Raw genomic sequence first — 115,343 nt, forward strand, 5'->3', positions numbered from 1 at the left:
TCTCAGGTCACTACGTGATTCCCAACTGGCACATCAAGACATGGCGCGTTGCGTACTGGAGTCATCTGGGCCATCCAGAGATCACTCCCCTTTACGATGTCGGGCTGATGACTTGGTGGAACAAGCCAGATGTAAGCAAGCCTGAGCCAGAACAGATCGGCGAGGAGCCAGCGGCCGAAACAGAGACCAGCGCCACCCGTGCGACGGAGCAATAAGCATGCTCGCGTATGTTTTCCGGCGCCTACTGCTCATTATCCCGACCCTGTTCGGCATCCTGCTCATTAACTTCATCATCATCCAGGCCGCACCAGGGGGGCCGGTTGAACAGGCAATCGCCAAGCTGGAGGGCTTCGAAGGCGCAACCAGCAGGATTGCCGGTGGAGGATCCGAAGTCGCGACTGGCAGCAATAGCTATCGCGGCGGGCAAGGCCTGGACCCGGACCTGATTGCCGAGATCGAACGTCTTTACGGCTTCGACAAGCCGGCACCAGAGCGCTTCTGGATCATGCTCAGCAACTACCTGCGGCTGGATTTCGGGGAAAGCTTCTTTCGTGACGCCAGCGTGACCGATCTGATCATCGAAAAGATGCCGGTATCGATCTCGCTGGGGCTGTGGAGCACGCTCATCATGTATCTGGCGTCGATCCCCCTGGGGATCGCCAAGGCAACTCGGCACGGCAGTGCATTCGACGTCTGGACCAGTTCGGCCATCATCATCGGCTATGCAATACCGGCGTTTCTGTTCGCCATTCTGCTGATCGTGCTGTTCGCGGGCGGCAGCTACTGGAACTGGTTTCCGCTGCGGGGACTCACTTCGGGAAACTTCGATGAATTGTCGCTTACCGGCAAGATAATCGACTATTTCTGGCACTTGGCGCTTCCCGTGACGGCATTGGTCATCGGCAACTTTGCGACGCTTACCCTGCTGACCAAAAACAGTTTTCTCGACGAGATTAACAAGCAGTACGTGATCACCGCGCGCGCCAAAGGCCTGAGCAAGAATCGCGTGCTGTACGGCCATGTGTTTCGCAACGCCATGCTGATCATCATCGCTGGTTTCCCATCAGCCTTCATCGGCATGTTCTTCACAGGATCGTTGCTGATCGAAGTGATTTTCTCCCTCGACGGCCTTGGCCTGCTCAGTTTCGAGGCAGCCATCAATCGCGATTATCCCGTCGTGTTCGGCACGCTGTTCCTGTTCACCTTGCTCGGCCTGGTGGTCAAGCTCATCGGTGACCTGACCTACACGCTCGTCGACCCGAGAATCGACTTCGAAAGCAGGGAGGCTTGAGATGACGCTGTCGCCGTTGAACCAGCGCCGCTTCGCCCTGTTCAAGGCCCACAAGCGCGGGTGGTGGTCGCTTTGGGTATTTCTGGCCTTGTTCATCCTGAGCCTGGGTGCCGAACTGATCGCCAATGACAAGCCGATCCTGGTCCGTTTCGACGGCGACTGGTATGTCCCGGTGTTTAAACGCTATCCAGAAACCGTCTTTGGTGGCGAGTTTCCTCTGCAGGCAAACTACAAAGGTCCCTACATCCAGGAACTGATCGAGAAGAAAGACGGCTGGATGATTTGGCCACCGATTCCCTTTCATCACTCCAGTATCAACTACGACCTGCAGGTACCGGCCCCCGCTCCGCCGTCCTGGGAAAACTGGCTGGGCACCGATGACCAGGGGCGCGATGTGCTCGCAAGAGTCATCTACGGGTTCCGGATTTCGGTTTTGTTCGCGCTGACACTTACCCTGATCAGCTCGGTTATCGGTGTGATTGCCGGGGCTCTACAAGGCTTCTATGGCGGCTGGGTAGACCTTGTGGGTCAGCGAGTACTGGAAATATGGTCCGGCCTGCCGGTGCTCTATCTGCTGATCATTCTCGCCAGCTTCGTGCAACCCAACTTCTGGTGGCTGCTCGGCATCATGCTGTTGTTTTCCTGGATGAGTCTGGTCGATGTGGTCAGGGCCGAGTTTCTGCGCGGTCGCAATCTGGAGTACGTGCGAGCGGCGCGCGCGCTGGGAATGCGCAACGGCGCCATCATGTTCCGCCATATTCTGCCTAACGCCATGGTGTCGACCATGACATTCATGCCGTTCATCCTCACCGGAGCGATCGGCACCTTGACCGCCTTGGATTTTCTTGGCTTTGGTTTACCGCCCGGCGCCCCTTCGCTAGGCGAGCTTGTGGCACAGGGAAAGTCGAACCTGCAGGCGCCGTGGCTTGGAATCAGCGCATTCATGGTCCTGGCTGTCATGCTGACCCTTCTGGTGTTTATCGGCGAGGCGGCTCGCGATGCTTTCGACCCAAGGAAATAGCATGACCGAGAACCTTATTGAGGTCCGCGATCTGGCGGTCGAGTTCGTCACCAATGGGCAGGCCCAGCGCGTAGTAACGGGCGTGAGCTTCGATATCCGCAAAGGCGAGACGTTGGCGCTGGTGGGTGAGAGCGGCTCGGGCAAGTCGGTCACAGCGCACTCAATCCTGCGTCTGCTGTCCTACCCCATCGCGCAACACCCGGCAGGTGTAATTCGCTATGCAGGTGAAGATTTACTCCAGGCGTCCGAGAAACGCATGCGCGGTATCCGTGGAGATCGGATCGCCATGGTGTTTCAGGAGCCGATGACCTCGCTCAACCCGCTGCACACCATAGGCAAGCAGATCAACGAAGTGCTGCGGATCCATAAGGGTCTCAACGGCAAGGCAGCTACGGCCCGCACCCTCGAGCTGCTTGAGCTGGTTGGGATACCTGAACCCACCAAGCGGATCCGAGCCTATCCTCACGAACTCTCGGGCGGTCAGCGCCAGCGCGTGGTAATCGCCATGGCACTGGCGAACGAACCCGAGTTGTTGATTGCCGACGAACCGACAACGGCGCTGGACGTGACGGTGCAGCTGAAAATACTTGAGCTGCTCAAGGAGCTTCAGGCGCGCCTGGGCATGGCCCTATTGCTGATCAGCCACGACCTCAACCTGGTTCGCCGAATCGCCAACCATGTATGTGTCATGAAGAGTGGTTGCGTCGTCGAACAAGCACCTTGCGAGGAATTGTTCCGATCACCGCAGCACCCCTACACAAAGGAGCTGCTTGGAGCAGAGCCTAGCGGCGGGCCGGTAACGGTCGAAGCGTCGGCGCCGACACTGCTGGAAGTGAATGATCTTCGGGTCTGGTTCCCGATCAAGAAGGGACTTTTCAGACACACCGTCGACCATATCAAGGCAGTCGATGGCGTCACGTTCAACCTGCCAAAAGGCCAGACGCTGGGCATTGTGGGCGAAAGCGGCTCGGGGAAGTCCACGCTGGGTTTGGCTATTCTTCGCCTGATTTCGAGCAGCGGCGAAATCCGTTTTCAGAACCAGGCACTGGAAACCATGTCGCAACGGGCGGTGCGCCCACTGCGGCGGCAAATGCAGGTCGTTTTTCAGGATCCCTTCGGCAGCCTGAGCCCGCGCATGTCGGTGGGACAGATCGTCGGGGAAGGACTCAGCATCCATGGTTTGGGTTCTTCCGAGGAACAAGCACAAGCAATCATCGATGCACTGGTGGAGGTTGGACTCGACCCTGAAAGTCGGCACCGCTACCCCCACGAGTTTTCTGGAGGTCAACGGCAGCGAATTGCAATAGCCAGGGCGTTGGTCCTCAAGCCGGACCTGATTCTGCTTGATGAACCGACCTCGGCATTGGACCGAACGGTGCAACGCCAAGTGGTGGAGCTACTGCGCTCACTCCAGGCCAAGTACAACCTGACCTACCTGTTCATCAGCCATGATTTGGCGGTGGTACGGGCGATGAGCCACCAGATGATGGTGGTCAAGCAAGGCAAAGTCGTAGAACAGGGAATGGCAGAGGCAATCTTTGCCGCTCCCCAACATCCATACACACAGCAGTTGCTGGAATCGGCTTTCATGGTTCCAGCCACTGATGAACAACCAGAAGAGGGAAAAGCACATGGGTTTTCTTACCGGTAAGCGCGTATTGATCGTTGGCGTTGCCAGCAAATTGTCGATTGCCTCCGGGATCGCCGCGGCCATGCACCGTGAAGGCGCCGAGCTGGCGTTCACCTATCAGAACGAGAAGCTCAAGGGCCGCGTCGAAGAGTTCGCCGCTGGCTGGGGCTCGGGCCCAGAGTTGTGCTTCCCATGCGATGTTGCCAGTGACGAGGAGATCAACAAGGTCTTCGAAGAGCTCGGCAAGAAGTGGGACGGTCTGGACGGCATCGTCCACTCGGTAGGTTTCGCCCCAGGTGATCAGCTCGATGGCGATTTCACCGAGGTTACTACTCGTGAAGGTTTCCGCATCGCCCACGACATCAGCGCCTACAGCCTCGTTGCGCTGGCCAAGGCCGGACGCCCAATGATGAAGGGACGCAATGGCAGCATCCTGACGCTTTCCTACCTCGGTGCCGAGCGCACCATGCCCAATTACAACGTCATGGGCATGGCCAAGGCCAGCCTCGAAGCTGGTGTTCGCTACCTCGCCGGCAGCCTGGGCGCTGAAGGCACCCGCGTCAACGCTGTGTCTGCGGGACCCATTCGTACGCTGGCTGCCTCAGGGATCAAGAGCTTCCGCAAGATGCTGGCAGCCAACGAAAAGCAAACCCCCCTGCGCCGCAACGTAACTATTGACGAGGTTGGCAATGCTGGCGCCTTCCTCTGCTCAGATCTGGCATCGGGGATCAGCGGTGAAATTCTCTATGTCGACGGCGGCTTCAACACCACCGCGATGGGTGCGATGGAAGACTGATCCAGCGCCCCCCAAAAAAACCCGCATATGATGCGGGTTTTTTTGCGCTGGCGTTCAGTCAGAACGTCTCGATCTCTGCGTTTTCATGCAGCATTTGGCGGTAGGCAGCGAAATCCTGTTGACCACTGCGTGAAGCCAGGAAGCGACGATAGTTCTGCTTGTCTTCCTCCGAGAGTTCGGCTTTTGGCTCGCTTACACCGCTTAGACGAACCACGACGAAATCCCCGTCAGAGAGACGCACACTGCCGTAACTCGGCTTGTCACTTGCCTCCGGTTTTGGCATCCGAAAGACTTGCTGAAGCACCGCCGGCTCAACCCCTTCCTGGCTACGCGAAGCAGCCTCGACCGGTTGCCACTGCTGCTCGACCTGCCCGCCATCACGCAGCGTAGCGATCAGCTGCTCGCCTTTCGCCAGCGCTTGCTCTGCAGCCTTGCTACTCTTGAGCTGAGCAATGATGTCGTCCTTCACTACGTCGAAAGGCAACACTTCGGGTTGCAGGTGCTCTTTTACACGCACCGCAACGACGGTATCCGGATCCAGTTCGATCACACCACTATTAGCGCCGTCGACCAAAACATCATCACTGAACGCAGCCTGGATAACCTGCCTATTCGCAGCGACGCCAGCCCCGCCCTCGCGCCCGAACGCCTCGGTCGTTTGCACTGAAAGTCCCAGTTCCTGGGCCGGCTGGAGAAGATCAGATGACTCAAACGCGGTGTCCTCGAGCTGCTTGCTAGCTTCAACAAAACGTTGTTCGACCTGCTGGGCCTTGAGTTCGCGCACCAGCTCCGGCTTCAAGCTTTCCAGTGTGGGGATCTCTGGTGACTGAACGCCAAGCAGCTTGATCAGGTGCCAGCCGAAGTCGGAACGAACCGGCGCAGAAACCTGACCTTCCTCCAGTCCGTAGAGCGCCTCCTCGAATGCCGGGTCATAAACGCCCGGACCGGCAAAGCCGAGATCGCCCCCTTCGTTCGCGGAACCTGGATCTTGTGAAAGCTCTTTAGCCAACGCCGAGAAGTCCTCGCCAGAGGCCAAACGCTTAGCAACCTCGTCGATCTTTTCCTTGGCAGTCGCGTTGTCGCTGCCATCGGTTTCGATCAGGATATGCGCCGCACGGCGTTGCTCTGCCAGGTTGGCAATGCGCTGCTGATACAGGTCCTTGATATCCTCCTCAGAAACCTCGACTTGATCAAAGAATGACTCTTTGTTCAGCTCGAGATACTCGAGGACAACCTGCTCAGGCGAGCGAAAACGGTCGGTATTCTTCTCGTAATACTCGCGCGCCTCGTCATTGCTCACGTCAACCGCGGCGGGTTCAGCCGGCACGGTAATTGTTGCGAAATCACGTGTCTGCTGTTCCAGCCGAGCAAACGCTTCGATCTGCTCATCTGTGACGAAACCGGAACCGGATATGCCTGCGCGAAGCTGGCCAATCAACATTTCCTGCTTCAACAGCTCACGAAACTGCAGCCGGGTATAGCCCATCTGTTGAATGACCTGATCGAACCGTGCGGCATTGAACACGCCGTCGACGGCAAACTCAGGCGTCTGCAGGATCATCTGATCAAGCGCTGCTTCGGAAAACGCGAAATCTGCATCGCGGGCGCCCTGCAGCAACAACGCTCGGTCAATAAGCGCACGCAGCGATGATTCGCGTACCAGCTTATCGTCCAGCATCGAGGGATCGAAGTTACCTCCGAGCTGCTGAGCCAGTTGGCGACGCTGCATGTTCATGGCCTGGTTGAGCTCGTCCAGTGAGATTTCCTCACCGTTGACCTCAGCGGCATTACGGCTATTGCTGGCCGCGTTGAAGATGGCGTCAAAGCCGGTCAACGCCAACAGCATCACGATGATGCCAATGATGGTTTTGGCAATCCAGCCTTGTGAATTGTCCCTAATGTTCTGAAGCATGCGTCCCCCAGGAGTCAGCTGCGCGGTTTTCAGTGCAGCGCGGAATCCGGATAAAAAGAAAGGCGCATCCAGGGATGCGCCTTCTCGGAGCTTTTGGAGCAGTTGGGCCTATTCCCCCAAGCCCGATACAAGCAGTGCCTGTTCGAATGACCGCTCCAAGCCAGGTCCAGCGCTAACTGGCAACTAGCCGGATCGAAAACGCTTAGTTAACGGCGTCTTTCAGAGCCTTGCCTGCCTTGAAGCCAGGGATCTTGGCTGCAGCGATGTCGATCGGCTTGCCAGTCTGAGGGTTGCGGCCAGTGCGCGCAGCGCGCTCCTTGACAGCAAAAGTACCGAAACCAACCAGCACCACGGAATCACCAGCCTTCAGAGCGCCTGTGACGGATTCAATTACTGCATCCAGCGCTCGGCCAGCAACAGCTTTCGGGATATCAGCAGATGCGGCGATAGCATCGATCAGTTCCGACTTGTTCACTCTAAGTCCCCTTATTTCTGTTGAGTCGTATCTTTAATTTTTTAGGTGTAAGCGAAGCGGTGCCGAAATAGCAACTACACAATAAGGCCGGCTTAAATAGAGGCCGCCGAATATGTGTTAACAAAGCCTTTCGGACTAATGCGTGCTGATTCGCTCCTTGGAATCAGACTCGCGCTTGTCATCCTTTGCAACAATATCAGGAGCCGCATCGGGCAAGGGCTCCGGCGCGTATTGCAGCGCAATTTGGAGGACTTCGTCAATCCACTTGACCGGTTTAATCTGCAGGTCCTGCTTAATATTGTCAGGAATCTCTTTCAGATCACGCTGATTTTCTTCCGGAATGATCACCGTCTTGATACCGCCACGGTGTGCCGCGAGCAGTTTCTCTTTCAAGCCACCGATAGCGAGGACCTGTCCACGCAGGGTAATTTCTCCGGTCATAGCGACCTCGGCCCGAACCGGAATTTGGGTCAATGCCGAGACCAGTGCGGTACACATGCCGATCCCTGCGCTAGGACCATCTTTGGGCGTGGCACCTTCCGGGACATGGATATGGATATCCTGTTTCTCGTGAAAATCGACGGAAATACCAAGACTTTTAGCGCGACTACGCACCACCGTGAGGGCAGCCGTAATCGACTCCCCCATCACATCGCCCAATGACCCGGTTTTTGTCAGCCGACCCTTTCCAGGCACAACCGCAGCTTCGATGGTAAGTAGTTCGCCGCCCACCTGAGTCCATGCCAAGCCGGTAACCTGACCGACCTGGTCTTGCTGCTCGGCAAGCCCATAGCGGAATTTGCGAACGCCCAGGAAGTGCTCCAGCGACTCTGCAGTCACCTTGACTTCAAAGCTCTTCTCGGCCGCATGCTCCTTCACTACCTTGCGGCATACTTTCGCTATCTGCCGCTCCAGCCCGCGAACCCCGGCCTCGCGAGTGTAATAGCGAATGATGTCGCGGATAGCCTCATCATCGAACAGCAGTTCGGTTTTCTTCAGCCCATTGGCCTGGACCTGCTTGGGGACAAGGTAGCGAATGGCGATGTTGATCTTCTCGTCTTCCGTATAGCCGGGCAGCCGAATGATTTCCATGCGATCAAGCAGCGGGGCTGGGATGTTCATGGAGTTCGCGGTGCACAGGAACATCACGTCGGACAGGTCGTAGTCGACTTCCAGATAGTGATCGTTGAAGTTGTGATTCTGTTCAGGATCAAGGACTTCAAGCAGAGCAGATGCAGGATCTCCACGCATGTCATTGCCCATCTTGTCGATCTCGTCGAGCAAGAACAGTGGGTTGCGAACCCCGACTTTGCTCATTTTTTGAATCAACCGACCGGGCATAGAGCCGATATAGGTGCGACGATGCCCGCGAATCTCGGCCTCGTCTCGTACCCCGCCCAGTGCCATACGCACAAATTTACGATTGGTCGAACGGGCAATGGATTCGGCGAGCGAAGTCTTACCCACGCCTGGCGGACCCACCAGGCACAAAACCGGACCTTTCAGCTTCTTTACACGCTTCTGCACCGCGAGGTATTCAAGAATTCGATCCTTGACCTCTTCCAGGCCATAGTGGTCGGTATCGAGCACCTCCTCAGCTTTGGCGAGATCGAGGCGAACCTTGCTAGCCGCTTTCCACGGCACGTTGACCAACCAATCGATGTAAGTCCGCACTACGGTAGCTTCTGCCGACATAGGCGACATCTGCTTAAGCTTGTTCAGCTCTGTCGTCGCCTTGGCATAGGCGTCTTTGCTAAGCCCGGCATTCTCGATACGCTTCTTGAGATCATCAACTTCGTTGTGGCCTTCATCGATGTCGCCCAGCTCTTTTTGAATGGCTTTCATTTGCTCATTCAAATAGTACTCACGCTGACTGCGCTCCATCTGCTTCTTGACGCGGCCACGGATGCGCTTCTCAACCTGCAGGAGGTCTATCTCAGCATCAAGCAAGGCCAGCACATGTTCGACACGAGCCGGCAGATCGGTGATTTCGAGAATCGCCTGCTTCTGCTCGATCTTGAGCGCCATGTGCGCGGCCATGGTGTCAACCAGCCGCGCCGGCTCATCGATGCTTGCAAGCGAGGAAAGCACCTCTGAGGGGACCTTTTTACCCAATTGAACATACTGCTCGAACTGGCTCAGAAGACTGCGAGTAAAAACTTCCGCTTCGCGCTCTTCGATCTCCGACTCGTCAATCAGTGCAACCTCGGCTCGACAATGGTCCTCGACGTCGAAAAAGCGGTCGATGACGCCACGTTGCTCGCCTTCAACAAGCACTTTTACAGTGCCATCCGGCAGCTTCAGCAGTTGCAGCACCGTCGCGACTGTACCCACACGATAGAGCCCGTCTTCGCTTGGGTCGTCGTCGGCAGGGTTCTTCTGGGCCAAGAGCAATATCTGCTTGTCGCCAGCCATGGCGGCTTCAAGGGCCTCGATGGATTTTTCCCGCCCAACGAACAGCGGAATCACCATGTGCGGGTAGACCACTACGTCGCGCAGCGGCAAAAGGGGCAATTCGATGGTTGTCTTCATAAATTCAGCTCTACGACGGCCATACGGCGGTAAACGGGAAATTCATACCCTTGGCGATCAAGATGAGGGCGCGCAACGCAAAAAACAAGGAGTCTGTAGAAAAGCAAAGGGGCCCGGAGGCCCCTTGTTCTGTCACGCGTCAGGCGCGGCCTTGGCAGGCGGCTCGCTGTTCTCGTAGATCAGCAGCGGCTGAGATGTACCTTCGATGACGCTCTCGTCGATGACAACCTTGCTGACGTCCTTCTGGGAAGGAATCTCATACATGGTATCCAGCAACACACCCTCGAGAATCGAACGCAGACCTCGGGCACCCGTCTTGCGCTCTAGCGCCCGAGTTGCCACTGCTTTCAGGGCATCGTTCCGGAACTCGAGATCGACACCTTCCAGCTCGAAAAGCTTGCTGTATTGCTTGGTCAGCGCGTTCTTCGGCTCCGTTAGGATCTGAATCAGCGCCGCCTCGTCGAGTTCATCAAGGGTCGCGATCACAGGCAGACGACCCACGAACTCAGGGATCAGACCAAACTTGACGAGATCGTCCGGCTCAACCGAGCGCAGCGACTCACCGATCTTCTTGCCTGGGTCCATGCTGCGAACTTCTGCATTGAAACCGATCCCGCCTTTGGTCGAGCGACCCTGAATAACCTTCTCAAGGCCGGCAAAGGCACCGCCGCAGATGAACAGAATGTTTCGTGTATCTACCTGCAGGAACTCCTGCTGCGGATGCTTACGGCCACCCTGCGGCGGAACAGAGGCGACCGTGCCTTCGATCAGCTTCAGCAGCGCCTGCTGCACGCCTTCACCCGAGACATCGCGAGTGATCGACGGGTTGTCAGACTTGCGCGAAATCTTATCGATTTCATCGATATAGACGATACCCATCTGGGCTTTTTCTACATCATAATCGCACTTCTGCAGCAGCTTCTGGATGATATTCTCAACATCTTCGCCCACGTACCCGGCTTCAGTCAGCGTGGTAGCGTCCGCGATGGTGAAGGGAACATTCAGCAACCGGGCCAGCGTCTCCGCAAGCAACGTCTTGCCTGAGCCGGTCGGCCCAATGAGCAGTATGTTGCTCTTGCCCAGCTCGACTTCTTCCTTCTTATCGCGCTGGTTAAGTCGTTTGTAATGGTTGTACACAGCCACAGCCAGGATCTTCTTCGCGCGCTCCTGACCAATCACGTACTGGTCGAGGATGCCGCTAATTTCCTTGGGAGCAGGCAGCTTTTGCGATGTGCTCTCGGCCTGTGCTTCTTGCACCTCCTCACGGATGATGTCATTGCAAAGGTCGACGCACTCGTCACAGATAAAAACCGAGGGGCCGGCAATCAACTTGCGTACTTCATGCTGGCTTTTGCCGCAGAAAGAGCAATAGAGCAGCTTGCCGGAATCCTCGCCGTTGCGGGTGTCAGTCATTCGATCGATCCAATCGGGGAAGGCTTGTAATACAAGATGAAGGCAAATGCAGGCATTTTCAAGGGCGCGCACAGCGCACATGACGGATGCCCGCTAACTACGCCCTCCTAGACCAGCGTTAGACCGGCAACTGCCGCTTCTCATGAACCGCATCGACAACCCCGTATTCCAGCGCCCGTGTGGCACTCATGAAGTAGTCGCGATTGGTGTCGCGCTCAATCGTTTCCAGGTCCTGACCCGTATGGTGGGCCAGCAACTGATTCAGACGCTCGCGAATGAAAAGGATCTCACGGGCATGGATATCGATATCCGACGCCTGCCCTTGGAACCCACCAAGTGGCTGATGAATCATCACCCTGGCATTCGGAAGGCAGAATCGCTTGCCTTTGGCCCCGCCAGCCAGGAGGAATGCTCCCATGCTGCACGCCTGACCGATACAGGTTGTAGAAACATCTGCTTTGATGAACTGCATGGTGTCGTAGATAGCCATGCCGGCAGTCACCGACCCACCAGGCGAATTGATATACAGGTGAATATCCTTCTCTGGGTTTTCGGCCTCGAGGAACAGCATCTGCGCGACGATCAAGTTGGCCATGTAGTCTTCGACCTGGCCGACCATGAAGATCACCCGCTCTTTGAGGAGGCGGGAATAGATGTCGTACGCGCGCTCGCCACGAGCGGACTGCTCGATAACCATCGGCACGAGGCCGCCGGCGGCCTGAATGTCTGGTGCTTGCATAAACGGATTGCCGGACATGTCCAACGATACTCCCTAAATTACGCCGCAAAGACATAAGCCAGCTCGAGGCTGGCTTATGAATGTGCATTAAACGATTGAAGGATCTCAGGCAGCTTGCGGGGCTTCCGCAGGCTTCACTGCTTCTTCGTAGGAGACCGATTTGTCGGTCACTTTAGCCTGCTGCAGAACAGTATCTACAACTTGCTCTTCGAGCACAACAGACCGAACTTCGTTCAACTGCTCATCGTTCTTGTAGTACCAGGACACGACCTGCTCCGGCTCCTGATAAGCGGACGCCATTTCCTCGATCAACTCGCGGACGCGTGCATCGTCTGGCTTCAGCTCGTATTGCTTGACCACCTCGGCAACGATCAGGCCCAGCACGACACGACGCTTGGCCTGCTCTTCGAACAACTCAGCAGGCAGCTGATCAGGTTTGATATTGCCGCCGAACTGTTGAACGGCCTGAACACGTAGACGGTTCACTTCGTTGTCGATCAGGGCCTTTGGCACTTCGATCGGGTTGGCGCTAACCAGACCTTCCATGACCTGGTTCTTGACCTTGGTCTTGATAGCCTGGCGCAGCTCGCGCTCCATGTTCTTGTTGACTTCAGCACGGAAGCCTTCAAGACCGCCTTCCTGCACGCCGAACTGAGCGAAGAACTCGTCGTTCAGCTCCGGCAGTTGCGGAGCCTCTACGCTGTTGACAGTAACAGTGAATTCAGCCGTTTTCCCTGCCAGATCTAGATTCTGATAGTCCTCGGGGAAGGTCGGATTGATGACCTTCTCTTCGCCTGCCTTGGCGCCAACCAGTGCGGACTCGAAGCCAGGAATCATACGACCGGAGCCCAGAACAAGCTGCGTACCCTGCGCCGAACCGCCAGCGAAAGCTTCACCGTCGATCTTTCCAACGAAATCGATGTTCAGCTGATCACCATCTTCGGCAGCACGATCAACCGTTTCAAAGCGGGTGTTCTGCTTGCGCAGGATTTCAAGCATGTTGTCTACGTCAGCATCAGCCACTTCAGCCTGCAGACGCTCGACTTCGATAGCGTCCAGACCGGCTACTTTGAATTCGGGGAAAACTTCGAATGTTGCGACGTACTCCAGATCCTTGCCCTTTTCGAACACCTTAGGCTCGACCGCCGGAGCGCCAGCCGGGTTCAGCTTCTCGGCAACGACAGCCTCGTAGAAGGTAGCCTGAATAATGTCACCCAATGCTTCCTGACGTGCAGCCGCCTCGTAACGCTGGCGGATAACGCTCATCGGCACCTTGCCGGGACGGAAGCCTGGGATCTTTGCACGGCTGGCGGTCTGTTGCAGACGCTTGTTGACTTCGGTCTCGATGCGCTCGACCGGCACGCCAATGGTCATGCGGCGCTCAAGAGCGGAGGTGCTTTCAACAGAAACTTGCATGGATTTTCCTCGTTGCACAGACATAAGCCGGCATTCCGGCCCCAGAATGGGCAAGCATTCTAGTGGCTCGTATCGGAGAAGTCACCCCGCTGATAAGGCACAAGAAAACAGAGTCGCGCGGGGTTCGTTTATAGCTGTCGAAACGCCAAACGCTACCAGCTGTACACGGCGCCGCTGACGCTATTCAAAAAAACGGGATTGCAACCAACACACTCACCCAGCGCGGACGGGCAAAGCAGGCCGCCTACCGCGCCCTCTACTGCGGCTTTAGTGCATGCCCGGCGTGAGTCGTCTATCTTTTATTTGCGCCGCCACCGACCCTGAAGATGAAGGATGAACGAACCATGGCCGATGATTTTGGAAAGCTGGTGTTAAGGGTTTCGCTGGGTGTGCTTATTCTCCTGCATGGCCTTTTCAAGCTACAGAACGGTATCGACGGGATCGCAGGCATGCTATCCAGTCATGGGCTGCCCGCTTTTTTGGCTTATGGCGTATATATAGGTGAGGTGATTGCGCCGGCCTTGGTGATTCTGGGCGTATTCACCCGAATTGGTGCGTTGCTCATAGCAGGCAACATGCTCGTCGCATTTGGACTCGCCCATCTACAGGAGCTGTTCTCGCTCGGCCAAATGGGTGGCTGGGCTCTTGAGCTTCAAGGCATGTTTCTGTTTGGATCCATCGCCGTCGCCCTCATCGGTGCAGGCAGGTTCAGTATTGGCGGGACCGCTGGGCGATATAACTGACGAGAGCATTTCCCCGTTCCGGCCTTCGTCGGCAGACGCCGATACGCTTGTTACCTCTTCAAGACAAGCATTGAAGAACGTTGTTTGAGCCAGAAGAAGACGCTACGTGCCGGACCGCTTCGGCTGCGAGATATTTAACACCTCAACGATCGTGCCTATGATCAGTCCATGACCGCTTCCGTGCCAATACGTCAGCCCTGCCCGCCTGCCGCCTGCATCTGCGGGCGCGATCAGTTGCTCGAAGCGCCCGGTAGCAGTGACCTGCGCATCCTCCGGCTGACCCGCCAAGAGGAGAACCGCTTGCTTTCCCGCTTGGAAAACCTGGAAGACCTTGCCGATCTTGAGCGTATGCAGCGACGAATCTATGAACAGCTCGGGGTTCGCCTTCATATCGCACCGGGCTTCAACGAAGTGCGCAGCATGCGCGGCATCCGCATTGACATTGAGGAGTTACCAGGCTTGTGCCGCAAGACCCGGCAATCGATCCCGGCGGCGATCCGCCGCGGCCTGGAAAAGCGCCCGGAAATCGCCTTCAGCTTGCTCAACGCACACGACCTGTTGCGCGATGCGTGACAACCCACGCAACGACCGAAGGCGCGGCGATGGCACTCGTTGCCGCCATCTGCGATAGTTGTACGACCAGCTTATTCGGCTGGCCTGCTGTTAGCCCACAAGGCTGGCACTGCTTATGACGCCTTGCGAGTTCTGCTGCTTCCTACCGTCGGCAGCCTGCCGCGTCCTTCGCGCCACCCGCGCGTTTCGATGGCTCACCTGCCATCACTGAGCCGATCGCTGTTGTCGGTGCTCGGCCGTTCGTCAATAACAACCAAAAGACCGATCCGAACAAGGACGCCTCATGAAATTGACTCGTTGCTTAACTGCGCTGACTGCTGCCGTTGCGCTCTCTGCCACCTTCGCCGCTTCGGCTCGTGAATACTCCGTTTCCACTGTGCTTTCCGACGCCTTCCCGTGGGGCCAGGCCGCCCAAAAGTGGGCTGACTTGGTTGAGGAGCGCTCGAAAGGCGAAATCACCCTGCGTGTATACCCGAACGCACAACTGGTCGCGGGCGACCAGACCAAGGAATTCTCCGCGATGCGTTCCGGATTGATCGACATGGCTGTCGGATCGACCATCAACTGGTCGCCACAAGTTCCGGAGCTCAACCTCTTCTCCTTACCCTTCCTCATGGCAGACAGCGCCGACCTCGACGCCATCACGCAGGGGAATGCCGGCGAGCAAGCATTCGCCGCCATCGAGAAACGCGGCATCGTTCCGCTGGCCTGGGGTGAGAACGGTTTCCGGGAGATATCCAACTCGGTCAAGCCCGTGAAGACGCCCGACGACTTGAAAGGCCTGAAGATCCGTGTAGTGGGTTCACCGCTCTTCCAAGACACCTTCACCGCACTGGGGGCCAATCCGACCCAGATGAGCTGGGCGGACGCCAAACCCGCATTGACCACCGGCGCTGTTGATGGGCAGGAGAATCCGTTATCCGTGTTCGACGTGGCGCGGGTCGATCAGGTCGGGCAGAAATATCTGACGCTCTGGCATTACATGGCCGACCCATTGATCTTCGCGGTCAACCAGCGTGTCTGGAAGGAGCTGCCAGAAGCCGACCGCGAACTGCTGCGTCAGGCCGCGATAGACGCTGGCAAGTGGGAAATCGAGCTGTCGCGCAACAGCGAGGCCAAGCGCCTCGAAGACATTCGCGCACGCGGCGTCGAGGTAACCGAGCTGAGCGAGGCCGAGCAACAGGCGTTCGCTGACGCGACTCGCAGCGTGCAGGATAAGTGGACGTCGAAGATCGGTGCCGACCTGGTCGAAGCAGCCCGCACCGCCGTGGCAAAGTAAAACCGTTCAGCCCGGCCGCATGATGCAGCCGGGCGTCGAGGAAATTCATGAATAATCGACAGGACGCGCGCCTTGAGCGCGTGCTGGCCACCCTGGCGCTGGTGGTCATCAGCCTGATCAGCCTGGGCAATGTGGTGGTGCGCTACTTCACCGATGCCTCCTTCGCCTTTACCGAAGAAATCTCCGTTTTTCTCCTTGTGATTCTCACCTTCGCCGGTGCGTCGGTGGCCATGCGCAGCAACCGCCACATCCGCATCGGATTTGCCGAGCGAATGTTTCCGCGACTGCGCACTCCGCTGATCTTGTTGCAGTGGCTGGCCTGCGTATCGGTGCTCGGTATGGTGCTCTGGTACGGCGGACAGTTCGCACTGGAGGAATACCAGTGGGAATCCGAATCTCCCGGTCTCGGGCTGCCGAACTGGTGGTACGTGGTCTGGCTGCCATTGCTGGCGCTGTTGATGGTCGTGCGCTTGACCCAAATGACGATCGATCGATTGCGCGGGAGGCTCACCGATGAGCCCTGACCTCTGGATGCTTGCCAGCTTCCTGCTGCTGTTGTTGGTTGGCGTACCGGTTGCATTTTCTCTGGCGCTCTCCGGCGCCATTGGCATCGTTACAGGCCTTTCACCGGACATGCTTGCGACGCTTGGTACCAACACCTACAACGGTGTTGCCAAATACCCCCTGATAGCGATTCCGCTGTTCATCCTTACCGGCCTGGTATTCGAAAAATCTGGCGTCGCGCTGCGTCTGGTGCGCTTCGCTCAGGCCTTGATCGGTCCACGCCATGGCGGTCTGGCGATGGTCGCAATCCTGGTCTGCCTGATCATGGGCGGTATGAGCGGCTCCGGCCCGGCCGATGCAGCCGCAGTTGCCATGGTGATGCTGCCGAGCATGACTCGCGCCGGCTATCCCAAGCCATTCTCGGCAACGCTGATAGCCGCCTCCGCCTCGACAGCGATTCTGATCCCGCCGTCCATTGCGCTGATTCTTTATTCCATCGTGGTCCCTGGCGTCGACCTACGAGCACTGTTTGCAGCCGGCCTTTTCCCGGGAATCATTGCAGGCCTCGTGTTGCTGCTACCGGCCTGGCTGTTGGCGCGCCGCTACGGCTGGGAGAACCCGGAAGGTGCTGAGCGCCCGCCGCTTGGTGAAAGCTTTCGTCAAGCATTGCCGGCACTCTTCGCCCCCGTATTGATTCTAGGCGGCTTGCGCAGCGGCCTGTTCACACCCACCGAAGCCGCAGTGGCCGGCGTGACCTATGGCGTGGTCATTGGCTTGTTCGTTACACGCGAACTGGACTGGAGGAACCTGTGGCGGCTCTGCGGCGAGGCAGCAGTGATTTCCGGCGTAGTGATGCTGATCATCGCGCTGGCCGGAATATTTGCCTGGGCCGGCACCATGCTGGGTACTTTCCGCCATCTGGCCGAATGGTTGATTTCGCTGTCTGACAACAGTGCGGTGCTGCTGATCCTGGTGATGATCGCAGTACTGCTGGCCGGGATGCTGCTGGATGCGATTTCCATCTATCTGATCCTGATGCCGATACTGATTCCCGTGATGCAACACTTCGGTTGGAATCCGGTGTGGTTCGGCATCCTACTGGCGATGAACATAGCGATTGGCCAGTTCACCCCTCCGGTAGCGATAAACCTGCTAGTCACCGCCGAGGTTGCCAAGATCCGCCTGGAGCAAACGGTCGGCTGGGCCATGCTATTCGTTCTGGTGATGGGAAGCGCGCTGATTTTGGTGGCCGTTTTTCCTGAAATCGCGCTGTGGCTGCCTCGGATACTGGGCTATGCGGTCTAGCTCAGAGGGTCTGCCCGATCAGACACATAGAGAGTTCGAGTAGACCCTCGAAACAGGCGATACCGATCATCGAGATCGCCTACTTTTAAGCATGGTTAAGCTCCGAACGCGGGAGCGAAACAATTCACCGGCACAAGCCTTAAAAGCGTCAACCGCCTATCGCCGCCAATTCTGGCCGCTCATGGTCCGCCGAGGGCTTCTGCTGAACCTTTGCCGCAGTCGAAGCACGCTGTTGCATGACAATGTCTAGGGCACGGCTGGGCAGAATATCGATGTCATCGAAGGTAATAAGCTGACCCGGCTCGACCGCACGCCGCAGGGCCGTCTTGCGCAGCAGACCAATGGGGACGTGATCCGGGTTCTGGTCGAGCTTCAGTGCTTCGCCGCGAAACTGGAAACCACCGATGCCCCGCTCGATCAACTCACCTGGTCGCATGGCTCGCTTGGCAATAGCCCCCACGCCAAGGGTTGGTGCGGTGGAGTTGTTCAACAGTACATCACCACCACCGAGCACTCGACGCACGGTTTTGCCGACTTCGAGCGAGCAGAGATGGAACGGGCGTACCAGCGTGTAATAAGGGCCAGGGCCAAGCTTGAAATACTCTATAGCGGCACGCTGGTCGTCGTCGTGGCGGCAGACCAGAAACACTCCACCCGCGGGATATCCGGAAGGAATCACGTAATCGACGAAGGGTTGCCCTAACCGTTCGGCCATCATGCCGAGCAGGTTGCCCGACTCAGTCAGATTGGTCGAAGCCAGGCCTTCCAGTCCTTGTTTTGTTATGGTCGCGCCGAGGCCATTGCCGACAATAGCCTGTTCGATCTGCACCTTGGTGCCGTCCGTGAATGAAGTGGTCTGGTCTACGCTTATGCCTTGGCGTTTTGCCCAGTACCTCATGTCTTCGACCGAAGGGTTGTGGTTCAGATAGCCCTTCATATTGCCGTAGACCAAGGGTTTGAAGCCCATCATCAAGGCTTCTTCATGAAGGGCCGCCAATGAACCCGGCTGGTCGCCCTCGGCCTCGGTGATGAAGCCTTTAGCAGCCAGGTACGACCCGGTGGTGACCTGCAGCTCAGCGTTGATCGTCACCACCGGCAGACCAGCTTCGAAGGCACGCTCAATGACCTCGGTGCCGTGAAATACATCGCCGCTGCATTCCACGATCAGGTCTGCACCATCAATCAGATGGTCAATAGAATTGGTGAGTCGCTCAGGCAGGGGAAAATCAGTAAAAGAGTTCAACGGGCGACGGGTCAGGACTCGCGAGATTTCAATATCCTGATAATGCTGCTTGATCAGCCGAATAAAGCAGTGGGCGATCATCCCTGTGCCGGATACACCGATCTTTTTCTTAATCTGCGAGGTAGACATAAGCGAATCCATTCAGTAGGCAACGATGCTCTGACCGCAACGACAGAAAAAGATTTTACGGCGCAGTAAATCAGGCCTGTCGGTATGGCGAAACACGGTTGCGTTAGCAAAGCCAGCTACCTGAAAGCTAAGCGTCAGCAGACCGATTGAGCCAATTGATTAAAGGCAAAAGAGAGGGGCGACTCGGCTGTTTTTTTGTCGCCAATATCCGGGATAAAAGGAAGCGGCGTTGCACCGCTCCCTATCGACAAAGCTTAGTTAAGCGCCGCTATCGCCTTGTCGTAGTTCGGCTCGCTACCGATCTCAGCGACCAACTCGCTGTGAAGCACCTGATCGTGCTGGTCCAGTACAACGACAGCACGAGCTGACACACCGGCTAGTGGGCCGGTTGCAACCAGAACGCCGTACTGCTCGAGAAACTCGCGTCCGCGCATGGTCGAGAGATTGATGACATTCTCTAGCCCCTCAGCACCGCAAAAACGCTTCTGCGCAAAGGGTAGGTCAGCAGAGATGCAAAGCACCACGGTATTGGCCAGTTCGTTGGCCTGCGCATTGAACTTGCGCACCGAGGTCGCACAGGTTGGCGTATCGATGCTTGGAAAGATGTTCAGGATCTTGCGCTTGCCCGCGAAGCTAGCAAGCGTCACATCCGATAGATCACCGCCTACCAGGCTGAACGGCGCGGCCTTCTGACCGACTTGCGGAAAGTTGCCGGCAACCTGAATCGGATTGCCTTTCAGGGTTACTTCAGTCATGTCTAATTCCTCTCAGTCATGGGCCGTGCGTGTAGCAACGGCCCGGGTTATCAGGCTGCGTGGGTGCGGGCGAAGTATTCCTTGGTCAATTTGACCACCACAGGGCTTAGCAGCAGCAGAGCAACGAGGTTGGGAATTGCCATCAGACCATTCAGCGTGTCTGCCAACAGCCAGGCGAAATCGAGCTGGGCGATTGCACCGAACGGCACAGCCAGGACCCAAATGATACGGAACGGCCAGATCGCCTTGGTGCCGACCAGAAATTCCCAGCATTTCTCGCCGAAGTAACTCCAGCCAAGGATTGTGGTGAAAGCGAACACGACCAGTGCGATCGTCAGCAGCGCTGCACCCACGCCGGGCATGGCCGATTCGAAGGCAGCAGCGGACAGCGCCGCACCGCTTTCGCCACCCGTCCAGACACCCGAGCAGATGATCGCCAGGCCAGTGATTGAGCAGATGATGATGGTATCGATAAAGGTACCCATCATGCCGATCAGCCCGGAGCGAACCGAGCTGTTGGTCGTACCGGCAGCTTGTGCGATACCGGCCGTGCCCAGCCCCGCCTCGTTGGAAAAGATGCCACGCGCCACACCGAAGCGAATTGCGGCCATCACCGCCGCGCCGGCAAAGCCGCCAGTGGCCGCGATCGGCGAGAAGGCATGGGTGAAGATCAGCTCGAAGGCCGCAGGAAGCTCAGCGGCGTGCACCACCAGCACAACGATGCCGGCAATGACGTACGCAACGCACATGAACGGCACCAGGGCAGCAGCCACTGCACCGATACGCTTGATGCCGCCGAGAATGACCAGCCCCACGAACAGCATGGTGACCAGACCGGTCACCCACAGCGGTACCGAGAAGGTCGACTCCAGCGCCAGCGCCATGCTGTTGACCTGGACCATGTTGCCGATGCCGAACCCAGCCAGCCCGCCGAAGATGGCAAAGGCGCCACCCAGCCAAAGCCAGCGCTTGTGCAAGCCATTCTTGATCGCATACATCGGTCCGCCGACGTGCTCGCCACGATCATCCTTCTCGCGGTAATGCACTGCCAGCACCACCTCGCAGTACTTGGTCGCCATTCCCACCAACGCCGTGCACCACATCCAGAACAGCGCACCCGGACCGCCGAGAAAGATCGCCGTGGCGACACCGGCGATGTTACCGGTACCCACGGTAGCGGCCAGGCAGGTCATCAACGCCTGAAACGGGCTGATCTCACCTGTTTCATCATCGCCCTTGGCACGTCCGCGCCAGATCAGCGCAAAGCCCGTACCGATACGCGCCAATGGCATGAACTTGAGCATGACCATAAGAAAGAAACCAGTACCGAGGATCAGTACCAGCATGGGCGGTCCCCAGACGAGACCGTTGACGCTATTGACCAGGTTTTGCAGGAATTCCATTCAAGGCACCCTTATTGATTATGTTAGACATCCTTGCCTGAACGGGCCGAGCCGGCACGAACAATGAAACGGCGAGTTTGAGTACACCAGTTCAACTGCTGCCCGAACGACCCGGTAATACCCCGACTTCAATGTCCGGAGCATTACCGTCACCTGCAAGACTCGTGCTAGAGCCTTGCATCAGCCGCCATGCAAGGAGCGACCGCGCGATCCTACCACCACATTCTGTACTTGGCGCCACACGCTTTGTGCGTGATCCAAAGCGGATGCTGAGTGCAAACGAGCGACCGACTGGTCAGCCTCTGAAGCCACGCCAGATTGCCGCATACGGAAGCCTGTCAGCGTAGCCCAGAGCAGCGCCAAAGCCAGTCGATAACCGAGAGTTTTTAGTTTGGTAGTCGTCAGAAATCGCGTCTGTAGAACACGTCCAGCGAGCTGGCGAGCCCGCTGGCCGCCTCAAGAAAAATTCGTTTGGTCAGCTGATAGCGCAACGCGACCGTATTGGCAGGCTCGAATACCCCAACGCCGTAACGTAACGTCAACCGATCGGTCAGCTTCCCGCTCGCCACCACGCTGGTGTCTGTACCGCTACCCTCAGTGTCCAGCTGAAAGTCCTCGATGCCGAGGCGTTGCGCGACGTTGCCGGTAATCGATGCGCTGCCCGCCAGGCCGAGCCCAAGCGCTGCCTGAGCCAAGAGATTGCTGTCTCCGGTCTCGGCACCAAGCGGCCGGCCCAGCACGAGGTAAGACAGTGCCTGCTCCTGGCTCATGGCGGGCTCGGCGAACACATCGACGCGCGGCTGCTCGGCGCTTCCTGAGATACGCAGGCCCGCGATCACGTTTTCATCCTCGATACGTCGAATGGCTTCGATATCCAGATAGGGTTGCGACAGCACACCGGTGAACAGCAACCGGGCGCGACGGATCGTCAGGCGTTGCCCATAAGCACGGTAACGCCCTTTGTTGAGGCTGAGTTCACCGCGCGCATCGAAGTCGTCACCGATGTGTAGGTAGCCGGCAAGATCTGCCGTAAGACCAAAGCCGGAAAAGCGCAGCCTGTCCTGTCCGACCTCAACATCCACGTCCATGCGAATCGCCAAGGGCGGCTTCGTCTCTTCCGCTTCGGCGCCGACAATGACCGCATCCTCGGATATCTTGACCGTCGAGGGTGGCAGCTCTCGCACCGTGATTTCCCCACGCGGCACGCGCAGCTTGCCGCTGACGGCCAGCTGCTCGTCAGCCAACTGAATGCGTAGATCGGGCGCAATTTCGAGCTCAGCATAGGGCTCGACGATCACAGGCAATTGGTTGCCATTGATACGCAGATCGAGGTCCAGCGCCTGCGCCCAATCGATTGTTCCCGCAATCCGTCCCTGGCCCTGCTCGCCGCTGCGCCAGTCACCCTCGGCACGGACCCGTTCACCATCAATAACGGCCGTCACCTGCAGCTGCTCGAAACTGACCGGCAACTCCGCACCGGCAATCTCGCCTTCGGTGAGCTTTAGCACTCCTTCGAGCTGCGGTTTCTGCAGCGTGCCCGAAATCTGACCATTGCCATTCAGTTGACCGTCGAGTCGCTCGACCTGGGCAACGAAAGGCCGGATGACGGAAAGATCGAAATTGTTTAGCTCGAAATTGCCAGAGATCGGCTTGACCTCGCCGCTAGGGTCCACCTGCAGTCGAACATCCAGATCGCCGAGATCCCCGCCCTCGAAGCTCAACCTGCTGTCGACCTGTTTCGGGGTCAGCTGGCTGTTCAGTGACAAGGTCTGATAGGGGAAATCCAGCCACTGCTCTCCATCCCGCATACGCAAAACGCCTGGCCCAGCGTCCACACGGATGGCCCCGCTTGGGCCTGATTTTGGCAGGTCCAGTGCAAGATCAGCGTTGACTTCTCCTTGCCAGAGCAAATTCTCCGGCAGGTATTCGGCGAGCGACTCAAGCGGGAAGTCGCGCAGGCGATAGCGCAACTGCGGGTCAGGTTGCAGTCGCTGGTCGTCGGCGCACAGCGTGGCCCGGCCCGAGGCCCAGCAGTGTGCCCCGAAGGTAATCTTGCCGCTCTCCAATCGCTGCAGCGACGCGGGATCGCGCAGTGCCCATTGCTGTCCCTGAGCATCCAGCTCGGCTTTCGTCAACAGACCCCGCCAATCGCCGCCTTCAAGCCCACCGGTCAACGCCAGCGACAGGTCGAGCAAGGAGCCCTGCAGTTGCAGTCTGGCCTGATGCGCCGTTGGCGTGCCTTCGGCGCTCAGCTGCAACTCGCCGATATCAGTCGCTCCAGCCTGTAAGCCTTTCGCGTCGAGGCTAAGCTGGCCCCGCTCGCCCTCGGACAGGCTCGCGGCCACTTGCAGTTGATCAACTCGATTGTCCTGAAACGCGATCCCGGTGCTGCTCAACGCAAGCTTTCCCTGAGGTGCGTCTGGCGTGCCCGACAGGTCAAGCTTGCCGGTCATTCTGCCGCTCAAATCAGGCCAGAGCTGGCCCAGGCGTGATAGATCAATGGCCAGGTTCGCCTCAAGCGTCTCGGCCCAGCGGCCGCTGCCCTGAATGCGGTTGTCGCCCAGACGCAAATCGACCGCCGGCACGCTCCAGGTCATGTTCTCACCGCTCGCCTGCAATTGAAGCCTGAGCGGCTGCTTGCGCAACGTGCCATTCAAATCGAGGCCGGCGTCGACTTGCAGGTTTTCCTCTCGCAAGGCGCCGCTACTAGTCAACGTGCCGCCGATGGTTCCCGGCAGCTCTGCGACCCAGTAAGACGGATCGAGTTCGCTCAGCTCGAGTCGGGTCGTCCAATCGACTCCGTCAGCGAACCCGACGCTGAGATTTCCTTCAGCCCTGCCCTGTCCAGCCTGCAGTTGCAGCTGCGGCAGATGAACGACCTCAAGGTCACCGCTGACCGGGCTTTGCAACGTGAAGTCACCGGAGGGACCGGTCAGCGCCGCGTTGAAATTGCCCAGGTAACTGCCCTCGTCGTACTGGATCTGCGCGTCGAGGGTTCGCAATGTCACGGGCGGCTCCTCGACGTCGGGATAGAGCCGGCGCCAGGGGAAGTTACGCCAGACCAGCTGCGCCTCGGCAGCCAAACCGTCTTGCCAATCGATCCGGCCGTCCAGATCAATGTATTGCTGCTCGCCGGCAGCCAATGTGAGGGTTTCGATATCGGCATGGGCCAAGTCGACCAATGCCTTGAGCGCGAGATCCACCGCCCCGCCCTCGCCCTGCAGGCTTCCATCACCCACCAGGCGATAGCCCTGTTCCATGTCACCTTTGACGGTCAGCTCCAGCGCCTCGAGACGCAAGGCGTCGGGCAACTCAGGGGTCGCCTTGAAACGCTCCACCGCCAGCAGTAGATTCACCGGCAGCTCCGGCTCCAAGGGTCTCACCCATCCGCTGAGCTTGGCCTGCAGATAGCCCTGGCTTTGCACGTCGACCATGAGATGTTCACGCAGCTCGCCGTCGGCTTCGAACTTCACTGCCCAGGGCTGCTCATTCGGCGAGCGAATCGCCGCGCTACCGCTCAGCACCAACGGCCAGTCGGCTCGGGTCTGCAGCCGGCCCGAGAGTTCAAGAACAACGTCTTCACGGCGAACCTCCAGCGCTCGAATGACCAGGCCCTGTTCGTCCCAGTCCGCCTGCAACTCCGCGCGCTGCATCTGTTGAACGCCGTTGAGGTTGATCGCGCCGATATCGACGCGGTCAAGACGGAGCTCGAGTGGTAGATCGAGATCCGGAAGACTGAAGGGTTCGCTTGTTGCTTCGTCCTCCGGAGCAGGAGGAAATGTGAGATCGATATCGCCGGTCACCAGCTCGTCGATACAAAGGGTCTTGCGCAGCAAACAACGGGGCGCCCAGTTCATGCGCGGCGAAGCCACTTCGACCCGACGACCATCCTGCTCCCATACCAGACGGTCCGCCTGCCAGCGACCAGCGAGGCGACCCGTGAACGCCTCAAGCTGCAGCCCAGGTACTTTGCTCAGCGTCCAACGGCTCCCCGCGTTCGTGCCGAGCACCAGGAAGACCGCCAAAACAACCACCAGCAGCAGCGCCAGCATGGCCAACAGCATCCCGCTGACGATTTTCACGCTACGCCTCAAAGCTCCGGCCCCATGGAAAAGTGCAGGCGAACTCCGCCCTCGCCATCCAGCGGATGTGCCAGGTCAACCCGAATCGGCCCAACCGGCGAAACCCAACGAACTCCGACGCCCACGCTGCTCTTGAGACTCGGCAACTCCAGAGAGTTGAATGAGTTGCCCTGGTCGACAAAGGTCGCCAGTCGCCATTTCTCAGTCACTGAATACTGGTACTCAGCGCTGACCGCGAGCTGATAACGCCCGCCGATCCGGTCGCCATCAGAGTTGGTCGGCGACAGGCTCTGGTAGTCGTAGCCGCGCACGCTTTGATCACCGCCGGCAAAATAGCGCAGCGATGGCGGCACGTTGGTGTATTCGTCGGTCCAGTTACCGCCCACTTCCACCCGCCCAAGAAAACGATGTCGAGCAGCTAGTGTGGTGAGTCCCTTGACCGTCGCGTTGGCATGGATCAGATCAGCGTCCGAGAACACGCCCTCCTTCGCCGCCCCCAGTTCGAACCTCAAGCGATAGCCATGACTGGGATCGAGACGGTTGTCGCTGCGCAGAAAGCTGTAAGAAACACCCGGCATCAACAAGGTGCTGACCCCCGAATCATCGCCCAGCTCGTACTGCTCATGACGCCACTTCAACGCCCAGACGCGCTGCCAGCCGCTGGGCAGCCGACGATGCCACTCGGGGCCAACCGTCAGCAGGCGACTCAGGCTGTCTTTATCACTCAGTTCTTCGTACTGATAGCCGGCTGCATAGCGCAGTTTGTCCGTCAACGGTGGGTCCAGTGGTACGTCATAAAACAGACCGACGTTCTGCCGCGGCGCCGACAACTCGGACTCGATGCCGTAGCTGTGGCCCTGCGGATTGACCCAATGGCGGGTGAAGTCGAAACGTATCCGTGGCCCGACATCCGTCGAATAGCCCAAACCAAGCCCGAGCGTGCGCGGCTCTCGCGTGGTCAATTGCACCGCAACGGGAATACGTTGCTGATCGGCGTTAGCCGGGTTGGCATCGACCCGGACGCCTTCGAAGTAGCCGCTGGACTGCATCGCCTGGTTGAGTTCGGCAATCAATTCCGAGTCATACGGCGTACCGGGATCGAACGGCACCATGCGCTCCAGCAAGTCCGGATCAAAAGGCGAGTCTCCTTCAAAACCCACATCCCCGAGCAAGTAGCGTGGCCCGCTGTTGAACACCAGTTCTACGTCGGCGGCATTGGTGTCGGGGTTGATCGCCAGCCGTTGACGCTCGAAGCGGCCATCAAAAAACCCATAGCGCGAGGCCTGATTGAGGATCCGTTGTTTGACCGCTTCGTACTGTCCGTGATTGAGCACGGCGCCTGGCTTCAAGGAGTTGCGCGGCACTCGAAACGCCTGCAGTTCGGCAGCAGGCCCGTTGACCTGCAATGTGATGTCGCGCAGACGAACTGGCTCGCCGGGCTTGATTCGCAGCGCCAACCGAGGAGTTTCGCCTCCGGTGACCCTGGTTTCGATAACAGCGTGGTAATAGCCCAACGCCTGCAACGCTTTGTTCGCCTGCTCCTGGGCAATGCGACTGTAACGCAGCAATTCTTCTTCGTTGCGATCATCCAGTTCGCCGATGTAGTTCTCGACGTTTTCACGCAACGCACTGTTTGATGGCGTGACCTTGACGTCGAGCTCAGCTGCATCCAGCGCAGATGCGAAGCACAAGAAGACGCCCGCCGGGGCGGTACGGCGAAGGATACGGATAGGCATGGCCAGGGATGCTAGCACGCTGCGCACTAGGCTTTGGCGAAGTGTCGATGCGTGTAGCACGGCATATACAGCGTTAGGCAAAAGCATGGGAACACTTCTTAGGACAACATCAGTACGACTGTCGCCCCTGCGCAAAATTCGTTCTAACCACTGGATGCCGCGACCTGTCGCGGCGCCGGATGGAAGAACACGTGCTCGACCACCGGACCGATGGCTACCTGGCCAATGTCTTCGTACCCCTGACGTGCATAGAAGTTGAGGTAGCGTGAGTTGCCGGTGTCGATCACCAGGCCCTCCGATGCAGCGTCCGCGGCACACCAGTTGTGCAACGCTTCAAGCAGCTGTTCGCCATAGTGCTGCCCCTGGCACTTGGGATGGACCGCCATCAGCGGCAACACATGGAAATTCCCTGGTGGCAGACAGCCCAGCACCGCAGCGTGGTAATCAAGATAGCGCCGTGTACAACGGAAGCCTGCAGTCAGCAGCATGCGCATTCGCCACGCCCAGCTCTCGGTGATGTCGAGTCGACGCTGAGGTGGCGCGATCAGCGCGGCAGCAATCAACCGGTCATCGAGCAACAACCCCAACGCCGGTTGGTCCTGCAACAAGTGCTGATTGACCAGCTCGCGAACGGTTGCGCGGACACGCTGCTCGTAGCCGGGGCGATCAGCCTCGAACAAATAAGCGAAGGTCGGTTCGTGTCGATAGGCGTTATACAGAAGCGAGCGGATTTCCCTGGCGTAACCACTGTCGAGCATTCGTACTTCTGCAGTCATCGGCATAGCGGTTCTCTTGTTATGTCACTGGGGCTGATTTCACGTTAGCAGCCGCATCGGAGTCTTGCCGGGGGAGAACCTGGTTTGATGATTACGGCTCGCCGCAGCGCCGCCATAGCCAGTAGAATCGCGGTTTTGCCGGAGCCACAGTCGATGAAGCTTGTTTCTTTCAATATCAATGGTTTAAGAGCCAGACCTCATCAGCTTTCCGCAATAATCGAGAAGCATCAGCCAGACGTGATCGGCTTGCAGGAAACCAAGGTGTCTGACGAACAGTTCCCGCAGGCCGAGATAGAGGCCCTTGGTTATCACGTCCATTTTCATGGCCAGAAAGGTCATTACGGTGTCGCGCTGCTGTCACGACAGGCCCCGCTGGAAATCCACAAAGGCTTTCCCGGCGATGGCGAGGAATCGCAGAAGCGCTTCATCTGGGGTCGGTTCGCAGACAGCAATGGCGAGCCGGTTACGGTCATGAACGGTTATTTCCCTCAGGGCGAGAGCCGCATCCACCCCACCAAGTTTCCGGCCAAGACCAAGTTCTATGCCGATCTCCAGGCGCTGCTGGAAGAACGTTTTACCCCTGAGCAATCCGTAGCCGTGATGGGCGACTTCAACATCTCACCCGAAGACTGCGACATCGGCATTGGTGAGGTGAACGCCAAACGCTGGCTGCGCACAGGCAAGTGCAGCTTCCTGCCGGAGGAACGCGAGTGGCTGGCACGCTTGAAGAACTGGGGTCTGCAGGACAGCTTTCGTACGCTGAATCCTGAAGTGGTTGATCGCTTCAGCTGGTTTGACTACCGCAGCCGAGGCTTCGAAGACGACCCACGCCGTGGGCTGCGCATTGACCTGATCCTGACCACTGCGGGTCTGCACGAGCGCGTCACGGATTGCGGCGTCGACTATGACATCCGCAGCATGGAAAAGCCGTCGGACCATTGCCCAGTCTGGATCGAGCTGGGCCAATAACTGCGCGTGCGATGCCGCACGCGTGCCGAGCCCAAAACGCATCTTTGCGAGCTGATCGACATCTTCGATCCATCGCAGTCAGCTGTCACATAACGGTAAGCAAAGCGTCTTAATCTCCCCCGCTTCTTTGAAAGGGAGAGTCGTCGCATGACAGCTTCAGCGTCCGGCAGCACCATGAGGAAACGGGCGCTGTGCCTGTGGGTCTTCGGCCTGCTTTGCGCCAGCCCGCTCGCGCTAGGTGAGCCATTGGCTGCGCCTGCTGCCAACAGTCCAGTGCTGCGCATACAGGGATCGAATACAGTCGGTGCGAAGCTCGCGCCGATGCTTCTAGCCGGTTTCTTCGAAGCGCAGGGCCTGAATTCGGTACGGGTCAGCCCAGCCGGCAAGGAGAACGAACAGCGTATCAGTGCCGTCGACAGCTCCGGCCGAACCTATCATGCACTGGTTGCAGCACACGGCACCGGCACCGGGTTCGCCGGGCTCAAGGACGGTTCCTCCGATCTCGCCGCCGCTTCGCGCCCAATCAAGGACAGCGAGCATGCAAGTCTCGCCAGCTTGGGCGATCTACGCAGCGCAGACGCCGAACAAGTGATTGCCATTGACGGATTGGCGATCATCGTCAGCCCGGACAACCCGGTCTCCTCCCTCAGCGTTGAGCAAGTCGCTAGCCTGTTTACCGGCGAGATTCGTAACTGGAAAGCGCTCGGCGGGAAGGACGTTCCGGTCGAGCTGCATGCACGGGATGATCAGTCGGGCACCTACGACACCTTCAAGGAGCTGGTACTGGGCGTCCAAGGCAAGACACTGGCCGCGGACGCCGCCCGCTATGAATCCAATGATCAGCTTTCGCAGATCGTCAGCAGCCGTCCTGGCGCGATCGGTTTCGTTGGCCTGGCATCGGTAGGCAAAGCCCGCGCGCTGGCGATAGCCGACGGCGATTCTCAGCCTATGCTGCCCAGCAAAGCGCTAGTGGCGACTGAAGATTATCCGTTGTCGCGGCGGCTGTTTTTTTACGCCAATCCGGTGCAGCAGTCGCAATGGACCCGGACCTTTCTGAGCTTCGTGCACAGCGCCGCTGGCCAGGCCATCGTTGCTAAATCTGGCTACATTGGACAGGCCATCGACGCAATCAGCCTATCGCCCTCTCCTGACATGCCGCAGCCGTATCAAACCCTCGCCACCCAGGCGAAGCGATTGACGGTGAATTTCCGTTTCGATGAAGGCAGCGCTCGGCTGGATAATAAGGCCCAGCGCGACGTGGAGCGTCTGATCGACTATCTGCAGACCACGAACAAAACGATGAGCGCAGCGGTGCTGGTTGGATTTGGTGACGCTCGCGGCGACCCGGCGCGTACCGCTTTGCTCTCCAAACTTCGCGCCATGGCCGTACGTAGAGAGCTTGCTAGAGGCGGGGTACTTGTGAAAGAAATCAACGGCTTAGGAGACTATCTTCCAGTAGCCTCGAATACGCCGAGCGGCCGCATCAAGAACCGCCGCGTCGAAGTATGGGTGTATTGAACGATCTGCTGCCAGTGCAAGATCGTATCGGTCGATAGCCAGCGGCGTACTGTTACGTCGACGCCAGCACGATTAAGCTCGGACGATTTCCAGCAGCGGAAACGATCATGTATCTGGTTTGTGGCGAAGCCCTGTTCGACGTTTTTGTAGCCCCGGGAGGCGCTCCCCGCAATCGCCTGAGTCTCGACGCGGTGGCTGGCGGCTCCCCCTTTAACGTAGCAGTCGGCCTCTCGCGCTTGGGGACGCCGTCGGCTCTGTTCACTGGCATGTCTCAAGACCACTTGGGCCAGCAACTTCGACAAGTGCTCGAGGACGAAGGGGTCGATAGGCACTATCTGATCGACTTCGATGCACCCACCACACTGGCGATGGTTGCATTGGGCGCCAACGGCTCTCCCGTCTACAGCTTTCGCGGCGAAGGTTGCGCTGATCGCCTGCCACGCGAGGAGCATCTCGCCCCGCTCAGCGAGGAGATCCGCGGCATCCACCTCGGCTCCTACTCGATCGTGACCGCCCCGATCGCCGACACCCTGCTGTCGCTGGTGCGCCGCGAAAACAAGCGCCGGCTCATTTCGCTCGACCCAAACATCCGCCTGAACGTCGAACCGGACCTGGCCCGCTGGCGCGAGCGCGTCGAGGCGATAGCCGCGCTAGCGCATCTCATCAAAGTCAGCGATGAGGATCTGGCTCTGCTCTATCCCGGCGAAGCCCCCGAATCCATTGCCAAGCGCTGGTTGCAAGGAAGCTGTGAACTGGTGGCGCTGACCAGAGGCCGAGAAGGCGCGCAGTTGTTCAGCCGTCGCCATGGCGAGTTTTATGTAACCGCAGTAGCTGTCACCGTGCGCGATACGGTTGGCGCCGGCGATACCTTTCAGGCCGCCCTGCTCAGCTTTCTGCATGACCAGCAGCTGGATACCGCCCAAGCGTTGGCGCAGATTCAGCGTGATCAACTACAGGCCTTGCTGGCGTTTGCTGTCCAGGCTGCGGCGATCACCTGCTCCCGTCGCGGCCCGGATCTACCCTACCGATACGAAATTGTCTGACAGGTTGGCCGCAACAGCACGAACGTCTATAACCCCAAGGGGACAAGAATAAGGGCGACGGAACCGGGCATGAAAGCGTTGAAGATCTCCGACCCATCCTACGAACTGATGGATGATCACCATGGCAACTCACTGATCTACCGAGAGCATGGCTTTCCCTGTCCGCTTGTGCGCTGGCACAACCACAAGGAATACGAACTGCACCTGATCGTAGCCAGCTCAGGGAAGGTGTTCGTCGGAGACTACGTCGGCAATTTTGGTCCCGACAGCCTGTTTCTCACCGGGCCAAATCTGCCACATAACTGGATCAGCCAGGTCGACGAAGATGAGGTCGTCGCCAAGCGGGACATGCTGGTTAACTTCACCGATGAATTATTCGAAGCAGGCCATAACGTCTTTTCCGAATTACGCAGCCTGACACCAATGCTCGAACGTTCGCGCTACGGGATCGAGTATCGCTGCCCTCACACCATTGCCGAGGCCAGCAGACTGATGCACCGGGTTGCTGACAGCCGCGGTGCCACCCGCCTCGGCTATTTTCTGATCATGCTGGAGCTGCTCGCCAGCTGCGAAGACTACCAGCTGCTCTCCGGCGCTACCTCGGCACAGCTCGGCGACGAACACCACGCCGATCGAACCAACATGGCGGTCAATTACATCTTCGACAACTACATGCGTGAGCTGCCTCTCGAGGAAGTCGCCGGGCATCTGGGTATGAAACCCACGTACTTTTCCCGTTTTTTTAAACGTGCCACTGGCCGTTGCTACGTTGAGTTCGTCAACAGTCTGCGCATCAGCAAATCCTGCGAGTTGCTGCTCGATAACGACAAGCCGGTCACTGATGTCTGCTTCGAGTCAGGCTTCAACAACCTGTCCAACTTCAACCGCCGCTTCCAGCAACTAAAGGGCATGACGCCGTCGTGTTATCGCCGCCTGGTGGAGCAGCGACTGACCGAGCAGAACCTCGCCAGCTGATACGCATCCTCGCTCCCTGCCGCAACAAAGATGACGTTACGCTTCGCCCTTTTCGGTTATGCCGCCCGCAGGCTTGGCACAGCTGCGGCGCTTCGCGGTGCTTGGATGTGCTCGTCACTTGCCTTTAATCACTGATAAAGGAGTGCAAAAAAGTACCAGATGACGTGCAGTCAGGGCTTTGTGACCTGACATCCCTGGCGTTGTAATGCTCGTGAGCCGCTCGTACGGCAGTAAGCGAGCAACAACAAAAACAATAAGTGCTTCCGCCCTCCGGCTGCGGAAGAGGAGCCCTAGATGAAACTCGCAAAATTGCTGATCGGAACCACCTGCATCGCAGTAATCGGCGCGACGCAAGCCGCCGAGACCTTGACCGTCGCCACCGTCAACAACGCTGACATGATCCGTATGCAGCGCCTGTCCAAGACCTTCGAAGAACAGCATCCCGACATTGACCTCAATTGGGTCGTACTGGAAGAAAACGTCCTGCGCCAGCGCCTGACCACAGACATTGCCACTCAGGGCGGTCAGTTCGACGTCCTCACCATCGGCATGTACGAGGCCTCGCTCTGGGGCGAAAAAGGCTGGCTGGCGCCCATGACCAACCTTCCTGACAACTACAACCTCGACGATATCTTCCCCTCTGTGCGCGAGGGCCTGTCAGTCGATGGCACCCTCTATGCCCTACCGTTTTATGCCGAAAGCTCGATGACCTACTACCGCACCGATCTGTTCGAACAGGCCGGACTGGACATGCCGGAGCACCCGACCTGGACGCAGATGGCTGAATTCGCCGAGAAGCTGCATAAGCCAGGCGAAGAGCAATACGGCATCTGCCTGCGCGGCAAGGCTGGTTGGGGCGAGAACATGGCACTGGTCACCACCGTGGCCAATTCGTTCGGCGCGCGATGGTTCGATGAAAATTGGCAGCCCGAATTCAACGGCCCGGAATGGACCAAAGCCGCCAATTTCTACGTCGATCTGTTAAGCAAATATGGCCCACCAGGCGCATCCAGCAACGGCTTTAACGAAAACCTGGCGCTATTCAACAGCGGCAAGTGCGCCATGTGGGTGGATGCCACTGTCGCCGGCTCGTTCGTTACCGACGCGTCACAGAGCAAGGTTGCTGAGAAAGTCGGTTTCACCTTCGCGCCACAGCAGACGACCGACAAAGGCTCAGCCTGGCTCTACTCCTGGGCGTTGGCTATTCCAACCAGCTCGCAGAAAAAAGACGCTGCCAAAACCTTCGCCGCCTGGGCCACTTCCCAGTCTTACGCTGACCTGGTGGCCAAGACCGACGGCGTCACCAACGTGCCGCCGGGCACCCGGGAGTCCACCTACAGCGAGGAATACATGGCGGCCGCCCCCTTTGCCAAGATCACCCTTGAATCGCTGAAGCAAGCTGATCCGGCCTCACCATCCGCAAAGCCGGTGCCTTATATCGGCATTCAATTGGTGACTATCCCCGAGTTCCAGGCCATTGGCACCCAGGTCGGCAAGATGTTCTCCGCCGCGCTCACCGGGCAAATGCCAGTCGAACAGATGCTGACGGCTGTGCAGCAAACGACCACACGTGAAATGAAGCGCGCCGGCTACCCGAAGTAGACCGACAGTAGGCATCCCACCGGACAGGGCTCACCTGAGCCCTCATGGCCTTCTATCAGCCGGAGCACGCCCATGGCTACCACGACCACAGCCTTGCCCAAGGCCCCTGTTACCGAAACGGCAAGCAAGTCGAACGAGCGCAAGCCGCGCCGGTTCGCACCCAGCTGGTTCCTCGTCAGCCCCTCCGTTGCGCTGTTGCTGCTGTGGATGCTGGTACCGCTGTCGATGACGGTCTATTTCTCTGTGATTCGCTACAACCTGCTCTATCCCGGCGAGAATGATTTCGTCGGGCTGGAGAACTTCCACTACTTCCTGACCGATGCCGGCTTCATGCCCGGCATGATCAACACCTTGCTGCTGGTCGGCAGTGTGCTGCTGATCAGCGTCGTGCTCGGTGTGCTGATCTCCGCATTGCTGGAGGCGGCTGATTTCGCCGGCCGCGGCATCGTTCGCGTGCTGCTGATTTCGCCGTTCTTCATCATGCCGACCGTCAGCGCCCTGGTTTGGAAAAACCTGATCTACCATCCGGTATCCGGCATCCTCGCCGCGGTCTGGAAGTTCTTCGGTGCGCAGCCGATCGACTGGTTGGCCCAACATCCGCTGCTCTCAATCATCATCATCGTGTCCTGGCAGTGGCTGCCCTTCGCGATCCTCATTCTGATGACCGCCATGCAGTCCCTGGATCAGGAGCAGAAGGAAGCCGCTCGCCTCGATGGGGCCGGCCCGGTCGCCATCTTCTGGCACCTGACATTGCCGCACCTGGCGCGCCCCATCGCCGTGGTGGTGATGATTGAGACCATTTTTCTGTTGTCCGTTTTCGCAGAAATCTTCACCACCACCAGTGGCGGCCCCGGCTACGCCTCCACGAACCTCGCCTACCTGATCTACACCCAGGCGCTGCTGCAGTTCGACGTTGGCATGGCATCAGCCGGCGGCCTGATCGCAGTGGTAATTGCCAATATCGCAGCGATCATCCTGGTGCGGATGCTCGGCAAGAATCTCACCGAAAAATACTGAGGACAGACCGATGCTGACGCTCAAACAAAGTCGCCGCATCAATACCCTGGTGGTAGGGATGTTCGCTTGGGCTATCGCGTTGCTGCTGTTCTTTCCGATCTTCTGGATGCTGCTGACCAGCCTCAAGACCGAGATTGACGCCTTCGCTACGCCGCCACAGTTCATCTTTACGCCAACGCTGGAGAACTACTTGGAAATCCAGGACCGCAGCGGCTACTTCAGGTACGCCTGGAACTCGGTAACCATTTCCTTCGGTGCAACTGCGCTGGGCATGCTGATCGCCATTCCCGCGGCCTATTCCATGGCCTTCTACGAGACCAAGCGGACCAAGGGCACACTCTTGTGGATGCTGTCGACCAAGATGCTGCCACCAGTGGGAGTGCTGGTGCCGATCTATCTGCTGGCCAAACAGTTCGGCCTGCTCGACAGCCGCACGGTGCTGATTGTGATCTACACGCTGATCAACCTGCCGATTCTGGTGTGGATGATTTACACCTACTTCAAGGACATCCCTCGCGACATTCTCGAAGCGGCCCGAATGGACGGAGCCACGCTGATGCAGGAAATGGTTCGCGTGCTCCTGCCGATCAGCAAAGGCGGCCTCGCTTCCACCATGTTGCTGTCGCTGATCCTGTGCTGGAACGAGGCCTTCTGGTCGCTGAACCTCACATCGTCCAATGCCGCCCCGCTGACTGCCCTGATCGCCTCCTATTCCAGTCCCGAAGGGCTGTTCTGGGCCAAGCTTTCGGCCGTATCCACCCTCGCCTGCGCACCCATCCTGATATTCGGCTGGATCAGTCAGAAACAGCTGGTCCGTGGCCTATCGTTCGGCGCGGTCAAGTGACGCCGACGAGCCAAAAAGAACAATAGAGGATTCGAACATGGCAGATCTGAAAGTCCACAACCTGAAGAAAAGCTTCGACGGCAACGACATCATCAAGGGCATCGATCTGGATATCCGCGACCGGGAGTTCGTCGTTTTCGTCGGCCCGTCCGGCTGCGGCAAGTCCACGCTGCTGCGCCTGATTGCGGGATTGGAGGAAGTCAGCAGCGGGAAAATCGAACTCGATGGCCGTGACATCACCGATCTCAGCCCGGCCAAGCGTGACTTGGCCATGGTCTTCCAGACCTACGCGCTGTATCCGCACATGACGGTGCGCAAGAACATGTCCTTCGCGCTCGACCTGGCGGGGGCGGACAAAAAAGAAGTCGCCAGCAAGATCGAAGCGGCAGCGCGCACCCTTGAATTGGAACCGTTGCTGGAGCGCAAACCGCGCCAGCTTTCCGGTGGTCAGCGCCAACGTGTCGCGATTGGCCGCGCCATCGTGCGTAATCCAAAGGTGTTTCTGTTCGACGAACCGCTGTCGAACCTCGACGCGGCACTGCGTGTGCAGATGCGCCTCGAGCTGTCGCGCCTGCATCAAGAGCTGCAGGCCACGATGATCTACGTGACCCACGATCAGGTCGAAGCCATGACCCTCGCCGACAAGGTCGTGGTGCTCAACGGCGGGCGCATCGAGCAGGTCGGCTCGCCCATGGAGCTCTACCACCATCCGGCGAACCTGTTCGTCGCAGGCTTTCTCGGCACACCGAAAATGGGTTTCCTCAAAGGCCGTATTAGCCGGGCCGAAGCCACCGGTGTGGAAGTCGACCTGGAAGCCGGTTGCCGCCTGTTTCTCCCGCTGGGCGGCGCTGCATTGGCGGTAGGCGACCCGGTTACGTTGGGCATTCGTCCGGAGCACCTCAACCGCGGTAGCGAAGGTAGTTGCCAGCTGACGGTAAAGGCCGATGTCAGCGAGCGACTGGGCAGCGATACCTATTGCCACGTGATTACCGAGACCCGCGAGCCGCTGACGATGCGTATCCGTGGCGATTTCACGCCGCGCTATGGCGAGCCGCTGACCCTGGTGCTGGATGCCAGCCATTGCCACTTGTTCGATAGCAATGGTTTGGCTGTCGGCCAGCCGCTGCAACAGGTCGCCTGATAACCAACCCGATTTAGCCACAGCCATCTCGCAGACCAATCGCTGCTATCACGGCAGCGATCACACCGCCGGCTATCCCCCTTCCACGCCCAGCGAGGCCTGACATGAAGCTGAATGAACAGAACCTGCCGCAGCTGCCGGCGCACATTGCCCGCCCCTCCTACACGCTTGAATCGGTTACGGCCGGTATCGCACACATCGGAGTAGGTGGTTTTCATCGTGCCCATCAGGCAGCCTATACCGATGCGCTGATGAACACAGGCGAAGGTCTTGATTGGGGCATCTGCGGCATTGGCACTCGTGTCGATGAGCTGCCCATGCGTGACGCGCTCGCCTCGCAGAACCATCTCTATACATTGGTGGAGCTTGATGACCGGCCGGACACTGAAGTTCGTGTCATCGGCAGCCTCCGCGACATGCTGCTGGTTCCTCGCGATGGATCTGAAGCGGTGGTCGCACGCCTTGCCGATCCTGCCATCCGCATCGTCTCGTTGACCATTACCGAGGGCGGGTACTGTCTCGACGACAGCACCGGTCAGTTCAACGCCTCGCTGCCGCACATCCAGCATGATCTGGAAAATCCGCGAACGCCTATCAGCGTCTTCGGCCTACTCTGCGCCGCCCTAGCCAGGCGTCGCGGCGAAGGCACGGGACCGTTTACGGTGATGTCCTGCGATAACCTGCCCCACAATGGCGACGTTACCCAAAAGGCGACGCTGGCCTTCGCCAATATGGTCGATCCCGAGCTGGCTGGCTGGATTGAAAGCAACGTCAGTTTTCCCAATGCCATGGTCGACCGGATTACGCCGATGACCAGCGCAGCGCACCGCAAGCATCTGAAGCAGCAGCACGGCATCGACGACGCCTGGCCAGTGGTTTGCGAGCCGTTCGTCCAGTGGGTGCTGGAGGACAAATTCGTCGCCGGCCGGCCTGCTTGGAACAAGGTCGGCGTGCAGTTCACCGACGACGTAGCGCCCTACGAAGAGATGAAGATCAAGCTGCTCAATGGCAGCCATCTGGCGCTGACCTACCTGGGCTTTCTGCGCGGCTATCGCTTCGTGCACGAAACCATGGCCGATCCGCTGTTCGTCGAGTACATCCGACGTTATATGGACGACGACGTCACGCCGCAGCTGGCCCATGTACCCGGTATCGACCTGACGGAGTACAAGCGGACCCTGATCGAACGGTTCTCAAACTGCGCGATCGCCGATCAGCTTGAGCGGGTCTGCTCAGACGGTTCGTCGAAATTTCCCAAGTTCACCGTGCCGACCATCAACCGGCTGATCGCTGACAATGCAGAATTGGACCGCGCTGCACTGGTCGTCGCTGCCTGGGCGATGTACCTCAAAGGCGTCGACGAGAACGGCACCCGGTACAGCATTCCCGATCCACGCGCCGAGTTCTGCCAGGCTCTGGTCGAGGAGGATGAGGGGGTCGCCGAGCGGTTGCTGAGTCGTGAAGAAATCTTTGGCGCCCAGATCCCCCGCTCCCCGGCGTTTCGCGATGCGTTCGAGCGCAACCTCCTGAGGCTGAGGACGCTGGGTGTCAGCGGAACGCTCGATCTGTTACTGACGCGCTGAGGTCGACTCCATGTATCTCGGTATCGACTGCGGGACCCAGGGCACCAAAGCATTGCTGCTCGATGCAGCCAGCGGACGCGTCCTAGGCCAAGGCTCTGCGAGCCACGAGCTGATCAGCGGGCCGAATGGGCGTCGCGAACAGGATACCGAGCAATGGATTTCAGCGTTCGAGCAGGCCACCGCGGCCGCTCTGGCTGAAGCAGGCGTGGACGGTAGTCGAATACTCGGTATTGGTGTCTCGGGACAACAACATGGCTTGGTCACGCTTGATGCCGACGGAAAGGTGCTACGCCCCGCCAAACTCTGGTGCGACACCGAATCAGCTAACGAAAATCAACGCCTGCTCGACTGGCTGGGCGGCGAACAGGGCTCGCTTGAGCGCCTAGGCGTGGTCATAGCGCCGGGCTATACCGTCTCCAAGCTGCTCTGGATGAAAGAACAGCATCCAGCGCTGTTCGAACGGATCGCGCACGTGCTGTTGCCGCACGATTTTCTCAATTACTGGCTCACCGGACGGTGCAGTAGCGAGTACGGCGACGCCTCAGGTACCGGCTATTTCAACGTACGTACCCGGAAATGGGACTTCAAGATCTTGCGGCATATCGATCCGGGCGGCCGCATCGAAGCGGCGCTGCCAGAGTTGATCGAGTCAGACAGGCCAATCGGCCTACTGCGTGCAGAACTGGCAAAACGCCTGGGCTTAAACCCACAAGCCATCGTGTCGAGCGGTGGTGGCGACAACATGATGGGTGCTATCGGCACGGGGAACATCAGCTCAGGCGCCATCACCATGAGCCTCGGCACTTCGGGCACGTTGTATGCCTTTGCCGACCAGCCGCGTATCAGTCCGCAGCCATCAGTCGCGACCTTCTGTTCATCCAGCGGAGGCTGGTTGCCGTTGATCTGCACGATGAACCTGACCAACGCAAACGGGGCCATTCGCGATCTGTTGCAGCTTGATCTTCAGCAGTTCAACGCGCTGGCCGCTGAGGCTCCGATCGGTGCCGGAGGGGTGACCATGCTTCCGTTTCTGAACGGTGAACGTGTCCCCGCCCTTCCCCAGGCCACAGCCACCCTGCATGGCCTGACGGCAGATAACCTCACCCGCGCCAATCTGTGCCGCGCGGTCATTGAAGGCGTGACGTTCGGCCTGCGCTATGGGTTGGATCTGCTACGCGATAGTGGGATTCGCAGCGAACGCATCCAGCTTATCGGCGGCGGCGCAAAGAGTGCGCTGTGGCGGCAGATGGTTGCCGACATGATGGCGACACCGGTGGTATGCACCACCCACAGCGAAGCTGCTGCGCTAGGTGGTGCGATCCAGGCCGCTTGGTGCCATGCGAGACAGATAGATGCTGAGGCCAGCCTCGCAGCGCTATGCGAGCGTTGCGTCAGTGTTGATGAGAGAACTGCTGTCGTGCCGTCAGCCAGTGCTGTCGATGCGTATGAACAGGCCTACCGGCGCTATCGGCGCCTGATCAGCGACACATACGGCTAGCAAACGCCTCCGGGCCTGAGCACTGTGGCGCCTTGAGGGGGGCTGAAGTGGAGGCAGTTGCGGGGAGATAATCCCAAGTCTTGTTCGCTGGCAAGCTCGCTCTTACCGAGGCTGTTTTTAACAGCAGCACGCTTGCTGCGAGTGCTGCCTCGTTATCACCAAAAGTGAGGGTCCATAAAAAAGCAAAGCCACTCGCGTGGCTTTGCTCCTGTCTTTTGCTGATGCGACCGACTGCTTAGCGGCTGCGGAGCATTTCCCGCGGGAAATACTTGCCCAGCTCATGCTTGGCGATCGAAGCGCGGTGCACCTCGTCCGGGCCGTCAGCCAGGCGCAGGGTGCGCTGCATGGCCCACCAATGGGCCAGCGGGAAGTCCTCGGACACTCCGGCACCACCGTGAATCTGGATGGCGCGGTCGATGACCTTGAGCGCGACGTTTGGCGCCACTACCTTGATCTGCGCGATTTCGCTCGCGGCGATCTTGTTGCCGACCGTGTCCATCATGTATGCGGCATTGAGCGTCAGCAAGCGCGCCATGTTGATCTCGATCCGGCACTCGGCGATGTGATCGAGGTTGGCGCCCAGCCGTGCCAGTGGTTTGCCGAACGCGGTCCGGTTCACGGAGCGCTCGCACATCAGTTTCAATGCACGCTCGGCGACACCGACGGAGCGCATGCAATGGTGAATACGGCCTGGACCAAGGCGGCCCTGAGCGATCTCGAAACCGCGGCCCTCGCCCAGCAGCACGTTCTCGTACGGCACACGAACGTTTTCCAGCAGGACTTCGGCATGGCCGTGCGGCGCGTCGTCGTAGCCAAACACGGGTAGCGGACGCAGGACTTTCAGACCCGGCGCATCCATCGGCACGAGGATCATCGAATGTTGCTGGTGACGCGGGGCATCGGGGTTGGTGAGGCCCATGAAGATCATCACCTTGCAGCGAGGGTCGCAGGCACCAGATGTCCACCACTTGCGGCCATTGATCACCCACTCGTCACCCTCGCGCACTGCACGGGCTTCCATGTTGGTGGCGTCAGACGAAGCCACGCCTGGTTCGGTCATGCCGAAGGCGGAACGGATCTCGCCGCGCAGCAATGGCTCCAGCCACTGCTTTTTGTGCGCTTCGCTGCCGTAGCGAACCAGCACTTCCATGTTGCCGGTGTCCGGCGCTGAGCAGTTGAATGCCTCCGGGCCAAGGCCCGAGCTGCCCATGATTTCAGCCAGCGGCGCGTATTCGGTGTTGGTCAGGCCGGCGCCCAGCTCGGAATCTGGCAGAAACAGGTTCCACAGCCCCTCGGCTTTTGCCTTGGCCTTGAGTTCCTCGACGATGGCGGTCGGCTGCCAGCGATCACCCTCTGCGACCTGCTGATAGAAGACCTTTTCGGCGGGATAGACGTGAGCATCCATGAACGCTTGCACGCGCTCTCTCAGCTCTTGAACCTTTGGGGAGTAGGCGAAATCCATGGGCGATAACCTTCTGGCAGGTAATGTTTTGTAATTTTGAATGCTAGAGGAGGCTTGTTGATTTATCTAAGCTATTTTCCTCGTGTATAAACATTCATCACCGATATATGATCGGCGAATTCCGATACACGCCAGAGAGCACAACAATGAACCTGAACAAGGTCGATCTGAATCTATTCATTGTCTTCGACGCCATCTACACCGAGGCCAACCTGACCCGCGCCGGGCAGATCGTCGGCATTACGCAGCCAGCCGTTTCCAACGCCCTGGCACGCCTGCGGGAAACCTTCAACGATCCGCTGTTCGTGCGTACCGCACAGGGCATGGTGCCGACCCCGATGGCGCAGAACATCATCGGTCCGGTGCGAAACGCACTGCAGTTGTTGCGTGTATCGGTGCAGGAAAGTCGCACTTTCAATCCGCTGCAGGCAAACAAGACCTTTCGCATCAGCATGACCGACCTTACCGAGGCCGTGGTGCTGCCGCCGCTGTTCCAGCGCCTGCGTCGGCTGGCGCCAAACGTGAAGATCGAAAGCATGCTCGCCAAGCGCCGCGAAACCACCAAAGAGTTGGCGGCCGGGCGTCTGGACTTCGCCATGGACGCCCCCCTCAACACCGATCCCCAGGTGCGCCACGTCAAGCTGCTGGAAGACCGCTACGTCTGCGCCATGCGCCGCGGGCACCCGCTGGCGAAGGACAAGCTCAGCGTTGAGGAATATCTGTCGCTGTCACACATTCATATTTCCAGCCGGCGCAGCGGGCTGGGCATGGTTGACCTGGCGCTCGGCAAGATGGGGCAACAGCGCAAAATCGCTTTGCGCTCCCAGCATTACATGATGGCCACACAGGTGATTCAACAGACCGATATGGCGGTGACCGTTCCGGAGCGTTTCGCCCGGCGTCATGACCTGTACCAGGTGCCATTGCCAGTGGACATCCCGCCGTTGGAGACACACATTTACTGGCACGAGAGCACCGATCAGGACCCGGCCAACCGCTGGATGCGCGAACAGATGATCGAGATCGCTCAGCAGGTCACGGCGGCGCAGCAAGCCGACTGATTTGCCCGCGTAGACGCTAAATCGGCCGGCACGTGCAAGGCGTGCCGGTTTTCCTCATGCGCTTTCGCGCATCACCACTTCAAAACCCACATCAATACGCCGTTGCGGTGGCGACTCGCCGCGCATCAGGCTCAGCAGCATTTGCCCGGCCAGCTTGCCGATCTCGCCGCGGATGGTGCGTACCGTGGTCAGCGCCGGGTGCATCCAGGCGGCGGCCGGCAGATCGTTGAAACCGGCAATCGCCAGCCGCTCCGGCACGGCCAAACTCAGCTGGCGAGCACGAAAGAGCGCGCCCAACGCCAGATCGTCGTTGTTAAAGAAGATCGCATCGATTTCTGGATGCTGCGCCAGTAACCGATCAAGCAACTCGGCACCAAGCCCGATGGATGACACCTGCGGCGTGAGCACCTCAAGTGCGGCATCGTAAAGCGAGGCCCCGCGCATGACCTGCCGATAACCTTCGGCACGTTGCAGGGTTCGGGGGTCGAGTTGCGCGGCTGCGAACGCAATGTTGCGATAGCCGCGGTCGAGCAACTTGCGGGTCATGGCCGCACCGGCTTCCAACTGGGAGAAACCGACGCAGTATTCTTCCTCACCGTCGCTCAGTTCCATCAAAGTCACGATCGGGCTGGTGTAGCTGCCGAGCACTTCGCGTGCGGCATCGCTGCGCTCGAAGCCGGTGACCAGCAGCCCTGCCGGCTGATGGGCAAGGTAGGCACGCAACAGGCGTTCGTCTTCTTCGGGATGGTAATGACTGACGCCGATCATCAGCTCGTAACCTGCCGGCATCAGCACGCGCTGAATGGCTTCGACGGTGTCGACGAATACGGCGTTCGACAGTGACGGAATGATCACTGCGACAAGATTCGAGCGTGCGCTTGCCAGATTGCGCGCCGCTGTATGCGGGACGTAGCCCAAGGCCTTTACCGCTGCCATCACTCGCTCGCGCAGGGCGTCCGATACTCGTTCGGGTTGCGACAGCGCACGCGAGGCGGACATCAGCGAACAACCGGCACTGCGAGCCACGTCGGACAAGGTGGCCCGCTCCAGCGAGCGGCGACGGCGAGAACTCATGGTGGAATCCAGCAAGGGGAGGCGGAGATTCTATACGGGAAGGCGCCCCGAAGCAGGCCAGGTGAGCACTGACAAACGCCAGCGTTCACACGGCCTGAAAGGGGTGCAACCGCTTACTTCGGCGCTTTTTCGATCGCTGCCTGTACTTCGTTGAACAGCGGCTCGCCAACGGTATCGATCACGGTCTGGATCGCCGGCTTGGCCTTCTCGCGCATGCGCTGGATTTCCTCTGGGCTGACCTTGTTCACTTCCATGCCTTGCTCTTTGATCTTGGCCAAGGCTTCGCGGGCTTCGGCGCGAGTGTCTTCACGCTCCGAATCACGCGCGGTCTTTGCCGCCTCCATGATGATGTCCTGCTCGGTTTTCGACAGGCCATCCCACCAGCGCTTGGATGCCGTAACAATCCATGGGCTGTACACGTGATTGGTCACGCTCAGGTACTTCTGCACCTCGTAGAACTTGGACGAGAGGATGGTGTTATAGGGATTTTCCTGACCGTCGACTGCCTTGGTTTCCAGTGCCGTGAACAGCTCGGAGAACGGCAGCGGGACCGCATTTGCGCCCATCTGCTTGAAGGTGTCGATAAACACTGGGTTCGGCATAACGCGCAGTTTGATGCCGTCGAAGTCTTCCATCTTCTCGACTGGACGCACGTTGTTGGTCAGGTTACGGAAGCCGTTCTCCCAGTAGGCCAGGCCCACGAGCCCTTTATCTTCCAGCGCATCCATGACCTTCTGGCCGACCGGGCCATCCAGCACGTAGTCGGCCTGTTTTTCGCTCTCGAACAGGAACGGCGTGTCCCACACCGCCATTTCTTCAGCCACACCGACGAGGGTCGCCGTCGAGCCGACCATCATTTCCTGAGCGCCGCCCATCAGTGCGTTTTGCATCTGATCATCGGAGCCCAGACTGGCAGAGCCGAACGTACGAACCTTGAGTTTGCCATCGGACGCCTTGGCGATCTCCTCAGCAAGCAACTTGGCGGCGCGGCCCTGGTTGCTATCTTCGTTGAGTCCGTAACCGAAGCGAATCATCCGTGGCCGGATATCGTCGGCTGCCTGAGCGGTCACTGCAGTGATGGCGCTGCTAAGCGTAGTGGCGGCCAGGGCCGCGATGAGAAATCGTTTCATGTTCACTTACCTTTTGTTGTTGTGGATGGAGGGTTGAAGCTCATGCCTCGGTCACCGTAGCCATTCCAACGGCACGGTGATGATCGACGGCACCGCAATCAACAGGACGACGATGGCCAGATAGATGAGGAAGAACGGGATGACACCACGCACCAGCGTTTCCATGCGCAGCCGCCCTATTCCGCCGACGACGTTGAGTACGGTACCGACGGGCGGCGTGATCAGCCCGATCGAGCCGATCAGCACGAACATCACGCCGAAGTACACCGGATTGATGCCGGCCTTCACCGCAATCGGCGCCAGTACCGGCCCAAGGATCAGAATGGTCGGAGTCAGGTCGAGCACCATGCCGATGGCGATCATCAGCACCATGATGGCAACCATCAGCAGCTTCGGGTCTTCAGCCAGCGGGCCGAGCATCGAGGCGATTTCGTCTGGCAGCTGGGCCAGCGTGATCATGTAAGCGGAGACGATCGCTGCGGCGCAAAGGAACATGACCGAAGCCGTGGTCCGACTGGCACGGGTCAGCACCTCGACCACACCGCTCCAGCTCAGCTCGCGGTACAGCAGGGTCGATACCAGCAACGCGTAGACTGCCGCTACCACTGCCGCCTCGGTCGGCGTGAACAGGCCAAAGCGCAATCCACCCACGATGATCACCGGCAGCATCAAAGCAGCCGCACCATCGACCAATGCCTTGCGACGTTCGGCTCCGCTGGCCTTCGCTTGTGGCGGCTCTTCTATCTTGCGAGCGATCAGCGTCCAGGCCACGACCAGCCCGGCGCCCATGATCAGGCCCGGAACCATACCGGCGAGAAACAGCTGGCTGATCGAGGTGTTGGTGACAACGCCGTAGATCACGAACGGCATCGACGGCGGGATGATCGGCGCGATGATGCCGCCCGCCGCCACCAGACCCGAGGAAGAACTCAGCGGATAGCCGCGCTCGCGCATCATTGGCAGCAGCAAGGTTGCCAGCGCTGCAGTGTCAGCCAGCGCCGAGCCGGACATACTCGCCAACAGGACCGAAGCCGCAATTGCCACGTAGCCGAGACCGCCGCGCTTATGGCCAAAGTAGGCCTGCGCCATGTTGATGATCCGGCGCGAAATGCCGCCCGCGTTCATCAGTTCGCCGGCGAGAATGAAGAAAGGCACGGCCAACAACGGAAAGCTGTCAGCACCAGCCTGAAGGTTTTGCGCCAGCAGCTGTACATCCCAGAAATCCAGGTACCACATCAGCACCGCGCCGGTGAGAATCAGCGCGAAGGCAATCGGCATGCCGAAGGCCATGAAGCCAAACAATGACGATAAGAAGACGACGACAGTCATGTACGGACCTCGGGTGGGCGTACGCCCTTGTTGTTATCAGGAATCAATCGGCCGTAACGTTGGCTTCGGCGATGGGTAACGGCGGCTGTCGACGCCAGACATTGACCAGCTGGATCAGCGCCAGGACCGCAAGCGCGACCATGCTGGCGGCGACCGGAACCATCGCCACGGCCAGCGGATAACCCACAACCGGGCTATTGATCGTCCAGCCGAACTGCATCTGATTCCATCCGCCCAGCGCAGCCAGTGCGCTGGCTACCGCGACCATGATCCAGCTGATCGAATCCACCACCCGGCGGAACAGATGCGGGAATCGGTCGCGGATCATGCTGAAAGCCATCAGCTCGCCACGGCGCATGCTCGAGGCCACGCCGACGAATACCAGCCAGACAAAGGCCAGCCTCGAAAGCTCTTCAGCACCCGTCCAGCCCGTGCCGAAGGCATAGCGCAGGACCACGCTGCTGAACACCACGATCACCATGAAGGCCAGCAGAGCCGCCATCAGCCAATCGGTAATCCGGTCGAAGCCTTGGGCGAACTTACCGCCATAGATCGGCCGGGTGGTCAGTTCGGCGCCCGTCGGCTCGACGTCTTCGACATTGGGCGCGCTCGCAGCATGGCCGCCGCGCTGGCCGCCGCGCTGGCCGCCGCGCTTGTTAGCGCTATCAAGCGGAGCCGCGGAAAGATCCTCTTTGGCATTGATCGCCAAGCCGCCGTCCTGATTCATCCAGGCGGTGATTTCGTCCAGTACTTGCTCGCGGGGCTGGCTGGCATCGACCACAAGCACATGGGGCTCGCCGGCTGGGGACTCGAGCGTGGCGAATTGGCTGTCTACCAGTGAAATCGGCATGAAATGTCCGGCGCGCCCGCCGACTCGCTGGACCGCCGTGTCGTAATCAATGGACAAGTGCGCAAAGCACAAACCCGGCACCGCGTCGCGCAGGAGGTCACGGTAGCGACGCTTCAGAGCCGAACAGGCAAGCACGAAACCGACGTCATCATCGATGGCGCGCTGCATTTCGATGACAAGCTTCTGCAGCCACTCGACCCGGTCAGCATCCGACAACGGCGTGCCGGCGCGCATGCGCGCAACGTTCTCTTCGGGGTGGAAATGATCGGCTTCGATATGTCGGAAGCCCAGCGCATCGGCGGCGGCGTGGCTGGTTTCGGTCTTGCCCGAACCACTCACGCCCATGACCACCAGTGCGCGGCGGTTAGCGGGAAATTCGCTGTGGGTTTGGTAATCCACTGTCGGTCTCCGGCGGCATCGTTGTGCCACATTATGTTTGTGGACCGGATGGTAGCGCTAACATACGAACAACCATAACTACCGTTCGTCGGTTTTACTTGCATCCGAACGGTCAAAATCGCTGCTTTTCCGCTTCGGTTTGCCGGGCTGTCTGACTACAATCGCCGCGCATCCGAGGAGATCCGCTATGCCCAAAGCCATGGCCCGCCACATTCTGGTCAAGACTGAAGCCGAAGCAGCGCAGCTGAAAAAGCGCATCGCCAACGGCGAAGCCTTCGACGTTTTGGCAAAGAAATACTCGACCTGCCCCTCCGGCAAGAAAGGTGGTGACCTGGGAGAGGTCCGTCCGGGGCAGATGGTGCGCAGCATCGACCTGGTGATCTTCAAGAAGCCGCTGCGCGAGGTGCACGGCCCTGTCAAAAGCCAGTTCGGCTATCACCTGGTGCAAGTGTTCTACCGCGACTGAAGAGCTAGTCGGTGTTACCGAAACGCTGCAGCTGCATTTCCCGCAACCGGCTCAGCGTTCGGCGAAAAGCAAAGGACAGATAGCCCTCGGTATAGAGCTCATCCATGGCAACCCAAGCCTCCAGATACAGCGGCACGCCTCGGTCGTAGCATTCGTCTACCAGCGCAATGAAGCGTCTGACGCTGTCATCGTTTGCAGCCAGTTTCGGTAGCTGGCGGTCGCCCGCCTCCACCTGCGCTGCGCCGTCTTCAGTGCCGCGCGCGATGCGCCCCTCACGCTGCTGGCTGCCCAGCTTCGGCACCGCACCAATCAGGATCGCGGAATAGCGATCACACAGCTCGATGAAATCCAGCGCTGAGAATGGCTGCTCGCACAGCGCGGCAAAGCCACACCAAAGCACGGAGTCGCTGCTGCATATGACCTGCAATGATCGACGCCCGACTAAGACCGGCTGGGTATCAGCAGCCTCCCCTCTGCTCAGAGTGTCGAACACCGAGCGCAGCGCCCCGTCTTTCTGTGGTTCGCTGACCCAGTAGCGCTGTTCGGCCACGCCTGGACGCAGACGATGATCAGCCCCTCCGTCGACATTGACGACTTGCATGTGCTGCTCGATTGCATCAATGGCGGGCAGAAAGCGCTCACGGTTGAATCCGTCAGCATAGAGCTGATCAGGTGGCTGGTTAGAGGTCGCGACGATCACCACACCCTGCTCGAACATCACCTGGAACAAGCGTCCCAGGATGATCGCATCACCGATGTCGGCAACGAACAGCTCGTCAAAACACAGCACCCGCACCTCTTCGCTCAGCTCTTTTGCCAATGCCTGCAGGGGGTCAGGTGTGCCGTTGAGCTGGAACAGACGGATGTGTACCCAGCGCATGAAATGGTGGAAATGCTGCCGTCTTGCTGGCACCTCCAGGCTGAGATGGAACATGTCCATCAACCAGGTCTTGCCGCGCCCGACTGGGCCCCACAGGTAAACGCCGCGAAGCGATTCGCCAGTCGCATCGCCATGCAGCGCCTCATGGCAGCGCTGCAGCCGCTCGACCGCGCGCAGCTGGGCGTCGTCACTGACGTAACCCTGACGTGCGATAGCCTGCTGATACAGGGCAAGCGGAGCGCTGGATTCCATAACAAGGCCATTGTGAACAAGGGCGACGATGGTAACGCAGACAGCCCTGACGAACAGAACGAGCGAACCGCTCGTCGACCGTGGCGCGAGTGTCATTAAGCTGTCGTAAGCCGAACATAACGTCACAGTCCCGTCGATTACCAATGGAGCTGCGTCGTGACTGACGATAATCAAAACATACTGTTCGGCAATGGCGATGAGCTGCCTAGCAACCGCTCAGCCAACCCTCACATCCAGGATGTCATCGATGCGGGGCGCCGCAAGGTTGTGGCCGGCGGCGCGGCGTTCGGCGCGCTGGCCTTTCTCGGCGGGCTGCCTTCGATGGCCACTGCAGCCGAGCCGGCTGGGATCGGCAACGGGTCGCCCTTTCAACGGCGTAACCGTCTCCCCTTCGGGGCGGTGGCCGTGACCCGAGCCGACGCTATTACGGTACCCGCTGGCTTCTCCGCGAAAGCCTTTATCCCTTGGGGCACGCCGATCTGTGGAAGCTATCCAGCATTCCTCGAAGACGCCAGCAACAGTGCGGAAGATCAGGCCCAGCAGACAGGCATGCACCACGACGGCATGCATTTCTTTCCGATGGATGCGCGCTTCAAAGGCCGAAAGAGTGATCACGGTCTGCTGGTGCTGAACCATGAGTACATTGATGCACCTCTGCTGCATCCCAACGGCCCGACAGTTGTTAATGGCAAACGCGTGGATGCAGATGAGGTGCGCAAGGAGATCAATGCGCACGGCGTTTCCGTAGTCGAAGTGCGCCGTGGCCCGCAGGGAGACTGGTCAGTACTGCCTTCGGCACGCAATCGCCGCATAACCGGCGCCACGCCGATGCGCATCGAAGGTCCTGCCCGTGGTCATGACCTGATGAAAACCCGCTACAGCCCGAGCGGCACCTCCACCCGCGGCACGCTGAACAACTGCTCGAATGGCTACACCCCCTGGGGCACCTACCTGACGTGTGAGGAAAACTGGGCGGGCTATTTCGCCACTCGCGACGCTGAATTGCCCCGCCATCTGGAGCGCTACGGCCTCCGTTCAACCGGGCGCTACGGCTGGGAAACCATTCGCGGCGACGAATTCGAGCGTTTTGACGCAACCACAACGGCGGCAGACCCGCGAGCCGACTATCGTAACGAGCCGAATACCTTCGGCTGGATCGTGGAAATCGATCCCTTCGACCCCGATGCCACGCCGGTCAAGCACACCGCCCTGGGTCGCTTTGGTCATGAAGGCATTGTGTTTGCGCCAACCAAAGCGGGCTGGCCGCTGGTTTGTTACTCCGGCGACGACTCGCAGAACGAGTACATCTACAAATACGTCAGCCGCGACAAGTACCGCCCTCAGCGCAGCGACGGCCGGCTGCTCGACGATGGCACCCTGTACGTTGCGCGCTTCAACCCGGACGGCAGCGGTGACTGGTTAGCGCTGGATATCGAAGACGCTGCCTTCCAGCAGGCCTGTGCTGCAGCGAACGTCAGTTTTGCCGATCAGGGCGAGGTGTTGATCAACACTCGCCTAGCGGCGGATACCGTCGGGGCTACCAAAATGGATCGTCCTGAATGGGGCGCCGTACATCCCGACACAGGTGAAGTGTATTTCACGCTCACAAACAACAGCTCGAGGCAGGAAGCCGACGCAGCCAACCCCCGCGCCCCGAACCCCACCGGCCACATCATCCGTTGGCGTGAGGAAGGTAAGCATCAGGTGGGCACACGGTTCCAGTGGGACCTCTATCTGCTCGCCGGGCCGCAGAGTGACAGCCGTGATCCGCGCGGTCGGCCACTGACTGACGAGAACATCATGGCGAGCCCCGACGGACTCTGGTTCGACGATGAGGGGCGACTCTGGATCCAGACCGACATGAGCGGAAGCCAGCTGCGCAGCGGTCCCTTCGGCAACAATCAGATGTTGGTGTCAGACCCGAAGAGCGGCGAAACCAAGCGCTTCATGGTCGGCCCCCTGGGCGCCGAGGTCACCGGTATTACCGCCACCCCGGACTTCCGTACGCTGTTCGTGAATATCCAGCATCCAGGGGAAGGCTCGACGTCAACCGAGTACACCAGCGCCTGGCCAGATGGCCCGGGCCGCAGGCCTCGCTCGGCAACGGTCACCATCACCCGTGATGATGGCGGGCGTATTCTCTAGCCCGAAGCGGCGTCCGGCTCACCCGGACGCCTACTGGGGGGAAGGTTTGGCGTCAGGAGTGATAAACAAGGCCCATGACGACATGAACAAAGCAGCAATCAGCGGCCCGATGACGAAGCCGTTCAAGCCAAACAGGGCGAGCCCGCCCAACGTCGAAATCAGCACCAGATAGTCAGGCATTTTGGTGTCCTTACCCACCAGAATCGGCCGCAGGAAATTGTCCACCAGGCCAATCACCAGAACGCCATAGAGCGTCAGGATCACGCTCTGTAAAACCATTCCCTGCAGCAGGAAATAGATCGCCACAGGTGCCCAGATCAACCCGGCGCCAATCGCGGGCAGCAAGGAAAGAAACGCCATCATCACGCCCCAGAGCAACGAGCCTGGGATTCCCAGGACAGCGAAGATCACCCCACCGAGGAATCCCTGGGTAGCCGCCACGACAATGTTGCCTTTGACCGTGGCCCTGACCACGCGGGTGAATTTGCTGAACAGCCGCCGCTTCTGGTTATCGGTCAGTGGCAGTGCGCGACGAATCTTGGCAACCAGCTCGCGCCCGTCTCGGATGAAGAAAAACAGCAGATAGGTCATCACGAAAAAGCTGACCAGAAACTGGAAGGTGCCCTGGCCGAAACTGAACGCCTTGGTTGCCAGGAACTGACTGCCCTGCAAGGCGCCACTGGCAAGCCGTTCACGCATCTGGTCGAGATTGCCGAGCCCAAAGCGTTGCAACTGTCGTTGCGCCGACTCAGGCAGCATCTCCTTGGCGCCGCCCACGAACTCGCCTACGTCGAGTTCTCCGCTTTCCATCTGTTGATACAGTGACGAGCCCTCCTGAACCAGCAGGCCCGCAATCAGGATCACCGGGAGTACCGCAACGACCAGGCACACGGTCAAGGTGATGATCGCCGTCAGGTTTCGCCTGTGCCCCATGCGACGTAACAGGCGGCGTTGCAGTGGCGCAAAGATGATCGCGAGAATAACGGCCCAGAACACGGCCCCGTAAAAGGGAAGCAATATCCAGCCGAAGGCGATGCTCACGATGAGCAATAGAGCGAGAAAGACTTTCTGCTCAAGAGTGGTGTTCACGAATACTTCCTATCGCTGCGGTTGTATCCGTTAGTCAGCGATTGGCGTCAGGAGTGCTGACGGTCTACGATCCAGCGAAACAGCGGACGCGCTGGCGACGATACGTCGTGCCAGCGCGAACCGTATCGACGAGAGTTACAGCGTCATCGCGGCAATCCAGCCGAACGCAAGAAGCGGCAGATTGTAATGCAGGAAGGTCGGAACCACGGTATCCCAGATATGGTTATGCTGGCCGTCGGCATTCAACCCAGCGGTCGGCCCGAGCGTCGAGTCCGAAGCGGGCGACCCCGCATCACCCAGCGCACCCGCCGTGCCCACCAAGCTGACGATTGCCAGCGGACTGAAGCCAAGCTCCAACCCGAGCGGTACGAAGATCGCAGCGATGATCGGTACCGTGGAGAAGGAGGACCCGATGCCGATGGTGACCAGCAACCCCACCAGCAGCATCATCAGTGCGCCGATGGCCTTGCTGTTTCCAATCCAGGCGGCAGACGTATCGACCAGCGTTTTCACCTCGCCGGTTTCGCGCATCACTTCGGCAAATCCCGCTGCAGCAATCATGATGAAGCCGATCATGGCCATCATCTTCATGCCCTCGGTAAACAGATCATCAGCCTCTTTCCAGCGCACCACGCCGGATACGGAGAAGATCACGAAACCAACCAGCGCGCCGATGATCATCGAGTCCAGCCACAGTTGGACGACGAACGCAGCAGCGACGGCCAACGCAGCCACCAACAAGGTCAGCGGGCTGTAGCTGACACTGATGACTTTCGACTGATCGACCTTGGCCAGGTCGTAGGTGCGCGGCTTGCGATAGCTGAACATGGCAATCAGCAGGCCGGTCAGCATGCCTACCGCTGGAATCAGCATGGCCTGACTGACATTGATTCCGGCGATGTCCGCACCACTCTTGGCCACGTTTGCCAGCAGAATCTCATGCAGAAAGATGCTACCGAAGCCCACCGGCAGAAACATGTAGGGCGTGACCAGGCCGAATGCGAGTACGCAGGCAATCAAGCGCCTGTCGATCCGCAACTTGCTCAGCACGTAGAGCAACGGCGGAACCAGCAAAGGGATGAAGGCGATATGGATCGGCAGGATATTCTGCGACGACACGGCGACCGCCAGCAGTAGACCGATCATCAACCACTTCACAGCCCCCGCGGAGTCCGACTCGTGCCGGCCGACCATGGCCAAAGCACGATCAGCCAGCGCATGGGCCAATCCACTCTTGCCGATCGCAACAGCGAATGCTCCCAGCAAGGCGTAGGAAAGCGCTACCGTCGCGCCACCACCCAGTCCTTTGTTAAACGCTGCAAGGCTGCCGTCCAGCCCCAATCCGCCCAGAACGCCGCCGGCAAGCGCGCCAGCAATCAGTGCCACTACCACGTGAACCCTGCACAGGCTAAGAATCAGCATGATGCCGACTGCCGCTACCACTGCATTCATTTCAACTCCCCGAAAGCGGCGAACGCCGATAAAAAGCCGCGCACTGTGCCGCAAGCCCGCGGGAGTGTCAAAAGCGCTGCATGGGCAGTGCAGCGGTTACGTCTGGTAGCTCGCTGCCCAACGGCGACAGCCGAACCCAAACCGGTAGAATGCGGCCTTTCGCCTTACCGGATCGACCAGTGGAAATATTCAAAGAGTTTACTTTCGAGTCAGCCCACCGCTTGCCCCATGTACCCGAAGGGCACAAGTGCGGCCGTCTACACGGGCACTCGTTCCGGGTTGCGATTTACCTTGAAGGGGAGGTGAATCCCCATACCGGCTGGATCCGGGACTTCAGCGAGATCAAGCAGATCTTCAAGCCTGTCTACGAACGACTGGATCATAATTATCTGAACGATTTACCCGGCCTCGAGAATCCAACCAGCGAAAACCTTGCCGTATGGATCTGGGATGAGCTGAAGCCGTTGTTGCCAGAGCTTTCGCGGATACGTATCCATGAAACCTGCACCAGTGGCTGCGAATACCGCGGCCGCTGAAGTCGGAGCCAAAGCGATAGTCCGTCCACTCAGGTAGCCAGCGTGCACCACGCTTCTGAGCTTAGTGAACGCCTCCCCGCTTGAAAACCAGGCTGCCATCGTTGCGATGGCCGCCTGATCGGTCATTCCTTATGCAGCTGGCCCGCTATCACGGTTAACCTTCCAAGCTGGCGAGGCGTTTCAGAAACGCCTCCTCGTCATCCACTTCCAGTCCCAGTTCGTTGGCCTTTGCCAGTTTGGAGCCGGCACCCGGCCCGGCCACTACGACACTGGTCTTGGCCGAGACTGAGCCTGAAACCTTGGCGCCCAGCGCTTCCAGTCTTGCCTTTGCATCGTCGCGGCTCATGCTTTCCAGCGTGCCCGTCAAAACCCAGGTCTGGCCGGCCAGCGGCAAACCTTCCGCAGTCTTGCGCTCACTCTCCCAATGCATGCCGAATTCTTTCAGCTGGTCCTCGATGGCGCGCGCTCGCGCGGCATTTGCCGGATCATCGAAATAGTCGCGCAGTGCTCGGGCCGCTTTTTCGTTGAGACGTTCAACCTGACGCAGGTCTAGCCAGTCGGCTTCGATAATGCCGGTCAGGCTGCCGAAACGATCAGCAAGACGCTGAGCACCGGTGGCGGCGATAAACGGGATGTTCAGCCTGTCGAGCAAGCCTGCCAGCGTCGCACAGGCAGCAAAGTCGGGATGCACATCCCCCTCCTCCTGCAGCTGAACACCTCGCGAGCGCAACTGCTCGATGACGGACTGGTTATGTTCATCGTCGAAGAAGCTATGAATTTCATGGGCAACTTCCAGGCCGATATCCGGCAGGTAAACCAACACATCTGGCAGGGCACGACTGATGCGGTCCAGCGAACCCAGGGCACGCGCCAGCAGTTTCGCCGTGCCTTCGCCAACATCAGGGATGCCCAGAGCAAAAACGAAGCGCGCCAGGGACGGCTTGCGGCTCGCGTCGATGGCATTGAGCAGGTTGCGGCTCGACACGTCGGCGAAACCTTCAAGTGCCAGCACCTGTTCGAAGTTCAGGCAATAGAGATCTGCCGGGGACCGGACCAACCCGGCATCGACCAGCAGCTCGACGATCTTGTCACCCAGGCCATCGATGTCCATCGCCCGGCGCGAAACGAAATGGATGATCGCCTGCTTGAGCTGCGCCTGACAGGCCAGACGACCAACGCAGCGATAGATCGAACCTTCCGTCACCGACTCGCGCCCTTTGCTGCGTTTGATCAGCTGGGTACGCTCGACGGCCGAGCCGCAAACTGGACACTGCTCCGGCACATGAACGGCACGGGCATTCTCGGGCCGGCGCTCCGGAATGACTCCGAGGATTTGCGGAATCACGTCACCGGCGCGACGGACGATGACCGTATCCCCGATCATGACCCCGAGCCGAGCGACCTCGTCCATGTTGTGCAGCGTCGCATTAGACACCGTCACGCCAGCGACCTGAACCGGCTGCAAGCGCGCGACCGGTGTGATAGCACCCGTACGGCCAACCTGGAATTCCACGTCGAGCAGTTCGGTCACTTCTTCGCGCGCCGGGAATTTATGAGCGATCGCCCAACGCGGTTCGCGCGCGCGAAACCCTAGCTCGCGCTGTTGCGCAGTCGAGTTGACTTTGAACACCACGCCGTCAATCTCATAAGGCAGCGCGTCGCGCTTCTCGCCGATGGCATGAAAGTAGTCGCGGCACTCCTTAACGCCTTTAGCCAGTTTGAGCTCGCGACTGATCGGCAAGCCCCAGCCCTTGAGTGCCTCGAGTATGCCAATGTGGGTACCAGGCAGATCACCGTCGCTACGGCCAACCCCATAAGCGCAGAGTTCCAGCGGGCGGCTCGCTGTTATCTTCGAATCCAGCTGGCGCAGGCTGCCCGCGGCGGCGTTTCTCGGATTGGCGAACGGCTTGTTGCCCGCCTCCAGCTGACGCGCATTCAGAGCCTCGAAGCCCGCCTTGGGCATGTAGATTTCACCGCGCACTTCCAGTACGTCAGGCCAGCGGTCACCGTGAAGCTTGAGCGGAATATTGCGCACGGTACGGACGTTGGTACTGATGTCTTCCCCCGTGCTGCCGTCACCACGAGTGGCGCCGCGCACCAATTGGCCATTTTCGTAGAGCAGACTTACCGCCAGGCCGTCGAGCTTCGGCTCGCAGCTGTACTCCAGCTCGACGCCGTCGCCGAAAAGATCGGCTGCCGGCAGGTCCAGGCCTTCGCGAGCGCGACGGTCGAAGTCGATCAGGTCTTGCTCTTCGAAGGCATTACCCAGGCTCAGCATCGGCACTTCATGGCGGACCTGGCCGAAGGCTGCCAGCGCCGCGCCGCCAACACGCTGAGTGGGTGAATCCGGGCTCACCAGCTCGGGATGCTCGGCCTCTAGCGTTTTGAGCGCATTGAACAGACGGTCGTATTCGGCGTCAGGAACGCTGGGTTCGTCGAGCACGTAATAACGATAATTGTGGGCGTCGATTTCGCTGCGCAGCTCGGCGATGCGTTCTGCGGCGGTCTGGGCTGACGTCATGGTATTGGTGCCATTGCTGCAGGCTGGACCGAGCGCAGAAGCAACGCACCGGCCGACCTTAAGTGGATGTTCTGCGCAGGATTTTAGCCTGTTTGCGTCGCTGCATGGAGCGTCGAGCAGCAGGGTGACAGAGGCTTCACCGCTATCTGCAGGTCAGTTTTGCCTTCGAAGACTACGTCGAGCGACAACCAGAGACATCGTTGGCCGAGATAGCTTCGGTCACCATCCGAGCTAGCGAAGAGGCTTCGTTGGGCTGAAGCCCACCCGCCGGACGGGCTCGGCAGACCAGACGGATAACTGTCCCAGAAACAAAAAACCGCTCTTGGGAGCGGTTTTTTGGATCAACGCTTGGTGGTCATCTGCCGACGCTCATAATCGACAATGCGCTGGCGATAATGCTCGATGGTCTGAGCGGTCAGCACGCTGCGCTGATCGTCCTTGAGCTCGCCGTTGAGCTCCTGTGACAACTTCCGAGCAGCGGCAACCATGACATCGAAAGCTTGCTTCGGATGGCGCGGGCCTGGCAGACCCAGAAAGAAGCTCACGGCTGGGGTAGTGAAGTGGTCGATGTCATCCAGATCGAAAGTGCCAGGTTTGACCGCGTTGGCCATGGAGAACAGCACTTCGCCGTTGCCCGCCATGCTTTCGTGACGATGGAAGATGTCCATCTCACCGAAGCGCAGACCGCTTTCCAGAATATTCTGCAACAGTGCAGGACCACGGAAGCCGTGCGGATCACGCGAGATCACATTGATGACCAGCACTTCCTCGACGGGAGGCAGATCCTGATCGAAATGCTCATTCGATTCCGCCTCTTCGTCGGCCACAGGATCCAGCAGCGTCGGAACAGGAGCATCGTCGCTCGAGAAATGCAGATCGCCCTGCCGCGGCTCGGCGGTACGACGCTTACCGGTTTCGCGCGCGCTCATCGAAGGAAGATCGGTTTCGTCCAGTGAGGGCTCGTTGTTTCGACTTACGACACGCGGCGGGCCCAACAGCTCGTTCGATTCATCTTCATCGGGAAGATTGCTCGCGATGTTGCGGTCCAGCTTGAACTTCAACTTGCCCTTGCTACCGCGCATCCGTCGCCAGCCATCAAAAAGAATGCCGGCGATGACAATGATGCCGATGACGATCAGCCACTCGCGCAGACCGATATCCATTAATGCTTGAACCCCTGAAATCGATGATAAAGACGCAGATTCACAGCCGCTGAACAGGCTCATCTGCGCATCGTAAAAATTGCGCTCTAAACTAGCACGACGAACGGTAGTTTTGCACCGCCCGACGCCGCTCTTTTATTGGTCTTCCAACACCTTCCACTGCGCTTGAAACAGCGCCATTCAAGCTTCTACGAGCGCTACCGCCTGCTCCACGTCGACCGCGACCAGCCTTGAACATCCCGGTTCGTGCATGGTCACGCCCATCAGCTGGTCGGCCATTTCCATCGCAATCTTGTTGTGCGTGATGTAAATGAACTGCACCTTCTCTGACATCTCCTTAACCAGCCGCGCATAGCGCCCAACGTTGGCGTCATCCAAAGGCGCATCCACTTCGTCCAACATGCAGAACGGTGCCGGATTGAGTTGAAAGATCGCAAACACCAACGCCAGCGCGGTCAGTGCCTTCTCACCGCCTGACAGCAGATGGATAGTGCTGTTCTTCTTACCCGGCGGACGCGCCATGATCGCCACCCCGGTATCGAGTAAATCTTCCCCGGTAAGTTCCAGATAAGCGTTGCCACCACCGAAAACCTTCGGAAAAAGCGCCTGCAAACCGGAATTGATCTGGTCGAAGGTTTCCTTGAAGCGATTGCGCGTTTCCTTGTCGATCTTGCGGATGACGTTTTCCAGCGTATCAAGTGCTTCAGCCAGGTCGTCGTTCTGCGCATCGAGATAGCGTTTGCGCTCCGATTGCTGCTGGTATTCGTCGATCGCCGCGAGGTTGATCGGGCCAAGGCGCTGGATGCGCGCAGCCAGACGCTCGAGTTCGTCCTCCCACGCCGCCTCGCCGGCCTCGGCAGGCAGCGTCGCCAGAACGCCATGCAGGTCGAAACCATCCTCATGCAACTGGTCCTGTAGCGTCTTGCGCCGGACGCTAAGGGCCTGCCAGTCCATCCGCTGCTGCTCCAGTTGGCCACGCAGCAATTGTGCCTGCTGCTCGGCCTGCGTCCGGCGCTTCTCAGCATCACGCAGCTCGCGATCGGCGTCTTCGAGCGCCAGACGCGCCAGCTTGAGCTCTTCTTCGACGCCCATGCGCCGCTCCAGCAGTTCTTCGAACTTCATGCGCAGCTCTTCAAGCGGCGCCTCGCCCTCCTCCAGATTCAGATTCAGCTGCTCGCGGCGCTCCACGGCGCGTTCGAACTGCTGCTCCAGGCGTTCCAGCGCCTGGCGGATCGAGTCATGCTGGGCCCTCAGCGAGCCAATCCGCACGGCCAGCTGGTGCGCGTGATCCTTGTGCTGGCGGGCGTCCTGGCGAACCCGGTCGAGTTGTTCCCGAATCGTGTCGCGGTTCGCCAGCAATGACTCGCGCTGCTCGGTATCGACGGCCATCGCGTCGAGCGCATCCTGCAACTGCAGCCGCGACTCGCCCAGCTGCTCGGTTTCCAGGGCGCGCTGCTCGGAGAGCTCCAGGAGCTCCTCATCCAGCCGGCGCCGACGCAGGCTCAGCTGCTCCAGCTTGGCCTGGCTGGCCGACAAGCGAGCATTCAATTCGCCTTGCTGACGGGACAGTTCCTGGTGCTGGCGTCGTTGTTGCTCGCGGCGTTCCTCTTGCTCGCGTTGCGCCTCTCGCAGTTGGCCGAGCTTTTCGGCCAACTGATCGAGGCTCGCCTCACAGTCATCACGTTCAGTCTGCAACAGCGCCAGCTCCTGGCTGCGCGCCAACAGCCCGGACTCGGCCTCCCCGGCTCGCTTGACCCTGAGAAAATGCCGACCAACCCAGTAGCCGTCACGGCTGATTAAGCTCTCGCCATCACCGAGTGAGCCACGTGCTGCTAAGGCCTGCTCGAGGTCGTCCACCGGGCGCACCCGCCCCAGCCATGGCGACAGATCGGTCGAGGAGTCGACCTTGTCCAGCAGACTTCCGTCGATCAGGCCGCGTCCCTGTGCGGCACTGACCAGACGCAAGTCGCCCTGTTCGAAGCCACTCATGTCCAGGCCGTCGAAGGTGTCCAGTAGTACCGCCTGCAGATCCGCGCCCAGCACGGTTTCGACGGCCAGCTCCCAGCCCGGCTCGACGCGTAGCCCTTCGGCCAGGCGCGGTCGCTGGTCGAGCGCTCTCTCATGCAGCCAATCGGAAACACCTTTCCCAGGATCCATGGCGGCCTGCTGCAGGGCTTCCAGCGAGGCAATACGGCCATCCATACGCTGCAACTGGCCCAGCGCCTCCTGCTCGGCGCGGCTCGCCTGTTGCAGCTGTTCACGGAGGCCCTCGAGTTGCTGATCGGTCAGCTCCTGTGCCGCAGACAGCTCCTCGAGATTCATCTCGCCGACGGCCAACTGTTCGCTCATCTCGGTAACCATGGCATCTTCCGGATCGCCGGCGAGCAAGCTGAGTTCGTCCTCAAGACGTCGCCGACGCTCGGCCAGCCGCTCCAGGCTCTGTTCAAGCTGCTGGATACGCGACTGCTCGACCTCCGCCGTTCGGCGCGGTTCGGCGCTCTGCTGGTTGAACCGCTCCCACTGGTCTTGCCAGTGCTGCATGGTTGTCTCGGATTCTTCGAGCTGGGCGGCAGTCTCTTCAGCGGCCGCGCCTGCGATCTCTTGCTCCGGCTCGAGCATGGCCAGCTCTTCACCAAGGGTGGCGAGCACGGTCCGGTCGTGCCCCAGATGAGATTCGGTTTCCAGTCGGGCCCGCTCAGCCTCTCGCAGATCGTCCTGCAGCTGACGCAAACGCTGTTGGCCATGCTGGATGCTCTGCTCGACGCGTGCGATATCACCGCCGACCGAATAGAAGCGCCCCTGAACGAGGTTGAAGCGCTCCGACAGTTCGTGGTGGCCGTCGCGCAGACGCTCGATGCTGGCGTCGGCATTGCGTTGCTCAGCAATCAGCGCTTCGAAGCTGACCTCTTGGTCGCCGATCACCTGCTCGCGCTGACCCACCTGAGCATTCAGCGTTTGCCAGCGCAGTGCCGTCAGCTGGGCCTTCAGCTGGCGCTCCTCGGCTTTGTACTCCTGATACTTCTCCGCCGACTGCGCCTGGCGATGCAGGCGTTCCAGCTGGCGTTCGAGCTCTTCGCGCAGATCGGTCAGGCGAGCCAGGTTTTCATGGGTTCGGCGAATACGATTTTCAGTTTCGCGGCGGCGCTCCTTGTACTTGGAGATACCGGCCGCCTCTTCAATGAAGTTGCGCAGGTCTTCCGGCTTGGCCTCGATCAGCTTGGAGATCATGCCTTGCTCGATGATCGAGTAGCTGCGTGGCCCCAGTCCGGTGCCCAGGAAGATATCGGTGATGTCGCGGCGACGACATTTCACGCCATTGAGGAAGTAGGTGTTCTGTGCATCACGGGTCACCCGGCGACGGATCGAGATCTCCGCAAACGCCGCGTATTCGCCGAGCAGCGTGCCGTCCGAATTATCGAAGATCAGCTCGATGCTGGCCTGCGTCACTGGCTTGCGTGTGTTCGAGCCATTGAAGATGACGTCTGTCATCGACTCGCCACGCAGGTTTTTAGCCGAACTTTCACCCATGACCCAGCGCACGGCATCGATGATGTTGGACTTGCCACAACCGTTCGGGCCGACCACTGCCGCCATGTTGCTGGGGAAACTTACCGTGGTGGGATCGACGAAGGATTTGAAACCGGCGAGCTTGATGCTTTTCAGACGCATTGAGGCCTATCCGTGGCAATCGGTACGTGAGCCGGAGCGTCGTATTCACCGTGGGCTTGATGTGTTTCCCGGGGCATTGCTGGAGTCGTCTGGGCGGTCGGCTGCGCAGTTTATCACGACGACAAGCGGGCCTCTCAGGGCCCGTAGCACAAAGCGAAAACGTGTGTAGGGAGGTCAGAAATGACAGGTTTGACCGCGAGCTAACGGCCGGCAGTGGTTAGCCATTGTCGAAGGGAAAAGCCGCTACCACGCCACGACTGAACTGACGTCGATGGCGTGAAGGCGGGCGACATCCTTCACAAAGGATGCTGGCGCTAGCCGCCCGTCATGCTCATGAACCGCACAACCTGGACCTGTTCATCAGTGCGGAATTCATGTTTCTCAGGCTTGAGCTGCAGCGCATCGACCAACGCCTGGCGCAGCCGTTCGCTGTCGCCGGGGTAGCGACGCATCAAAGTCTTGAGATCCAGCGCGCCTTCGTGCCCGAGGCAGAGCACCAGCTTGCCTTCGGCGGTCACCCGCACCCGGTTGCAACTGCCGCAAAAGTTGTTGCTATGAGGCGAGATGAAGCCGACCTGGGTGTCACTGCCCGCCACTTGCCAATACCGCGAGGGACCGCCGGTGGTGTGGCTGCTTCGTATCAGCTGATGGCCGACTTCGATACGCTCGCGGACCTCCTCGCTGGAGCAGAACGTGATCTCACGCTCATGGCTGGATACGTTGCCCAGCGGCATTTCCTCGATAAAGCTGATATCCAGCCCGCGCTCGATGGCGAAATCCACCAGATCCAGGACTTCGTCGTCGTTACGGCCTTTCTGGATCACGCTGTTGAGCTTGATTCGATCGAATCCGGCACTGCGAGCAGCATCGATGCCTGCGATCACCTGCGCAAGCATGTCGCGGCGCGTGAGTTCAGCGAAACGTTCACGCTTGAGCGAGTCCAGACTGATATTCAGACGCTTGACGCCAGCATCACGAAGCACGGGCGCGAGGGTCGACAGTTGCGAGCCGTTGGTCGTGATCGACAGATCTTCCAGCTCTTCACGGGCACCCAGACGACTCAGCAGGCTCGGCAATCCCTTGCGCACCAGCGGCTCGCCACCGGTCACACGGATACGCTTGACGCCCAGACTGATAAACGCATCAGCCACCGCATAGAGCTCTTCTAGCGTGAGGATCTGAGCGCGCGGTGCGAAGACCATGTCCTCGCTCATGCAATAGGTGCAACGAAAATCGCACCGGTCGGTCACCGACAATCTCAGGTAGGTGATGCGTCGGCCGAACGGATCGACCAACTTCGAATCTGGCATTTCGCACTCCAGCGGATTGATGCGCTTGGTGCAAGACTATGCCTGAAAGTGATCCGAGGCAAAGCCAGCTGACCAGACGGTGGGCTTCGGCCAGTGCAAAGCAGAGCCGATCAGTCACCGAGGAAGCGTACTCTGCAATAGCGCCTGCAAACCGTTTCGATGGCGCCCCTGGCGATACGTTCGCAACGATGCTTTGAATGCGCGAGTCTTAGTCGACAATAATCCAAGTCTTTTGCCGAACCGGGAGCCTGAGCAGATGGATAACGAAGCCCTCCGATCGATGGGCTGGCGCGAGCGCCTCTACGTCATCATTTTTTTTACCAACACGTCGGCAGGGAAGCGCTTCGATACCTGGTTGTTGGTGGTCATCTTCGCCAGCCTGATCGTTGTGATGCTGGACAGCGTAGCGCTGTACAGCGAGCGCTACGGCGGGTTGCTGGACGGCCTGGAATGGTTGTTCACCGGCGTTTTCCTGACTGAGTACCTAGTCCGGATTTATTGTCACCCCGAGCCGCGCAAGTACATTTTCAGCTTCTATGGTGCGATTGATCTGCTTTCGGTCGTTCCGGCCTTCATAGCTCTGCTGCTGCCAGACGCCGAGTATCTATTGGTAGTACGTGCGATCCGGATGCTGCGCGTCTTTCGCGTTCTCAAACTCACGCAGTACCTGAGTCAGGCCAACTTTCTGTTGGTCGCGCTGCGAGGCAGCAAGCAGAAAATCATCGTCTTTCTGCTCAGCGTCAGCACCATGGTGCTGATTTTCGGCACCTTGATGTACGTAATTGAAGGGCCATCGAGGGGCTTTACCAGCATTCCGATGAGTATCTACTGGGCGATCGTGACCATCACGACGGTCGGCTTCGGCGATATCACCCCGCAAACCCCCATGGGCAAGGCTATAGCCAGCCTGGTGATGATCACCGGTTATTCGATCATCGCGGTGCCCACCGGCATCTTCACAGCCGAACTGGCGACAGCCATGCGTTCAGATAGCCTTCAGCAGCGCTGCCCGACCTGTGAAAAGCTGAGCCACGAACCAAACGCCGCCTTCTGCAGCCGCTGTGGCACCCGGTTGTTCAAGCGCAATGATCCTGACAGCGACCACAGCCAGGGATCTACAGAGCGGCAGAGCGACTGAATCGCTAAACGTCGTCCGCCCCTGAGTTTCATCGACACGCTATGCCCTGCATGCTCCGAACCGGCTCGGCACGAGGTTGTCACAACCTCTGACTTGCCGCGGGCTGGACGGAGACATGCATGCCCTTGCTCAAACTGGTGCACTTCGCGGGCTTGCTCTGCTGGTGCGGCACCCTGCTCTACCTGCCGGCGCTAATCGCCGCGGGCACTCGACGCAGTGACCCACTCTTCTATGGTGACCATGCCCATCTGACGCGCATGGTTTTCAACCTGATCGGAACGCCGGCCGCCCTGGTCGCCATCGGCTCGGGCACGGCCCTGTTTCTGAGCCAGGGCCTGGTCGCCGGCTGGCTGATCGTCAAGCTCAGCACCGTGGCTGGGATGGTGCTCTGCCACGCCCTGTGCGGCGTATTGGTGCTGCATGTTGAGCGGGCGCCTGAGCAGAGCGTCAGCATTCGTTGTCGTTTTCTCGGCGTAGTCGCCGCAACGTTTATCACCGCGACGCTTTGGCTAGTGCTGGCGAAGCCTTTTTAGCCCATGCCCCGAACCGCTCGATCAACTCGAAGATGCCCATGACCGAACGATCCCAAGCCCCGTCTTATTCTGGATCAGACCTTATCCAGATCGACCCCGACAGCATGCTCGTAGACCAGCCGGCCGCCGAGATACGCCGCGAGGGAAATCAGCACGGCAGTGATCGCCGACAGGTACAGCGCCCAGAGCTGCATGCTTTGGGCATCGTTCTGGTAGCGCAGCAGCCAATTCAGCGATGCCAGCGACAACATCATCACCGCGAGGATCGCATGACACCACGCCGTGATCTTCTGACGGATCTCGCGCACGGTCACCAGATCGATCAAACCGAAAATGCTGGCGACCCAGCCACCCAGTGCACCCACACCGGACAGCCACAAGCCGGCACGCCACCAGAAATCATCAAGGGTCCAGAGGTGGGCGAGATCGACCGGCAGCAAGCCGGTCAGAGCGGCAACTGGAAAGTGGATCAGCATCGGGTGCAACGGGTGGCCGGCTATCGCAGCGCGGCTGTGGATGGAGTCTCTGTATCGGGCCATTCGACGCTCCGGCAGCATTTCTCGGGAGTAGGCAGCCGAGCCAGACGAGCCGGCAACCTCTTGAAATGGACCACGCTGGCGCTGTCAGTTCCTTTATTGACTGCCTGCGGCGGTCCGCTGTCATCGCTCAACCCAGCCAGTCATATGGCACGCCAGATCGCTCATGTCTGGTGGGGCATGTTTGCCTTCGCCACGCTGGTGCTGGTCGCGGTCAGCGCCATCTGGATCTATGCACTGGCACGCAAGCCGCGGGAGACCAGCAAAGAACAGGCAGTGAGGATCAACCGACGCTGGGTCATTGGTGGCGGTATCGTGCTGCCGAGCCTGAGCATCGTTGTTCTGCTGATCTTCGGCATCCCCACCGGGCGCAGCATGATGCCGTTGCCGGTCGAGGGTCAGCAGCCGTTGAAGATTGAAGTCACCGGTCACCAATGGTGGTGGGAGGTGCACTACCCGGACAGCGGCGTCACCACCGCGAACCAGCTGATCATCCCGGCCGGACGGCTGATAGACGTAAACGTCACCAGCGCCGACGTCATCCATTCGTTCTGGATTCCGCGACTCGGCGGCAAAATGGACATGATCCCCGGACGCACCAACGTCATTCGCCTGCAGGCGGGTCATACCGGCGTCTTCCACGGTCAGTGTTCGGAATTCTGCGGGTTGCAGCATGCGCACATGAAACTGCACGTCGAGGCGCTGGACGAAGTCGGTTTCGATCAATGGATCGCCGCACGGGAGAACCTCAGTATCGAGCAACGCGCGCCCGGCGACGCCGGTCGGGTGTTCGATGAGCGCTGCGGTCAGTGCCATCGTGTCGCGGGGATCACCAACGGCAGTCGCGCGCCGGACCTCTCAGACCTTGCCACACGGCCAAGCCTCGGCGCTGGCGTGATCGACAACGACCATGACGGATTGCGTCAGTGGCTCCGCGAACACAAGACGCTCAAATTCGGCAACGGTATGCCTGCGCATGACGACGTTCCGCCGCAAACCCTCGATCAGATTGCCGATTGGCTGGAGACGCTCGCTCCATGACTCAACTCGACCAAAGCAGCAAACCCAGCACGGATCCGGATCAGCTGCACGACCAGTTCAACGAAGTCTGGGGCAATCCGCGCGGCTGGCGCGCGCTGACGATTGTCAACCACACCACCATTGGCCTGCGTTTTCTGGTCACCGGCGCCGTGTTCTTCTTGATTGGTGGGCTGATGGCCATGCTCATCCGCACACAACTGGCCTTGCCCGGGTATGTGCTGATGGAGCCGGAGGTTTACAACCAGGTCTTCACCATGCACGGCTCGGTGATGATGTTCCTCTTCGCCGTGCCAATGATGGAGGGCCTGGCGGTCTACCTGATTCCGAAGATGATCGGCGCACGGGACTTGATCTTCCCGCGTCTTTCGTCACTCGGCTACTTCTGCTACCTGTTCGGCGGCATCATCCTGTTGTCGAGCGTGTTTCTCGGCGTCGCGCCAAAAGCGGGCTGGTTCATGTATACGCCGCTGTCGAGTTCGGCACACATGCCGGGCGTCAACTCGGACTTCTGGCTGCTCGGCATCACCTTCGTGGAGATCTCTGCGGTCAGTGCCGGTGTCGAGCTGGTGGTCTCGATCCTGCGCACGCGCACCAATGGCATGGCGCTGCACAAGATGCCGCTGTACGCCTGGTACATCCTGGTCATGGCGTTGATGATCGTGTTCGGCTTCCCGCCACTGATCCTGGGCAGCATTCTGCTGGAGCTCGAACGTGCTGCCGGGCTGCCCTTTTTCGATGCGTCCAAAGGCGGCGACCCGGTGCTCTGGCAACACCTCTTCTGGCTGTTCGGCCATCCGGAGGTGTACATCATCTTCTTGCCCGGGGCCGGAATCGTCTCGACCCTGCTACCGGTGTTTTGTCAGCGACCACTGGTGGGGTATCGCTGGGTGGTGCTCGGTGTACTGACCACCGGGTTCCTGAGTTTTGGGTTGTGGGTGCATCACATGTTTACCGTCGGCATTCCGGCATTGGCGCTGGGGTTCTTCTCCGCGGCGAGCATGCTCGTGGCAATACCCACTGGCGTGCAGATCTTTGCCTGGATCGCGACGTTATGGCTGGGTAAACCGGTCTATCACGTGCCGATGCTCTGGCTGGTCGGCTTCCTGATCGTGTTCGTCTGTGGCGGCCTGACCGGGGTGATGGTGGCGCTAGTGCCCTTCGACTGGCAGGTGCATGACACCCACTTCATCGTCGCGCACATGCATTACGTGCTGGTGGGCGGGATGTTCTTTCCGTTGATGGCCGGGCTCTATTATTGGCTGCCGCACTTCTCCGGCCGTATGCCGTCTGTGCGTCTGGGCCGTTGGGGCTTCTGGCTGGTGTTCATCGGCTTCAACACCACGTTCCTGATCATGCACTGGACTGGCCTGCTCGGCATGCCGCGACGGGTCTACACCTACGACACCGGTCTGGGCTGGGACCTGCCCAACCTGATTTCCTCGATCGGCAGCTTCATCATGGCCATCGGCATCGGCACCATTTTGCTGGATATCGTGCTGCACTTCCGCTTCGGTCAACCGGCAAAAACTAACCCCTGGAATGCCGACACCCTGGAGTGGGCCACGTGCCTGCCGCCGAGCCCGTACAACTTCGTCAGCTTGCCAGACATCACCGACCGTCATCCGCTATGGAAAGACCCCGACCTGCCCCACAGCATCGCCCGCGGCGAGCATTCCTTGAAGGCTATCGACCATGGTCGTCGTGAAACCTGGGGCTCGGATCCGCTGAGCGGCAAAGTCCGCGAAATCATTCATTTGCCCGGCAACAGTTGGTGGCCATTCGTGGCTTCGGTGTTTCTGGCGGTGCTCTGCCTGAGCCTGCTGAACAAGTTCTACTGGGTCGCGTTGATCGCTACGGTCGCCACCTTGATCGTGCTGTTCCGCTGGTCCTGGGAGAACGGTGCCCATCCCGCCGCCGCGCCCGATGCGCAAACGCAACCTGGCGAGCCACCGCTGCACTCGCGGACCTTTGACGGACCCGGCCTCTGGGGAATGGGCGTCACCCTACTGGCCGACGGCACCCTTTACTTGTCGTTGCTGTTCGGCTGGTTCTACCTGTGGACAGTCTCACCCGAATGGATGGTGCCGGAGCATTCCGACCTGAACGGCTGGCTGATGCTCGCAAGTGCGGTGCTGCTGACGATTGGGACGATGTGGATGCGACTCGTGCCCGGCCGGCTGCGTCGGGGAAGCGGCGGGCAGTTGATGCTCAACCTCGGCGCCATCACGGCGACAGGCGCCGTACAGTGGGCCATGTTGCTGTGGCTGCTGCTGACGGCGAACCTGAAGGTGACTGAGACGGCGCACGACGCGGTGGTCTTCGTGATTCTGGCCTACGGCCTGATTCATTGCGGGCTGGCGACGATACTCACGCTGCTGCAGACCCTGCGGGTGATGTACGGCTACGTCGGCGACAAGGCGCCATATGAGGTGGTGGTCGTCGAGCAGCTTTGGTACTACAACCTCGGCGTGATATGGAGCGCGTACGCCGCGATTGTCCTGTTCCCGAATGCATGGGGAGGTGCCTGATGAAGTACAACCGCACCTCCGTCTTTCATCCCATTCAGATTCCGTTTGGGCTGACCATCTGGAGCCTCTGGTTTGCCGCGATGTACGGATCGCACGCGGTGGTCTGCGGCATCGCACCACCGGACCCCAGCCAGGGAGTATTCAACTGGCTGAATGCAAGCTTCGGCCTGTTCACGGTGCTGGTGATTGTGCTGCTGCTGTGGCTAGGGCGCCGGACCTGGAAGCTGGCACACGAACCCAACGATCTCAATGATCGGCAGGTTTTCGTGCTCAAGGTGTCGTCCGGGATTCACTTCATCGCGGCGTTGGCGACGGTCTTCGTCGGCATGCAGCTGGTGTTTCTACCACCCTGCGTCTGAACGAGGCGCCCGTATGTTGCGAGGCGTTCAGTCGAGCTTCTTGCGGATCCAGTACAGATAAGTGCCGTCGTCAGCCTGCTGGTCGACCAGCTCGTGGCCCAGAAACACGCAAAACTTGGGGATATCGCGCTGGGTCGATGGATCGGTCGCAATGACTTTCAAGACGTCGCCCGCAGGCAGATCGCGCACCTTGTTGTGCAGCATCATGACCGGCTCAGGGCAGTTGAGGCCGCTGGCATCGAGCAGCGCATCAGCGGACAGTTCGGTAGTTCGAGACATCAGGGGCTCCAGAAAACAGGACGGTATTGTCGCGCCAGCAGCAGGCGGCAGGGTTTACAGCCGACGCAGATGGCAAGTCACTTCCTCGCGGTCATGGTATAGCTGCTTGCAGCCGATGCTCGCCTTCACTCCTCGTTCGGCAAGCCCGTCGGCGATGCGTTCCAAGAGCCGCTTCACCTCGGCGTAGCGCTGTTTCATTGGAAGCTTCAGGTTGACCACAGCCTCACGGCACAAGCCTTCGCCGATCCAGGTTTCGAGCAATGCGGCATTCTTTGCGGGCTTCTCGACGATGTCGCAAACCATCCAATTCACAGGGCGCTTGGGGCGGAAGGCAAAGCCATCAGCACGGTAATGGCCGACCAGACCGGACTCGAGGAGCTCTTCGTTCATTGGCCCGTTGTCCACCGCCATTACCTCGATTTCCCGGTTGACCAGCTGCCACGTCCAGCCGCCCGGGGAGGCGCCGAGGTCAACGGCCGTCATGCCTGGAGCCAAGCGCTCGTCCCACTGATCGCGAGGAATAAAATGATGCCACGCCTCCTCGAGTTTCAAAGTCGAACGACTCGGCGCTTGGCGGGGGAATTTCAGCCGAGGGATACCCATCGGCCACATAGCGCTGTTGTCCGCCTCGGCCAGGCCAACAAAGACCTCACGACCACTCTTGAACGTAAGCAACAGGCGCGGCCCCTGACCGCCCTCCTTCAATCTGCCGGCCTTTTCCAGCGCCTTGCGCAACGGACCCTCGAATTTTCGGCAGAAGTTGGAAAGCTCCTTGCCATCGTTGGTGTCCACCACTTCCAGCCACAGGCTGCTGCACACCGGCATTGATTTGAGGCGTTCGAGCAACACACCGATCCGGTCGGTTTCCGGCAGCGCCAGCCATTCGCCGCGCGCCCACTGCCGGGGAAATATCAGCCGAGCGAACCGCGCACCACGCATCATGCGCTCTGGTCCTGCTGCGTCGTTGCAGATGAACTCGGCACAGGCACTGTCGGCTTTGGCCTTGGCGTAGCCGGCCACATCGAGGCGAGCGGCCTGGTCGCTGATTTCGGCGCACACCTCGTTCTCGAAACCGGGGCGGCAATGCAGCAGCAATGTATTCATGATACGAACCCTATAAGCGGCGCAAAGCGCATCGGCGCCAGCACCCCCTACGACAAAAGGCGCACATGATAGCCGAGTGGGGAACCACGGGCTTACTGGTTCGGTCCAGTGAACAGTTGCAGGAGTCGTTTGCACCCCGGCAAGCAGCGCCTTTAGGCGGCTGCAAACACGCTGTCGCGGCCCGACTCCCGCACTCTTCGCCATTTCGATTGGCGGCCAGTTTCGTGGCGAACCCTTTCGCCAGGCGCTAGGTTCTAAAGAACGCTCCCGACTCAATCAGCCCGGCCGTGCGGGCACAAGGAGAGACCAATGCCATCCCTGGACAGCCTGAATTGCCGTCGCAGCCTCGACGTTAACGGCAAAACCTACCACTACTACAGCCTCCCCGAAGCGGCGAAGCAGCTCGGCGACATCAGCCGTTTGCCGACCTCGCTCAAGGTGCTGCTGGAAAACCTGCTGCGCTGGGAAGATGACGTGACGGTTCGCGCCGATGACTTCAACTCGCTGGCGGTGTGGCTTCAGACGCATACCTCCGAACGAGAGATCCAGTACCGCCCGGCACGTGTATTGATGCAGGACTTTACCGGCGTGCCCGCCGTGGTCGATCTGACTGCCATGCGAGATGCGGTTTCCCGTGCCGGTGCCGACCCACAGCGGATCAACCCGTTGTCGCCGGTGGATCTGGTAATCGACCACTCGGTGATGGTCGACCGCTTCGGTACCGACAAGGCGTTCGAGCAGAACGTCGATATCGAGATGCAGCGCAACGGTGAACGTTACGAGTTCCTACGCTGGGGCCAGCAGGCCTTCGACAATTTTCGCGTGGTACCGCCGGGCACCGGCATCTGTCACCAGGTGAATTTGGAATATCTAGGCCAGGTCGTCTGGACCAAGGAAGAGAACGGCGAAACCATCGCCTACCCTGACACCCTGGTCGGCACTGACTCACACACCACCATGATTAACGGTCTTGGCGTGCTGGGCTGGGGCGTGGGCGGCATCGAGGCGGAAGCGGCGATGCTCGGCCAGCCGGTCTCGATGCTGATCCCGGAAGTGATCGGCATGCGCCTGACCGGCAAGCTCAACGAAGGCGTGACGGCCACCGATCTGGTGCTGACCGTGACGCAGATCCTGCGCAAGCACGGTGTCGTGGGCAAGTTCGTCGAGTTCTTCGGGCCCGGTCTGGATCACCTCCCCCTCGCCGACCGCGCGACGATCGGCAACATGGCGCCGGAATATGGCGCGACCTGCGGCTTCTTTCCCGTGGACCAGATCACCATCGATTACCTGCGTCTGACCGGTCGTGACGAAGACCGCATTGCGCTGGTCGAGGCTTATAGCAAGGCTCAGGGCATGTGGCGCGACAACAACTCGCCGGATCCGGTGTTTACCGCCACGCTGGAACTGGATCTGGCCGAAGTCAAACCATCGCTCGCCGGCCCGAAGCGTCCGCAGGACAGGGTAACGCTCGGCGATATCGGCGCGAATTTCGATCTGCTCCTGGAAACCAGCGGCAAGACGCAGCAGATCGACGCATCGTTCCCGGTTACCGGCGAAGAATACGGCCTCAAGCATGGCGCTGTGGTCATTGCAGCCATCACCTCTTGCACCAACACCTCCAACCCGAACGTGCTGATGGCCGCTGGTCTGGTGGCGAAGAAAGCGCTGGAGCGTGGCTTGCAGAGAGCGCCATGGGTGAAGTCCTCGCTCGCCCCCGGCTCCAAGGTGGTCACCGATTACCTTGAACGCGCTGGGTTGACCACCTACCTCGATCAGCTGGGCTTCAATCTGGTCGGCTACGGGTGCACCACCTGCATCGGTAACTCTGGCCCGCTGCCTGACGCCATTGGCCAGGCCATCACCGACAACGATCTGGTGGTGTCTTCGGTGTTGTCCGGCAACCGCAACTTCGAAGGCCGGGTGCATCCGCTGGTCAAAGCCAATTGGCTGGCTTCGCCGCCACTGGTAGTGGCTTTCGCCCTGGCCGGCACCACCCGGATCAACATGGACAAGGATCCGATCGGCTACGACAAACAGAACCAGCCGGTCTATCTCAAGGACATCTGGCCGACCAGTGCGGAGGTGGACGAAGCGGTCAGCAAGATCGACGGACAGATGTTCCGCACCCGCTACGCCGATGTATTCAGCGGCGATGAGCATTGGCAGTCCATTGCGGTCACCGCTGGCGACACCTATAAATGGAACAACAGTTCCAGCTATGTGCAGAACCCACCCTTCTTCGAGGACATCGGGCAACCCCTGACGCCACCGAAGGATGTTGAGAACGCGCGAGTCCTTGCGGTATTTGGTGACTCCATCACCACGGACCACATCTCTCCGGCCGGCAACATCAAGGCCAGCTCCCCTGCCGGCGTCTATCTGCAGGAGCTGGGCGTACAGCCGGAGGACTTCAACTCCTATGGTTCGCGCCGCGGTAATCACGAAGTCATGATGCGCGGCACCTTTGCCAACATCCGCATCAAAAACGAGATGCTCGGCGGCGAAGAAGGCGGCAACACCCTGTATCAGCCAAGTGGCGAACGGATGTCCATCTATGACGCTGCGATGCGTTACCAGGCGGAGGCTGTGCCCCTGGTCGTCATCGCGGGCAAAGAGTACGGCACCGGTTCCAGCCGCGACTGGGCCGCGAAAGGCACCAATCTGCTAGGGGTGAAAGCCGTTATTGCCGAGAGCTTTGAGCGAATCCACCGTTCGAACCTGATCGGCATGGGCGTTCTGGCGCTGCAGTTCGTCGGCGACCAGACCCGGCAGTCGCTGGGGCTGACCGGAAACGAGAAGCTGTCGATACGCGGCCTGGGCGCCGACATCAAGCCACGTCAGCTGCTGACAGTCGACCTGGAACGTGCCGACGGTGGCCGCGACAGCTTTCAGGTGCTCTGCCGCATCGACACCCTCAACGAGGTTGAGTACTTCAAAGCCGGCGGTATTTTGCATTACGTGCTGCGCCAGTTGATCGAGGGCTGAAAGACAGAAACAGACGTCGCTTCAATGAAGGCCCGCTGCAGCACATCTGCAGTGGGCTTTTTTTGTGCTGCCATTTATCCACTGTCGCTTAAGTCTTTGGAAAATCAGCCGTTACGATGCCAAGCACAACGGTCGTGAACTTGGCGTCAAAATGCCATCATTCCCAGAGCCGCAAATTTGCGGACTGACCGAACATAATAAGTGGCCATGGCCACCCCGACTTGCCAGGCGTATTGCATGCGAAACAACCAGCCCGTTACTCAACGTGAATATGCGTTTCCCGATCAGCAAAGATTGATTTCCACCACTGACCTGACCGGCAAGATTACTTATTGCAACGACATCTTTGCTGAGGTCAGTGGCTTTGAACGCAGTGAGCTGATCGGCGCACCACATAGCCTGATACGCCATCCAGACGTCCCTTCGGCGGTGTTCGGCCATATGTGGGCCACACTCAAGGACGGCAAGCCCTGGATGGGCATCGTCAAGAACCGCCGCAACAACGGCGATCACTATTGGGTCAACGCTTACGTCACGCCAGTGCTGGATGCTCAGCGCAAGGTCATCGGATATGAGTCGGTTCGCACCAAGCCAACCCGCGAACAGGTCGGGCGTGCGGAAGCGCTCTATGCTCGGCTAAACGCGGGGAAAAGTGGGGTTCCCCAGCGCGACAAGTGGCTCCCAACCGTGGTCAATTGGCTGCCCTTTATCGTCATCAGCCAGATTGGCTTCCTGATCGGCGCTTGGCACGACCACGGCTGGGGGTTCGCGCTCGCCGCTCTGCTGTCGATACCCCTCGGATTGATCGGTCGTCACTGGCAGATGCGCGGGATGCAGCGATTGCTCGGCCTGGCTCAGCAGTCAACCAGTGATCCGCTGATCGCTAAAATGTATACCGACAGCCATGGCGCCGAGGCACAGCTGGAAATGGCCCTGCTCAGCGAGCATGCACGACTCAAAACATGCCTGACCCGCCTGCAGGACAGCGCCGTGCAACTGCAGCAGCAGGCCAAGCGGGCGGACAACCTGGCCCATAGCTGCTCTGATGGATTGTCGCGCCAGCATCACGAGACCGAGCAGGTCGCTGCCGCAATCACGCAGATGGCCGCCACCACCCAGGAGGTCGCCAGCAACGTAGCCCTTGCAGCGGAGGCCACCGAACAAGCCAACCAGCTCACTGCTCAGGGTCGGCAGATCAGCTCGCAGACGCGCAAAGCCATCGAACTACTGGCCGCGGCCGTCACCGAAACCGGCGACGCGGTGTCCGCACTGGCACAGAACAGTAACGAGATCGGCACCGTGGTTGATGTGATCAAGAGCATTGCCGACCAGACCAACCTGCTGGCACTGAACGCAGCCATCGAAGCCGCGCGAGCGGGTGAAAGCGGTCGAGGCTTCGCTGTGGTGGCTGACGAGGTCCGGCAACTGGCTCAGCGCACGGCATCCGCCACGGGACAGATTCATCAGCTGATCGAAAAGCTGCAGCAGCAGGCGCGCCAGGCCGTGGAAACCACCGAGCAAGGCCGAAGCCAGGCGAGCCGCGGCGTAGAGCGCGTCATTGACGCCGACGGGGCACTAACAGGCATCAGCGAGGCGGTGGGCCGTATTATCGACATGACCGCGCAGATCGCTTCCGCAACCGAGCAGCAAAGCGCAGTGGCTGACGAAATCAGCCAGAACGTTGGCAATATCGCTCGCCTTGCCGACCAAACCTCTGGCGATGCACAGAGCTCGGCGCTGCTTTCCGAAGACCTGGCGGCGACTGCTCAGTCGCAGTACAGCCTGGTAGAGCGCTTCAACCGCTAACTAAAGCCTCATCTCAGTATTGTTGAGGCCACCAAGCATGCCCGCTTACCGCGTCACGGTAGCGGGCATTTTGGATTTGATCGAGCCTAAAGGCTGCCGAGGAATGCCGCGATTGCGTCCGCAGCCTTGTCCAGAGACTGTTCGTGGGTAAAGCCTGAGCGTTTCAGTGGTTTGAGATCATGATCGGCCGCCATCAGCCAATCGAGGCGAATCGCCGGCGACAGGGAGTAGCCGGCGACGGTGTCTCGGTTACCCAGGGCATCGCGCTCCCCCTGAATAATCAGCGTCGGTGTTCGCAGCTCTGCCAGGTGCGCCACTCGTGGTTTTTCCGGCTTGCCCACGGCATGAAACGGATAGCCCAAACATACCAGCGCATCAACCGCGAGCTCGTCAGCCAACATGCTCGCCATTCGCCCGCCCATCGACTTGCCACCGATCGCCAATCGCCCTGCGGTTTGCTGTCGCACCGTTCGATAAACCGCCCGCCATTGCTGAAGCAACTGCGCCTGTGGATTTGGCGGACGCTTGCGTTCATCGATGCGCCTGCGGGCCATATAGGCAAACTCGAAACGAAAGACCGCCACGCCCCGCGCCACCAGCCGTTCAGTCATCTGCTCCATGAACGGGCTGTCCATCGGAGCGCCGGCTCCATGCGCCAGGATCAGGCCCGCGCAAACCGTCCCCTTTGGTTGATCACGCCGGACGAATGGAATTTCCTCGCCCTGTGAGTATTGACCGGCGTCAATACCGGCCATTTGCCCAGTGCCCATCCTTGCCCCCGCTTTCTATTGAAAGAAATCTCTGCTCACCGCAACAGAAAAACATGCTCATTACCGTGGATGGAAGCCCATACATGAACACAGCAACCAGTACCGCCTATGACTACAAGGTGGTCCGCCAATTTGCCATCATGACGGTGGTGTGGGGAATCGTCGGGATGGGGCTCGGCGTTTTCATCGCAGCACAATTGGCCTGGCCATTTCTCAACTTTGACCTCCCATGGACCAGTTTCGGTCGTCTACGCCCATTGCACACCAACGCGGTGATCTTCGCCTTCGGCGGCTGTGCATTGTTCGCGACGTCTTACTATTCGGTCCAGCGCACCTGTCAGACCACTCTGTTCGCACCAAAGCTGGCCGCGTTCACGTTCTGGGGTTGGCAACTGGTCATCCTGCTGGCCGCGATCTCTCTGCCGCTGGGCTTTACCAGTTCCAAGGAATACGCCGAACTGGAATGGCCGATCGATATCCTGATCACCATCGTCTGGGTGTCCTACGCGGTCGTGTTCTTCGGCACCCTGGCCACGCGCAAGGTCAAGCACATCTACGTCGGCAACTGGTTCTTCGGCGCCTTCATCCTGACCGTGGCGATTCTGCATCTCGTCAACAACCTCGAAGTGCCGGTCACAGCAATGAAGTCCTACTCGGTGTATGCCGGTGCGACCGATGCGATGGTCCAGTGGTGGTACGGCCACAACGCCGTAGGGTTCTTCCTCACTGCAGGCTTCCTCGGGATCATGTACTACTTCGTGCCCAAGCAGGCTGAACGTCCCGTGTATTCCTATCGTCTGTCGATCGTCCACTTCTGGGCACTGATCACCGTCTACATCTGGGCCGGCCCACACCACCTGCACTACACAGCACTGCCGGACTGGGCGCAGTCGCTGGGCATGGTGATGTCGCTGATTCTGCTGGCGCCAAGCTGGGGTGGCATGATCAACGGCATGATGACGCTTTCCGGGGCCTGGCATAAGTTGCGCAGCGACCCCATCCTGCGCTTCCTGGTCGTATCTTTGGCTTTCTATGGCATGTCGACCTTCGAAGGCCCGATGATGGCCATCAAGACCGTCAACGCGCTGTCCCACTACACCGACTGGACCATCGGTCACGTTCATGCAGGTGCGCTCGGCTGGGTGGCCATGGTCTCCATCGGTGCGCTCTATCACCTGATTCCGAAAGTGTTCGGTCGTGTCCAGATGCACAGCATCGGCCTGATCAACGCGCACTTCTGGCTCGCCACCATCGGCACCGTGCTCTACATCGCCTCGATGTGGGTCAACGGCATCGCTCAGGGCCTTATGTGGCGTGCGATCAACGAAGACGGCACCCTCACCTACTCCTTCGTCGAAGCGCTTGAAGCCAGTCATCCGGGCTTTGTGGTACGCATGATCGGTGGTGCGATCTTCTTCACCGGCATGTTGCTGATGGCCTACAACACCTGGCGCACCGTACAGGCCGCCAAGCCGGCCGAATACGAAGCCGCCGCGCAGATCGCCTGAGGAGCAGACTGATGAAGAAGCACGAAATACTAGAGAAAAACGTCGGCCTGCTGACTCTGTTCATGATTCTGGCAGTGAGCATCGGCGGTCTGACCCAGATCGTTCCGCTGTTCTTTCAGGACGTGGTCAACGAGCCGGTAGAAGGCATGAAGCCTTACACCGCGCTGCAGCTGGAAGGCCGTGACATCTACATCCGTGAAGGCTGCGTCGGCTGTCACTCTCAGATGATCCGTCCGTTCCGTGCTGAGACGGAGCGTTATGGACACTACTCGGTGGCGGGTGAAAGCGTGTACGACCACCCGTTCCTGTGGGGCTCCAAGCGTACCGGTCCGGACCTGGCCCGCGTCGGCGGCCGTTACTCCGATGACTGGCACCGTGCGCACCTCTACAACCCGCGCAACGTCGTGCCTGAATCGAAGATGCCGTCATATCCGTGGCTGGTTGAGGACACCCTTGACGGCCAGGACACCGCCACCAAGATGAAAGCGCTGCGCACCGTCGGCGTGCCGTACAGCGACGAGGACATCGCCACTGCGGGAGACGCTGTCAAGGGCAAGACCGAGATGGACGCTCTGGTGGCCTACCTGCAGGTGCTCGGTACCGCGCTGCAGAACAAGCGCTGAGATCGACGGCAAGCTATCGAGAACGACGCGCTGCAGCGCAGCCGTCAGGGAACCAACATCGCGGGCAGCTCGAGCGTTCGGGCTGCCCAGGAGTAACAGATGAACGCTTTCTGGAGTGGATACATCGCCCTGCTGACGCTGGGCACCATTGTCGCTCTGTTCTGGCTGATCTTCGCTACCCGTAAGGGCGAATCTGCAGGCACGACCGACAAGACCATGGGACATTCCTTCGACGGTATTGAGGAATACGACAATCCGCTGCCTCGGTGGTGGTTCATGCTCTTCATCGGCACCTTGGTGTTCGGCATTTTCTACCTGGTGCTCTACCCGGGCCTGGGTAACTGGAAAGGCGTGATGCCAGGCTATGAAGACGGCTGGACCCAGGACAAGCAATGGCAGCGTGAAGTTGATCAGGCTGACGCGAAATTTGGCCCGATCTTCGCCAAATATTCCGCCATGACTGTAGCGCAGGTCGCTCAGGACGAGCGGGCGCTGAAGATCGGCGGTCGTCTGTTCGCCAACTACTGCTCGGTTTGCCACGGCTCGGACGCCAAGGGCGCGGTCGGTTTCCCGAATCTGGCGGATAGTGAATGGCGCTGGGGCGGCGATGCCGAAACCATCAAGACAACTATCCTCCACGGTCGCGTGGCAGCGATGCCGGCTTGGGGTCAGGTCATCGGTGAGGAAGGCGTGAAGAACGTTGCCGCCTATGTACGCAATGATCTCGGTGGTCTGCCCCTGCCAGAAGGCAGCGATGCAGACACTGCTGCGGGTGGCCAGGTCTACGCTCAGACCTGCTCGGTCTGCCACGGTGCAAATGGGGAAGGCATGGCCGCCCTCGGCGCACCCAAGCTGACCAACCCAGCCGGCTGGATCTACGGCTCAAGCCTGCCGCAGCTGCAGCAGACCATTCGTCACGGCCGCAACGGGCAGATGCCTGCGCAGGAACAATACCTGGGCAACGACAAAGTGCACCTCCTGGCCGCTTACGTTTATAGCCTTTCACAGCAACCAGAACGCGTAGCCAAGCAATAACGCTCTACAGGGCGATACGCCGTATCGCCCTGCTTCTGATCAACTTTCTGCTCCATGCGACGCTCTGTCGCAGACCACCCACCCCTCCTCCGTTTGCTCCTTCCTCCCGCTGATCTAATATTCCTCTCTACTCGCCGAAGTCGCGCAGAACTATAAGGCGAAGCCCTCGATTCATCACATCGGCATGATGTGCTAAACGACCCTGCAAAGAGCATGGAAAACGCTTGGAATCAGGGTCCGAACGGCATGAGACGGCCTGGGCCTTGATTGCATTGCCCCCCTCCTTTCTCCATACTTGCCGCCGTTTTTGCCCCCTTGAAATGCCATTAGCGTGGAAGCCTTGCATGAGCACAGCAATAAGTGAGACTGCATATAACTATAAGGTGGTTCGCCAATTCGCCATCATGACGGTGGTGTGGGGAATTATCGGAATGGGCCTGGGTGTGTTTATCGCCGCACAGCTGGTCTGGCCTCAACTCAACTTCGACCTGCCCTGGACAAGTTTCGGTCGTTTACGCCCACTTCACACCAACGCGGTGATCTTCGCCTTCGGTGGTTGTGCCCTGATGGCCACATCATTTTATGTGGTGCAGCGGACCTCCCAGGCCCGCCTGTTCTCGGACGGTCTCGCGTCGTTCGTGTTCTGGGGTTGGCAGGCGGTCATCGTTCTCGCGGTAATCACGTTGCCGCAAGGCTTCACCAGTTCCAAGGAATATGCTGAGCTCGAGTGGCCGATCGACATCCTGATCACCCTCGTCTGGGTCAGCTATGCCGTGGTGTTCTTCGGCACGATCATGAAGCGCAAGGCCGCGCACATCTATGTGGGCAACTGGTTCTACGGTGCTTTCATCCTGGTCACGGCGATGCTGCATATCGTCAACAACCTGGAAGTGCCGGTAAGCTGGTTCAAATCCTACTCGGTCTACTCAGGTGCGACCGATGCGATGGTCCAGTGGTGGTACGGCCACAACGCCGTGGGCTTCTTCCTGACCACCGGCTTCCTGGGAATGATGTATTACTTCGTACCCAAGCAGGCTGGCCGTCCGGTCTACTCTTACCGCCTGTCCATCGTGCACTTCTGGGCACTTATCACGCTTTATATCTGGGCCGGCCCTCACCACCTGCACTACACCGCGCTGCCCGAATGGGCTCAGAGCCTTGGCATGGTAATGTCGATCATCCTGCTGGCACCGAGCTGGGGCGGCATGATCAACGGCATGATGACCCTGTCGGGTGCCTGGCATAAGCTGCGCACCGACCCGATTCTGCGCTTCCTGGTCGTGTCCCTGGCGTTCTATGGCATGTCGACCTTCGAAGGTCCGATGATGGCCATCAAGACCGTCAACGCCCTGTCCCATTACACCGACTGGACCATCGGCCACGTTCACGCCGGAGCCCTCGGCTGGGTGGCAATGATCTCCATCGGCTCCTTGTATCACCTGATTCCGAAAGTCTTCGCTCGCGAGCAGATGTACAGCATCGGTCTGATCAACGCCCACTTCTGGCTGGCGACCATCGGTACCGTGCTTTATATCGCGTCGATGTGGGTCAACGGCATCACGCAGGGCCTGATGTGGCGCGCAATCAACGAAGACGGCACGCTGACCTACTCCTTCGTCGAGGCACTGGAAGCCAGCCATCCAGGCTTCATCGTGCGAGCACTGGGCGGCGCGTTCTTCCTCGCCGGCATGCTGCTGATGGCTTACAACACCTGGCGCACTGTGCGTGCCGCCAAGTCGGCTGAATTCGAAGCCGCTGCGCAGATCGCCTGAGGGAACCGATAAATGAAGAATCACGAAATACTCGAAAAGAACATCGGTCTGCTGACCCTGTTCATGATCCTCGCAGTGAGCATCGGCGGTCTGACCCAGATCGTTCCGCTGTTCTTTCAGGACGTGGTCAACGAGCCCGTGGAAGGCATGAAGCCCTACACAGCGTTGCAGCTCGAAGGCCGTGACATCTACATCCGCGAAGGTTGCGTTGGCTGTCACTCGCAGATGGTTCGTCCGTTCCGCGCTGAAACCGAGCGCTATGGTCACTACTCGGTAGCGGGTGAGAGCGTGTACGACCACCCGTTCCTGTGGGGATCCAAGCGTACCGGCCCGGACCTGGCACGTGTCGGCGGCCGCTACTCCGATGACTGGCACCGCGCGCACCTCTACAACCCGCGCAACGTAGTGCCTGAATCGAAGATGCCGTCCTACCCATGGCTGGTCGAGCACAGCCTTGATGGCAAGAACACCGCCGACAAGATGGTTGCGCTGCGCAGCGTTGGCGTGCCTTACACCGAAGAAGACATCGCCAGCGCTAAGGACGCGGTCAAAGGTAAATCCGAAATGGATGCCCTTGTCGCCTACCTGCAAGTACTCGGCACTGCACTCACCAACAAACGGTAACGCACCATGGATATCGGGACTCTTCGCGGCCTGGGCACCATTCTTGTTTTCGTCGCAATGATAGCCATCATCCTCTGGGCTTATAGCAGCAAGCGCAAGAAAAGCTTCGACGAAGCGGCCAACCTGCCCTTCGCGGATGAGCCCGACGCCAACAAGCGTGATGAAGAAGCTTCCAGGAGTAAGAAATAAATGACCTCGTTTTGGAGTTGGTACATCACCCTGCTGAGCCTGGGGACCATTGCCGCACTGGTCTGGCTATTGCTCGCCACTCGCAAGGGACAACGCCACGACAGCACCGAAGAAACCGTTGGCCATTCCTATGATGGAATCGAGGAGTACGACAACCCGCTCCCGCGCTGGTGGTTCCTGCTGTTCGTTGCCACGGTGATCTTCGCATTGGGTTACCTGGCGCTGTATCCAGGGCTGGGTAACTGGAAGGGCATGCTGCCCGGCTACGAAGGTGGCTGGACCCAGGTGAAGGAATGGCAGCGCGAGATGGACAAGGCGGACGAGCAGTACGGCCCGCTTTATGCCAAATTCGCAGCAATGCCTGTCGAACAGGTCGCTCAGGATCCGCAAGCCCTGAAAATGGGTGGTCGCCTGTTCGCTTCCAACTGCTCCGTCTGCCACGGTTCGGATGCCAAGGGCGCCTACGGCTTCCCCAACCTGACCGACAACGACTGGCTATGGGGCGGCGCGCCTGAAACCATCAAAACCACCATCATGGGCGGACGGCAGGCAGCGATGCCCGCATGGCGCGATGTGATTGGCGAAGATGGCATCAGTAATGTCGCTGGCTACGTACGTAGCCTATCGGGCCGCGATACCCCCGAGGGTATTAACGTCGACATTGAGCAGGGTCAAAAAATCTTTGCCGCCAATTGTGTAGCTTGTCATGGTCCTGCAGGCAAAGGCACTCAGGCCATGGGCGCGCCGAACCTGACCGACAACGTCTGGCTTTACGGCTCGAGTTTCGGACAGATTCAGCAGACCCTGCGCTACGGCCGAAATGGCCGTATGCCCGCCCAGGAGCACATTCTTGGCAACGACAAGGTGCACCTGCTGGCAGCGTATGTGTATAGCCTCTCGCAAGAGTCGGAGGACTGATCCATCGGTCCTGGCGCGACCCAAGGTCGCACCTTAGTTCGACTGACGAGGCGTACCATTCGCAGCAGGTAAGCAAAAGATCCCGGCCGACATGCATCGGCCGGGACACTCACCCTCCGCCGTGGTACGCACTTGATGACTGAGCAGATTCCCGTCCGCAACGTAACACCTCCCTCCAAGTCCGAAGCATCGGGCGACCTCTACGCCGCGCGCGAAAAGATCTATACACGAGCCTTCAGCGGCCTGTTTCGCAACTTGCGACTCGCTGGCGGGGCGCTGCTGTTCGTACTTTACTTCGGCACCGTGTGGCTGACCTGGAACGGACGGCAGGCGGTCTGGTGGGACTTGCCAGAGCGCAAGTTCTATATCTTTGGCGCCACCTTCTGGCCGCAGGACTTCATCCTGCTTTCTGCCCTGTTGATCATTTGCGCATTCGGCCTGTTCTTCATCACCGTTTTCGCTGGTCGCGTCTGGTGTGGCTACACCTGTCCCCAGAGCGTGTTTACCTGGGTCTTCATGTGGGCAGAGAAGGTCACAGAGGGTGACCGAAACCAGCGCATGAAACTCGACAAGGCGCCCATGAGTGCCAACAAGTTCATGCGCAAAGCCGCCAAGCACTCGATCTGGCTGGCAGTTTCTCTGGCGATCGGTATTACCTTTGTCGGCTATTTCACACCGATCAGGGACCTGGTCCCTGATCTCGTGACCCTTCAGGTAGGCGGATGGGCTTTGTTCTGGGTGGGGTTCTTCACCCTAGCGACTTACGGCAACGCGGGTTACTTGCGCGAGCAGGTGTGCATCTACATGTGCCCGTACGCTCGTTTCCAGAGCGTGATGTTCGACAAGGACACCCTGATCGTCTCCTACGATCCACGCCGCGGCGAGCGTCGTGGTCCGCGGAAAAAGGATGCCGACTACAAAGCAATGGGCCTGGGAGATTGCATCGATTGCACCATGTGCGTGCAGGTATGTCCCACCGGCATCGACATCCGCGACGGACTGCAGATCGAATGTATCGGGTGCGCCGCCTGCATTGACGCTTGCGACACCATAATGGACAAGATGAACTACCCGCGCGGGCTGATCAGCTACACCACCGAGCACAACCTGTCCGGACAAAAAACCCATCTGGTGCGGCCGCGACTGATTGGCTATGCCGTTGCGCTGACGGCGATGATGGGCGTGTTCGCCTATGCCGTCTCGGACCGTGCGCTCGTCAAGCTCGATGTGCTCAAGGACCGCGTGCTTTACCGGGAAAACGAGCAAGGACGGATCGAAAACGTCTACACGCTCAAGGTGATGAACAAGGCCCAGAGTGAGCAGACATTCATCATCGAAGCCGTTGGCCTTGAAGGTTTGCAATACGAAGGGCGCAACGAGGTGCGAGCTGAAGCGGGTGAACTGGTCACCGTTCCAGTAGAGCTGTCCGTCGCACCAGAACAGCTTCCGTCGAGCACAAACGAAGTCATCTTCCACATCAGATCGGCAGATGATTCCTCAATTGAAGATGAAGCAGAAAGCCGCTTCATCGGCCCCAGCATCCGCTAAACAGGTAGTACATGAGCAATTCCGAGCAAGAAAGTACCCGTTGGTACAAGCAGTTCTGGGCCTGGTTCGTGATCGGCATCCTGCTGATGTCAGTCATCCTTGGCACATCGATGCTGACAATCGCGATTCGCAATGCCGACACCCTCGTCTCCGACAACTATTACGACGCCGGCAAGGGTATAAACCAGTCACTGGAACGCGAAAAGCTCGCTGAGCGCCTGCAAATGCAGGCGCAACTCAACCTCAACGACGAGCGCGGGCTCGCCGAGGTCCAGCTGAGCGGTTCGAGCCGCCCGCAACAAGTCATACTCAACCTGATCTCCCCTACGCAGCCAGAACGCGATCGTCGCATCGTTCTACAGCCGCAGGGCGATGGCTTCTATCAGGGCCAGATGCAGGAGCCGGTCACCGGCAGGCGCTTCGTTGAGCTGCTTGGTCGTGAGGGTGACCAGGATTGGAGGCTATTCGAGGAAAAGGAAATCGCTAGCGGTCAGACGATCAAACTGAGCTACTGACCGAGCGATGGCAAGCCCTGTCCCCTGCTACCACTGCGGGCTACCAGTTCCTGCTGGCAGCGCCTACCACGCCCGCGTGCTGAACGAGCAGCGGGCGCTGTGCTGTCCTGGCTGTCAGGCCGTTGCGGAAGCAATCGTCCAGGGCGGCCTGGAAAGCTACTATTCGCACCGCAGCGACGCTTCCATCAATCCCGACACACTGCCGCAAGCGCTGACCGAAGAGCTGGAGCTTTACGATCGCAAGGACGTACAAGAGCCTTTCGTACGTCACGAAGGTGAGCTGGCCGATGCCTCGCTAATGATTGAAGGCATCAGCTGTGCCGCTTGCGGCTGGCTGATCGAAAAACACCTGCGCCGGCTCGACGCGGTGTCCGAGGCCAGCCTTAACTTGTCAAACCACCGCCTGCGAGTACGCTGGAATGATGCCTCGTTGCCGCTCAGCGAGCTACTCGCCGAGCTTCGTCGTGTCGGTTACGCTGCCCATCCCTATCAAGCGGACCAGGCGGCAGAACGGCTTGCTCAAGAGAACCGCCGCAGCATGCGCCAGCTGGGGGTAGCCGGCCTGCTCTGGATGCAGGTGATGATGGCGACCATGGCGACCTGGCCCGAATTCAACATCGACCTCTCGCCAGGCATGGCTAGCATCCTTCGCTGGACCGCTCTGCTCCTTACCACTCCGATCGTGTTCTATTGCTGCACCGACTTCTTCAAAGGTGCAATGCGCGACCTGCGCACCCGTCACCTGACCATGGACGTTTCTGTTTCGCTGGCGATCGGCGGCGCCTACGTCGCCGGTATATGGTCGACGATCACTGGTCAGGGCGAGCTGTATTTCGATGCCGTGGGCATGTTTGCCTTGTTTCTTCTGGCTGGACGCTTTCTCGAGCGCCGTGCCCGCGAGCGCACCGCTGCGGCGACTGCACAGCTGGTCAATCTGCTGCCGGCTTCGTGCCTGAAATTGGCCGACGACGGGCAGACTGCTCGCATTCTGCTTCGAGAACTGCAGCTTGGCGATCGAGTACTAGTCCAACCCGGCGCGCTGATTCCAGCCGACGGTCGTATCCTCAGCGGCCAGTCGAGTGTGGACGAGTCGGTACTCACCGGCGAATACCTGCCACAAGCTCGGATCGTTGGCGATAGCGTCACTGCGGGCACCCTCAACGTCGAGGGCGCATTGACCATCGAGGTCCAAGCGCTGGGCGACAACACGCGGCTTTCTGCCATTGTCACCCTGCTGGAGCGCGCGCAGTCCGACAAGCCACGCCTGGCCGAACTGGCCGACCGCGTTTCGCAGTGGTTCCTGATAATTGTGCTGTTGACCGCCGCGGTGGTTGGCATTATCTGGTGGCAGATCGACCCGCAACGCGCTTTCTGGATCGTTCTTGCGTTGCTCGTGGCCACCTGCCCCTGTGCCTTGTCATTGGCTACGCCCACCGCATTGACCACGGCCACCGGCACGCTGCACAAACTGGGTCTACTGCTCACCCGGGGGCATGTGCTGGAGGGGCTCAATCACATCGACACGGTGATCTTCGACAAGACCGGAACCCTCACCGAAGGGCGACTGACCTTGAATGAAGTTCGACCACTGGCTGAGCTGGAAGCCGGTGCCTGCCTGGAGTTGGCCGCCGCCCTGGAAAACCGTTCCGAGCACCCGATTGCCCGGGCGTTTGGTCGAGCGCCCCAGGCGGCCGATGCCGTGACCAGCTTTCCCGGCTTAGGCCTCGAAGGTTCGGTTGGCCAACGTACGCTGCGTATTGGACAACCCGATTTCGTAGCGGTCGGCTATGCCGGCGCAGCGCCCGAGATTCCCGGAAAAGAGGGCCAGTGGTTGCTGTTGGGCGACACCCAGGGGCCTCTTGCCTGGCTAGTGCTTAACGACCGCTTGCGCGATGACGCGCCGGCACTGTTACAGGCGTGTAGATCACGTGGCTGGGACACCGTCCTCTTGTCCGGCGACAGCTCTCCGATGGTAGGAGAAATTGCTCAGCAGCTCGGCATCAGTGATGCCCACGGCGGCATGACCCCAACCGACAAACTCACCCACCTGCAGAGACTGCAAGCCGACGGTCGTCGTGTGCTGATGATCGGCGACGGTGTCAACGATGCGCCGGTCCTCGCAGCGGCGGACATCAGCGTGGCCATGGGGTCAGCGACCGATCTAGCCAAGACCAGCGCTGACGCCGTACTGCTCAGCAACCGTCTCGACAGTCTGGTACAAGCATTCAGCGTGGCGCGCCGCAGCCGCCGCATCATCATCGAAAACCTGACTTGGGCGAGCCTGTACAACGGCTTGATCTTGCCGTTCGCGGCTATCGGCTGGGTAACACCGCTATGGGCGGCTCTGGGCATGTCTGCCAGTTCGCTGCTGGTCGTACTGAACGCATTGCGCCTGAGCCGAGTGCCGAATCAGCAGCGACCCGACAGTCTGGTCCGACCGGCGTAGGATAGGTAGCGCCTACTCGGGGCTTGGCGTTACCCACCACTTCTGGAGGCTCTTTTGGCCGCACTTTACATCTTGATTCCCGTGGCCGTGGTTCTGGTCGCGCTGGCCATCTGGATATTCTTCTGGGCCGTCGACAGCGGCCAGTACGATGATCTGGACGGACCGGCCCACAGCATCCTTTTCGACGAAGAGGACCCAAAGCACAGGGCAGGCATCGAGCAAGCAGACAAAGCTCACGATGAAGGGAAGTCTGATCGTGAGTGAATTGTTGCCTCTGCTGGTGTCGGCGCTGGTGCTTGGCCTGCTTGGCGGTGGTCACTGTCTGGGCATGTGTGGCGGCTTGATGGGTGCCCTGACCATGGCCATTCCTGCTGAGCAGCGTGGCAAACGCCTGCGCTTGCTCGTGGCCTATAACCTGGGCCGGGTACTCAGTTATACCAGTGCCGGCCTGCTCATCGGACTGGCAGGCTGGGCCGTTGCCAACAGCCCTTTCGCGATGGCGTTGCGAATTTTAGCCGCACTTCTGTTGATCAGCATGGGCCTGTATCTGGCGGGATGGTGGACAGGCCTGACGCGTGTCGAGGCAGTCGGTAGGGGCCTGTGGCGGCACATTCAACCATTCGCAAGCAAGTTGATGCCCGTCAAGAGCGTGCCAAGAGCACTCCTGCTTGGTGCTCTCTGGGGTTGGCTGCCGTGCGGTCTTGTTTACAGCACCCTACTGTGGGCCGCGAGCCAGGGCGATGCACTGGATAGCGCCTTGCTGATGTTGGCATTTGGTATCGGCACCTGGCCCGTGCTTCTGGCGACCGGCCTGGCCGCCGAACGCCTTACCGCGCTGCTTCGCAAACGCGGCGTACGAATGCTCGGCGGACTCACGGTAATTCTTTTCGGACTCTGGACGCTTCCAGGCCCTCACCAGCAATGGTTGATGGGCCACGGTCACGTTAACAGTGCGTCCGCGCAGCAAGCGCCTACGCACGTTCATCACTGAAGGGTCGCTGACCGAGATAGCCCACTGAGTAGCAAGCATGCGTTCAGCGGGCCTAATCTGACCGGCGTTTGACTCAGGGCTCTTTCGGCAGCTGTCGCTTGTGTGCAGATTTGTCGTAGGTGTCGATGATGATGCGAGCCGCCTCGTCCGGCACCGACCGGCCTTGGAGAAAGGCGTCGATATTCTGATAGCTCACTCCGTGAGCATCTTCGTCCGGCTTGCCAGGTGAAAGCTCCTCGAGATCGGCGGTGGGGACTTTCTTCACCAGCTGCTCGGGTGCGCCTAGCGCAGCAGCCAGCTCACGAACCTGATGCTTGACCAGACCGGCCAGCGGCGTCAGGTCACAAGCGCCATCACCAAACTTGGTAAAGAACCCCATAACCGCCTCGGCGGCATGATCGGTGCCAATAACCAGTCCCTGCCGGGCATTGGCAATGGTGTACTGCGCCACCATGCGCATCCTCGCCTTGGTATTGCCAACAACGAAGTCACGTTTCTCCGGCGCCAAGTCATCAAGCGCTTCGGTCGCTCGCGTCAAACCTTGCACGGCGGCGCCGATGTTGACCGTATGGCACTCATCCGGCTTGATCGAATCGACTGCAAGTTGCGCTTCATCTTCGTCATGCTGGACTTGGTAGGGGAGGCGGACAGCAATGAATCGGTAGTCGTCGCCTTCGCCAGCTTCGCGCATGCCCTCAACGGCGCGCTGCGCAAGCAACCCGGCAGTGGTCGAGTCGACCCCACCACTGATGCCCAGTACCAGCGTCTTGAGCCCAGAATCGCGCAGGCATTGCTGAATGAAGGCGACCCGCCGGTCAATCTCGGCCTGTATTGCCGCGGCCCCATCGAAAGGTGCACAAACGTTAAGCGCAGCAGCGATTTCTTGCTGGCGATGATGCATGGGTTTCTCCTTGCAGTAGATAAGGTTGGCAAGACGGTAGCTAATCCGACCATAACTCAGCCAATAAATCTCCTTCTATGTACCGCCGGTCTCGAGCTCTGCAGCAGGGTCTGGACTCGCTTGATACAGGTCAAGTCTACGCAATGGCGCCCGCCCTAGAATCCGATCACCGCAGTCAACCCGAGACCGTATGATGCTCGACGCCATTCGCTGGGATGCCGACCTGATTCATCGTTACGATCAGGATGGGCCGCGCTATACCCTTTATCCGACGCCCCTGCAGTTCAATTCCAACCTCGGCTCGTTCGACCTGCTGCATGCGCTGCGCAGCAGCCGCCAAGCGGTCAGACCGCTGTCGCTTTATGTTCATCTGCCATTTTGTGCCGACATCTGCTACCACTGCCAGCGCAACAAAGTCATTAGCAAAGACCGCGAGCGTGCCTCTCCGTACCTGGCACGACTGGAAAAGGAAATCGAGCTGGTCGGCTGTCATCTCAGCCAGGACCAGATGGTGGAGCAACTTCATTTCGGCGGTGGCACACCGACCTTTCTCGGGCATGCCGAGCTGCGCGGATTGATGAGCCATTTGCGCAAGCACTTCAACCTGCAAAACGACGATCATGGCGATTTCAGCATCGATATCGATCCACGCGCAGCAGACTGGCCGACGATGGGGTTATTGCGTGAGCTTGGCTTCAACCGCATCAACATAGGCCTGGTAGATCTTGATCCGGATGTGCAGCGGGCAATCAACCGTACTCAGACCCTACAACAGACTCAGACGGTTATCGAAGCTGCCCGAACGCTGCAGTTCCGCTCGATACAGATCGATCTAAGCTACGGACTGCCTCTGCAAACCCCCGAACGCTTTGCTCAGACGGTGGCCGCCGTGATCGCGCTGCAGCCGGAGCGGGTTTCAGTTTCCAGTTATTCGCATGCGCCCGAGCGGTACATGGCGCAGCGAAAGATCAACACTGCAGAGCTACCAGCCCGGTCAGATAAGTTGGCGATGCTGCAGCACAGCGTGGAACAGCTGACTCGCGCGGGCTATCGCTATATCGGCATGGATCTATTCGCCCTGCCTGACGATGAGCTCGCAATGGCCCAGGAAGATGGGGCCCTTCAACGCAGCTTCCAGGGCTATACGACTCATGGACATTGCGATCTGGTCGGCCTCGGGGTTTCAGCGATCAGCCAGATTGGCGACTTGTATTGCCAGAACAACAGCGACATCACGCTCTACCAACAGTCGCTGGCACAAGGCCAACTCGCCACCATTCGGGGGCTGCGATGCAATCAGGACGATCAGATCCGGCACTACACCATTCAGGCCTTGTTCTGTGATTTCGAGCTACGTTTCGACGAGATCGAAAGTATCTTCGGTGTCAGCTTCAAGACCTATTTCGAGGAGACCTGGCCCGCTCTGGAGCAGATGGCTGCCGATGGTCTCATCCAGCTAAGTGCGGACGCGATGACCATTCTGCCGGCCGGACGGTTACTCGTACATGCTGTGTGTATGCAGTTCGACCACTGCCTACCCCCTCGCCCCGCGTCGCGGTTCTTACATGCCATGTGAATAACGGTCCTTGCCACCCCCACTGCGACCCTTGTACCGATTGGCCTAAGGTGCCTGCGTGAGTTAGTCTTGCGCACCGTAAGGTTTTATCAGGATCCCGCAATGTCCGAGCCCATCAAGGTCCGCAAGCAGCCGCAGGCTAATTGCAAGGATTGCAGCCTCTCTGGCCTCTGTCTGCCGCTTTCGTTGAACATGCAGGACATGGAATCGCTGGACGAAATCGTCAAGCGCGGACGCCCCCTGAAAAAAGGCGAAACACTGTTCCGTCAGGGTGATGCGTTCAATTCCGTGTTCGCCATCCGCTCCGGTGCCCTTCGCACTTTCAGCGTCACGGATGCCGGCGAGGAGCAGATCACTGGTTTCCACCTGCCGAGCGAGCTGGTCGGGCTTTCCGGCATGGACACCGAAACCTATCCAGTTTCCGCACAAGCGCTTGAAACCACCTCGGTGTGTGAAATCCCTTTCGAGCGCCTCGACGAGCTCAGTGTGCTGCTGCCCCAGCTGCGCCGTCAGCTGATGCGCATCATGAGCCGCGAGATTCGCGATGATCAGCAGATGATGATGCTGCTGTCGAAGAAGACTGCCGACGAACGCATCGCGACCTTTCTGATCAATCTGTCGGCCCGCTTCAGCGCCCGCGGCTTTTCCGCCAATCAGTTCCGCCTGCCCATGTCACGCAATGAAATAGGCAACTACCTCGGTCTCGCGGTAGAAACCGTTTCGCGCGTATTCACACGCTGCCAGGCGAGTGGGCTACTCGAAGCTGAAGGAAAGGAAGTCCGAATTCTTGACTCCATCCGGTTGTGCGCCCTGGCGGGCGGAAACATGGACGCCTAACGGAGCTCGTATGATCTTTGACGAATTCGCGATCAAAACCCTGATCAGACCAGTCCCAGACTTCCCCAAGCCGGGTGTGGTGTTCCGTGATATCACGCCACTCTTGCAGTCGCCAAAAGCCCTGCGCATGGTGGCGGACAGTCTGATTCAGCGCTATGTCGAAAGCGATTTCACCCACGTGGGTGCGCTGGATGCCCGTGGATTTCTGATCGGTTCGATCATCGCCTACGAACTGAACCGGCCTTTGGTCCTGTTTCGTAAGAAGGGCAAGCTTCCAGCCGACGTGCTGGCAGCGGCCTACAGTACCGAATACGGCGAAGCCTACCTTGAAGTGCATACCGACAGCCTCTGCGAAGGCGATTCGGTTCTACTGCTGGATGACCTCATCGCCACGGGCGGTACGCTGGTCGCGGCAGCTCAGCTGGTTCGCCGCATGGGCGCTCACATTCATGAAGCCGCTGCGATTATCGACCTGCCTGAGCTCGGAGGATCGCGCAAGTTACAGGACATGGGCATCCCCACCTTCACCCTGACCGCATTCGAACTGAACGAGCGCTAGACTTGAGCAGCAGTTGCACGTCTGCCCTGCGCTGCGGAGCGCTGCTCGGGCTCCTGGCATTCTGCTCAACGTCTTTTGCACTCGACCGCGACGCCATGCTCGACGAGGCGAACCTACTAGTGCTTCCGCGGGAGCGACAGTTGCCTACTGTCGAACTCGTTGACGAACAGGGCCTGAGCTTCACAAGCGATGCGCTACGTGACCGCTGGTTCCTGCTCTTTTTCGGATTCACCGCTTGCCCTGACATCTGCCCAACAACGCTGAGCGACATGCGTCGTTTACTCCACCAGCTGCCGCCCACGGTGCGTGACCAGCTGCAAGTGATTTTGGTCAGCGCCGATCCTGCACGCGACACGCCTGAAGCATTGCGTACCTACCTGAGTTATTACCGAGCAGGCTTCAAAGGATTGACCGGCGAAATGCCCGAGCTGCAGAAGCTCTCTAAAGGTCTTGGGCTTCCTTTCATTGCGACAACGGATGCGACGGTATCCGACTACAGCGTCAGCCACAGCGGCAATCTAGCAATCGTCGGCCCGAACGGGACGCTGCGCGGACATATCCGAGCCCCATTGAAGCTGGAAGGGCTAAGCAAGGCCCTGCCCCAGCTAATCGACGCAAGATGACGCCATCTACGGCCAAAAAGACCTAGTGACAATCAAGCGTATCGGCAAGCACGTAGGCCTGAAAGGCAACCTCGTCAATCCAGCGCTGCGTTACCTCAGCCAAAGCATCCTGCCCTTCCCGGCTGTCAGTGTATTGCTCGACGCGCTGTTGCAGCGCGCTATCTCCTGCCGCGACCCTTAATGTGAGGCGAGGATAGTCAAAGGCAGGTAGCAGCTGATCGTAGCGACGCCACTCAGGCAGCTTGGCGATCTGCCGCAGCAAGACAAGGTCGTCCACAACCGCCTTGCACTCACCGAGTTTCAGACCGATCAGTGCTTGTGCCGCGCTGGGATATATCCGTGCAACGCCGCCGAAGCGGCCAGCCACGATGCCAGCGTGCGGGCTACCTGCTGTGACGCAGAATGACTCGCCAGCAAGATCAGCCCAGTCGGCTAGCCCTGCTTTGCTTGCGGTTAAAGCACCAATCTCACTGGAATAATAAGCGGCACCTGATCCAAGCTCACCGAAGCGCAGCGGCCCCTTCCCGGGGGCGACTGAAGGCGCTATGTCGTGGCCCAAGGCTTCGCCCAGACGGGCGAGCCAAGCGGCCTCGAAACCCTGCTCGATTGGTTCAGCCTCCGCCGCTTTGAGCGGACGGTAAGCATCAACCGCAACAGCCTCCAGCGTGGCGGCCTGGGCGCCAGCAGGCGCCAACAGCAGGAGCATCAGCCGTAACAAACGGGTCTTCACGGCGCCGTTCTACACGTACTGATAGCGCAGCATGCGCTGCTTGAACTTCTCCAGAACAACCTGATCGATCAGCGTCGCCAGAATAGCGATGACCAGGATATTCATCATCACGCCGGCCATGTCGGCAATTTCACCGGAATAAGCCAGCGAGCGCCCGAGACCCTGACCGAATCCGATCAGCATCTCTGCCGAGATCAGCGCTCGCCAGGCGTTTCCAAAAGCCAGCTGCGCGCCGGTAATGAGTTCGGGCATCACAGCCGGGAGATAGACCCGCCGCACCAGCTGCCAACGTGATGCGCCCATCACCCGAGCAGCGGCAACCTGGACAGGCTGCACACTTTCGGTGGCGTTCATGACCGACAGCGCCATTGGGAAGAATGCCGCCAGTGCGACCACGACGATGATTGGCAAGTTACCGAAACCCATCACGATCAGAAACAGCGGCACCCACGCGATCGAGGGGATTGACTGGAGGATTACGATGGCAGAACGCAGGATTTCACGGAAGAAGAACAGCACACCACCCAGCAACCCGAAGCCGATACCAAACAGCATTGCGAAGCTGTAACCACTCCCCAACCGGCTCATGCTGCCATAAAGCCCTTCGCGAAACTCCGGCTCATAGACCGTGGTCAACAACCGCTCGAACACAACGGGTATCCCAGGCATCAGAAAGGCAGGAAGACTCCATGCAGCGATCTGCCAAATCAGCAGGATGAATAAAATCGCCAGCACCACGGCGAGGTATTTCTTCGGTCCGGTCAGACGACGTCCCTGGCTCATCAGTGCCCTACCTCCGTCTTGATACCCAACAAGCGAAGGATCTCGCGACGCTCGGCGGCGAACTCGGATAGATCGTGGCTTTTTTCGCAATGAATGAAGTTGAACGTTTTCAGCACTTTGGCCGGACGAGCACTGAACACCAGCACGTGGTCAGCCAGGTACAAAGCCTCATCCACGTCATGAGTAACCAGCAGCACCGTAGGCTGATGCTCGTCGATCAACTCACGCAGAACGTCCTGCAATGCCATGCGCGTAAGCGCATCAAGCGCCCCGAATGGCTCATCGAGCAGCAGCACTTCCGGCTTGGCAATAAACGCACGCGCCAGAGCCGTGCGCTGCCGCATGCCGCCTGAGACCTGATGCGGGTAGTAGTGCTCGAAACCCTCCAGGCTGACCCGAGCGAGCCAGACCCTTGCCTGCTCGAATGCATTGGCCTTGGCTACGCCTTGTAACTCAAGGGCCATTGCCACATTGGCCTGCAACGAAAGCCAGGGGTATAGGGCGTGCTCTTGGAACACCAAGGTGCGCCGGGGACTTGGACCAGGAATCTTCTCGCCATCGGCGAGTACACGACCTGCGGTAGGTTTTTCGAGTCCGGCAACCAGATGCAGTAACGTCGACTTCCCGCAACCGGAAGGTCCTACCAGAGCGACCAGCTCACCCTGGGCAAACTCGCCGCTGAAACCCTTGATGACTTCAAGCTGGCCAAATTGCTTGTCTACTTCTTCGAACCTGAGTTGCATATCGCTTGGAAAACCTCAAGAACTGCCCAATTAGTGGGCTAAATGACACTGCCCGGCTCTATGGCCGGGCAGTGCGGAACGATCTGCCGCCGTTTTACAGCTCGCGGGCTTCTTGCCAGGACAAGTCGAGAATGGCACTGGTATCGAATGGCTTACCATCGCGAGTCTTGAGCGAGCCCAGCTCCTGAAGAATATTGGCCAGCTCCTGAATACGTGCCAGGTCATCGCTGCCAAGCTTGGCGCCGAAGGTTTGAGTAGCGATGGCCTCTTCGATTACCACTTCACGAGGCAATTCACCGCGGTTAAGCGTCTTCAGCGTCGGCTCGGCGATAAAGTAATCAGCGATCAGCTTGGCCGCTTCGGCTGGCTGATTTTCCAGCAGCTCGATTGCCTCCCGCTGAGCATCAAGCGACTTCCAGACTGCCTCTTTGCGCTTTTCCAAAGTTTCGCCGGCGGTGATTACCACCATGCACGGAAATGGCCAGACTTCGCCGATTTCATAGATCTGCTTGACGGGGGCCATGAGCTGAGCGATCCGATCATAGGGCTCGAAGAGAAACGCCGCATCGGTGCGTCCCGAGACGAGCGACTGGACGGCTACTGCCGGACTCGTACCCATGATGTTGACATCGCTGGGCGCCAAGCCGGCAGCTTTCAAGGTGACGCCACGCAGCACCGCATCGGCGGTGCTGCCTTCTTTCTGGGATGCCAGAATCTTGCCTTTCAGGTCGGCGATCTTCTCGATGCCGGTTCCTTCGCGCGCCACGATGGAGTGATACCCCTGCTGAGCACCACCGACTACCTTAAGATCAGCACCCTTGGATGCCCATGCGACCGCATTGGTAAAGCCCAGAACTCCAGTATCCAGCTGGCCGCCAATGATGGCCTTGATCAGATCGGTACCGGAACTGAACTCGACCAGCTCAACGTCGAGACCATGCTTCTTATAGAAGCCGCCCTCATGGGCAACCATCGCCTGAGCATCATCCATTACACGGATATAGCCGACTTTGAATTTTTCCTGCGCCTGCGCAAAAGCGCTTAGCAGCAGCAGTGCGGGAACCAACCAGTGTTTTGCCTTCATTGTCGACCTCAAGTGGATAGGCAGCGCCATACATATAACCGAACGAACGGTAAACCATTGATTTGGTTATTAACGAGTTATGGCTTAGAACTTTACATCAACTCGGCCGAGCAAGGCACCCACTTAGGCGCCATAAGCATTAAACCGGAGGTTATATAGCAGCAGAACTCAGAGTGTGATCGTCTTCCGTCCAGCTAACGCATGTGCAAGCGTGCCCCCATCGACAAGATCAAGCTCTCCGCCAAGCGGCACACCGTGCGCGATACGGCTGAGCGTCAACCCTTTGGGAATCAAAAGCTGCGCAATGTAGTGCGCAGTAGCCTCGCCTTCGACGGTGGGATTGGTGGCCAGTATCGCCTCCTTGAAATTGCCCTCAGCCACTCTGCCGAGCAATTCCGGGATGCCTATGGCCTCTGGCCCGAGGCCATCGAGCGGAGACAGGTGCCCCTTGAGGACGAAATAGCGACCTCGGAAACCGGTCTGCTCCACTGCGAATACATCCACAGGGCTCTGGACGATACAAAGCAAGGTATCGTCCCGACGCGGGTCAGCGCATTGGGGGCACAGCTCTTCCTCGCTTAGTGTGCGGCACTGACGGCAATAGCCCACCTCCTCCATTGCACGCGCAAGCGCCTGAGCCAGTCTCAGCCCGCCGCTGCGGTCGCGCTCGAGCATCTGCAAAGCCATGCGCTGGGCGGTTTTTTGCCCCACGCCTGGAAGAATGCGCAATGCATCAATGAGTTGACGAATAAGCGGACTGAAAGACATGGGCTCACCAAACTGAGAGGTAATGGGGCTGTTTTATACAGAGGCGGCGCTCAGAACAGCGCCGTGGAATTCGCTTCGATAAGCGTCATTCACGGCGCCGATACGCCACGCTGGACGAGTGCCTGGAACGGCCCCCGGAATCACATCAGAAGGGCATCTTGAAACCCGGTGGCAATTGCATACCATCGGTCATGCCGGCCATTTTTTCCTTGCTGTTCTGCTCGATCTTGCGAACCGCGTCGTTTACCGCAGCGGCTATCAAGTCCTCGAGAATTTCCTTGTCTTCCTGCATCAGGCTGTCATCAAGACTGACGCGCTTGACGTCATGCCGACCATTCATGACTACGCTCACCAAGCCAGCACCGGACTGACCGGTCACTTCTGCGTTGGCCAGCTCCTCCTGCATCTTTTGCATTTTTTCCTGCATCTGCTGCGCCTGCTTCATCAGGCCGGCCATGCCACCTTTCATCATGGGGTTTACCTCGCATCAGGGTTCGGAGTGTTCTACGGGTTCGATGGTACCGTCGCGAATGACGGCAGCGAACTGTTGCATCAACTGCTGGACCACGGGGTCTGCCTGAATCGACTGCTCTGCAGCCCGCTGACGTTCGCCACGGCGCCGAGCAGCAGCCTGCGCCGGCGTTTCCTGCTGTGGGGTCTGCAACTCGATATCCAGCTGCAAAGTGCGCCCATGGTATTGGTTGAGTGCGTCGTTGAGACGCCGATGCTGAGTGGCGTTAAACAACGCACTTTGCGCCGGGTCCAGGTGCATGAGCCAGCGGTCGCCCTCAACTGCAATCAAGGTGCAGTTAGCCGCAATACTTCCGGTCAGGCCAGCGAGTCCCAGCTTCAGATAAATGTCCAGCCACTCGGCCGCCAACCCCGTGGCCGGCTCAACAGCTAGAGCCGGTTCGGCCGGCTGCGGGTCAGCCTCAAAATCGTCCAGTCCGCCAAGGTAGGCTTCCGCCTGCGTTTCGACTTCGAAGTAGTCTTCGTCCGTGAGCGGCGGCTCATCATCGTCCGGCTCATTCACTTCAACCACCGCAGCGTGATGCGCTGGCTCAGCTAAAGGCTCGGCCTTTCGTTCCAGTGCCTCACTTTCCACGGCTACCGGTGGGGTGTCTGGAGGCTCATTCCAGGGCACATCCACCACTGGCGGCGCAGCTTCCGCCTTAGCAGTTCCGGACAAGGCAGGCGCAGACCCAGTATTCGTCACGGTTGCGATTTCCGGGGACGAAACACTGGCTGCAGGCACGGGTGCCACAGTTTGTTCGGTAGCCACAACCGCCGAATCGGGCGCAATCTGCGACGGATGCGCCTGTATGGGAGTCGGTGATTGTGCCGAAGCCGATGGAACCGGATCACGAACCGGCGCAGCCGATGTTGCTGAACCGGCCACGTTCGTTGCTCTGGAATCAGTCGTGGCCGGACTGACTCCCGATATCTTTAGCGGTGTTCGCGGCGCGCCTTCAGCATCGGCAGGCCGAAACGCGAGCATACGCAGCAGAACCATTTCGAAGCCGCTTCGCGGATCGGGGGCCAACGGCAGATCGCGCCTGCCGATCAGCCCCATCTGGTAGTAAAACTGTACATCTTCGGCCGGCAACGCCTGCGCCAGGGCCAGCACTCGATCGCGATCGCCCTGCCCATTGTCGACCGCATCCGGCAAAGCCTGAGCGACAGCAACGCGGTGCAAGACGTTGAGCATTTCCGCGAGCACGCCCCCCCAATCGGGGCCTTGCTCTGCGAGATGACGCACCGCTTCGAGTAGCGCGCGAGCATCGCCCTCCAACAGCGACTGCAGCACGCCATAGACCTGTCCATGATCAAGGGTTCCGAGCATGCTGCGTACATCAGCCGCGAGCACCTTGCCCTCGCCAAAGGAGATCGCCTGATCGGTGAGGCTCATCGCATCGCGCATTGAACCGTCAGCGGCACGGCCGAGCAACCAGAGCGCATCCTCCTCGAATGGCACCTGCTCGACGCCAAGCACATGGGTCAGGTGCTCGACTACCCGTTCGGGCGGCATGTTCTTTAACGAGAACTGCAGGCAGCGGGACAGGATGGTCACAGGAAGCTTTTGCGGATCGGTGGTAGCCAACAGGAACTTGACGTGAGGCGGCGGCTCTTCAAGCGTTTTAAGCAATGCGTTGAACGAGTGTGACGAGAGCATGTGTACTTCGTCGATCAGGTAGACCTTGTAGCGCCCGCGGCTGGGAGCGTACTGCACGTTGTCCAGCAGCTCCCTGGTGTCTTCGACCTTGGTGCGGCTTGCGGCGTCTACCTCGATCAGGTCGACGAACCGACCCTCATCGATTTCCCGGCAGACCGAGCACTCGCCGCACGGCGTTGAGCTAATGCCGGTTTCGCAGTTGAGGCATTTGGCGATGATCCGCGCGATGGTCGTCTTACCGACGCCACGAGTACCGGTGAACAGGTAGGCATGGTGCAGGCGCTGGCTATCCAGCGCGTTGATCAGGGCCTTGAGCACATGCGTCTGCCCGACCATTTCGCGGAACGAACGCGGACGCCATTTACGGGCTAGTACCTGATAACTCATAACACCATCGCGGGATAAAGCAGAGGACGGGTAATGCTAGCGGAGCAGGCTGCAAATTGCATCCAGCCTGACGTCCGCCCCGTCGGCGCTGCTGATCGCGAGCAACCGGTTAACACTTAACGGTAGCACCCAGGGCTCGTACGATTTTCTCCAGCTTTGGTTGACCGCCGTTAATCTCGATCTGCAAACCGTCTATTTCGCGACGCGGCGGGTACTGCTTGCGCAGCTGATCGAAGCCGACCCGGCGCTGGGCCTCGTCGGCGCCTAGATGACGGCGAAACGCTGCGTCATCACGTCGTGGGTCGTAAACCGCCCGACAGATTGTCGCCAACAGTTCAGCCGACCCTGCGGACGCATCGAAGATCAGACCGCGCAGCGATGCGGGCGGCATCAGCTCTGCCAGCTCGACCTTTGGCTCCAGCCCTTTGCTGGCACAAAACGCTTGATAGATCTGCGCCGTTCCGCGCAACTTCCCGTCGAGGCTATAGCCAGCGATATGCGGAGTCGCAATCCAACACAACTCGGCCAATTCGACATCAACCTGCGGCTCTCCCTCCCAGACATCGAGTACCGCTTGGAGGTCTGTCCGCCTAGCCAACTTCCCGCGCAAAGCGTCATTGTCGACAACTGCTCCGCGGGCAGCATTGATCAGCCAGGTACCGGGTCGCAGCTGCTCCAGACGGGACTGATTCAATAAATGAAAAGTCGAGTGCTCGCCTTCCAGTGTCAGCGGGGTGTGCAGGCTGATGACATCGCACTCGGCCAGTATTTCATTCAGCGTGACGAACTCGCCCACTTCACGTGCCTGCCGCGGCGGATCGCAGACTCGCACGTCCCAGCCCAGACCACGCAGAACCTCTACCAGCCGGCCACCGACCTCGCCGGCGCCGATCACACCATAGCGGCGTCCCTTTAGCTCAACGCCCTCACCTTCGGCCAGAGCCAGAAGACTGCCGAGCACATAATCGACGACGCCCCGAGCGTTGCAACCCGGTGCGCTAGCCCAGCTGATTCCCACCTCTTCAAAGTAGTCGAGGTCGAGGTGATCGGTGCCGATCGTACAAGTGCCAACGAAGCGCACTGCACTTCCTTCGAGCAGCTCGCGATCAACTCGGGTGACCGACCGAACCAGAAGCACGTCGGCCTGTTCGAGTGCGGCCCTGTTGATGCTTCTCCCTGGCATACGGCGTATCTCGCCGAACTCAGCAAAAAAAGCGTCGACCAGAGGAATGTTCTCATCGGCAAGGATGCGCATTGTCAGGCTCCGTCAGTGATTTCCCATTCTAGACCGCGTCGAGCTGCTCTGCTGGCTTCCCGTGCGTGCGCTTGGCGGCGTAGACTAGTCGGCTTACTGTATACAATCCGGATAATCTGCAATGCCCACTGAGTTCAGACTCAGACGGGTTCGCGTTGAACTGCGCACCCTCTTCGCCCTCGCCCTGCCGATGATGATTGCTCAACTGGCAAACACAGCCATGGGTTTTGTCGACACCCTGATGGCTGGCCGCGTCAGTCCCGAAGACCTAGCAGCAGTTGCCTTGGGCAACTCGATCTGGGTGCCGGTATTTCTGCTTGTGACAGGTGTCATCCTGGCGACCACCCCGAATGTCGCTCAGCACTTCGGCCGTGACCAGCACGAACGGATTGGGCCGCTGGTCCGCCAGGCGTTGTGGATGGGGCTCGGTGTAGGATCGTTGTTCGCGCTGTTGATGTGGAACGCCGAACCGGTGCTGCATCTCATGAAGGTCGAACCGGCACTGATTGACCCGACCATGGCCTATTTGCGTGCAGTCGCCTGCGGCTTTCCCGCAGTGGCGCTGTACCAGGTGCTGCGTTGTTACAGCGATGGGCTCGGCCACACCCGGCCCAGCATGGTGGTCGGCATTCTTGCGCTGATGCTGAATATTCCGCTCAATTACATCTTCATCTACGGCAAGTTGGGGCTGCCGGCCATGGGCGGCGTCGGTTGTGGCTGGGCTACCGCGGTGGTCATGGCTTTCATGCTGCTGGCGATGCTGTTCTGGGTGCGCCGCGCCAACTACTACCAGCCAAGCCAATTGTTCACCCGTTTCGATTGGCCGGAATGGCCGGTGCTCAGCCGACTGCTATCGGTCGGCGTACCGATTGGTGTTGCGGTGTTCGCCGAGGCCAGTATTTTTTCGGTCATCGCACTTCTGATCGGCGGCCTCGGTGCGACCGTGGTAGCCGGGCATCAGATCGCGCTGAACTTCACCTCGCTGATCTTCATGATTCCGCTGTCGCTGGGCATGGCCATCACCATCCGCATCGGCCAGGCGCTGGGCCGAGGCGCCCCACGCGACGCACGCTTTGTTGCTGGCGTGGGGATCGTATCGAGCCTGGTCTATGCCTGCTTCTCGGCAGGCAGCATGCTGTTGTTCAGCGAGCAGATTGCGCGCATCTACACACCCGATCAGGCCGTGATCGCCGTAGCCGCCAGCCTGTTTTTCTACGCCGCACTGTTTCAGTTTTCGGACGTGGTTCAAGTCACCGCAGCCGGCGCACTGCGCGGCTATCAGGACACGCGGATGACCATGATATTCACGCTTTTCGCCTACTGGGGAATCGGCCTTCCGGTGGGCTACCTGCTTGGCCTTACCGACAAATTTGGCGAGCCCAGCGGACCGGCAGGGCTTTGGCAGGGCCTGATCGCCGGACTGAGCTGCGCAGCGTTTCTGCTGACCATTCGCCTGGTGCGCAGCGCCCGTCGTGAAATTCGCCGAAAGCCGAACCAGGCAGCAATCTAGCGCTTATTTGCTACCGGCTGTTCAGACCTCCAAGGCCAGCATGACAGCACTCAGCAACAGGAAGCCGCTGAATAGCAGACGCAAAGTACTCTCCGGCAGCGCATGGGCCAACCTCACCCCGAGGCTGATGCTCAAGAGCCCCCCGATGGCAAGCGGCAACCCCAGCATCCAGTCCACCTGACCATGAGTGGCGTAAGTGACCAGCGTAACAGCGGTGCTTGGCGCCGCCAGCGCAAGAGAAAGACCCTGTGCCACGACCTGTGACGTGCCAAATACAGCTGTGAGTACTGGCGTGGCAAGCACTGCGCCCCCCACGCCAAATAACCCGCCCAGTCCGCCGGCGCCAGCGCCCAGTACGCCTAGCCAGGGCCAGGGATGACGCAGTTCGGTCCCACCGGATGGCGGCCTGAAGAACACCCGCAACAATGTGTGTATAGCCAAGGCGACGAGAAAAACCACAAAGGCAATCCGCATGCGCTCAGCGTCCAGCGAAACAGCGAGCGCAGCACCCGCGATGGCGAAGCAAAAACTGGCGATGCCCAACGCTGCCGCGTGGCGAAGGTCGATGCGATTGCGCTGATGGTAGCGCCAGATGGCGAGCAGCACGTTGGGCACCACCATGACCAAGGCGGTGCCCTGAGCGACCTGCTGGTCCAGATCGAACAACACACCTAATACCGGAATTGCGATCAGCCCTCCGCCAATACCGAACAGGCCACCCAGTGTGCCCAACGCCAGACCCAGCACCACATCCAAAACAAATCCGACCAGGTCCATGACGCCTCCTATCAAAGGCGCAATGCTACTCAGCGCGCTCTAGTAGGCATATGCACAAGCATGCACAATGGCTTTGCGTATTCCGCAAAGCGAAGCGAGCATCATGGATGCAACAGCCCTTACTGATCAGTTCAAGTTATTCCTCGACGTAATCGATACCAGAAGCTTCTCGGTAGCAGGCAGGCTGCATGCGCTAGCGCCCTCGTCCGTCTCGCGACGCATGGACGCATTGGAGCGTTCACTTGGTTGCCAGCTGGTCAGTCGTACCAGCCATGCGATCAAGCCTACCGCTGCTGGGCAGCTGTTTGCCGAGCGTGCCAGACGCATCGTTCAGGAATTGCAACTTGCTCGGGCCGAGATGGCCTCGCTACAAAGCGCACCGGAAGGCCGCATCCGCATTGACGCACCCGCTCCTTTCGGACGCAGACATCTGGCGCCAGCACTTGCCGATTTCTTGCAGGCCTACCCTCGAGTGGACATCCAGCTACGCCTGATCGATAGCTTTATCGATATGCACGGTGAGCATCTGGGAGAGGTCGATCTGGTGCTACGTATTGGCCAGCTTGCCGACACGCGCCTCGTGGCAACGCCGTTGGCACCGATGAGGCGCATCGTTTGTGCAAGCCCGAGTTATTTGCAGCGGCGAGGAGCACCGCAAACGGTAGCGGAACTGCCGGAACACGACGGGCTGGACTGGGACGCGCTGGCCCCTCCGCACGCATGGCGTTTCGAGCACGAGGGCAAACGACAACTGCTGAGACCGAAGCGGCTGCGTATGGTGGCGAACAATGCGGAAGCGTTGCTGACCGCCACTTTGGCTGGATTGGGTATCGCCCATCTACCCACCTGGCTGATCAGTGACCAACTCCTCAGTGGTGATTTGCTGCCGCTATTCTGTGAAGGTGGCCTGCCAGAACCGGAACCTAGCGGCATTTATGCCTTGCGCCTGACCCGGGAAGCCGATTCACGCAGCCGGTTGTTGCTCGAGTTTTTGAAGGGTCGCTTCGGCCCGGTCCCGCCATGGGACCAGGCGCTGCAAAGCGGACTTACACTTACTTAAAGGATTGAGGTGTCAGACAGCGCACCCAGAAAGCTCCTGGGTCACCCCCCACCCATCCAGCACACCACCTAGCGGCTCGACCAGGTTCTCCAGGTCCTGCTCGAAATCGCCAATACCATCGAAAGTGGCGTACATCACCTTGCTGACCTGGAGGTCCCAGGCGCCATCGTCGCGGGGTGCTATCTGTGTATTGACGCACTCGCCGCGGAAATTGCTGGCCGCGGCGCAGGCACGTTCACGATCGGGAAACACGGCATAGAACTCGATCGGATGGACGCGGGCAAAGTCGAAACCGCCCTCCTTCATCCTCAAAAGAACATTGCCGCTTACATCCTCATGGAAGGTGGTACTCATAAAAACAACCTCCTCTCACTCATGGATGACGACTTCAGGAATGGAAAGCCTTGTCTACCTCGTTGCGGAACGACCGGACGGCGCCGGACGCGAATTGCCTGGTTGATCGAAAAAAGAAACCCAGCGGTGTTTCTAATAGGCCTCGGCAACGCCTGGGAGTTCGATACAGCAATCGAACGACCCTGACCGTACGTCACCAATACCACACGGCCTAGCAGCTAAGCACCAAGCGAATTCAGTGCTCCATCGCTACAACTGGAACATACGACGTATAAACAGCGTCCGCAACGGGAAGGTTTAATCCCACTCAATCACCACTGACAGGAATGCCAGCGACCAATTTGCTGCAACGAATCTCGTTGCAGCAAGCTGATCACTCAGCCGTTGCTGGGCTTGCTGATGGCTTGCAACACGTATTGAGGTAGCGCGAACGCGCCAATATGGAGATGTGGATTGTAGTAACGGGTCACGATCCCACTGCCGGCAAAACGCTGGCACAGGGTTTCCAACGACAGCTTGCGACTGTCGGCATCGCAAGCGCCCCAGGCAAACGTCATGGCGCCCCCGATATAGGTGGGAACCGCAGCTTGGTAAAAATGCCAGTCGGGAAACAGGCCGGCCATCCGCTTGGAGGTGGTCTGCACTTCAGCCAATTGCATGAACGGAGTGCCGTTCTGCGCGACCAGGATGCCACCTTCGTTGAGGCAACGACGACACGCCTGATAGAAGTTTTCGGAGAACAGCTCCTCTCCCGGCCCAATGGGATCGGTCGAGTCGGAGATAATCACGTCGAACTTCTGCTCGGTGGTCGCCACGAAGCGCATACCGTCATCAATTACCAGGCTCAACCGAGGATCGTCGAACGCTCCCTTGGAGTGTTCTGGCAAGAACTCCCTGCATAGCTCCACTACGGTGCTGTCGATTTCGACCATGGTTATGTTTTCGACGTCACGGTGCTTGGCCACCTCCCGCAGTATGCCGCCATCACCCCCACCAATGATCAGCACTCGCCGCGCCAGCCCGTGAGCCAGGATCGGCACGTGTGTAAGCATCTCGTGATAGATGAATTCGTCTGCCTCGGTGGTCTGGATAGCCCCATCGAGCGCCATCACACGTCCCATACGGGCGTTCTCGAATATCACCAGATGCTGATGCCCGGTGTGCACTTCATGCAGCATCTTGTCGACTCTGAAGCGCTGGCCGTACCCCTCGTAGAGAGTTTCCTGATAGTCGCTCATGGGTGTCTCCCTGATGGATGACTTAACAGACGGGCCTCGCAGGCGGCCCGATTGCCAGAGAGGCGCATTCTACTTTGGTCTTATGACAGGAGTAACCGCCCGGCCTCAAGGCACGTTTGATGAAGACTGCCCCATCACCACTGGCTATTGTCTAGTGATGATTTCTATCCAACTTCCTTATAACGCCCCATGGAGCTGGTCTCAGTTTCATCGGCACTTTGCCTTGCGCCTCCTGCCGGGTATCGAGGCGCTGGAGCCGGAGCGTTACAGCCGCACCGTGCAAGTGGGTGACGATGTCGGCTGGTTCAGCGTACGACCACTGCTGCCACAATCTGCTCTTGAACTGGTCATCAGCGATTCGCTAGAGGGACACGCCTCGACATTGGCAATGCGTGTACGAAAGATGTTCGACCTCGATGCCGATCCGGTCGCCATAACGCGCCATTTCGCTTCGGACCCTCAGCTCGGCCCTCTGGTCGCGGCTAACCCCGGATTGCGCTTACCCAGCGCGTTCGATCCGTTCGAACAAGCCGTGCGGGCTATCGTTGGTCAACAGGTCACCGTTAAGGCAGCGGTGACCATCACCCGACGCCTGATCGAACGATCTGGGGAAAACCGGCTTAGCCAATCTGCGGTTGGAACGAATGGCTTGACCATGCTGTTTCCCGGCCCACAAACGCTAGCCACCGCGGCACTGGAAAATATCGGCATGCCCGGCAAGCGGGTGGCGGCACTGCAACATCTATCAGCCGCCGTTGCTGGCGGCGCACTTGAGTTGCATGTCGAAAACGGTGCAGACGCGCTGGTCAGCCACCTTTGCCAGCTACCCGGTATTGGGCCATGGACGGCTGAATACATTGCGTTGAGGGGGTTCGGCGAGGCGGATGCCTTTCCAGCAGCCGACCTTGGCCTGCTGAAATCGCCGTTATGGGGAAGTGACGGCATCAGCGCGAAAGATTTGCTCGCGCGATCACAGGCTTGGCGACCCTGGCGGGCCTATGCCGCAGTGCATATCTGGGAGAGTTATGCCGCAGCGCCGATCAAGGCGGAGAGAGCCTGGCCAGGACTCGAGGCGGGTCGCTGATCGGCAACGCGAGGACCAAAGCCTCACCGGGTCGGGGAAAGATGCCCGTCAGTGCGGTGATATTGACTTGATGACTGATAAGCACGATGGGTGATGTCCCAGGCAATGCTCGCAGGTACATGAGCAAGGCTTGGGTCTGCTCGTTCTTGCGGTCGGTCTGGACAAAGAACGAATCGAGAAGCGGCAGCGGCTCAACTGGCTTAAAGCCCAGCAGTTCTGCCGTCTCCAACGCCCGGCACCAGCGACTGCTGAGTACCCGCGGCGCAGTAATGCTGTTCTGCCGGAGCAGATCACCCCACCGTTCTGCCTGCAGGCGGCCCGCCTGATCAAGATTGCGCTGAGTCGTGCAGTTCTCCAGTACGAAACCCGGCGGATCGCCTGTCCCAGGCGCCAAGGCATGACGCATGAGCAGAACGGCACGGCCCTCCCGCAGGGCAGTCCAAGCCATCTCGTCACCACTCCAGGCACTACCGGCCCAAAGCATCAACGCGACCAGAACTGCTATGTGCATTTACAACCTGACTTTGGCGAAATGTCCGGCGGCCACGAACCACATGATCAGTCCGACAACTGGCAACAGGACGACAACAAGACTCCAGATGATCTTGCGACCCACCTCGATACGACTTCGCCAGATTTGCACGATGGCTACCAGATTAGCTACCAACACGATCAAGGCCAGCAGCGTACTCCAGGTTTCCACCGGTCAGTGCCTCAGGTTGCGCTCATCAGGCCGATTGCCACGCGGCCCCATGATGCCCCAGATGATCAGGCCCAACACTGGCAGGATGACGATCAACAACACCCAGAGAGCTTTTTTCCCGGTGCTGCTGTCGCTTCGCACCACGCTGATGATTGCCCAGATATCCAGTGCCAGGATAAGCAGGCCGAAAATACCGCCGAAGGCATCGGTCATGACAAGACTCCAAATTACAGTGAGTTCGTAATTAGGATGCCAGGCGGGTTTGAGGGTTCAGTACGCGATCTGCTCACGGCGCGGATCGTTCGCCTCAAAACTGGCGAACGCTGGATGATCAGCCCGCTCAAACCCTCTCGCAGCTGGCCGCAGGTGCGCCAGCACTGCTGCGCAGCATCCAGCTATTCACATATCGAAGAAAGAGAACCCCGTCAGACGGCAAGCCGATCGAGCCCGCAATACGTGGAAACAGCACGTCGAAGACGGAACTCACGGCGCTGGTGATGTTTTCGACATCGGTAAGGATGGCTTTTGCCGGGATCAGAAATCATCCAGGCGCGGAAAACGGCCGGCAATGTCTTCCCCGGTGAATTGCGCGACCCAACCTTCTGGATTAGTGAACAGGCGAATGGCAACGAAGTGAGGGTGCTCGCCCATATCGAACCAATGCCGGGTTCCTGCAGGCACCGAGATCAGGTCGTTTTTCTCGCACAGCACGGCATACACCCTGTCCTCGATATGCAGGCTGAACAGCCCGCGGCCGACGACAAAGAAACGCACCTCGTCCTCGGCGTGCTGGTGTTCTCCAAGGAACTTGGCGCGGAGTTCTGCCTTATCTGGATGATCGCTGGTCACGCTGAGGGCGTCGACCGTGACGTAGCCGCGCTCTCCCATCAATCGATCGATCTGCGGACGATAGGCGGCTATTACCTCCTCTGAACTTGCACCGGCGCGAATGGGCGTGCTGGCTTCCCAGCGCTCCAGGTGCACACCGACTTCGGCCAGGGTGGCGGCAATATCTTCAACATGAGTGAGCACTTTGAGCGGCTGCTCCGGCGCAGTGTCCTGATAAACGCTAAGGATGCTCATACTGGTTGTCTCCTGTCGGGATGGCTGCCCCGGCGTTGGAAAGGTCGGAACCTCGGCGCTCATCAGACGGGCCGAGCGTTACTGCTGATGGCCGGCGACCAACCGCTGCCATAGCGAAACAGGCCAGCGTCGATGACTGTCTCCACGGTATAGCGGTCATGCCGAACTGCTGCGCTGGAAGACGATGATAACGGCTGCGCAGAGCGCTGACAGGCTGGCAATGGCGAAGGTCCACAAAGGGCCGAGACTGGCCCAGCTGTAGCCGGAGTAAAGCGCACCCAGCGCCCCGCCCACTCCGGCAAGGGTCGCATACAGCGCTTGCCCCTGGCCTTGCTGGCGGTGACCAAAGCTGCGCTGGACGAAATGAATGGCCGCCGCATGAAAACTGCCGAAGGTTGCCGCGTGCATCAGCTGCGCAATCAACAGCACCCCAAGATGATCAGCCAGCGTTCCCAGCAGTAGCCAGCGCAGCGCCGCCAGCAGAAAGCTAGCGGCAAGGGCCTGACGCAACGAAAAGCGCGCAAGCAGCCGTGCCATTACCAGGAAGATCAGGATCTCAGCTACCACTCCGAGTGCCCAGAGCAGGCCGATGGTGCCACGCCCGTAGCCGAGCGCCTCGAGATGAATGGTAAAAAAGGTGTAGTACGGACCATGACTGACCTGCATCAGACCGACGCACACGAAGAATGCCAATACCCCCGGCCGGCAGAGCTGGCGAAGAAAGCCACCCTGCCCCTCCGGCTCAGGACGCTCCGCCGGCACCGCATTGGGCACCCATAGGCTGCTGATCACGATCCCGGTCATCACTAACAGGACCGCCGCCGGATAGATGTCGAGACTCAGGTGTTCGAACAACGCGCCAAGCCCGACTACCGCCGCGATGAAACCGATGCTGCCCCAGAGGCGGATCTGACTGTAGCGAGACGCTTGCTCATGCAGGTGCGCCAGCGTAATGACCTCGAACTGCGGTAACACGGCATGCCAGAAGAAGGCATGCAGCGCCATCACCAGCGCCAGCCAAGCGTAACTCTTGCTGTAGAAGATCAAGCTGAACGAAATCAGCGTACAGAGTGCGCCAATCCGTACAATCGCCAGACGTCGGCCTGTGACATCGCCCAGCCAACCCCACAGGTTCGGCGCCAGGCAACGCATCAGCATGGGAATGGCCACCAGCTCGCCAATGCGCTCGGCAGTAAAGCCGAGGTGGTCGAAATAGAGGCCAAGGAACGGCGCCGCCGAACCGAGCAGCGCAAAGTAGAAGAAGTAAAAACCGGACAGACGCCAGTAGGGAATGGAAGCCGCCATAAGCAACAAGCCAGTAGCTGGAAACAAACGTGACGCTGGAGCGAGCGCTTTGCTCGCTTTCCAGCTTCAGGCCTCCAGCGGCAGGCTCAGAGCTGCGCCAACACCGGCGTACCCACCAGCACATCGGCGTTCTGCCCGCGATGGCGCAACAGATGGTCAAGCAACACGATGGCCATCATCGCTTCGGCGATTGGCGTGGCTCGGATACCTACGCATGGATCGTGGCGACCCTTGGTGATGACCTCAACCGGATTGCCGTCGACGTCAATGGAGCGTCCTGGTGTCGTGATGCTCGACGTAGGCTTGAGCGCCAGATGCGCGATGATCGGCTGGCCGGACGAAACGCCTCCCAGGACACCACCAGCATGGTTCGACAGGAAGCCGTCTGGCGTCATCTCATCACGGTGCTCAGTACCGCGCTGCGCCACGCTGGCAAAACCGGCGCCAATCTCCACGCCTTTTACTGCGTTGATGCTCATCAGGGCATGTGCCAGTTCAGCATCAAGGCGGTCAAAAATTGGCTCCCCAAGCCCCGGCGGAACGCCTTCGGCGACGACACTGATCTTCGCGCCAACCGAATCCTGATCACGACGCAACTGATCCATGTAGGCCTCCAGCTCCGGGACCTTGTCCGGGTCTGGGCTGAAAAAAGCGTTCTGCTCGACGCTGTCCCAGGTCTTGAAAGGAATTTCGATCGGGCCCAGCTGACTCATGTAGCCGCGCACCTGGATGCCCAGGGTCGCCAGGTATTTCTTGGCAATGGCACCGGCAGCGACGCGCATGGCGGTTTCGCGGGCTGAGCTGCGGCCACCTCCGCGATAGTCGCGCAGGCCATACTTGTGATGATAGCTGTAGTCGGCATGTGCGGGACGGAACTGATCCTTGATGGCCGAGTAATCTTTGGATTTCTGATCGGTGTTGCGGATCAGCAGACCGATCGGGCAACCGGTGGTCCGCCCTTCGAATACGCCAGAAAGAATCTCGACCTCGTCGGCCTCCTGGCGTTGAGTGGTGTGCCGGCTAGTGCCGGGCTTGCGTCGATCGAGGTCGCGCTGCAGGTCAGCGGCGCTTAGCTCCAGGCCTGGCGGACAGCCGTCGACAATCGCGACCAGTGCCGGACCATGGCTTTCGCCAGCCGTGGTGACGGTGAACAGCTTGCCGTATGTATTGCCGGACATGCAGGGCGCTCCGCGATCGACCTAAAGAGGGGGCGGAAGTATACCCGAGCTGCTGAAGGTTTCGCTGCCTGCGGACGCGGCGCATACTGCGAACCCGCCGGCTCGCGAGCTCGCTTCGTATCCCCGTTCCGCCGATGGTTTTTTTGTCCATGCGTTTCTTTTTACTGCTCGCCTTGCTCGCCATGTTCGCGCCCTTAGCCCAAGCCCAGACGTGGGTAAATCAGAGGATGACTGTGCAGGTGCCAGACGGGCATCTTCATGGCAGCCTGCTGCTGCCTAAGACTGACGCACCCTTGCCGGTTGCGCTGTTGATAGCAGGATCGGGCCCGACCGACCGCGACGGCAACAACCCACTGGGACACAACGACAGCCTCAAGCGACTGGCGCAGGCATTGGCCAAGCGCGGTATCGCCAGTGTGCGCTACGACAAGCGTGGAGTCGGTCAGAGCCAACCGGTGGCGCCGGACGAAAGCCAGTTGAAGGTAGAAGACTATGTCGACGATGCAGTAGCTTGGTCACGGTTGCTACAAGCCGATCCACGGTTTTCGTCGCTCGTGCTGATTGGCCATAGCGAAGGCGCGTTGATTGCTAGTCTGGCCGAACCTACCGTCAAACCTGCCGCGTTGCTCAGCCTCGCAGGCAGCGGTCGCCCCATCGATGCGCTACTGCGAGAGCAGCTGCAGGGCCGTCTACCACCGGCGCTTCTGGCAAGCGCGTACTACCTGATCGATGAACTGAACGCGGGAAGAATCCACCAGCAGGTGCCCGAGCCGCTGCAAGTGCTTTTTCGCTTGAGCGTTCAACCCTACCTGATCTCTCTGTTTCAGGAAGATCCGACCGCTGCATTTGCCAACACCACAGCGCCGGCCTTGATCATTCAGGGCTCTCATGACATTCAGGTCAGCTCCAAAGATGCGCAAGCGCTGAAACAGGCCAGGGCAGATGCCGAGTTAGCGCTGATCAAAGGGATGGGCCACGTATTGCGCATCACGCCGCAGGATAGCGCCGGACAGGTGGCTTCCTATAACAGCCCCGAACTGCCTATCGCGCATGAACTGACGAAACAGATCAGCCGTTTCTTGACCGAGCACGGCGTATTGTCAGCCTCCAGTTAGGCGACCGCCGGCCGATACGCTCCTTGCCTGCCGCAACGACCACCGCCAGGCCTATGGACACCGAGATGACCGACAGCCCAACAGCCCCTGAAGAAAACGACGCCCAGACGCCCGCGGTGGCGCAGCAGCCGCACCCGTGGGCCGCGCTCGCGCCGGATCGATTCCGGCTGCTCCGTCTGGCTCCGCTGCCTACCGACCGAGACACCGGGACACGTCCGCTGCGTTTCGTCGAGCTGGCCCAGGTCGAGCGACATACGCCTGAGCAGAGCCTGTTGAGGCTCTTCATTCGTATACCGGGCCAAGTGTTATCGAAGCAGCAGAACCTGCTGGAGGTCTGGGCCGACCACCGGGCCAAGGAGCTGCGCTTCGGCCCCGATTCAGGCTTGCATGTAGAACCGATAAACCGTGGCCTCGGGCGCTTCCTGTTGGCGCAAGGGGCAGCTTGGGCGCAGCGACGCTGGGCGCACTATCTGGTAGAAGGCGGCGCGCTGCCGGTCAAGGATATAACCGGCGAAGATGTACGGTTGCGGCGGGATCATTGCCTGCTGAGTCAAGGATTCGACGTGGTCTACGCCGAGCCCCAGAAGCCCAAGGCAACCTATAGCGCAGCTCGTGTCAGCGCCTTACGGTCAGACTGGAACATCGAAAAGGTGCAGATCATCGAACTGCAAGAAGCGGCGGCTATGCTCGAGCAGGCTGATCGAAATCTGCTCGAACAAGAAAATCGGATTCGCGACACCCATGAGCGACTGAGCAAACTCCGTCGAGAGGACGGCACCCTCCGATTCACCATTGCCTGCCTGATTGTTTTTTCACTGTTTCAGGCCGGGCTACTGATCTGGATCGCAACCCGCTGACAGCCCTGCCCTTGTACCGAGCAGAGTACCGCGCAGACCGTCAGTTGCCCTTTGGCACCAGCCGCTCTTGGAAGAGCGCCTGATGATCACGGCATTGACTCGCGGCAAGCAGAAAAACCCCATGCCCACCCTCGGTGAACTCGAGCCAGGTGAAGTCGACTTCAGGATAAAGCGCCTCTACATGCACCTGACTGTTGCCGACTTCGACGATCAGGCTGCCCTTTTCCGTCAGATGGTCCGCCGCCTCCGCCAGTATTCTTCGAACGAGATCCAAACCATCGTCACCGCAAGCCAGGCCGAGTGCCGGCTCGTGCTGGAACTCGGCAGGCATATCGGCAAAGTCTTCGGCGTCCACATACGGCGGATTGGAAACGATCAGGTCAAAGCGCTGTTTGGGTAAACCATCGAATCCATCGCTCTGAACGGTGTAGACCCGGTCTTCCAGACCATGCTGTTCAATGTTGCGATTGGCCACTTCCAGCGCTTCGAATGACAGATCGGCTAACAGCACCTCGGCATCAAGAAACTCATAGGCGCAGGCAATGCCGATGCAACCGGAGCCGGTACAGAGATCCAGAATTCGTGCTGGCGCCTGCGCCAACCACGGCTCGAAGCGTCGTTCAATCAATTGGCCAATCGGCGAGCGCGGAATCAGCACGTGATCGTTGACGATGAATGGAAGCCCGCAGAACCAGGCCTGTCCAAGCAGATAAGCAGTTGGTATGCGTTGCTCGATCCGTTGCTGCAACAGAGTCTGCAGATGTTCGCGTTCATCGTCTTCCAGCCGACAATCGAGATAGCTGTCAGCCATTTCCCAGGGCAAGTGCAAGGCACCCAGTACCAACTGACGCGCCTCGTCCCAAGCGTTGTCCGTGCCGTGGCCGAAGAAAAGTTGCTCGGCGTGGAAGCGGCTGACAGCCCAGCGAATATGATCACGCAAGGTACGCAAACGGGAAGGCGAAGCGGTCACGGGGCATCTCCTCTAAAAAGGGCGGAAGTCTAGCCGATGGCCACGCGCGTTTCGCGAGTTTTGCGGTTATGTGCGATGGCAAAACGCCCATAACACCAATCTATATGACCAATTCATCACTTATTGGCTGTTCACATCTCGCGCGACTGGCGCCACAATCATGCCCCTCTCAGAACAAGGAGTCAGTCATGTCCAAGCCACAGACCATGCTTCAGCTCAGTGGCCGCAGTTATGCACCGGCGACTCTGGCCAACGCGACCCTTGTCGTCATTGACGTTCAGGAAGAATATCGGACGGGGACACTGGCACTACCGAATCTGACGTCGGCGCTTGAGCAGGTCAGCGAGCTACTAACCGCCGCCCGCGCGGCTGGCGCACCCATCGTGCATGTCCACCATTTGGGCATTCCGGGTGGGCTGTTCGATCCTCAAGGGCTACGCGGTCAGATCATGCCGGAGGCAGCGCCGCTTCCTGGCGAAACGGTGATCGGCAAAACGCTGCCTAACGCATTTGCCGGCACACGATTGCATGAACTTTTGCAGCAGCATGGTCGCCTCGACCTCATTGTTTGTGGGTTCATGACACATTCAAGCGTGAGCACCACGGTCCGTGCGGCAAAAGATTACGGCTACCGTTGCACACTCGTTGACAAGGCCTGTGCCACACGCGACCTGCCGATGGGAGACGGCGCAATTGCGGCGGCAGAGGTGCATCGTATGGAGATGACCATTCTCGCGGACAACTTTGCGGTCTGCGTAGCTGATGCCGGCGCATTGGTATAAGCCGCAACCGAACCGAAAAGTGTTAGCTGACATCGAATAGACTGGCCCAATGGATTCAGGAGTAGCAGGCTGTTGATACCTAGCCTGCCCTGGCAACCCGGCTGTAAAAAAATCTCAGCGTGATCTTCAAGTACAGTCAAACCCGGCGTCTTCGGCTGCTTTCGCCTCGTCTTGCCTACCTCGCCTGCGTTTTTTAACGGGGCGATAGCCGTTCTGAGGAGCGAACTGGAATGAAACGAACCGATGGATTCGATGCTCGCCGTCTCCGCCCTCGCCAACACCGCAGCTGGGGCTCGCGACTTGGGGCCGCGCTCGGCCTGCTGCTGATCGTCTCTGGAGTGCTCTTCACCGGCATTGGCGCGGCTTCGCCGTTTAGCGAAATCGAAGCCCTCACTAGCATGCCGCTGGATAAAGAAGCCGCAGTGACGTTGTTGACCTTGGGCGTGGTTCTACTTCTCCTAGGCATGATCATCCGACGCCGAGCTCGCCGCCGCGCGCACGCACCGAACGACTTGAGCCTGTCGCCGCGCCTCGGAAAAAGGCGCTGAGATGTCGGCCAGCCCCATGTCGTCGTCGGCAATGGATGCGGCTCACGACAGAAGCTTTGCGATAAAATGGCCGACTAACGCGGAGGCCTCATGCAAGACGATGATTTTTCACTGTTCAGATCAGCTGTGCGTGGCGTCAAGCCGATTGAGCACGACCGGGCTGAGACGGGCAAACCACGCAGCAACAAGGCACAGATCGCCACGCTGCGGGCCAACGCCTCGATCAGCGACGGCGATATCCGGATCGACGGGCTGTCTGATCAGTTTGTAATTGATGTTGCGGCTGAAGACGAACTGTACTGGGTCCGCGACGGTGTTCAGGACAGCCAGATGCGCAAGCTGAAAGCGGGACAAATCCCGTTCGAGGGCAGCCTGGATTTG

Annotated in this window: 102 protein-coding genes and 2 pseudogenes (2 of these 104 only partly in view); 56 read left to right on the forward strand and 48 right to left on the reverse strand. The window is 59.4% G+C overall.

What is annotated here, in order from left to right; all coding sequences use genetic code 11:
• The 5 genes in view from ALTERO38_RS10660 to fabI are tightly spaced (at most 2 nt apart) and all read left to right on the forward strand, a layout consistent with a single transcriptional unit that may run on beyond the window.
• Positions 1-215, forward strand: partial view of an extracellular solute-binding protein gene (locus tag ALTERO38_RS10660; protein ID WP_159968371.1) — the 3' portion only. Its footprint begins 1,663 nt before the window's first position; only the last 215 of its 1,878 coding nucleotides appear in the window; the start codon falls outside the window, past its left edge; its stop codon occupies positions 213-215.
• A 2-nt stretch (positions 216-217) separates the two neighbouring features.
• Positions 218-1,291, forward strand: coding sequence for a microcin C ABC transporter permease YejB (locus ALTERO38_RS10665; RefSeq protein ID WP_102835354.1), 1,074 nt, complete (start codon positions 218-220; stop codon positions 1,289-1,291).
• Between the two features lies 1 nt (position 1,292).
• Positions 1,293-2,312, forward strand: a complete 1,020-nt coding sequence (locus tag ALTERO38_RS10670) for an ABC transporter permease (protein WP_148924109.1) — start codon at positions 1,293-1,295, stop codon at positions 2,310-2,312.
• Position 2,313: 1 nt separating this feature from the next.
• Positions 2,314-3,963, forward strand: coding sequence for an ABC transporter ATP-binding protein (locus tag ALTERO38_RS10675; RefSeq protein WP_159968372.1), 1,650 nt, complete (start codon positions 2,314-2,316; stop codon positions 3,961-3,963).
• Positions 3,944-4,738: an enoyl-ACP reductase FabI gene (gene fabI, locus ALTERO38_RS10680; RefSeq protein WP_102835357.1), complete on the forward strand. Its 795-nt coding sequence runs from the start codon at positions 3,944-3,946 to the stop codon at positions 4,736-4,738. Before ALTERO38_RS10675 ends, fabI begins: the two co-directional genes overlap by 20 nt.
• 58 nt (positions 4,739-4,796) lie before the next feature.
• On the opposite strand, the gene ALTERO38_RS10685 is transcribed toward fabI, so the two are convergent.
• The 6 genes from ALTERO38_RS10685 to tig form a co-directional block, all read right to left on the reverse strand.
• The gene (locus ALTERO38_RS10685; protein ID WP_159968373.1) at positions 4,797-6,650 is read right to left on the reverse strand and encodes a SurA N-terminal domain-containing protein; all 1,854 of its coding nucleotides are present in this window, start codon (positions 6,648-6,650) and stop codon (positions 4,797-4,799) included.
• Between the two features lie 202 nt (positions 6,651-6,852).
• Positions 6,853-7,125: a nucleoid-associated protein HU-beta gene (gene hupB, locus ALTERO38_RS10690; RefSeq protein ID WP_019339231.1), complete on the reverse strand. Its 273-nt coding sequence runs from the start codon at positions 7,123-7,125 to the stop codon at positions 6,853-6,855.
• Between the two features lie 135 nt (positions 7,126-7,260).
• The gene (gene lon / locus ALTERO38_RS10695) at positions 7,261-9,657 is read right to left on the reverse strand and encodes an endopeptidase La (RefSeq protein WP_148924105.1); all 2,397 of its coding nucleotides are present in this window, start codon (positions 9,655-9,657) and stop codon (positions 7,261-7,263) included.
• A 132-nt stretch (positions 9,658-9,789) separates the two neighbouring features.
• The gene (clpX, locus tag ALTERO38_RS10700; RefSeq protein WP_102835360.1) at positions 9,790-11,070 is read right to left on the reverse strand and encodes an ATP-dependent Clp protease ATP-binding subunit ClpX; all 1,281 of its coding nucleotides are present in this window, start codon (positions 11,068-11,070) and stop codon (positions 9,790-9,792) included.
• Between the two features lie 118 nt (positions 11,071-11,188).
• A complete protein-coding gene (gene clpP, locus ALTERO38_RS10705; protein WP_073300029.1) occupies positions 11,189-11,827 on the reverse strand; it encodes an ATP-dependent Clp endopeptidase proteolytic subunit ClpP in 639 nt (212 codons plus the stop codon).
• A gap of 87 nt (positions 11,828-11,914) precedes the next feature.
• Positions 11,915-13,225, reverse strand: coding sequence for a trigger factor (gene tig / locus ALTERO38_RS10710; RefSeq protein ID WP_159968374.1), 1,311 nt, complete (start codon positions 13,223-13,225; stop codon positions 11,915-11,917).
• Positions 13,226-13,569: 344 nt separating this feature from the next.
• Between tig and ALTERO38_RS10715 the strand changes: the two genes are divergently transcribed.
• The 5 genes from ALTERO38_RS10715 (at position 13,570) to ALTERO38_RS10735 (ending at position 17,629) form a co-directional block, all read left to right on the forward strand.
• On the forward strand, positions 13,570-13,968 hold the full coding sequence (locus ALTERO38_RS10715; protein WP_102835362.1) for a DoxX family protein: 399 nt from the start codon (positions 13,570-13,572) through the stop codon (positions 13,966-13,968).
• A 168-nt stretch (positions 13,969-14,136) separates the two neighbouring features.
• Positions 14,137-14,541, forward strand: a complete 405-nt coding sequence (locus ALTERO38_RS10720; protein ID WP_178114582.1) for a hypothetical protein — start codon at positions 14,137-14,139, stop codon at positions 14,539-14,541.
• Positions 14,542-14,824: 283 nt separating this feature from the next.
• The gene (locus tag ALTERO38_RS10725) at positions 14,825-15,820 is read left to right on the forward strand and encodes a DctP family TRAP transporter solute-binding subunit (protein ID WP_159968375.1); all 996 of its coding nucleotides are present in this window, start codon (positions 14,825-14,827) and stop codon (positions 15,818-15,820) included.
• Positions 15,821-15,867: 47 nt separating this feature from the next.
• Positions 15,868-16,344 (forward strand): TRAP transporter small permease, encoded by a 477-nt coding sequence (locus tag ALTERO38_RS10730; RefSeq protein ID WP_102835364.1) that lies wholly within the window; start codon positions 15,868-15,870, stop codon positions 16,342-16,344.
• Positions 16,334-17,629, forward strand: coding sequence for a TRAP transporter large permease (locus ALTERO38_RS10735; RefSeq protein WP_159968376.1), 1,296 nt, complete (start codon positions 16,334-16,336; stop codon positions 17,627-17,629). The genes ALTERO38_RS10730 and ALTERO38_RS10735 overlap by 11 nt, the downstream gene beginning before the upstream one ends.
• Positions 17,630-17,777: 148 nt before the next feature.
• On the opposite strand, the gene ALTERO38_RS10740 is transcribed toward ALTERO38_RS10735, so the two are convergent.
• From ALTERO38_RS10740 to ALTERO38_RS10765, 6 genes are all read right to left on the reverse strand, one after another.
• Positions 17,778-18,953 (reverse strand): NAD(P)-dependent oxidoreductase, encoded by a 1,176-nt coding sequence (locus tag ALTERO38_RS10740; protein ID WP_159969685.1) that lies wholly within the window; start codon positions 18,951-18,953, stop codon positions 17,778-17,780.
• 302 nt (positions 18,954-19,255) lie between these two features.
• Complete coding sequence (gene tpx, locus ALTERO38_RS10745) at positions 19,256-19,756, reverse strand: thiol peroxidase (RefSeq protein WP_159968377.1); 501 nt, start codon at positions 19,754-19,756, stop codon at positions 19,256-19,258.
• A 50-nt stretch (positions 19,757-19,806) separates the two neighbouring features.
• Positions 19,807-21,159 carry a sodium:alanine symporter family protein gene (locus ALTERO38_RS10750; protein WP_159968378.1) on the reverse strand — a complete coding sequence of 451 codons (1,353 nt, stop codon included), beginning with the start codon at positions 21,157-21,159 and terminating at the stop codon, positions 19,807-19,809.
• Between the two features lie 401 nt (positions 21,160-21,560).
• Entirely contained in the window at positions 21,561-25,223 is a 3,663-nt protein-coding gene (locus ALTERO38_RS10755; RefSeq protein WP_159969686.1) for a translocation/assembly module TamB domain-containing protein, read from the reverse strand.
• A 26-nt stretch (positions 25,224-25,249) separates the two neighbouring features.
• Positions 25,250-26,977 (reverse strand): autotransporter assembly complex family protein, encoded by a 1,728-nt coding sequence (locus tag ALTERO38_RS10760; RefSeq protein ID WP_159968379.1) that lies wholly within the window; start codon positions 26,975-26,977, stop codon positions 25,250-25,252.
• A 143-nt stretch (positions 26,978-27,120) separates the two neighbouring features.
• A complete protein-coding gene (locus ALTERO38_RS10765) occupies positions 27,121-27,759 on the reverse strand; it encodes an N-acetyltransferase (protein WP_148924096.1) in 639 nt (212 codons plus the stop codon).
• A 147-nt stretch (positions 27,760-27,906) separates the two neighbouring features.
• Between ALTERO38_RS10765 and xthA the strand changes: the two genes are divergently transcribed.
• From xthA to xylB, 10 genes are all read left to right on the forward strand, one after another.
• The gene (gene xthA / locus ALTERO38_RS10770) at positions 27,907-28,722 is read left to right on the forward strand and encodes an exodeoxyribonuclease III (protein ID WP_159968380.1); all 816 of its coding nucleotides are present in this window, start codon (positions 27,907-27,909) and stop codon (positions 28,720-28,722) included.
• A 147-nt stretch (positions 28,723-28,869) separates the two neighbouring features.
• On the forward strand, positions 28,870-30,240 hold the full coding sequence (locus tag ALTERO38_RS10775; protein ID WP_159968381.1) for a substrate-binding domain-containing protein: 1,371 nt from the start codon (positions 28,870-28,872) through the stop codon (positions 30,238-30,240).
• Positions 30,241-30,347: 107 nt separating this feature from the next.
• Positions 30,348-31,283 (forward strand): carbohydrate kinase, encoded by a 936-nt coding sequence (locus ALTERO38_RS10780; RefSeq protein WP_159968382.1) that lies wholly within the window; start codon positions 30,348-30,350, stop codon positions 31,281-31,283.
• Between the two features lie 69 nt (positions 31,284-31,352).
• A complete protein-coding gene (locus ALTERO38_RS10785; protein ID WP_102835374.1) occupies positions 31,353-32,258 on the forward strand; it encodes an AraC family transcriptional regulator in 906 nt (301 codons plus the stop codon).
• Positions 32,259-32,552: 294 nt separating this feature from the next.
• The gene (locus ALTERO38_RS10790; RefSeq protein ID WP_102835375.1) at positions 32,553-33,860 is read left to right on the forward strand and encodes a sugar ABC transporter substrate-binding protein; all 1,308 of its coding nucleotides are present in this window, start codon (positions 32,553-32,555) and stop codon (positions 33,858-33,860) included.
• A gap of 207 nt (positions 33,861-34,067) precedes the next feature.
• Complete coding sequence (locus tag ALTERO38_RS10795) at positions 34,068-34,877, forward strand: carbohydrate ABC transporter permease (protein WP_372239415.1); 810 nt, start codon at positions 34,068-34,070, stop codon at positions 34,875-34,877.
• Positions 34,878-34,887: 10 nt separating this feature from the next.
• Positions 34,888-35,721 (forward strand): carbohydrate ABC transporter permease, encoded by an 834-nt coding sequence (locus tag ALTERO38_RS10800; RefSeq protein ID WP_102835377.1) that lies wholly within the window; start codon positions 34,888-34,890, stop codon positions 35,719-35,721.
• 37 nt (positions 35,722-35,758) lie between these two features.
• Positions 35,759-36,862 carry an ABC transporter ATP-binding protein gene (locus ALTERO38_RS10805; RefSeq protein ID WP_102835378.1) on the forward strand — a complete coding sequence of 368 codons (1,104 nt, stop codon included), beginning with the start codon at positions 35,759-35,761 and terminating at the stop codon, positions 36,860-36,862.
• A 104-nt stretch (positions 36,863-36,966) separates the two neighbouring features.
• Positions 36,967-38,445, forward strand: coding sequence for a mannitol dehydrogenase family protein (locus tag ALTERO38_RS10810; RefSeq protein ID WP_159968383.1), 1,479 nt, complete (start codon positions 36,967-36,969; stop codon positions 38,443-38,445).
• Positions 38,446-38,455: 10 nt separating this feature from the next.
• On the forward strand, positions 38,456-39,943 hold the full coding sequence (gene xylB / locus ALTERO38_RS10815) for a xylulokinase (protein ID WP_159968384.1): 1,488 nt from the start codon (positions 38,456-38,458) through the stop codon (positions 39,941-39,943).
• Positions 39,944-40,178: 235 nt separating this feature from the next.
• Here the strand turns inward: xylB and ALTERO38_RS10820 are convergent, their stop codons facing one another.
• A complete protein-coding gene (locus ALTERO38_RS10820) occupies positions 40,179-41,405 on the reverse strand; it encodes an acyl-CoA dehydrogenase (protein WP_045427675.1) in 1,227 nt (408 codons plus the stop codon).
• Positions 41,406-41,551: 146 nt separating this feature from the next.
• Here ALTERO38_RS10820 and ALTERO38_RS10825 point away from each other — a divergent pair, with 146 nt between their 5' ends.
• Positions 41,552-42,466, forward strand: coding sequence for a LysR family transcriptional regulator (locus ALTERO38_RS10825; protein ID WP_019339258.1), 915 nt, complete (start codon positions 41,552-41,554; stop codon positions 42,464-42,466).
• Positions 42,467-42,520: 54 nt separating this feature from the next.
• Here the strand turns inward: ALTERO38_RS10825 and ALTERO38_RS10830 are convergent, their stop codons facing one another.
• The 4 genes from ALTERO38_RS10830 to ALTERO38_RS10845 form a co-directional block, all read right to left on the reverse strand.
• The gene (locus ALTERO38_RS10830; RefSeq protein WP_102835381.1) at positions 42,521-43,540 is read right to left on the reverse strand and encodes a LacI family DNA-binding transcriptional regulator; all 1,020 of its coding nucleotides are present in this window, start codon (positions 43,538-43,540) and stop codon (positions 42,521-42,523) included.
• Between the two features lie 113 nt (positions 43,541-43,653).
• Positions 43,654-44,670, reverse strand: coding sequence for a TRAP transporter substrate-binding protein (locus ALTERO38_RS10835; RefSeq protein ID WP_159968385.1), 1,017 nt, complete (start codon positions 44,668-44,670; stop codon positions 43,654-43,656).
• Between the two features lie 51 nt (positions 44,671-44,721).
• Positions 44,722-45,999 (reverse strand): TRAP transporter large permease, encoded by a 1,278-nt coding sequence (locus ALTERO38_RS10840; protein ID WP_102835383.1) that lies wholly within the window; start codon positions 45,997-45,999, stop codon positions 44,722-44,724.
• Positions 46,000-46,042: 43 nt separating this feature from the next.
• A complete protein-coding gene (locus ALTERO38_RS10845) occupies positions 46,043-47,194 on the reverse strand; it encodes a gluconokinase, GntK/IdnK-type (RefSeq protein ID WP_159969687.1) in 1,152 nt (383 codons plus the stop codon).
• Positions 47,195-47,435: 241 nt separating this feature from the next.
• Between ALTERO38_RS10845 and ALTERO38_RS10850 the strand changes: the two genes are divergently transcribed.
• The gene (locus tag ALTERO38_RS10850) at positions 47,436-47,714 is read left to right on the forward strand and encodes a peptidylprolyl isomerase (protein WP_159968386.1); all 279 of its coding nucleotides are present in this window, start codon (positions 47,436-47,438) and stop codon (positions 47,712-47,714) included.
• A 4-nt stretch (positions 47,715-47,718) separates the two neighbouring features.
• Here the strand turns inward: ALTERO38_RS10850 and zapE are convergent, their stop codons facing one another.
• Positions 47,719-48,846 (reverse strand): cell division protein ZapE, encoded by a 1,128-nt coding sequence (gene zapE / locus ALTERO38_RS10855; protein WP_159968387.1) that lies wholly within the window; start codon positions 48,844-48,846, stop codon positions 47,719-47,721.
• A gap of 156 nt (positions 48,847-49,002) precedes the next feature.
• Here zapE and ALTERO38_RS10860 point away from each other — a divergent pair, with 156 nt between their 5' ends.
• Positions 49,003-50,991 carry a PhoX family phosphatase gene (locus ALTERO38_RS10860; protein WP_159968388.1) on the forward strand — a complete coding sequence of 663 codons (1,989 nt, stop codon included), beginning with the start codon at positions 49,003-49,005 and terminating at the stop codon, positions 50,989-50,991.
• Positions 50,992-51,021: 30 nt separating this feature from the next.
• Here ALTERO38_RS10860 and ALTERO38_RS10865 read toward each other — a convergent pair whose 3' ends face one another.
• Both ALTERO38_RS10865 and ALTERO38_RS10870 read right to left on the reverse strand, forming a co-directional pair.
• Positions 51,022-52,080 carry an AI-2E family transporter gene (locus tag ALTERO38_RS10865; protein WP_148924081.1) on the reverse strand — a complete coding sequence of 353 codons (1,059 nt, stop codon included), beginning with the start codon at positions 52,078-52,080 and terminating at the stop codon, positions 51,022-51,024.
• 135 nt (positions 52,081-52,215) lie between these two features.
• Positions 52,216-53,532: a Na+/H+ antiporter family protein gene (locus tag ALTERO38_RS10870; RefSeq protein ID WP_159968389.1), complete on the reverse strand. Its 1,317-nt coding sequence runs from the start codon at positions 53,530-53,532 to the stop codon at positions 52,216-52,218.
• 179 nt (positions 53,533-53,711) lie between these two features.
• Here ALTERO38_RS10870 and queD point away from each other — a divergent pair, with 179 nt between their 5' ends.
• The gene (gene queD, locus ALTERO38_RS10875; protein WP_148924079.1) at positions 53,712-54,068 is read left to right on the forward strand and encodes a 6-carboxytetrahydropterin synthase QueD; all 357 of its coding nucleotides are present in this window, start codon (positions 53,712-53,714) and stop codon (positions 54,066-54,068) included.
• Between the two features lie 154 nt (positions 54,069-54,222).
• Here queD and ligA read toward each other — a convergent pair whose 3' ends face one another.
• From ligA to moaA, 4 genes are all read right to left on the reverse strand, one after another.
• On the reverse strand, positions 54,223-56,589 hold the full coding sequence (gene ligA / locus ALTERO38_RS10880; RefSeq protein ID WP_159968390.1) for an NAD-dependent DNA ligase LigA: 2,367 nt from the start codon (positions 56,587-56,589) through the stop codon (positions 54,223-54,225).
• A gap of 341 nt (positions 56,590-56,930) precedes the next feature.
• Complete coding sequence (gene zipA / locus ALTERO38_RS10885; protein ID WP_102835390.1) at positions 56,931-57,752, reverse strand: cell division protein ZipA; 822 nt, start codon at positions 57,750-57,752, stop codon at positions 56,931-56,933.
• A 180-nt stretch (positions 57,753-57,932) separates the two neighbouring features.
• Positions 57,933-61,421 carry a chromosome segregation protein SMC gene (gene smc, locus ALTERO38_RS10890; protein WP_102835391.1) on the reverse strand — a complete coding sequence of 1,163 codons (3,489 nt, stop codon included), beginning with the start codon at positions 61,419-61,421 and terminating at the stop codon, positions 57,933-57,935.
• A 314-nt stretch (positions 61,422-61,735) separates the two neighbouring features.
• Positions 61,736-62,731, reverse strand: a complete 996-nt coding sequence (moaA, locus tag ALTERO38_RS10895) for a GTP 3',8-cyclase MoaA (RefSeq protein ID WP_159968391.1) — start codon at positions 62,729-62,731, stop codon at positions 61,736-61,738.
• A 256-nt stretch (positions 62,732-62,987) separates the two neighbouring features.
• Between moaA and ALTERO38_RS10900 the strand changes: the two genes are divergently transcribed.
• Positions 62,988-63,869 (forward strand): ion transporter, encoded by an 882-nt coding sequence (locus ALTERO38_RS10900; protein ID WP_159968392.1) that lies wholly within the window; start codon positions 62,988-62,990, stop codon positions 63,867-63,869.
• Between the two features lie 119 nt (positions 63,870-63,988).
• The gene (locus ALTERO38_RS10905; RefSeq protein ID WP_045427714.1) at positions 63,989-64,402 is read left to right on the forward strand and encodes a CopD family protein; all 414 of its coding nucleotides are present in this window, start codon (positions 63,989-63,991) and stop codon (positions 64,400-64,402) included.
• A gap of 74 nt (positions 64,403-64,476) precedes the next feature.
• On the opposite strand, the gene ALTERO38_RS10910 is transcribed toward ALTERO38_RS10905, so the two are convergent.
• A complete protein-coding gene (locus ALTERO38_RS10910; protein WP_019339276.1) occupies positions 64,477-64,941 on the reverse strand; it encodes a DUF2231 domain-containing protein in 465 nt (154 codons plus the stop codon).
• Positions 64,942-65,085: 144 nt separating this feature from the next.
• Here ALTERO38_RS10910 and coxB point away from each other — a divergent pair, with 144 nt between their 5' ends.
• The 3 genes from coxB to ALTERO38_RS10925 are packed head-to-tail and all read left to right on the forward strand — an operon-like array spanning position 65,086 to position 68,866.
• Entirely contained in the window at positions 65,086-65,979 is an 894-nt protein-coding gene (gene coxB, locus ALTERO38_RS10915; RefSeq protein WP_159968393.1) for a cytochrome c oxidase subunit II, read from the forward strand.
• Entirely contained in the window at positions 65,976-68,507 is a 2,532-nt protein-coding gene (gene ctaD, locus ALTERO38_RS10920) for a cytochrome c oxidase subunit I (RefSeq protein ID WP_159968394.1), read from the forward strand. Before coxB ends, ctaD begins: the two co-directional genes overlap by 4 nt.
• Entirely contained in the window at positions 68,507-68,866 is a 360-nt protein-coding gene (locus ALTERO38_RS10925) for a hypothetical protein (protein ID WP_046161167.1), read from the forward strand. Before ctaD ends, ALTERO38_RS10925 begins: the two co-directional genes overlap by 1 nt.
• 27 nt (positions 68,867-68,893) lie before the next feature.
• On the opposite strand, the gene tusA is transcribed toward ALTERO38_RS10925, so the two are convergent.
• Both tusA and rlmM read right to left on the reverse strand, forming a co-directional pair.
• Complete coding sequence (tusA, locus tag ALTERO38_RS10930) at positions 68,894-69,145, reverse strand: sulfurtransferase TusA (RefSeq protein WP_045427723.1); 252 nt, start codon at positions 69,143-69,145, stop codon at positions 68,894-68,896.
• Positions 69,146-69,199: 54 nt separating this feature from the next.
• Positions 69,200-70,249, reverse strand: coding sequence for a 23S rRNA (cytidine(2498)-2'-O)-methyltransferase RlmM (gene rlmM / locus ALTERO38_RS10935; RefSeq protein WP_159968395.1), 1,050 nt, complete (start codon positions 70,247-70,249; stop codon positions 69,200-69,202).
• A 309-nt stretch (positions 70,250-70,558) separates the two neighbouring features.
• Between rlmM and acnA the strand changes: the two genes are divergently transcribed.
• The 3 genes and pseudogenes from acnA (at position 70,559) to ALTERO38_RS10945 (ending at position 75,040) form a co-directional block, all read left to right on the forward strand.
• Entirely contained in the window at positions 70,559-73,234 is a 2,676-nt protein-coding gene (gene acnA / locus ALTERO38_RS10940) for an aconitate hydratase AcnA (RefSeq protein WP_159968396.1), read from the forward strand.
• A gap of 237 nt (positions 73,235-73,471) precedes the next feature.
• A pseudogene (locus ALTERO38_RS21805) lies at positions 73,472-73,804 on the forward strand (PAS domain-containing protein); the annotation flags it as partial.
• Between the two features lie 117 nt (positions 73,805-73,921).
• The gene (locus ALTERO38_RS10945; RefSeq protein ID WP_372239416.1) at positions 73,922-75,040 is read left to right on the forward strand and encodes a methyl-accepting chemotaxis protein; all 1,119 of its coding nucleotides are present in this window, start codon (positions 73,922-73,924) and stop codon (positions 75,038-75,040) included.
• An 86-nt stretch (positions 75,041-75,126) separates the two neighbouring features.
• Here ALTERO38_RS10945 and ALTERO38_RS10950 read toward each other — a convergent pair whose 3' ends face one another.
• Entirely contained in the window at positions 75,127-75,810 is a 684-nt protein-coding gene (locus tag ALTERO38_RS10950; RefSeq protein WP_159968398.1) for an alpha/beta family hydrolase, read from the reverse strand.
• A gap of 83 nt (positions 75,811-75,893) precedes the next feature.
• Between ALTERO38_RS10950 and ccoN (ALTERO38_RS10955) the strand changes: the two genes are divergently transcribed.
• From ccoN (ALTERO38_RS10955) to ALTERO38_RS11010, 12 genes are all read left to right on the forward strand, one after another.
• Complete coding sequence (gene ccoN / locus ALTERO38_RS10955; RefSeq protein WP_102835402.1) at positions 75,894-77,318, forward strand: cytochrome-c oxidase, cbb3-type subunit I; 1,425 nt, start codon at positions 75,894-75,896, stop codon at positions 77,316-77,318.
• Between the two features lie 11 nt (positions 77,319-77,329).
• The gene (ccoO, locus tag ALTERO38_RS10960) at positions 77,330-77,941 is read left to right on the forward strand and encodes a cytochrome-c oxidase, cbb3-type subunit II (RefSeq protein WP_102835403.1); all 612 of its coding nucleotides are present in this window, start codon (positions 77,330-77,332) and stop codon (positions 77,939-77,941) included.
• A 99-nt stretch (positions 77,942-78,040) separates the two neighbouring features.
• Positions 78,041-78,976 (forward strand): cytochrome-c oxidase, cbb3-type subunit III, encoded by a 936-nt coding sequence (gene ccoP, locus ALTERO38_RS10965; protein ID WP_045427743.1) that lies wholly within the window; start codon positions 78,041-78,043, stop codon positions 78,974-78,976.
• A 344-nt stretch (positions 78,977-79,320) separates the two neighbouring features.
• A complete protein-coding gene (gene ccoN, locus ALTERO38_RS10970; RefSeq protein ID WP_148924065.1) occupies positions 79,321-80,748 on the forward strand; it encodes a cytochrome-c oxidase, cbb3-type subunit I in 1,428 nt (475 codons plus the stop codon).
• 12 nt (positions 80,749-80,760) lie between these two features.
• Positions 80,761-81,372: a cytochrome-c oxidase, cbb3-type subunit II gene (gene ccoO / locus ALTERO38_RS10975; protein ID WP_159968399.1), complete on the forward strand. Its 612-nt coding sequence runs from the start codon at positions 80,761-80,763 to the stop codon at positions 81,370-81,372.
• Between the two features lie 6 nt (positions 81,373-81,378).
• On the forward strand, positions 81,379-81,561 hold the full coding sequence (locus ALTERO38_RS10980; RefSeq protein WP_045427751.1) for a CcoQ/FixQ family Cbb3-type cytochrome c oxidase assembly chaperone: 183 nt from the start codon (positions 81,379-81,381) through the stop codon (positions 81,559-81,561).
• Positions 81,562-82,479, forward strand: a complete 918-nt coding sequence (gene ccoP, locus ALTERO38_RS10985; RefSeq protein ID WP_102835406.1) for a cytochrome-c oxidase, cbb3-type subunit III — start codon at positions 81,562-81,564, stop codon at positions 82,477-82,479.
• A 135-nt stretch (positions 82,480-82,614) separates the two neighbouring features.
• Entirely contained in the window at positions 82,615-84,027 is a 1,413-nt protein-coding gene (gene ccoG, locus ALTERO38_RS10990) for a cytochrome c oxidase accessory protein CcoG (protein WP_159968400.1), read from the forward strand.
• Between the two features lie 11 nt (positions 84,028-84,038).
• On the forward strand, positions 84,039-84,542 hold the full coding sequence (locus tag ALTERO38_RS10995; RefSeq protein WP_102835408.1) for a FixH family protein: 504 nt from the start codon (positions 84,039-84,041) through the stop codon (positions 84,540-84,542).
• 7 nt (positions 84,543-84,549) lie between these two features.
• Entirely contained in the window at positions 84,550-86,988 is a 2,439-nt protein-coding gene (locus ALTERO38_RS11000) for a heavy metal translocating P-type ATPase (protein WP_159968401.1), read from the forward strand.
• Positions 86,989-87,042: 54 nt separating this feature from the next.
• Entirely contained in the window at positions 87,043-87,252 is a 210-nt protein-coding gene (gene ccoS, locus ALTERO38_RS11005) for a cbb3-type cytochrome oxidase assembly protein CcoS (RefSeq protein WP_102835410.1), read from the forward strand.
• The gene (locus ALTERO38_RS11010; RefSeq protein WP_102835411.1) at positions 87,245-87,979 is read left to right on the forward strand and encodes a sulfite exporter TauE/SafE family protein; all 735 of its coding nucleotides are present in this window, start codon (positions 87,245-87,247) and stop codon (positions 87,977-87,979) included. The genes ccoS and ALTERO38_RS11010 overlap by 8 nt, the downstream gene beginning before the upstream one ends.
• A gap of 73 nt (positions 87,980-88,052) precedes the next feature.
• On the opposite strand, the gene nadE is transcribed toward ALTERO38_RS11010, so the two are convergent.
• The gene (nadE, locus tag ALTERO38_RS11015; protein ID WP_102835412.1) at positions 88,053-88,880 is read right to left on the reverse strand and encodes an ammonia-dependent NAD(+) synthetase; all 828 of its coding nucleotides are present in this window, start codon (positions 88,878-88,880) and stop codon (positions 88,053-88,055) included.
• Between the two features lie 193 nt (positions 88,881-89,073).
• Here nadE and hemN point away from each other — a divergent pair, with 193 nt between their 5' ends.
• The 4 genes from hemN to ALTERO38_RS11035 all read left to right on the forward strand — a co-directional run bounded on the left by hemN (position 89,074) and on the right by ALTERO38_RS11035 (position 92,475).
• Entirely contained in the window at positions 89,074-90,456 is a 1,383-nt protein-coding gene (gene hemN, locus ALTERO38_RS11020; protein WP_159969688.1) for an oxygen-independent coproporphyrinogen III oxidase, read from the forward strand.
• A gap of 102 nt (positions 90,457-90,558) precedes the next feature.
• Positions 90,559-91,293 (forward strand): fumarate/nitrate reduction transcriptional regulator Fnr, encoded by a 735-nt coding sequence (fnr, locus tag ALTERO38_RS11025; RefSeq protein ID WP_102835413.1) that lies wholly within the window; start codon positions 90,559-90,561, stop codon positions 91,291-91,293.
• A gap of 10 nt (positions 91,294-91,303) precedes the next feature.
• Positions 91,304-91,852: an adenine phosphoribosyltransferase gene (locus ALTERO38_RS11030; RefSeq protein WP_102835414.1), complete on the forward strand. Its 549-nt coding sequence runs from the start codon at positions 91,304-91,306 to the stop codon at positions 91,850-91,852.
• A 2-nt stretch (positions 91,853-91,854) separates the two neighbouring features.
• Positions 91,855-92,475, forward strand: a complete 621-nt coding sequence (locus tag ALTERO38_RS11035) for an SCO family protein (RefSeq protein WP_159968402.1) — start codon at positions 91,855-91,857, stop codon at positions 92,473-92,475.
• A gap of 22 nt (positions 92,476-92,497) precedes the next feature.
• On the opposite strand, the gene ALTERO38_RS11040 is transcribed toward ALTERO38_RS11035, so the two are convergent.
• From ALTERO38_RS11040 to pdxB, 8 genes are all read right to left on the reverse strand, one after another.
• Positions 92,498-93,205, reverse strand: coding sequence for a transporter substrate-binding domain-containing protein (locus ALTERO38_RS11040; protein ID WP_159968403.1), 708 nt, complete (start codon positions 93,203-93,205; stop codon positions 92,498-92,500).
• A 9-nt stretch (positions 93,206-93,214) separates the two neighbouring features.
• Positions 93,215-93,988 carry an ABC transporter permease gene (locus ALTERO38_RS11045; RefSeq protein WP_073300143.1) on the reverse strand — a complete coding sequence of 258 codons (774 nt, stop codon included), beginning with the start codon at positions 93,986-93,988 and terminating at the stop codon, positions 93,215-93,217.
• On the reverse strand, positions 93,988-94,731 hold the full coding sequence (locus tag ALTERO38_RS11050) for an ABC transporter ATP-binding protein (RefSeq protein WP_159968404.1): 744 nt from the start codon (positions 94,729-94,731) through the stop codon (positions 93,988-93,990). Before ALTERO38_RS11050 ends, ALTERO38_RS11045 begins: the two co-directional genes overlap by 1 nt.
• A gap of 94 nt (positions 94,732-94,825) precedes the next feature.
• On the reverse strand, positions 94,826-95,815 hold the full coding sequence (locus ALTERO38_RS11055) for an ABC transporter substrate-binding protein (RefSeq protein WP_159968405.1): 990 nt from the start codon (positions 95,813-95,815) through the stop codon (positions 94,826-94,828).
• 168 nt (positions 95,816-95,983) lie between these two features.
• Positions 95,984-96,583 carry a recombination mediator RecR gene (gene recR, locus ALTERO38_RS11060; RefSeq protein WP_102835419.1) on the reverse strand — a complete coding sequence of 200 codons (600 nt, stop codon included), beginning with the start codon at positions 96,581-96,583 and terminating at the stop codon, positions 95,984-95,986.
• 145 nt (positions 96,584-96,728) lie between these two features.
• A complete protein-coding gene (locus ALTERO38_RS11065; protein WP_025241324.1) occupies positions 96,729-97,055 on the reverse strand; it encodes a YbaB/EbfC family nucleoid-associated protein in 327 nt (108 codons plus the stop codon).
• 15 nt (positions 97,056-97,070) lie between these two features.
• Positions 97,071-99,143 (reverse strand): DNA polymerase III subunit gamma/tau, encoded by a 2,073-nt coding sequence (gene dnaX / locus ALTERO38_RS11070; RefSeq protein WP_159968406.1) that lies wholly within the window; start codon positions 99,141-99,143, stop codon positions 97,071-97,073.
• Between the two features lie 109 nt (positions 99,144-99,252).
• Positions 99,253-100,398, reverse strand: coding sequence for a 4-phosphoerythronate dehydrogenase PdxB (gene pdxB, locus ALTERO38_RS11075; RefSeq protein ID WP_159968407.1), 1,146 nt, complete (start codon positions 100,396-100,398; stop codon positions 99,253-99,255).
• Between the two features lie 121 nt (positions 100,399-100,519).
• Here pdxB and ALTERO38_RS11080 point away from each other — a divergent pair, with 121 nt between their 5' ends.
• The gene (locus tag ALTERO38_RS11080; RefSeq protein ID WP_102835423.1) at positions 100,520-101,908 is read left to right on the forward strand and encodes an MATE family efflux transporter; all 1,389 of its coding nucleotides are present in this window, start codon (positions 100,520-100,522) and stop codon (positions 101,906-101,908) included.
• Positions 101,909-101,929: 21 nt separating this feature from the next.
• Here ALTERO38_RS11080 and ALTERO38_RS11085 read toward each other — a convergent pair whose 3' ends face one another.
• Complete coding sequence (locus ALTERO38_RS11085; protein WP_159968408.1) at positions 101,930-102,685, reverse strand: sulfite exporter TauE/SafE family protein; 756 nt, start codon at positions 102,683-102,685, stop codon at positions 101,930-101,932.
• Positions 102,686-102,788: 103 nt separating this feature from the next.
• On the opposite strand from ALTERO38_RS11085, the gene ALTERO38_RS11090 reads away from it, so the two are divergent.
• A complete protein-coding gene (locus ALTERO38_RS11090) occupies positions 102,789-103,745 on the forward strand; it encodes a LysR family transcriptional regulator (RefSeq protein WP_148924402.1) in 957 nt (318 codons plus the stop codon).
• Between the two features lie 12 nt (positions 103,746-103,757).
• Here ALTERO38_RS11090 and ALTERO38_RS11095 read toward each other — a convergent pair whose 3' ends face one another.
• Complete coding sequence (locus ALTERO38_RS11095) at positions 103,758-104,099, reverse strand: ribonuclease E inhibitor RraB (RefSeq protein WP_102835425.1); 342 nt, start codon at positions 104,097-104,099, stop codon at positions 103,758-103,760.
• A gap of 377 nt (positions 104,100-104,476) precedes the next feature.
• A complete protein-coding gene (gene speE / locus ALTERO38_RS11100) occupies positions 104,477-105,337 on the reverse strand; it encodes a polyamine aminopropyltransferase (RefSeq protein ID WP_159968409.1) in 861 nt (286 codons plus the stop codon).
• 157 nt (positions 105,338-105,494) lie between these two features.
• On the opposite strand from speE, the gene ALTERO38_RS11105 reads away from it, so the two are divergent.
• Complete coding sequence (locus ALTERO38_RS11105) at positions 105,495-106,421, forward strand: DNA-3-methyladenine glycosylase (RefSeq protein WP_372239369.1); 927 nt, start codon at positions 105,495-105,497, stop codon at positions 106,419-106,421.
• Here ALTERO38_RS11105 and ALTERO38_RS11110 read toward each other — a convergent pair.
• From ALTERO38_RS11110 to aroC, 7 genes and pseudogenes are all read right to left on the reverse strand, one after another.
• Entirely contained in the window at positions 106,378-106,932 is a 555-nt protein-coding gene (locus tag ALTERO38_RS11110) for a histidine phosphatase family protein (RefSeq protein ID WP_178114583.1), read from the reverse strand. The two genes, ALTERO38_RS11105 and ALTERO38_RS11110, sit on opposite strands and share 44 nt — an antisense overlap.
• Entirely contained in the window at positions 106,933-107,124 is a 192-nt protein-coding gene (locus ALTERO38_RS11115) for a PLDc N-terminal domain-containing protein (RefSeq protein ID WP_159968411.1), read from the reverse strand.
• 3 nt (positions 107,125-107,127) lie between these two features.
• On the reverse strand, positions 107,128-107,337 hold the full coding sequence (locus tag ALTERO38_RS11120; RefSeq protein WP_102835430.1) for a PLD nuclease N-terminal domain-containing protein: 210 nt from the start codon (positions 107,335-107,337) through the stop codon (positions 107,128-107,130).
• Between the two features lie 244 nt (positions 107,338-107,581).
• Positions 107,582-107,659 (reverse strand): annotated as a pseudogene (locus ALTERO38_RS11125) (acireductone synthase); the annotation flags it as partial.
• Positions 107,659-108,207, reverse strand: coding sequence for an acireductone dioxygenase (locus tag ALTERO38_RS11130; protein ID WP_159968412.1), 549 nt, complete (start codon positions 108,205-108,207; stop codon positions 107,659-107,661). The gene ALTERO38_RS11130 and the pseudogene ALTERO38_RS11125, both read right to left, overlap by 1 nt.
• A 156-nt stretch (positions 108,208-108,363) precedes the next feature.
• Positions 108,364-109,512 (reverse strand): MFS transporter, encoded by a 1,149-nt coding sequence (locus ALTERO38_RS11135; protein ID WP_159968413.1) that lies wholly within the window; start codon positions 109,510-109,512, stop codon positions 108,364-108,366.
• Positions 109,513-109,598: 86 nt separating this feature from the next.
• A complete protein-coding gene (gene aroC / locus ALTERO38_RS11140; protein WP_102835433.1) occupies positions 109,599-110,690 on the reverse strand; it encodes a chorismate synthase in 1,092 nt (363 codons plus the stop codon).
• 149 nt (positions 110,691-110,839) lie between these two features.
• On the opposite strand from aroC, the gene ALTERO38_RS11145 reads away from it, so the two are divergent.
• Positions 110,840-111,805 carry an alpha/beta hydrolase gene (locus ALTERO38_RS11145; RefSeq protein WP_159968414.1) on the forward strand — a complete coding sequence of 322 codons (966 nt, stop codon included), beginning with the start codon at positions 110,840-110,842 and terminating at the stop codon, positions 111,803-111,805.
• 65 nt (positions 111,806-111,870) lie between these two features.
• Positions 111,871-112,662, forward strand: a complete 792-nt coding sequence (locus ALTERO38_RS11150; RefSeq protein WP_256663882.1) for a hypothetical protein — start codon at positions 111,871-111,873, stop codon at positions 112,660-112,662.
• Between the two features lie 40 nt (positions 112,663-112,702).
• Here the strand turns inward: ALTERO38_RS11150 and prmB are convergent, their stop codons facing one another.
• Complete coding sequence (prmB, locus tag ALTERO38_RS11155) at positions 112,703-113,632, reverse strand: 50S ribosomal protein L3 N(5)-glutamine methyltransferase (protein WP_159968415.1); 930 nt, start codon at positions 113,630-113,632, stop codon at positions 112,703-112,705.
• 188 nt (positions 113,633-113,820) lie between these two features.
• Between prmB and ALTERO38_RS11160 the strand changes: the two genes are divergently transcribed.
• From ALTERO38_RS11160 to ALTERO38_RS11170, 3 genes are all read left to right on the forward strand, one after another.
• Positions 113,821-114,414 (forward strand): cysteine hydrolase family protein, encoded by a 594-nt coding sequence (locus ALTERO38_RS11160; protein ID WP_102835436.1) that lies wholly within the window; start codon positions 113,821-113,823, stop codon positions 114,412-114,414.
• A 230-nt stretch (positions 114,415-114,644) separates the two neighbouring features.
• Positions 114,645-114,962 (forward strand): hypothetical protein, encoded by a 318-nt coding sequence (locus ALTERO38_RS11165; protein WP_159968416.1) that lies wholly within the window; start codon positions 114,645-114,647, stop codon positions 114,960-114,962.
• Positions 114,963-115,052: 90 nt separating this feature from the next.
• On the forward strand, positions 115,053-115,343 hold the 5' portion of the coding sequence (locus tag ALTERO38_RS11170; RefSeq protein WP_102835438.1) for a Smr/MutS family protein. 267 nt of this gene lie beyond the right edge of the window; the window shows 291 of its 558 coding nt (coding positions 1-291); its start codon is at positions 115,053-115,055; its stop codon lies beyond the right edge, outside the window.

The organism is Pseudomonas sp. 9Ag (assembly GCF_902506445.1).
Lineage (GTDB): Bacteria > Pseudomonadota > Gammaproteobacteria > Pseudomonadales > Pseudomonadaceae > Stutzerimonas > Stutzerimonas stutzeri_AB.

What these genes read in the sequence shown, in the direction of transcription:
- aroC (WP_102835433.1), bottom strand. Translation starts at nt 110,690, where the DNA reads ATGTCCGGCAATACATACGGCAAGCTGTTCACCGTCACCACGGCTGGC.
- zipA (WP_102835390.1), bottom strand. Translation starts at nt 57,752, where the DNA reads ATGGATATCGGTCTGCGCGAGTGGCTGATCGTCATCGGCATCATTGTC.
- ALTERO38_RS10665 (WP_102835354.1), top strand. Translation starts at nt 218, where the DNA reads ATGCTCGCGTATGTTTTCCGGCGCCTACTGCTCATTATCCCGACCCTG.
- ligA (WP_159968390.1), bottom strand. Translation starts at nt 56,589, where the DNA reads ATGACGTCAGCCCAGACCGCCGCAGAACGCATCGCCGAGCTGCGCAGC.
- ALTERO38_RS11055 (WP_159968405.1), bottom strand. Translation starts at nt 95,815, where the DNA reads ATGAAGGCAAAACACTGGTTGGTTCCCGCACTGCTGCTGCTAAGCGCT.
- ALTERO38_RS10905 (WP_045427714.1), top strand. Translation starts at nt 63,989, where the DNA reads ATGCCCTTGCTCAAACTGGTGCACTTCGCGGGCTTGCTCTGCTGGTGC.
- ALTERO38_RS10735 (WP_159968376.1), top strand. Translation starts at nt 16,334, where the DNA reads ATGAGCCCTGACCTCTGGATGCTTGCCAGCTTCCTGCTGCTGTTGTTG.
- clpP (WP_073300029.1), bottom strand. Translation starts at nt 11,827, where the DNA reads ATGTCCGGCAATCCGTTTATGCAAGCACCAGACATTCAGGCCGCCGGC.
- zapE (WP_159968387.1), bottom strand. Translation starts at nt 48,846, where the DNA reads ATGGAATCCAGCGCTCCGCTTGCCCTGTATCAGCAGGCTATCGCACGT.
- ALTERO38_RS10900 (WP_159968392.1), top strand. Translation starts at nt 62,988, where the DNA reads ATGGATAACGAAGCCCTCCGATCGATGGGCTGGCGCGAGCGCCTCTAC.
- lon (WP_148924105.1), bottom strand. Translation starts at nt 9,657, where the DNA reads ATGAAGACAACCATCGAATTGCCCCTTTTGCCGCTGCGCGACGTAGTG.
- ALTERO38_RS11160 (WP_102835436.1), top strand. Translation starts at nt 113,821, where the DNA reads ATGTCCAAGCCACAGACCATGCTTCAGCTCAGTGGCCGCAGTTATGCA.
- acnA (WP_159968396.1), top strand. Translation starts at nt 70,559, where the DNA reads ATGCCATCCCTGGACAGCCTGAATTGCCGTCGCAGCCTCGACGTTAAC.
- ALTERO38_RS11080 (WP_102835423.1), top strand. Translation starts at nt 100,520, where the DNA reads ATGCCCACTGAGTTCAGACTCAGACGGGTTCGCGTTGAACTGCGCACC.
- ALTERO38_RS11150 (WP_256663882.1), top strand. Translation starts at nt 111,871, where the DNA reads ATGACCGACAGCCCAACAGCCCCTGAAGAAAACGACGCCCAGACGCCC.
- ALTERO38_RS10775 (WP_159968381.1), top strand. Translation starts at nt 28,870, where the DNA reads ATGACAGCTTCAGCGTCCGGCAGCACCATGAGGAAACGGGCGCTGTGC.
- ALTERO38_RS10840 (WP_102835383.1), bottom strand. Translation starts at nt 45,999, where the DNA reads ATGACTGTCGTCGTCTTCTTATCGTCATTGTTTGGCTTCATGGCCTTC.
- ALTERO38_RS10950 (WP_159968398.1), bottom strand. Translation starts at nt 75,810, where the DNA reads ATGGGCACTGGGCAAATGGCCGGTATTGACGCCGGTCAATACTCACAG.
- xthA (WP_159968380.1), top strand. Translation starts at nt 27,907, where the DNA reads ATGAAGCTTGTTTCTTTCAATATCAATGGTTTAAGAGCCAGACCTCAT.
- ALTERO38_RS10755 (WP_159969686.1), bottom strand. Translation starts at nt 25,223, where the DNA reads ATGCTGTTGGCCATGCTGGCGCTGCTGCTGGTGGTTGTTTTGGCGGTC.
- ALTERO38_RS10780 (WP_159968382.1), top strand. Translation starts at nt 30,348, where the DNA reads ATGTATCTGGTTTGTGGCGAAGCCCTGTTCGACGTTTTTGTAGCCCCG.
- recR (WP_102835419.1), bottom strand. Translation starts at nt 96,583, where the DNA reads ATGTCTTTCAGTCCGCTTATTCGTCAACTCATTGATGCATTGCGCATT.
- ALTERO38_RS11090 (WP_148924402.1), top strand. Translation starts at nt 102,789, where the DNA reads ATGGATGCAACAGCCCTTACTGATCAGTTCAAGTTATTCCTCGACGTA.
- coxB (WP_159968393.1), top strand. Translation starts at nt 65,086, where the DNA reads ATGGCACGCCAGATCGCTCATGTCTGGTGGGGCATGTTTGCCTTCGCC.
- ALTERO38_RS11085 (WP_159968408.1), bottom strand. Translation starts at nt 102,685, where the DNA reads ATGGACCTGGTCGGATTTGTTTTGGATGTGGTGCTGGGTCTGGCGTTG.
- ALTERO38_RS11165 (WP_159968416.1), top strand. Translation starts at nt 114,645, where the DNA reads ATGAAACGAACCGATGGATTCGATGCTCGCCGTCTCCGCCCTCGCCAA.
- ccoN (WP_102835402.1), top strand. Translation starts at nt 75,894, where the DNA reads ATGAACACAGCAACCAGTACCGCCTATGACTACAAGGTGGTCCGCCAA.
- ALTERO38_RS10980 (WP_045427751.1), top strand. Translation starts at nt 81,379, where the DNA reads ATGGATATCGGGACTCTTCGCGGCCTGGGCACCATTCTTGTTTTCGTC.
- ALTERO38_RS10760 (WP_159968379.1), bottom strand. Translation starts at nt 26,977, where the DNA reads ATGCCTATCCGTATCCTTCGCCGTACCGCCCCGGCGGGCGTCTTCTTG.
- ALTERO38_RS11130 (WP_159968412.1), bottom strand. Translation starts at nt 108,207, where the DNA reads ATGAGCATCCTTAGCGTTTATCAGGACACTGCGCCGGAGCAGCCGCTC.
- ccoG (WP_159968400.1), top strand. Translation starts at nt 82,615, where the DNA reads ATGACTGAGCAGATTCCCGTCCGCAACGTAACACCTCCCTCCAAGTCC.
- ALTERO38_RS11045 (WP_073300143.1), bottom strand. Translation starts at nt 93,988, where the DNA reads ATGAGCCAGGGACGTCGTCTGACCGGACCGAAGAAATACCTCGCCGTG.
- ALTERO38_RS10820 (WP_045427675.1), bottom strand. Translation starts at nt 41,405, where the DNA reads ATGGATTTCGCCTACTCCCCAAAGGTTCAAGAGCTGAGAGAGCGCGTG.
- clpX (WP_102835360.1), bottom strand. Translation starts at nt 11,070, where the DNA reads ATGACTGACACCCGCAACGGCGAGGATTCCGGCAAGCTGCTCTATTGC.
- ALTERO38_RS10740 (WP_159969685.1), bottom strand. Translation starts at nt 18,953, where the DNA reads ATGATCGCCCACTGCTTTATTCGGCTGATCAAGCAGCATTATCAGGAT.
- ALTERO38_RS10785 (WP_102835374.1), top strand. Translation starts at nt 31,353, where the DNA reads ATGAAAGCGTTGAAGATCTCCGACCCATCCTACGAACTGATGGATGAT.
- dnaX (WP_159968406.1), bottom strand. Translation starts at nt 99,143, where the DNA reads ATGAGTTATCAGGTACTAGCCCGTAAATGGCGTCCGCGTTCGTTCCGC.
- ALTERO38_RS11135 (WP_159968413.1), bottom strand. Translation starts at nt 109,512, where the DNA reads ATGGCGGCTTCCATTCCCTACTGGCGTCTGTCCGGTTTTTACTTCTTC.
- ALTERO38_RS10765 (WP_148924096.1), bottom strand. Translation starts at nt 27,759, where the DNA reads ATGCCGATGACTGCAGAAGTACGAATGCTCGACAGTGGTTACGCCAGG.
- ALTERO38_RS10790 (WP_102835375.1), top strand. Translation starts at nt 32,553, where the DNA reads ATGAAACTCGCAAAATTGCTGATCGGAACCACCTGCATCGCAGTAATC.
- ctaD (WP_159968394.1), top strand. Translation starts at nt 65,976, where the DNA reads ATGACTCAACTCGACCAAAGCAGCAAACCCAGCACGGATCCGGATCAG.
- ALTERO38_RS10685 (WP_159968373.1), bottom strand. Translation starts at nt 6,650, where the DNA reads ATGCTTCAGAACATTAGGGACAATTCACAAGGCTGGATTGCCAAAACC.
- ALTERO38_RS10795 (WP_372239415.1), top strand. Translation starts at nt 34,068, where the DNA reads ATGCTGGTACCGCTGTCGATGACGGTCTATTTCTCTGTGATTCGCTAC.
- ALTERO38_RS10675 (WP_159968372.1), top strand. Translation starts at nt 2,314, where the DNA reads ATGACCGAGAACCTTATTGAGGTCCGCGATCTGGCGGTCGAGTTCGTC.
- ccoP (WP_045427743.1), top strand. Translation starts at nt 78,041, where the DNA reads ATGAACGCTTTCTGGAGTGGATACATCGCCCTGCTGACGCTGGGCACC.
- ALTERO38_RS11145 (WP_159968414.1), top strand. Translation starts at nt 110,840, where the DNA reads ATGCGTTTCTTTTTACTGCTCGCCTTGCTCGCCATGTTCGCGCCCTTA.
- smc (WP_102835391.1), bottom strand. Translation starts at nt 61,421, where the DNA reads ATGCGTCTGAAAAGCATCAAGCTCGCCGGTTTCAAATCCTTCGTCGAT.
- ALTERO38_RS10730 (WP_102835364.1), top strand. Translation starts at nt 15,868, where the DNA reads ATGAATAATCGACAGGACGCGCGCCTTGAGCGCGTGCTGGCCACCCTG.
- ALTERO38_RS10725 (WP_159968375.1), top strand. Translation starts at nt 14,825, where the DNA reads ATGAAATTGACTCGTTGCTTAACTGCGCTGACTGCTGCCGTTGCGCTC.
- pdxB (WP_159968407.1), bottom strand. Translation starts at nt 100,398, where the DNA reads ATGCGCATCCTTGCCGATGAGAACATTCCTCTGGTCGACGCTTTTTTT.
- ALTERO38_RS10925 (WP_046161167.1), top strand. Translation starts at nt 68,507, where the DNA reads ATGAAGTACAACCGCACCTCCGTCTTTCATCCCATTCAGATTCCGTTT.
- ALTERO38_RS10805 (WP_102835378.1), top strand. Translation starts at nt 35,759, where the DNA reads ATGGCAGATCTGAAAGTCCACAACCTGAAGAAAAGCTTCGACGGCAAC.
- ALTERO38_RS10825 (WP_019339258.1), top strand. Translation starts at nt 41,552, where the DNA reads ATGAACCTGAACAAGGTCGATCTGAATCTATTCATTGTCTTCGACGCC.
- nadE (WP_102835412.1), bottom strand. Translation starts at nt 88,880, where the DNA reads ATGCATCATCGCCAGCAAGAAATCGCTGCTGCGCTTAACGTTTGTGCA.
- ALTERO38_RS10810 (WP_159968383.1), top strand. Translation starts at nt 36,967, where the DNA reads ATGAAGCTGAATGAACAGAACCTGCCGCAGCTGCCGGCGCACATTGCC.
- tusA (WP_045427723.1), bottom strand. Translation starts at nt 69,145, where the DNA reads ATGTCTCGAACTACCGAACTGTCCGCTGATGCGCTGCTCGATGCCAGC.
- xylB (WP_159968384.1), top strand. Translation starts at nt 38,456, where the DNA reads ATGTATCTCGGTATCGACTGCGGGACCCAGGGCACCAAAGCATTGCTG.
- ALTERO38_RS11095 (WP_102835425.1), bottom strand. Translation starts at nt 104,099, where the DNA reads ATGAGTACCACCTTCCATGAGGATGTAAGCGGCAATGTTCTTTTGAGG.
- ccoP (WP_102835406.1), top strand. Translation starts at nt 81,562, where the DNA reads ATGACCTCGTTTTGGAGTTGGTACATCACCCTGCTGAGCCTGGGGACC.
- ALTERO38_RS10850 (WP_159968386.1), top strand. Translation starts at nt 47,436, where the DNA reads ATGCCCAAAGCCATGGCCCGCCACATTCTGGTCAAGACTGAAGCCGAA.
- ALTERO38_RS10715 (WP_102835362.1), top strand. Translation starts at nt 13,570, where the DNA reads ATGGCCGATGATTTTGGAAAGCTGGTGTTAAGGGTTTCGCTGGGTGTG.
- ALTERO38_RS11110 (WP_178114583.1), bottom strand. Translation starts at nt 106,932, where the DNA reads ATGCACATAGCAGTTCTGGTCGCGTTGATGCTTTGGGCCGGTAGTGCC.
- ALTERO38_RS11030 (WP_102835414.1), top strand. Translation starts at nt 91,304, where the DNA reads ATGATCTTTGACGAATTCGCGATCAAAACCCTGATCAGACCAGTCCCA.
- ALTERO38_RS10830 (WP_102835381.1), bottom strand. Translation starts at nt 43,540, where the DNA reads ATGAGTTCTCGCCGTCGCCGCTCGCTGGAGCGGGCCACCTTGTCCGAC.
- rlmM (WP_159968395.1), bottom strand. Translation starts at nt 70,249, where the DNA reads ATGAATACATTGCTGCTGCATTGCCGCCCCGGTTTCGAGAACGAGGTG.
- ALTERO38_RS11105 (WP_372239369.1), top strand. Translation starts at nt 105,495, where the DNA reads ATGATTTCTATCCAACTTCCTTATAACGCCCCATGGAGCTGGTCTCAG.
- ALTERO38_RS10720 (WP_178114582.1), top strand. Translation starts at nt 14,137, where the DNA reads ATGACCGCTTCCGTGCCAATACGTCAGCCCTGCCCGCCTGCCGCCTGC.
- ALTERO38_RS10910 (WP_019339276.1), bottom strand. Translation starts at nt 64,941, where the DNA reads ATGGCCCGATACAGAGACTCCATCCACAGCCGCGCTGCGATAGCCGGC.
- ALTERO38_RS11050 (WP_159968404.1), bottom strand. Translation starts at nt 94,731, where the DNA reads ATGCAACTCAGGTTCGAAGAAGTAGACAAGCAATTTGGCCAGCTTGAA.
- ALTERO38_RS10870 (WP_159968389.1), bottom strand. Translation starts at nt 53,532, where the DNA reads ATGAATGCAGTGGTAGCGGCAGTCGGCATCATGCTGATTCTTAGCCTG.
- ALTERO38_RS10995 (WP_102835408.1), top strand. Translation starts at nt 84,039, where the DNA reads ATGAGCAATTCCGAGCAAGAAAGTACCCGTTGGTACAAGCAGTTCTGG.
- ALTERO38_RS10845 (WP_159969687.1), bottom strand. Translation starts at nt 47,194, where the DNA reads ATGGGCGTGAGTGGTTCGGGCAAGACCGAAACCAGCCACGCCGCCGCC.
- hemN (WP_159969688.1), top strand. Translation starts at nt 89,074, where the DNA reads ATGCTCGACGCCATTCGCTGGGATGCCGACCTGATTCATCGTTACGAT.
- ALTERO38_RS11120 (WP_102835430.1), bottom strand. Translation starts at nt 107,337, where the DNA reads ATGACCGATGCCTTCGGCGGTATTTTCGGCCTGCTTATCCTGGCACTG.
- speE (WP_159968409.1), bottom strand. Translation starts at nt 105,337, where the DNA reads ATGAGCGACTATCAGGAAACTCTCTACGAGGGGTACGGCCAGCGCTTC.
- ALTERO38_RS10835 (WP_159968385.1), bottom strand. Translation starts at nt 44,670, where the DNA reads ATGAAACGATTTCTCATCGCGGCCCTGGCCGCCACTACGCTTAGCAGC.
- tpx (WP_159968377.1), bottom strand. Translation starts at nt 19,756, where the DNA reads ATGACTGAAGTAACCCTGAAAGGCAATCCGATTCAGGTTGCCGGCAAC.
- moaA (WP_159968391.1), bottom strand. Translation starts at nt 62,731, where the DNA reads ATGCCAGATTCGAAGTTGGTCGATCCGTTCGGCCGACGCATCACCTAC.
- ALTERO38_RS11065 (WP_025241324.1), bottom strand. Translation starts at nt 97,055, where the DNA reads ATGATGAAAGGTGGCATGGCCGGCCTGATGAAGCAGGCGCAGCAGATG.
- fnr (WP_102835413.1), top strand. Translation starts at nt 90,559, where the DNA reads ATGTCCGAGCCCATCAAGGTCCGCAAGCAGCCGCAGGCTAATTGCAAG.
- ccoN (WP_148924065.1), top strand. Translation starts at nt 79,321, where the DNA reads ATGAGCACAGCAATAAGTGAGACTGCATATAACTATAAGGTGGTTCGC.
- ALTERO38_RS10750 (WP_159968378.1), bottom strand. Translation starts at nt 21,159, where the DNA reads ATGGAATTCCTGCAAAACCTGGTCAATAGCGTCAACGGTCTCGTCTGG.
- ALTERO38_RS11000 (WP_159968401.1), top strand. Translation starts at nt 84,550, where the DNA reads ATGGCAAGCCCTGTCCCCTGCTACCACTGCGGGCTACCAGTTCCTGCT.
- ccoO (WP_159968399.1), top strand. Translation starts at nt 80,761, where the DNA reads ATGAAGAATCACGAAATACTCGAAAAGAACATCGGTCTGCTGACCCTG.
- ccoO (WP_102835403.1), top strand. Translation starts at nt 77,330, where the DNA reads ATGAAGAAGCACGAAATACTAGAGAAAAACGTCGGCCTGCTGACTCTG.
- tig (WP_159968374.1), bottom strand. Translation starts at nt 13,225, where the DNA reads ATGCAAGTTTCTGTTGAAAGCACCTCCGCTCTTGAGCGCCGCATGACC.
- ALTERO38_RS10670 (WP_148924109.1), top strand. Translation starts at nt 1,293, where the DNA reads ATGACGCTGTCGCCGTTGAACCAGCGCCGCTTCGCCCTGTTCAAGGCC.
- ALTERO38_RS10800 (WP_102835377.1), top strand. Translation starts at nt 34,888, where the DNA reads ATGCTGACGCTCAAACAAAGTCGCCGCATCAATACCCTGGTGGTAGGG.
- fabI (WP_102835357.1), top strand. Translation starts at nt 3,944, where the DNA reads ATGGGTTTTCTTACCGGTAAGCGCGTATTGATCGTTGGCGTTGCCAGC.